The organism is Caballeronia sp. AZ10_KS36, from assembly GCF_023631105.1.
Lineage (GTDB): Bacteria > Pseudomonadota > Gammaproteobacteria > Burkholderiales > Burkholderiaceae > Caballeronia.
The window spans coordinates 55,404-167,765 of sequence record NZ_JALQDQ010000013.1 but is presented as its reverse complement, the minus strand read 5'-3'; the positions used below and the strand labels follow the sequence as shown (position 1 = coordinate 167,765).

The 112,362-nt window shown below is 64.9% G+C and carries 107 protein-coding genes and 2 tRNA genes (2 of these 109 running past the window's edge); 35 read left to right on the top strand and 74 right to left on the bottom strand.

Going from position 1 to position 112,362, the window contains the following annotated elements; genetic code table 11:
* From NCR35_RS07445 to guaB, 11 genes are all read right to left on the bottom strand, one after another.
* Nucleotides 1-82: the beginning of a DnaJ family domain-containing protein gene (locus NCR35_RS07445; protein ID WP_159836014.1), read on the bottom strand. 317 nt of this gene lie to the left of the window's left edge; only the first 82 of its 399 coding nucleotides appear in the window; its start codon is at nucleotides 80-82; its stop codon lies beyond the left edge, outside the window.
* 243 nt (nucleotides 83-325) lie between these two features.
* Entirely contained in the window at nucleotides 326-1,075 is a 750-nt protein-coding gene (locus tag NCR35_RS07440; RefSeq protein WP_250533849.1) for an ABC transporter ATP-binding protein, read from the bottom strand.
* Nucleotides 1,072-1,941 carry an ABC transporter ATP-binding protein gene (locus NCR35_RS07435; protein ID WP_250533847.1) on the bottom strand — a complete coding sequence of 290 codons (870 nt, stop codon included), beginning with the start codon at nucleotides 1,939-1,941 and terminating at the stop codon, nucleotides 1,072-1,074. Before NCR35_RS07435 ends, NCR35_RS07440 begins: the two co-directional genes overlap by 4 nt.
* A gap of 1 nt (nucleotide 1,942) precedes the next feature.
* A complete protein-coding gene (gene nikC, locus NCR35_RS07430; protein WP_250533846.1) occupies nucleotides 1,943-2,881 on the bottom strand; it encodes a nickel transporter permease in 939 nt (312 codons plus the stop codon).
* 19 nt (nucleotides 2,882-2,900) lie between these two features.
* On the bottom strand, nucleotides 2,901-3,971 hold the full coding sequence (locus NCR35_RS07425; protein WP_244848526.1) for an ABC transporter permease: 1,071 nt from the start codon (nucleotides 3,969-3,971) through the stop codon (nucleotides 2,901-2,903).
* Nucleotides 3,972-3,975: 4 nt separating this feature from the next.
* Nucleotides 3,976-5,565, bottom strand: a complete 1,590-nt coding sequence (locus NCR35_RS07420) for an ABC transporter substrate-binding protein (protein WP_250533845.1) — start codon at nucleotides 5,563-5,565, stop codon at nucleotides 3,976-3,978.
* Nucleotides 5,566-5,580: 15 nt separating this feature from the next.
* Complete coding sequence (ddpX, locus tag NCR35_RS07415; protein WP_250533844.1) at nucleotides 5,581-6,144, bottom strand: D-alanyl-D-alanine dipeptidase; 564 nt, start codon at nucleotides 6,142-6,144, stop codon at nucleotides 5,581-5,583.
* 63 nt (nucleotides 6,145-6,207) lie between these two features.
* A complete protein-coding gene (gene thpR / locus NCR35_RS07410) occupies nucleotides 6,208-6,789 on the bottom strand; it encodes an RNA 2',3'-cyclic phosphodiesterase (RefSeq protein ID WP_250533843.1) in 582 nt (193 codons plus the stop codon).
* Nucleotides 6,790-6,824: 35 nt separating this feature from the next.
* Nucleotides 6,825-8,408 carry a glutamine-hydrolyzing GMP synthase gene (gene guaA, locus NCR35_RS07405; protein ID WP_248322116.1) on the bottom strand — a complete coding sequence of 528 codons (1,584 nt, stop codon included), beginning with the start codon at nucleotides 8,406-8,408 and terminating at the stop codon, nucleotides 6,825-6,827.
* A 161-nt stretch (nucleotides 8,409-8,569) separates the two neighbouring features.
* Entirely contained in the window at nucleotides 8,570-9,400 is an 831-nt protein-coding gene (locus NCR35_RS07400) for a hypothetical protein (protein ID WP_250533842.1), read from the bottom strand.
* 55 nt (nucleotides 9,401-9,455) lie between these two features.
* The gene (gene guaB / locus NCR35_RS07395; RefSeq protein WP_250533841.1) at nucleotides 9,456-10,916 is read right to left on the bottom strand and encodes an IMP dehydrogenase; all 1,461 of its coding nucleotides are present in this window, start codon (nucleotides 10,914-10,916) and stop codon (nucleotides 9,456-9,458) included.
* 194 nt (nucleotides 10,917-11,110) lie between these two features.
* Here guaB and NCR35_RS07390 point away from each other — a divergent pair, with 194 nt between their 5' ends.
* Nucleotides 11,111-12,085 carry a DMT family transporter gene (locus tag NCR35_RS07390; RefSeq protein WP_250533839.1) on the top strand — a complete coding sequence of 325 codons (975 nt, stop codon included), beginning with the start codon at nucleotides 11,111-11,113 and terminating at the stop codon, nucleotides 12,083-12,085.
* A gap of 12 nt (nucleotides 12,086-12,097) precedes the next feature.
* Here NCR35_RS07390 and NCR35_RS07385 read toward each other — a convergent pair whose 3' ends face one another.
* Together NCR35_RS07385 and NCR35_RS07380 are read right to left on the bottom strand one after the other, a co-directional pair.
* Nucleotides 12,098-12,427: an RnfH family protein gene (locus NCR35_RS07385; RefSeq protein WP_250533837.1), complete on the bottom strand. Its 330-nt coding sequence runs from the start codon at nucleotides 12,425-12,427 to the stop codon at nucleotides 12,098-12,100.
* Nucleotides 12,424-12,861 (bottom strand): type II toxin-antitoxin system RatA family toxin, encoded by a 438-nt coding sequence (locus NCR35_RS07380; protein WP_175940150.1) that lies wholly within the window; start codon nucleotides 12,859-12,861, stop codon nucleotides 12,424-12,426. Before NCR35_RS07380 ends, NCR35_RS07385 begins: the two co-directional genes overlap by 4 nt.
* A gap of 131 nt (nucleotides 12,862-12,992) precedes the next feature.
* Between NCR35_RS07380 and smpB the strand changes: the two genes are divergently transcribed.
* Nucleotides 12,993-13,442, top strand: a complete 450-nt coding sequence (gene smpB / locus NCR35_RS07375) for an SsrA-binding protein SmpB (RefSeq protein ID WP_244848515.1) — start codon at nucleotides 12,993-12,995, stop codon at nucleotides 13,440-13,442.
* A gap of 50 nt (nucleotides 13,443-13,492) precedes the next feature.
* Here the strand turns inward: smpB and NCR35_RS07370 are convergent, their stop codons facing one another.
* The 3 genes from NCR35_RS07370 to ppsA form a co-directional block, all read right to left on the bottom strand.
* Entirely contained in the window at nucleotides 13,493-14,419 is a 927-nt protein-coding gene (locus NCR35_RS07370) for an SPFH domain-containing protein (RefSeq protein WP_250533836.1), read from the bottom strand.
* A gap of 40 nt (nucleotides 14,420-14,459) precedes the next feature.
* A complete protein-coding gene (locus NCR35_RS07365; RefSeq protein WP_250533835.1) occupies nucleotides 14,460-14,888 on the bottom strand; it encodes an NfeD family protein in 429 nt (142 codons plus the stop codon).
* 93 nt (nucleotides 14,889-14,981) lie between these two features.
* Nucleotides 14,982-17,399 (bottom strand): phosphoenolpyruvate synthase, encoded by a 2,418-nt coding sequence (gene ppsA / locus NCR35_RS07360; RefSeq protein WP_248322110.1) that lies wholly within the window; start codon nucleotides 17,397-17,399, stop codon nucleotides 14,982-14,984.
* Nucleotides 17,400-17,839: 440 nt separating this feature from the next.
* Here ppsA and ppsR point away from each other — a divergent pair, with 440 nt between their 5' ends.
* Nucleotides 17,840-18,658, top strand: coding sequence for a posphoenolpyruvate synthetase regulatory kinase/phosphorylase PpsR (gene ppsR, locus NCR35_RS07355; protein WP_244848512.1), 819 nt, complete (start codon nucleotides 17,840-17,842; stop codon nucleotides 18,656-18,658).
* Here ppsR and NCR35_RS07350 read toward each other — a convergent pair whose 3' ends face one another.
* The 16 genes from NCR35_RS07350 to rpsB all read right to left on the bottom strand — a co-directional run bounded on the left by NCR35_RS07350 (nucleotide 18,659) and on the right by rpsB (nucleotide 34,577).
* On the bottom strand, nucleotides 18,659-19,435 hold the full coding sequence (locus NCR35_RS07350; protein ID WP_250533834.1) for a TrmH family RNA methyltransferase: 777 nt from the start codon (nucleotides 19,433-19,435) through the stop codon (nucleotides 18,659-18,661).
* Nucleotides 19,436-19,459: 24 nt separating this feature from the next.
* Entirely contained in the window at nucleotides 19,460-20,164 is a 705-nt protein-coding gene (gene rnhB / locus NCR35_RS07345) for a ribonuclease HII (protein WP_250533833.1), read from the bottom strand.
* Complete coding sequence (lpxB, locus tag NCR35_RS07340) at nucleotides 20,161-21,327, bottom strand: lipid-A-disaccharide synthase (RefSeq protein WP_250533832.1); 1,167 nt, start codon at nucleotides 21,325-21,327, stop codon at nucleotides 20,161-20,163. Before lpxB ends, rnhB begins: the two co-directional genes overlap by 4 nt.
* 12 nt (nucleotides 21,328-21,339) lie before the next feature.
* Nucleotides 21,340-22,128 (bottom strand): acyl-ACP--UDP-N-acetylglucosamine O-acyltransferase, encoded by a 789-nt coding sequence (gene lpxA / locus NCR35_RS07335; protein ID WP_175940141.1) that lies wholly within the window; start codon nucleotides 22,126-22,128, stop codon nucleotides 21,340-21,342.
* Nucleotides 22,129-22,173: 45 nt separating this feature from the next.
* A complete protein-coding gene (fabZ, locus tag NCR35_RS07330) occupies nucleotides 22,174-22,638 on the bottom strand; it encodes a 3-hydroxyacyl-ACP dehydratase FabZ (protein WP_175940140.1) in 465 nt (154 codons plus the stop codon).
* Between the two features lie 117 nt (nucleotides 22,639-22,755).
* Nucleotides 22,756-23,844, bottom strand: coding sequence for a UDP-3-O-(3-hydroxymyristoyl)glucosamine N-acyltransferase (lpxD, locus tag NCR35_RS07325; RefSeq protein ID WP_250533929.1), 1,089 nt, complete (start codon nucleotides 23,842-23,844; stop codon nucleotides 22,756-22,758).
* A 30-nt stretch (nucleotides 23,845-23,874) separates the two neighbouring features.
* On the bottom strand, nucleotides 23,875-24,414 hold the full coding sequence (locus NCR35_RS07320) for an OmpH/Skp family outer membrane protein (protein WP_250533831.1): 540 nt from the start codon (nucleotides 24,412-24,414) through the stop codon (nucleotides 23,875-23,877).
* Nucleotides 24,415-24,487: 73 nt separating this feature from the next.
* Entirely contained in the window at nucleotides 24,488-26,800 is a 2,313-nt protein-coding gene (gene bamA / locus NCR35_RS07315; RefSeq protein WP_250533829.1) for an outer membrane protein assembly factor BamA, read from the bottom strand.
* A 77-nt stretch (nucleotides 26,801-26,877) separates the two neighbouring features.
* Nucleotides 26,878-28,260 (bottom strand): RIP metalloprotease RseP, encoded by a 1,383-nt coding sequence (gene rseP / locus NCR35_RS07310; RefSeq protein ID WP_250533828.1) that lies wholly within the window; start codon nucleotides 28,258-28,260, stop codon nucleotides 26,878-26,880.
* A 7-nt stretch (nucleotides 28,261-28,267) separates the two neighbouring features.
* Nucleotides 28,268-29,485, bottom strand: coding sequence for a 1-deoxy-D-xylulose-5-phosphate reductoisomerase (locus NCR35_RS07305; RefSeq protein ID WP_244848505.1), 1,218 nt, complete (start codon nucleotides 29,483-29,485; stop codon nucleotides 28,268-28,270).
* A 19-nt stretch (nucleotides 29,486-29,504) separates the two neighbouring features.
* Complete coding sequence (locus NCR35_RS07300; protein WP_250499344.1) at nucleotides 29,505-30,317, bottom strand: phosphatidate cytidylyltransferase; 813 nt, start codon at nucleotides 30,315-30,317, stop codon at nucleotides 29,505-29,507.
* Nucleotides 30,311-31,093, bottom strand: coding sequence for a polyprenyl diphosphate synthase (uppS, locus tag NCR35_RS07295; protein ID WP_244848503.1), 783 nt, complete (start codon nucleotides 31,091-31,093; stop codon nucleotides 30,311-30,313). Before uppS ends, NCR35_RS07300 begins: the two co-directional genes overlap by 7 nt.
* Before the next feature lie 84 nt (nucleotides 31,094-31,177).
* Nucleotides 31,178-31,738 carry a ribosome recycling factor gene (gene frr / locus NCR35_RS07290; protein ID WP_159835988.1) on the bottom strand — a complete coding sequence of 187 codons (561 nt, stop codon included), beginning with the start codon at nucleotides 31,736-31,738 and terminating at the stop codon, nucleotides 31,178-31,180.
* A gap of 104 nt (nucleotides 31,739-31,842) precedes the next feature.
* Nucleotides 31,843-32,556: a UMP kinase gene (gene pyrH, locus NCR35_RS07285; RefSeq protein ID WP_159835987.1), complete on the bottom strand. Its 714-nt coding sequence runs from the start codon at nucleotides 32,554-32,556 to the stop codon at nucleotides 31,843-31,845.
* A 252-nt stretch (nucleotides 32,557-32,808) separates the two neighbouring features.
* The gene (gene tsf, locus NCR35_RS07280) at nucleotides 32,809-33,690 is read right to left on the bottom strand and encodes a translation elongation factor Ts (protein WP_250533928.1); all 882 of its coding nucleotides are present in this window, start codon (nucleotides 33,688-33,690) and stop codon (nucleotides 32,809-32,811) included.
* A 134-nt stretch (nucleotides 33,691-33,824) separates the two neighbouring features.
* The gene (gene rpsB, locus NCR35_RS07275; RefSeq protein ID WP_087043768.1) at nucleotides 33,825-34,577 is read right to left on the bottom strand and encodes a 30S ribosomal protein S2; all 753 of its coding nucleotides are present in this window, start codon (nucleotides 34,575-34,577) and stop codon (nucleotides 33,825-33,827) included.
* Nucleotides 34,578-34,955: 378 nt separating this feature from the next.
* Between rpsB and map the strand changes: the two genes are divergently transcribed.
* The 4 genes from map (at nucleotide 34,956) to NCR35_RS07255 (ending at nucleotide 41,013) form a co-directional block, all read left to right on the top strand.
* A complete protein-coding gene (gene map, locus NCR35_RS07270) occupies nucleotides 34,956-35,765 on the top strand; it encodes a type I methionyl aminopeptidase (protein WP_175940132.1) in 810 nt (269 codons plus the stop codon).
* A gap of 89 nt (nucleotides 35,766-35,854) precedes the next feature.
* A complete protein-coding gene (locus NCR35_RS07265) occupies nucleotides 35,855-38,440 on the top strand; it encodes a [protein-PII] uridylyltransferase (RefSeq protein ID WP_250533827.1) in 2,586 nt (861 codons plus the stop codon).
* Between the two features lie 6 nt (nucleotides 38,441-38,446).
* Complete coding sequence (locus NCR35_RS30070) at nucleotides 38,447-40,561, top strand: pseudouridine synthase (protein ID WP_250533826.1); 2,115 nt, start codon at nucleotides 38,447-38,449, stop codon at nucleotides 40,559-40,561.
* Between the two features lie 215 nt (nucleotides 40,562-40,776).
* A complete protein-coding gene (locus tag NCR35_RS07255; protein ID WP_250533825.1) occupies nucleotides 40,777-41,013 on the top strand; it encodes a hypothetical protein in 237 nt (78 codons plus the stop codon).
* Between the two features lie 60 nt (nucleotides 41,014-41,073).
* Here the strand turns inward: NCR35_RS07255 and def are convergent, their stop codons facing one another.
* From def to NCR35_RS07230, 5 genes are all read right to left on the bottom strand, one after another.
* Entirely contained in the window at nucleotides 41,074-41,604 is a 531-nt protein-coding gene (def, locus tag NCR35_RS07250; RefSeq protein ID WP_244848497.1) for a peptide deformylase, read from the bottom strand.
* A complete protein-coding gene (gene ligA / locus NCR35_RS07245) occupies nucleotides 41,601-43,679 on the bottom strand; it encodes an NAD-dependent DNA ligase LigA (RefSeq protein ID WP_250533824.1) in 2,079 nt (692 codons plus the stop codon). Before ligA ends, def begins: the two co-directional genes overlap by 4 nt.
* Before the next feature lie 181 nt (nucleotides 43,680-43,860).
* On the bottom strand, nucleotides 43,861-45,114 hold the full coding sequence (locus tag NCR35_RS07240; RefSeq protein WP_250533823.1) for a cell division protein ZipA C-terminal FtsZ-binding domain-containing protein: 1,254 nt from the start codon (nucleotides 45,112-45,114) through the stop codon (nucleotides 43,861-43,863).
* Between the two features lie 123 nt (nucleotides 45,115-45,237).
* A complete protein-coding gene (smc, locus tag NCR35_RS07235; protein ID WP_250533822.1) occupies nucleotides 45,238-48,753 on the bottom strand; it encodes a chromosome segregation protein SMC in 3,516 nt (1,171 codons plus the stop codon).
* Between the two features lie 123 nt (nucleotides 48,754-48,876).
* Nucleotides 48,877-49,833 carry a DMT family transporter gene (locus tag NCR35_RS07230; protein ID WP_250533821.1) on the bottom strand — a complete coding sequence of 319 codons (957 nt, stop codon included), beginning with the start codon at nucleotides 49,831-49,833 and terminating at the stop codon, nucleotides 48,877-48,879.
* Nucleotides 49,834-49,990: 157 nt separating this feature from the next.
* Between NCR35_RS07230 and dapC the strand changes: the two genes are divergently transcribed.
* The 6 genes from dapC (at nucleotide 49,991) to cls (ending at nucleotide 56,320) form a co-directional block, all read left to right on the top strand.
* Complete coding sequence (gene dapC, locus NCR35_RS07225; protein WP_250533820.1) at nucleotides 49,991-51,262, top strand: succinyldiaminopimelate transaminase; 1,272 nt, start codon at nucleotides 49,991-49,993, stop codon at nucleotides 51,260-51,262.
* Between the two features lie 49 nt (nucleotides 51,263-51,311).
* Entirely contained in the window at nucleotides 51,312-52,139 is an 828-nt protein-coding gene (dapD, locus tag NCR35_RS07220) for a 2,3,4,5-tetrahydropyridine-2,6-dicarboxylate N-succinyltransferase (protein WP_250533818.1), read from the top strand.
* Between the two features lie 2 nt (nucleotides 52,140-52,141).
* Nucleotides 52,142-52,513, top strand: coding sequence for an ArsC family reductase (locus tag NCR35_RS07215; RefSeq protein ID WP_250533816.1), 372 nt, complete (start codon nucleotides 52,142-52,144; stop codon nucleotides 52,511-52,513).
* 107 nt (nucleotides 52,514-52,620) lie between these two features.
* Nucleotides 52,621-53,760, top strand: coding sequence for a succinyl-diaminopimelate desuccinylase (dapE, locus tag NCR35_RS07210; RefSeq protein WP_250533814.1), 1,140 nt, complete (start codon nucleotides 52,621-52,623; stop codon nucleotides 53,758-53,760).
* 32 nt (nucleotides 53,761-53,792) lie between these two features.
* Nucleotides 53,793-54,677: a 50S ribosomal protein L3 N(5)-glutamine methyltransferase gene (gene prmB, locus NCR35_RS07205; RefSeq protein ID WP_250533813.1), complete on the top strand. Its 885-nt coding sequence runs from the start codon at nucleotides 53,793-53,795 to the stop codon at nucleotides 54,675-54,677.
* A 149-nt stretch (nucleotides 54,678-54,826) separates the two neighbouring features.
* Nucleotides 54,827-56,320, top strand: coding sequence for a cardiolipin synthase (cls, locus tag NCR35_RS07200; protein ID WP_250533812.1), 1,494 nt, complete (start codon nucleotides 54,827-54,829; stop codon nucleotides 56,318-56,320).
* 5 nt (nucleotides 56,321-56,325) lie between these two features.
* Here the strand turns inward: cls and NCR35_RS07195 are convergent, their stop codons facing one another.
* Nucleotides 56,326-56,817, bottom strand: a complete 492-nt coding sequence (locus NCR35_RS07195; protein WP_250533811.1) for a glutathione peroxidase — start codon at nucleotides 56,815-56,817, stop codon at nucleotides 56,326-56,328.
* A gap of 169 nt (nucleotides 56,818-56,986) precedes the next feature.
* Between NCR35_RS07195 and NCR35_RS07190 the strand changes: the two genes are divergently transcribed.
* Both NCR35_RS07190 and NCR35_RS07185 read left to right on the top strand, forming a co-directional pair.
* Nucleotides 56,987-58,933 (top strand): ATP-binding cassette domain-containing protein, encoded by a 1,947-nt coding sequence (locus tag NCR35_RS07190; RefSeq protein ID WP_250533810.1) that lies wholly within the window; start codon nucleotides 56,987-56,989, stop codon nucleotides 58,931-58,933.
* Nucleotides 58,934-58,954: 21 nt separating this feature from the next.
* Nucleotides 58,955-59,986 (top strand): CaiB/BaiF CoA transferase family protein, encoded by a 1,032-nt coding sequence (locus tag NCR35_RS07185; RefSeq protein ID WP_250533809.1) that lies wholly within the window; start codon nucleotides 58,955-58,957, stop codon nucleotides 59,984-59,986.
* Here NCR35_RS07185 and NCR35_RS07180 read toward each other — a convergent pair.
* The 3 genes from NCR35_RS07180 to alr form a co-directional block, all read right to left on the bottom strand.
* Nucleotides 59,983-60,246, bottom strand: a complete 264-nt coding sequence (locus tag NCR35_RS07180; RefSeq protein ID WP_241269851.1) for a DUF2866 domain-containing protein — start codon at nucleotides 60,244-60,246, stop codon at nucleotides 59,983-59,985. The two genes, NCR35_RS07185 and NCR35_RS07180, sit on opposite strands and share 4 nt — an antisense overlap.
* Nucleotides 60,247-60,404: 158 nt before the next feature.
* Nucleotides 60,405-61,793, bottom strand: a complete 1,389-nt coding sequence (gene radA, locus NCR35_RS07175; RefSeq protein WP_175940113.1) for a DNA repair protein RadA — start codon at nucleotides 61,791-61,793, stop codon at nucleotides 60,405-60,407.
* Between the two features lie 42 nt (nucleotides 61,794-61,835).
* A complete protein-coding gene (alr, locus tag NCR35_RS07170) occupies nucleotides 61,836-62,906 on the bottom strand; it encodes an alanine racemase (protein WP_250533808.1) in 1,071 nt (356 codons plus the stop codon).
* Nucleotides 62,907-63,208: 302 nt separating this feature from the next.
* On the opposite strand from alr, the gene lplT reads away from it, so the two are divergent.
* From lplT to thiD, 4 genes are all read left to right on the top strand, one after another.
* Complete coding sequence (gene lplT, locus NCR35_RS07165; RefSeq protein ID WP_244848484.1) at nucleotides 63,209-64,516, top strand: lysophospholipid transporter LplT; 1,308 nt, start codon at nucleotides 63,209-63,211, stop codon at nucleotides 64,514-64,516.
* Nucleotides 64,517-64,580: 64 nt separating this feature from the next.
* Nucleotides 64,581-65,396, top strand: coding sequence for a hydroxyethylthiazole kinase (gene thiM / locus NCR35_RS07160; protein WP_250533807.1), 816 nt, complete (start codon nucleotides 64,581-64,583; stop codon nucleotides 65,394-65,396).
* A 2-nt stretch (nucleotides 65,397-65,398) separates the two neighbouring features.
* Entirely contained in the window at nucleotides 65,399-66,046 is a 648-nt protein-coding gene (gene thiE, locus NCR35_RS07155) for a thiamine phosphate synthase (RefSeq protein ID WP_250533927.1), read from the top strand.
* A gap of 8 nt (nucleotides 66,047-66,054) precedes the next feature.
* A complete protein-coding gene (thiD, locus tag NCR35_RS07150; RefSeq protein WP_250533806.1) occupies nucleotides 66,055-66,867 on the top strand; it encodes a bifunctional hydroxymethylpyrimidine kinase/phosphomethylpyrimidine kinase in 813 nt (270 codons plus the stop codon).
* A 117-nt stretch (nucleotides 66,868-66,984) separates the two neighbouring features.
* Here thiD and NCR35_RS07145 read toward each other — a convergent pair whose 3' ends face one another.
* The 4 genes from NCR35_RS07145 to tsaB are packed head-to-tail and all read right to left on the bottom strand — an operon-like array spanning nucleotide 66,985 to nucleotide 70,415.
* Entirely contained in the window at nucleotides 66,985-67,959 is a 975-nt protein-coding gene (locus NCR35_RS07145) for a DUF1853 family protein (protein ID WP_250533805.1), read from the bottom strand.
* Nucleotides 67,956-69,125, bottom strand: a complete 1,170-nt coding sequence (locus NCR35_RS07140) for a uracil-DNA glycosylase (RefSeq protein WP_250533804.1) — start codon at nucleotides 69,123-69,125, stop codon at nucleotides 67,956-67,958. The genes NCR35_RS07145 and NCR35_RS07140 overlap by 4 nt, the downstream gene beginning before the upstream one ends.
* Nucleotides 69,112-69,603: a ribosomal protein S18-alanine N-acetyltransferase gene (gene rimI / locus NCR35_RS07135; protein ID WP_175940106.1), complete on the bottom strand. Its 492-nt coding sequence runs from the start codon at nucleotides 69,601-69,603 to the stop codon at nucleotides 69,112-69,114. The genes NCR35_RS07140 and rimI overlap by 14 nt, the downstream gene beginning before the upstream one ends.
* Nucleotides 69,600-70,415, bottom strand: a complete 816-nt coding sequence (gene tsaB, locus NCR35_RS07130; RefSeq protein WP_250533802.1) for a tRNA (adenosine(37)-N6)-threonylcarbamoyltransferase complex dimerization subunit type 1 TsaB — start codon at nucleotides 70,413-70,415, stop codon at nucleotides 69,600-69,602. The genes rimI and tsaB overlap by 4 nt, the downstream gene beginning before the upstream one ends.
* A 188-nt stretch (nucleotides 70,416-70,603) precedes the next feature.
* On the opposite strand from tsaB, the gene NCR35_RS07125 reads away from it, so the two are divergent.
* The 3 genes from NCR35_RS07125 to aceA all read left to right on the top strand — a co-directional run bounded on the left by NCR35_RS07125 (nucleotide 70,604) and on the right by aceA (nucleotide 74,661).
* On the top strand, nucleotides 70,604-70,873 hold the full coding sequence (locus tag NCR35_RS07125) for an acyl-CoA-binding protein (RefSeq protein ID WP_250533801.1): 270 nt from the start codon (nucleotides 70,604-70,606) through the stop codon (nucleotides 70,871-70,873).
* A 438-nt stretch (nucleotides 70,874-71,311) separates the two neighbouring features.
* The gene (locus NCR35_RS07120) at nucleotides 71,312-72,970 is read left to right on the top strand and encodes a DEAD/DEAH box helicase (RefSeq protein WP_250533800.1); all 1,659 of its coding nucleotides are present in this window, start codon (nucleotides 71,312-71,314) and stop codon (nucleotides 72,968-72,970) included.
* 383 nt (nucleotides 72,971-73,353) lie between these two features.
* Nucleotides 73,354-74,661, top strand: coding sequence for an isocitrate lyase (gene aceA / locus NCR35_RS07115; RefSeq protein WP_250533799.1), 1,308 nt, complete (start codon nucleotides 73,354-73,356; stop codon nucleotides 74,659-74,661).
* A gap of 90 nt (nucleotides 74,662-74,751) precedes the next feature.
* Here aceA and NCR35_RS07110 read toward each other — a convergent pair whose 3' ends face one another.
* Together NCR35_RS07110 and NCR35_RS07105 are read right to left on the bottom strand one after the other, a co-directional pair.
* Nucleotides 74,752-75,186: a universal stress protein gene (locus tag NCR35_RS07110; protein WP_159835955.1), complete on the bottom strand. Its 435-nt coding sequence runs from the start codon at nucleotides 75,184-75,186 to the stop codon at nucleotides 74,752-74,754.
* Between the two features lie 102 nt (nucleotides 75,187-75,288).
* Nucleotides 75,289-76,203, bottom strand: a complete 915-nt coding sequence (locus tag NCR35_RS07105; RefSeq protein WP_250533798.1) for a LysR family transcriptional regulator — start codon at nucleotides 76,201-76,203, stop codon at nucleotides 75,289-75,291.
* A 139-nt stretch (nucleotides 76,204-76,342) separates the two neighbouring features.
* Between NCR35_RS07105 and NCR35_RS07100 the strand changes: the two genes are divergently transcribed.
* The 3 genes from NCR35_RS07100 (at nucleotide 76,343) to NCR35_RS07090 (ending at nucleotide 79,242) form a co-directional block, all read left to right on the top strand.
* Nucleotides 76,343-77,164: a haloacid dehalogenase type II gene (locus NCR35_RS07100; RefSeq protein ID WP_250533797.1), complete on the top strand. Its 822-nt coding sequence runs from the start codon at nucleotides 76,343-76,345 to the stop codon at nucleotides 77,162-77,164.
* A gap of 42 nt (nucleotides 77,165-77,206) precedes the next feature.
* Nucleotides 77,207-78,817, top strand: a complete 1,611-nt coding sequence (gene aceB, locus NCR35_RS07095; protein ID WP_250533796.1) for a malate synthase A — start codon at nucleotides 77,207-77,209, stop codon at nucleotides 78,815-78,817.
* 164 nt (nucleotides 78,818-78,981) lie between these two features.
* On the top strand, nucleotides 78,982-79,242 hold the full coding sequence (locus NCR35_RS07090) for a DNA-binding protein (protein ID WP_159835951.1): 261 nt from the start codon (nucleotides 78,982-78,984) through the stop codon (nucleotides 79,240-79,242).
* A gap of 9 nt (nucleotides 79,243-79,251) precedes the next feature.
* On the opposite strand, the gene NCR35_RS07085 is transcribed toward NCR35_RS07090, so the two are convergent.
* Both NCR35_RS07085 and bamC read right to left on the bottom strand, forming a co-directional pair.
* A complete protein-coding gene (locus NCR35_RS07085; RefSeq protein ID WP_244848472.1) occupies nucleotides 79,252-79,542 on the bottom strand; it encodes a putative quinol monooxygenase in 291 nt (96 codons plus the stop codon).
* A 479-nt stretch (nucleotides 79,543-80,021) separates the two neighbouring features.
* A complete protein-coding gene (bamC, locus tag NCR35_RS07080; RefSeq protein ID WP_250533795.1) occupies nucleotides 80,022-81,224 on the bottom strand; it encodes an NlpB/DapX family lipoprotein in 1,203 nt (400 codons plus the stop codon).
* Nucleotides 81,225-81,620: 396 nt separating this feature from the next.
* Between bamC and NCR35_RS07075 the strand changes: the two genes are divergently transcribed.
* Both NCR35_RS07075 and NCR35_RS07070 read left to right on the top strand, forming a co-directional pair.
* Nucleotides 81,621-82,076, top strand: coding sequence for a DUF2844 domain-containing protein (locus tag NCR35_RS07075; protein ID WP_250533794.1), 456 nt, complete (start codon nucleotides 81,621-81,623; stop codon nucleotides 82,074-82,076).
* Nucleotides 82,077-82,093: 17 nt separating this feature from the next.
* Nucleotides 82,094-83,389, top strand: coding sequence for a DUF3443 domain-containing protein (locus tag NCR35_RS07070; RefSeq protein WP_250533793.1), 1,296 nt, complete (start codon nucleotides 82,094-82,096; stop codon nucleotides 83,387-83,389).
* A gap of 55 nt (nucleotides 83,390-83,444) precedes the next feature.
* Here NCR35_RS07070 and pcaC read toward each other — a convergent pair whose 3' ends face one another.
* Genes pcaC through NCR35_RS07040 form a run of 6 tightly spaced genes read right to left on the bottom strand, consistent with a single transcriptional unit; the run spans nucleotide 83,445 to nucleotide 88,614 of the window.
* On the bottom strand, nucleotides 83,445-83,837 hold the full coding sequence (gene pcaC, locus NCR35_RS07065) for a 4-carboxymuconolactone decarboxylase (protein ID WP_250533791.1): 393 nt from the start codon (nucleotides 83,835-83,837) through the stop codon (nucleotides 83,445-83,447).
* Nucleotides 83,834-84,628: a 3-oxoadipate enol-lactonase gene (gene pcaD / locus NCR35_RS07060; RefSeq protein ID WP_250533789.1), complete on the bottom strand. Its 795-nt coding sequence runs from the start codon at nucleotides 84,626-84,628 to the stop codon at nucleotides 83,834-83,836. Before pcaD ends, pcaC begins: the two co-directional genes overlap by 4 nt.
* A gap of 4 nt (nucleotides 84,629-84,632) precedes the next feature.
* Nucleotides 84,633-86,009 (bottom strand): 3-carboxy-cis,cis-muconate cycloisomerase, encoded by a 1,377-nt coding sequence (locus NCR35_RS07055; RefSeq protein WP_250533788.1) that lies wholly within the window; start codon nucleotides 86,007-86,009, stop codon nucleotides 84,633-84,635.
* A 4-nt stretch (nucleotides 86,010-86,013) separates the two neighbouring features.
* Entirely contained in the window at nucleotides 86,014-87,216 is a 1,203-nt protein-coding gene (pcaF, locus tag NCR35_RS07050; protein WP_175940089.1) for a 3-oxoadipyl-CoA thiolase, read from the bottom strand.
* Nucleotides 87,217-87,243: 27 nt separating this feature from the next.
* On the bottom strand, nucleotides 87,244-87,900 hold the full coding sequence (locus NCR35_RS07045) for a 3-oxoacid CoA-transferase subunit B (protein ID WP_244848463.1): 657 nt from the start codon (nucleotides 87,898-87,900) through the stop codon (nucleotides 87,244-87,246).
* 12 nt (nucleotides 87,901-87,912) lie between these two features.
* Nucleotides 87,913-88,614 carry a 3-oxoacid CoA-transferase subunit A gene (locus tag NCR35_RS07040; protein ID WP_175940087.1) on the bottom strand — a complete coding sequence of 234 codons (702 nt, stop codon included), beginning with the start codon at nucleotides 88,612-88,614 and terminating at the stop codon, nucleotides 87,913-87,915.
* A 220-nt stretch (nucleotides 88,615-88,834) separates the two neighbouring features.
* Between NCR35_RS07040 and NCR35_RS07035 the strand changes: the two genes are divergently transcribed.
* The 6 genes from NCR35_RS07035 (at nucleotide 88,835) to NCR35_RS07010 (ending at nucleotide 92,711) form a co-directional block, all read left to right on the top strand.
* Nucleotides 88,835-89,653, top strand: a complete 819-nt coding sequence (locus tag NCR35_RS07035; RefSeq protein ID WP_206468000.1) for an IclR family transcriptional regulator — start codon at nucleotides 88,835-88,837, stop codon at nucleotides 89,651-89,653.
* A 21-nt stretch (nucleotides 89,654-89,674) separates the two neighbouring features.
* Nucleotides 89,675-90,598: a LysR family transcriptional regulator gene (locus tag NCR35_RS07030; RefSeq protein ID WP_250533787.1), complete on the top strand. Its 924-nt coding sequence runs from the start codon at nucleotides 89,675-89,677 to the stop codon at nucleotides 90,596-90,598.
* A gap of 43 nt (nucleotides 90,599-90,641) precedes the next feature.
* Nucleotides 90,642-91,532, top strand: a complete 891-nt coding sequence (locus tag NCR35_RS07025; RefSeq protein ID WP_250533786.1) for a LysR family transcriptional regulator — start codon at nucleotides 90,642-90,644, stop codon at nucleotides 91,530-91,532.
* Nucleotides 91,533-91,569: 37 nt separating this feature from the next.
* Nucleotides 91,570-92,025, top strand: coding sequence for a hypothetical protein (locus NCR35_RS07020; protein ID WP_250533785.1), 456 nt, complete (start codon nucleotides 91,570-91,572; stop codon nucleotides 92,023-92,025).
* Between the two features lie 95 nt (nucleotides 92,026-92,120).
* Nucleotides 92,121-92,197: transfer RNA gene (locus tag NCR35_RS07015), tRNA-Pro, on the top strand.
* A 304-nt stretch (nucleotides 92,198-92,501) separates the two neighbouring features.
* Entirely contained in the window at nucleotides 92,502-92,711 is a 210-nt protein-coding gene (locus NCR35_RS07010) for a hypothetical protein (protein WP_250533784.1), read from the top strand.
* Between the two features lie 6 nt (nucleotides 92,712-92,717).
* Here NCR35_RS07010 and NCR35_RS07005 read toward each other — a convergent pair whose 3' ends face one another.
* From NCR35_RS07005 to NCR35_RS06935, 15 genes are all read right to left on the bottom strand, one after another.
* On the bottom strand, nucleotides 92,718-93,317 hold the full coding sequence (locus NCR35_RS07005) for a short chain dehydrogenase (protein ID WP_250533783.1): 600 nt from the start codon (nucleotides 93,315-93,317) through the stop codon (nucleotides 92,718-92,720).
* 127 nt (nucleotides 93,318-93,444) lie between these two features.
* Nucleotides 93,445-93,828 (bottom strand): MerR family transcriptional regulator, encoded by a 384-nt coding sequence (locus NCR35_RS07000; RefSeq protein ID WP_250533782.1) that lies wholly within the window; start codon nucleotides 93,826-93,828, stop codon nucleotides 93,445-93,447.
* 83 nt (nucleotides 93,829-93,911) lie between these two features.
* Nucleotides 93,912-94,319 carry an integration host factor subunit alpha gene (locus tag NCR35_RS06995; RefSeq protein ID WP_159835930.1) on the bottom strand — a complete coding sequence of 136 codons (408 nt, stop codon included), beginning with the start codon at nucleotides 94,317-94,319 and terminating at the stop codon, nucleotides 93,912-93,914.
* 47 nt (nucleotides 94,320-94,366) lie between these two features.
* Nucleotides 94,367-96,799, bottom strand: coding sequence for a phenylalanine--tRNA ligase subunit beta (gene pheT, locus NCR35_RS06990; protein ID WP_250533781.1), 2,433 nt, complete (start codon nucleotides 96,797-96,799; stop codon nucleotides 94,367-94,369).
* Between the two features lie 77 nt (nucleotides 96,800-96,876).
* A complete protein-coding gene (gene pheS, locus NCR35_RS06985; protein WP_250533780.1) occupies nucleotides 96,877-97,890 on the bottom strand; it encodes a phenylalanine--tRNA ligase subunit alpha in 1,014 nt (337 codons plus the stop codon).
* Nucleotides 97,891-98,083: 193 nt separating this feature from the next.
* Nucleotides 98,084-98,443, bottom strand: a complete 360-nt coding sequence (gene rplT, locus NCR35_RS06980) for a 50S ribosomal protein L20 (RefSeq protein ID WP_008350196.1) — start codon at nucleotides 98,441-98,443, stop codon at nucleotides 98,084-98,086.
* Between the two features lie 25 nt (nucleotides 98,444-98,468).
* The gene (gene rpmI, locus NCR35_RS06975) at nucleotides 98,469-98,666 is read right to left on the bottom strand and encodes a 50S ribosomal protein L35 (protein ID WP_004191477.1); all 198 of its coding nucleotides are present in this window, start codon (nucleotides 98,664-98,666) and stop codon (nucleotides 98,469-98,471) included.
* 241 nt (nucleotides 98,667-98,907) lie between these two features.
* Nucleotides 98,908-99,435: a translation initiation factor IF-3 gene (infC, locus tag NCR35_RS06970; RefSeq protein ID WP_175940639.1), complete on the bottom strand. Its 528-nt coding sequence runs from the start codon at nucleotides 99,433-99,435 to the stop codon at nucleotides 98,908-98,910.
* A gap of 47 nt (nucleotides 99,436-99,482) precedes the next feature.
* Entirely contained in the window at nucleotides 99,483-101,390 is a 1,908-nt protein-coding gene (gene thrS / locus NCR35_RS06965; protein WP_250533779.1) for a threonine--tRNA ligase, read from the bottom strand.
* Nucleotides 101,391-101,691: 301 nt separating this feature from the next.
* Nucleotides 101,692-101,768 (bottom strand) — tRNA-Val (locus NCR35_RS06960).
* Nucleotides 101,769-101,873: 105 nt separating this feature from the next.
* A complete protein-coding gene (locus NCR35_RS06955) occupies nucleotides 101,874-104,096 on the bottom strand; it encodes a RelA/SpoT family protein (protein ID WP_250533778.1) in 2,223 nt (740 codons plus the stop codon).
* A 35-nt stretch (nucleotides 104,097-104,131) separates the two neighbouring features.
* Nucleotides 104,132-104,485 carry a RidA family protein gene (locus tag NCR35_RS06950; protein ID WP_250533777.1) on the bottom strand — a complete coding sequence of 118 codons (354 nt, stop codon included), beginning with the start codon at nucleotides 104,483-104,485 and terminating at the stop codon, nucleotides 104,132-104,134.
* 62 nt (nucleotides 104,486-104,547) lie between these two features.
* A complete protein-coding gene (locus NCR35_RS06945; RefSeq protein WP_250533776.1) occupies nucleotides 104,548-105,468 on the bottom strand; it encodes an alpha/beta fold hydrolase in 921 nt (306 codons plus the stop codon).
* A gap of 154 nt (nucleotides 105,469-105,622) precedes the next feature.
* Nucleotides 105,623-106,264, bottom strand: a complete 642-nt coding sequence (locus tag NCR35_RS06940; protein ID WP_244848447.1) for a CoA transferase subunit B — start codon at nucleotides 106,262-106,264, stop codon at nucleotides 105,623-105,625.
* Between the two features lie 2 nt (nucleotides 106,265-106,266).
* Nucleotides 106,267-106,971 carry a CoA transferase subunit A gene (locus NCR35_RS06935; RefSeq protein WP_206467987.1) on the bottom strand — a complete coding sequence of 235 codons (705 nt, stop codon included), beginning with the start codon at nucleotides 106,969-106,971 and terminating at the stop codon, nucleotides 106,267-106,269.
* Nucleotides 106,972-107,160: 189 nt separating this feature from the next.
* Here NCR35_RS06935 and NCR35_RS06930 point away from each other — a divergent pair, with 189 nt between their 5' ends.
* Nucleotides 107,161-107,706, top strand: a complete 546-nt coding sequence (locus tag NCR35_RS06930; RefSeq protein ID WP_244848445.1) for a LuxR C-terminal-related transcriptional regulator — start codon at nucleotides 107,161-107,163, stop codon at nucleotides 107,704-107,706.
* A 9-nt stretch (nucleotides 107,707-107,715) separates the two neighbouring features.
* Here NCR35_RS06930 and NCR35_RS06925 read toward each other — a convergent pair whose 3' ends face one another.
* Both NCR35_RS06925 and NCR35_RS06920 read right to left on the bottom strand, forming a co-directional pair.
* A complete protein-coding gene (locus tag NCR35_RS06925) occupies nucleotides 107,716-108,117 on the bottom strand; it encodes an acyl-CoA thioesterase (RefSeq protein ID WP_250533926.1) in 402 nt (133 codons plus the stop codon).
* 148 nt (nucleotides 108,118-108,265) lie between these two features.
* Nucleotides 108,266-109,039, bottom strand: coding sequence for an SDR family oxidoreductase (locus NCR35_RS06920; RefSeq protein ID WP_244848441.1), 774 nt, complete (start codon nucleotides 109,037-109,039; stop codon nucleotides 108,266-108,268).
* A gap of 213 nt (nucleotides 109,040-109,252) precedes the next feature.
* On the opposite strand from NCR35_RS06920, the gene NCR35_RS06915 reads away from it, so the two are divergent.
* A complete protein-coding gene (locus NCR35_RS06915; protein ID WP_250533775.1) occupies nucleotides 109,253-110,926 on the top strand; it encodes an electron transfer flavoprotein-ubiquinone oxidoreductase in 1,674 nt (557 codons plus the stop codon).
* Nucleotides 110,927-110,970: 44 nt separating this feature from the next.
* On the opposite strand, the gene aroC is transcribed toward NCR35_RS06915, so the two are convergent.
* Together aroC and NCR35_RS06905 are read right to left on the bottom strand one after the other, a co-directional pair.
* Nucleotides 110,971-112,077: a chorismate synthase gene (aroC, locus tag NCR35_RS06910; protein WP_250533774.1), complete on the bottom strand. Its 1,107-nt coding sequence runs from the start codon at nucleotides 112,075-112,077 to the stop codon at nucleotides 110,971-110,973.
* 64 nt (nucleotides 112,078-112,141) lie between these two features.
* Nucleotides 112,142-112,362, bottom strand: the end of a protein-coding gene (locus NCR35_RS06905) for an MFS transporter (RefSeq protein ID WP_250533773.1). The gene runs 1,732 nt beyond the window's last position; only the last 221 of its 1,953 coding nucleotides appear in the window; its start codon lies off the right edge, out of view; its stop codon occupies nucleotides 112,142-112,144.

Genomic DNA, 112,362 nt, shown 5'->3' with positions numbered 1-112,362 from the left:
CTGCGCCCGGCAAGTTGTTTAACTCGCCGCGAGACACGGCTTCGTTGATCCGCTGTTCTACCAGAGCATCTAGCAATTTCATCGGGGATTACGACCGGCTTTCAAATGTCGCGGAAGCGGTCTTTCACGATTTGCGGGGTTAGCGTGAAGCCGGAGCCCGCCGGAACAACGCGCTCGCGCGTGGTTCGGCTCGCTTCGACAATTCATCTCGTATTCTATCAGCGGAGGCCCGGATTGCTTCGCGCCGCGCACGGCCGTTCGCGCGCGTGCGCCGTATAGAGAAGATATTCCGCGACATCGCTTGCCGCGCGGCAGGCGTCCGTGCTTACGAGCGCACGGGCTCGCGCGTGTAGCCTTGCGTCGCGAGGAGAAGCCGCCGCGTGTACTCGTGCTCGACGTCGTGCGCCCTCACCGCCTCCACGCCGAGCTGTTCGACGACTTCGCCGTTGCGCATGACGGCGACGCGCTGACACAGGAAGCCGACGACCGCGAGATTGTGGCTCACGAGGATCATCGTGAGCTTGCGCTCGCGATGCAGCCGCCGCAGCAAGTTCAGAATTTCGGCCTGCACGGAGACATCGAGCGCGGACGTCGGCTCGTCGAGCAGCAGCACGCGCGGCTCGACGATCAGCGCGCGAGCGATCGACACGCGTTGCCGCTGCCCGCCCGACAACTGGTGCGGATAGCGAAAGCGGAACGCGGCGCCGAGCCCGACTTCGGCGAGCGCATCCAGAATGCGCGTGTCCTGATTGCCGATGCCGTTGATCGCGAGCGGCTCGCGCAATGTGCGGTCGACCGTGAAGCGCGGATGCAGCGAGTCGTACGGGTCCTGAAACACCATCTGCACGTCGCGCTGCGGGCGATCCGCGACGCCCCGCCCTTCGATGCGCATCGCGCCGCCAGCGAGCGGCACTAGACCCGCGAGCGCGCGCAGCAGCGTCGACTTGCCGCTGCCCGATTCGCCGACGAGACCGAATACTTCGCCGTCCTCAACGCGCAACGACACGTCGCGCACCGCATCGACATGGCCGGTTTTCGTCTTGAAGCGAATGTGCGCGTGGTCGATCTCGATCATCGCGCGGCCTCCTCGATGGTTTCCGCGAGCCACGACGGATCGCGGCGCAGCGTCGGCAATTCGTCGGGCGGATGGGTCAACGGCGGGCTGGCCGCGAGCAGTCCGCGCGTGTACGGATGCCGCGCGTTGGCGAGTTCACGCGCCGCGCACGTCTCCACCACGCGCCCGCCGTACATCACCGCGACGCGATCGCAGAACGACATCACGAGCGGCAAGTCGTGGCTGATAAACACGAGCCCCGTGCGATGACGCTCGATCATTTCGTCGAGCACGGCGAGCACTTGCATCGACACGAGTACGTCGAGCGCGCTCGTCGGCTCGTCGGCAATCAGGAGGCGCGGTCCGGCGCTCACCATCATCGCGATCATCACGCGCTGGCCCATGCCGCCGGACAACTCGTGCGGATACGCGTCCGCCACGCGCTCGGGGTCGCGGATATGCACGGCCGCGAGCGCATCCACGATGCGCGCACGCATCGCGCGCCGGCTCACGCCGCCGTCCCGGCGCGCGATGGTCTCGCGCATTTGCTGGGCGACCGTCATCACCGGATTGAGCGAGTACTTCGGGTCTTGCAAGATCATGCTCATCTGCGTGCCGCAAAGGCGCCGGCGCGCGCTCGGCTTCATCGCGAGCAGATCCTGGCCGTCGAAGCGCAAAGCCTTCGCGGACCATCGCGCTGCGGGCGGCAAGAGGCCGAGCAGCGCGCGGCCGGTCAGCGACTTTCCCGAGCCCGATTCCCCGACGATGCCGAGCCGCTCGCCGCGCCGCACCGTCAGCGAGACGCCGCGCACCGCGGGCATCGCGACGCCGTCGTGGCCGGCGAAGGCAACTTCGAGACCGTCGATTTCAGCGAGCGCATCTTCCATGTCAGCCTCCATGACGCGGATCGAAGACATCGCGCAGACCGTCGCCGAGCAGATTGAACGCGAGGCTCACCGCGAGAATCGCGAGGCCGGGAATGGTCGCGACCCACCAGGCGTCGAGCAGCACGTTGCGGCCCGAGGCGACCATGTAGCCCCATTCCGGGCTCGGCGGCTGCGCGCCCAGTCCGAGAAAGCCGAGCCCCGCGACGGCGAGAATGATGCCGGCCATATCGAGCGTCGCGCGCACGATCACCGACGACGAGCACAGCGGCACGATATAGCGCAGCAGAATGCGCGTGTGCGATGCGCCCGCCAGCCGCGCCGCGTGGATGAAATCGGCCTGCGCGAGCCGCAGCGATTCGGCCCGCGCGAGCCGCGCATAAGGCGGCCACGCGGTGATGGAAATGGCGATGACCGCGTTCAGCACGCCCGGCCCCAGCGCCGCGGCGAACGCGAGCGCGAGCACGATCTTCGGAAACGCGAGCGCGACGTCGGTCACGCGCATGAGCGCCGTGTCGACGAAGCCGCCGCAATAGCCCGCCAGCGTGCCGATGAGGAGTCCGACCGGCACGACGAGCACGACGACAAGCATCGCAATCGATAGGGTGAGACGCGAGCCGTGCACCAGTCTCGAGAGAATGTCGCGGCCGAGCTGATCCGTGCCGAACCAGTGCGCGGCGCCCGGCGGCATCAGACGGTCGGCGAGCACTTGGCGCAGCGGGTCCTGCGTCACCAAGAGCGGCCCGACGACTGCCGCCACGACGAGCACGGTCAAAATGACGAGGCCCAGCATGCTGAGCGGATTGCCCGAAAACCGCCGCCAGCGCCGGTACGCGCGCCCGAGCGCGGCCTGTCGCGGCGACGCGGGCGTGTCGGTCAGGAGCCACGCGCGCCATGTGGTCGGGGCGGATTTCATCGGCGTGCGCTTGGCGGGCGAATGCATGCGGCAAGGTTCTCCGTTGTCAGCGAGCGCGCGGATCGAATACGCGGTACAGCGCATCCGTCAGCAGATTGAGCGCGATGAACGTCGCGCCGATCACGAGCGTGCTGCCGAGCACCGCGTTCATGTCGGCGTTCAAGAGCGCGCCCGTCAGATACGAGCCGATGCCCGGCCACGCGAACACGATCTCGGTCAGCACCGAGCCTTCCAGCAAATAGCTGTAGGCGAGCGCGATGACCGTGAGCAACGGTACGGCGATATTGCCGAACGCATGACGCCAGATCACGCGGCGCTCGGGCAGGCCCTTCGCGCGCGCAGTCGTCACGTACTCCTGACTCAGTTGTTCGAGCATGAACGAGCGCGTCATGCGCGACAGATACGCGATCGAGTAGAACGCCAGCACGCCCGCCGGCAGCGCGATATGCGAAAACGCGTTGGCGAACACGTCCCACTCGCGGGCGATGAGCGCATCGATCAGGAGACTGCCGGTGCGCGTATCGACCATGCCGTCGTACAGCGGATCGATGCGGCCCGGCCCCGACACCCAATGCAGCCGCGCATAGAACAGCAGCAGCCCCATCAGCGCGAGCCAGAACACCGGCACCGAACTGCCCGCGAGGCCGATCACGCGCGCGACGTGATCGACGATGCGATTGTGGCGCACCGCCGCGATCACGCCGAGCGGCACGCCGATCATCACGCCGATGAACGTCGAGAGCGTCGCCAGTTCGAGCGTCGCGGGAAAGACGCGCCGGATATCGTCGATGACAGGATTCGCCGTCAGCAGCGACACGCCCAGATTGCCGTGCAGCACGTCGCGGGCGTAGATCAGGAATTGATCGACGAGCGGCTTGTCGAGCCCGAGCTGCACGCGCGCCGCGGCGTACGCGCTCGCCGATGCGCGGTCGCCGAGAATCGCGAGCACGGGGTCGATCGGGATCTTGCGCCCGATGAAGAACGTGATCGCGAGCAAGCCGGTGAACGTGACGGCGAGCATGGCGATCCAGCGCAAGAGCGCCAGCGCAATCCGCGCGCCGCCGCGATTCGCGTTCGCGGCGCGCAGGCGGTCGAGCACGGTCGGATGCGGCGTCATCGAGTCATTGCTTCTTCAGATTGCGATACGACACGAGGTCGTTGATCGGCCCGACTTCGAGACCGGTCACGCCCGGACGCGCCGCCACTTGCGAGACCTTCTGGAACATGATGACGAACGGCGACTTGGCGAGCATTTCCCGCTGCATTTTCTCGTACATTTGCGCGCGCTTCGTGGTGGAGCTTTCGGCGAGCGCCGCGTTGGTTTCCTTCGTCAAATCGGGAATATCCCACGCGTTGCGCCATGCGAGCATCTTGAAGCTGGACGCATCCGAGTTGTCCGGATTCCACGCGAAACCCTGCGCGTTGCTGTGCGGATCGATATAGTCCGCCGACCATTCGCCGATATAGATGTCGTGCGCCCGCGCCCGATAGCGGCCGAGCGTCTGCTTGTTGTCGCTCGGAATGAGCTGCACCTTGATGTTCGCGAGCGCGAGATTCGCCTGCACGGCCTGCGCGATCTCGCTGTACGGATAGTCGTTGCGCACGTCCATCTTCACGGTGAAGCCCTCCGCGAGTCCGGCTTTGGCGAGCAGCGCCTTCGCCTTCGCGACATCCTGGTGATACGGGTTCTCGTTGAGCGCGCCGAGGAAGCCTTCGGGCAGGAACGTTTCGTGGACCTTGTACGTCGTGCGGATCACGTTCTTCTGGATGCCCTGATAGTCGATCAGCCACTTCATCGCTTCCCAGACTTCCGGCTTCGCCAGGTACTGATTCTTGTTGTTCAGCCCGAGATACATGAGCGTCGCCTGCGGCACGGCCGTCGCCTTGATGACGCCGTTCTTCGAGAGCGTGTCGAGGTCGTCGGGGCTCAGATCGCGCGCCACGTCGATATCGCCGTTCTGGATCATCAGGCGCTGGCTCGCCGCTTCGGTCACATGGCGCAGCACGATGCGCTTCATCGCGAGCGGCAGGCGATAGCCGTCGAAACGTTGCAGCACGATGCTGTCGTTCGCCGTCCACTTCACGAGCTTGTACGCGCCGGAGCCGGCCTCGTTGGTCTTGAGCCAGTCGTTGCCGTAGTCGTTGCCTTTCGCGTGCGATTCCAGCAGCTTGCGATCCACCACCGACGCCGGCCACGCGCCCAGCACGTTGAGCACGAAAGTCGGCGCGTAGCGTTGATCGGTCGTGACGGACACCGTGCTGTCGTCGATCTTCTTCACGTTCGTGAGCGCGTTGGCCTTGGTGATGCCGATGCCCGCGAGCACCGCCGCCGCGCCCTTGTCGAGCAACGCGGTGCGCTGGATGGACCAGGCGACGTCATCGGCCGTGAGCGGATTGCCGGAATGGAACTTGAGGCCGGAGCGGATCTTGAACGTGAACGTGAGCCCGTCCGGGCTGACCGTCCACGACTGCGCGACGTCGCCGTTGAACTTCGACGGGTCTTTGAGATCGACGCGCACCAGCCGGTCGTACGTGTTCGCGACGTATTCCTCCGGCACGAGTTCGTAGACTTCGCCCGGATCGAGCGTGGTGAATTCGTCGAGCAGCGTCGCCATGACGAACATGTCTTTCGGCGTCGCCGCGTGCGCTGTGGCCGCGAAGCTCAACGTCAGCGTCATCGCGACAAGGGCCTTTCGTGCGCTCAGTCTCATGGTTGTTTATCCCGTTCACATCAGCCGCAAGGGGCCGCTTTCTTCGTTGTCGATGAGCGCGAGTTCGCGCGATCCGGGTAATTCGTAATGCCACCATTCGCTCGGAATATGCGCGAAGCCCGCGCCGTGCATCACGCCGAGCAAGAGCGTGCGATTGCGCTGCACGTGAGCCGGCAGACCCGCGTGAAAGTGGCCGGACTCCGGCACCATCGCGTCGAAGCCGGTGCCCATGTCGAACTCGATGCCGTCGCTATCGACGAGCGTCAGGTCCACCGCCGTCCCGCGGCTGTGATTCGAGCCGCGGCCGAGATCGGCGATGAAGGTGGGATCGGGCAGGAAGTTCCACAGCACTTCCTGCGCTTGCGGCGGGCGGTAGGCGTCGAAGATTTTCAGCGTCGCGCCGAAGCTCTGCGCGATCGTCACTGCCTTGCGCAGCGCCGCTTCGGCGGGTTCGAGAAGCAGGCAATGCTGCGTCTTGTAGATGGGCTTGCCGGTGAGATTGCGATCGGTCGCGTAGACGAGGTCGATGTGGACGTGATGCGTTTCGGGCGTGACGGGCAGCAGACGGGATCGAGTCATGTAATCGAAATCCTTGGGTCGAACCCTTCAACCATAACCCGGACGAAAAATCCGCGAAACAGTTTATTCCGAATGTCCGGTGTCTTGTGCGTCGAGCGGCCAGCGTTCGATGACCTGATGCTCCGAGCGTCCGAGCAGACTGCGCACGAGCGCGAACTCGCGCACGGTCCATGTGATCGGCTCGACGGCTTGCCGTGTGACGCGGTGCTCGTCGTAAAGCAACGTCACATGTGGGATGAAACGCGGATGCGATTTGACGAAGATGCCGACGGATTGCAGCGCCTTGTCTAGCGTATCGACGAAAGCGGAGAACGCGTCGCCCGGCTCGCCGGCTATGACGAGCGGCCGCTTCGGACGGCGCGTGGCGAAGGTTTCGACGCGGTCGAGCGTTACGTCGAACGGAGGCATGTGAAGCGATGACGCCGCCACGCGCGCGGCGGCCAGCGTGTCGGACGGCACGCCGGCGAAGGCGCCGAGGTAATGCAGCGTGATGTGAAGGCGGTCGGTGGGGATCGGCCGGGCCTTCAGCATGTGCGCGGCGCGAAGCCGGGCCGCGTGGTCTCCGATGCGCGCGGCAGCGGCGGCATCCGGGTAGACGGCGAAGAAAAGGGAGTCGGTGGGGTGGTTGGGGCGAGGGGTATGCAAGTGTCCGGCTCCCTTCTAGTGCTCTGCGACCGTCCTCACTCCCACTCAATCGTCGCAGGCGGCTTCCCCGAGATGTCATACACGACCCGATTGATCCCGCGCACTTCGTTGATGATCCGATTGCTCACATGCCCGAGCAGTTCATGCGGCAGATGCGCCCAGTGCGCCGTCATGAAGTCCATCGTCTGCACGGCGCGCAGCGCGACGACGTAATCGTAGGTCCGGCCATCGCCCATCACGCCGACGCTCTTCACCGGCAGAAACACCGCGAACGCCTGGCTCGTCAGCTCGTACCACGACTTGCCCGTTTCCTTGTCGATGGTATTGCGCAGCGTCTCGATGAAAATGGCGTCCGCGCGGCGCAGCAGATCGGCGAACTCGCGCTTCACCTCGCCGAGAATCCGCACGCCGAGGCCAGGGCCGGGGAAAGGATGGCGATACACCATCGCGGGCGGCAGGCCCAGCTTCACGCCGAGTTCGCGCACTTCGTCCTTGAAGAGTTCGCGCAGCGGTTCGAGCAGCTTCAGCTTCAGCGTCTCGGGCAGGCCGCCCACGTTGTGGTGACTCTTGATGGTATGCGCGCCCTTCTTGCCCTTGCCCGCCGATTCGATCACGTCCGGATAAATGGTGCCCTGCGCGAGCCATTTCGCGTCGGTGAGCTTGTGCGATTCGGCGTCGAACACTTCGATGAACTCCGCGCCGATGATCTTGCGCTTCGCCTCCGGATCGGTCACGCCCGCGAGCTTCTCGAGGAACGCTTCGCTCGCATCCACATGAATGACCTTCACGCCGAGATGATCCGCGAACGTCGACATGACCTGCTCGGCTTCGTTCTCGCGCAAGAGGCCGTGATCGACGAAAACGCACGTCAGCTGATTGCCGATTGCGCGATGCAGGAGCGCCGCCGCCACCGACGAATCCACGCCGCCGGACAAGCCCAGAATGACGTGCTCGTCGCCGACCTGCGCGCGAATCTTTGCGACGGCTTCGTCGATGTAGTGGCCCATCTCCCAGTCGGCCTTCGCGCCGCACAGTTCGAGCACGAAGCGGTCGAGCATCGCGCGGCCCTGCACCGTATGCGTGACTTCCGGGTGCCACTGCACGCCGTAGAAGCGGCGGTCGTCGTCGGCCATCGCGGCGATCGGGCACGCGGGCGTCGAGGCCATCAGCTTGAAGCCGGCCGGCATGTCGGCCACCTTGTCGCCGTGGCTCATCCAGACCTTGAGCATCGACTCGCCTTCGGCGGTCTTGAAGTCTTCGATGCCTTCCAGAAAGCCCGTGTGGTTCAGCGCCTGCACTTCCGCGTAGCCGAACTCGCGCACCTTGCCCAGCTCGACCTTGCCGCCGAGCTGGTCGGCCATGGTCTGCATGCCGTAGCAGATGCCGAGCACCGGCACGCCGAGATCGAAAACGATCTGCGGGGCGCGCGGCGACTTCGCCTCGGTGACCGAGTTCGGCCCGCCCGACAGGATGATGCCCTTCGGCGCGAACTCGCGGATGAACGTCTCGTCGACGTCGTACGGATGGATTTCCGAATAGACGTGCGACTCGCGGATGCGCCGGGCGATCAGCTGGGTGACTTGGGAGCCGAAATCGAGAATCAGGATTTTGTCGTGCATGGCTGCGGCCAAAGGCTAAGTGAACGAATGGTGTGGGCGGCCGGTCCCGGTGCTGCCGGGTCCGGCTGCCAATAAATCGACGGCCGGCGCGAAGGCCGACCGTCCTTGTGTTTCCTTGCTGCGCGCGCCGCCGCGCTCGCTTGCGCGCATCTGCGGGCGCCTCAGCGCGGCGCGCCGCTCGCCGGGTCCGGCGTCACGCGGCCTGTCAGCGGGTCCACGCGCCGTCCGGTCGCCGGATCGATGTCGCTGCCGATCACCGGGTCGATGGGTCTGCCGGTGGCCGGGTCGATTTCGCGGCCCGTCTGCGCATCGAGCGTGCGGCCCGTGACCGGATCGACCACGCCGGCTTCCGTGCGCGTGCGCGCAACCGGTGGCGCGGTATCGGCATCGATCGGACGGCCCGCCGGATCGACCGCGCGGCCGGTGACGGGATCGATGGCAGTCGCTTCGGGCGCGCGCGCTGCGGGACGCGTTGCCGTATCCGACGGCGGCACGGCGGTCGTGGCAGGCGGCCGCGTTTCGTCGCGCTTTTGCGCCGCCTTCTTCTCCGCCCGCTCCGCCGACGCCGCGCCGGCCAGTGCCGCGCGTTCCCGCCGCCGCACCGCGCCCGCGAGCCTCACGCTGCCGAGCCCCAGCACCAGCAACACGATGCCGATCAGCGCCGCGCCGACCTGCCCGAAGCCGTCGACCTCGGGCGTGCGCAGACCGAGCAGCCAGACCAGCACGACGATGCCCGACAGCCATTCGACATGCCCCGACGCCCTCGCAGCGGCGGCGGTAAGCGCACCGTCGATGGCCGCGTGCAGCGACAGCCACGCGAAACCGATCAGCGCGATGCCGAGCAGTTGCCCGGCAAACGCCGGTTCCACTCGCATCGCGTCGAGTTGCAGCGCGTCGTAGAGTCCCGCCCACGGCGTCAGCAGAAACAGCACGCCGAACACCAGAAAAATGAGGGCATTGACGACCAGCACGACGCGCAGCAACGGTTTCATGATCGGTCCACGAGGTTATCGGCGCAAAAGCCGGGAGACGGCGCGAGCAAGCCGGTCAGTCGACGTGATAGTTCGGCGCTTCCTTGGTGATCTGCACGTCATGCACATGGGATTCGCGCATGCCCGCCGCCGTGATCTGCACGAATTCCGCCTTGTCGTGCAGTTCCGCGATGGTGCGGCAGCCGCAATAGCCCATGCTCGCGCGCACGCCGCCGACGACCTGGAACAGGATGGCGTTGACCGAGCCCTTGTAGGCCACGCGGCCTTCGATGCCTTCCGGCACGAGCTTGTCGATGTTCGCCGAATTGTCCTGGAAGTAGCGATCCGCCGCGCCGTCCTTCATCGCGCCGACCGAGCCCATGCCGCGGTACGCCTTGTACTGACGGCCCTGGAACAGGAACACGTCGCCCGGCGACTCTTCGGTGCCGGCGAGCATGCTGCCCATCATGACGACGTTCGCGCCTGCCGCGAGCGCCTTCGCCACATCGCCCGAGAAACGCACGCCGCCGTCCGCGATGACCGGCACGCCGCTGCCGCGCAGCGCCTCGGAAACATTCGCGATGGCCGTGATCTGCGGCACGCCCACGCCCGCGACGATACGCGTCGTGCAAATGGAGCCCGGACCGATGCCGACCTTCACCGCGTCCGCGCCGTACTCGACGAGCGCCTTGGCCGCCGCCGCCGTCGCGATGTTGCCGCCGATCACCTGCACGCGCGGATAGTTCTGCTTGACCCAGCGCACGCGCTCCAGCACGCCCTGGCTATGACCGTGCGCCGTGTCGACGACGATCACGTCCACGCCCGCCTGCGCCAGCAGATCGACGCGCTCTTCGTTGTCCGGGCCCACGCCGACCGCCGCGCCCACGCGCAGCTTGCCGTCTTCGTCCTTGCAGGCGTCAGGGTTCTCGGTCTGCTTCGTGATGTCCTTCACGGTCATCAGGCCGCGCAGTTCGAACGCGTCGTTGACCACGAGCACGCGTTCCAGGCGATGGCTGTGCATCAGCGCCTTCGCTTCGGCGAGCGACGTGCCTTCCTTGACCGTCACGAGACGCTCGCGCGGCGTCATGATGTTGCGCACCGGTTCGTCGAGCCGCTCTTCGAAACGCAGGTCGCGGTTGGTGACGATGCCGATGAGTTGCGCGCCTTCAACCACCGGGAAGCCCGAGATGCCGTGCTGCTGCGTGAGCGCGATGACATCGCGCACGCGCATTTGCGGCGGCACGGTGATCGGGTCGCGCACGACGCCGGACTCGAAGCGCTTGACCTTCGCGACTTCGCGCGCCTGTTCCTTCGCGGTGAGATTCTTGTGAACGATGCCGATGCCGCCCATCTGCGCCATGGCGATGGCGAGCCGGCCTTCGGTGACCGTGTCCATGGCGGCGGACACGAGGGGCATGTTCAGGGAGATGTTGCGAGTCAGCTGGGATTTCAGGCTGGTATCGCGCGGAAGAACGCTGGAGAACGCAGGCACGAGGAGCACGTCATCGAACGTGAGTGCTTTCTGGATCAGACGCATGGCAAATCCTATGGGCGCAAAAGCAGATTATACCGATAGTTCCCCGCATTTTCACTGCCCGAACAGCAGGTTACGGCTGATCGCCGCAAAATCCGGGCCGGCGGCGCGCGCCATGCGGTGCACGTTTGAACAAGACGCGGGCGGTGCGCCGCGCTACGCTTGCGCGTCATTCGAGTGCAAGTCGGAGTCGGTTCATGCAGCGCGGTGTCGTTTTCGGAATGCTGGCGGGAGCCATCTGGGGTTTCATTTTTCTCGCGCCGCGCCTGTTGCCGGACTTTTCGCCGCTCATGCTGAGCATCGGGCGCTACGTGATGTATGGCGTCGTGTCGCTGGCCGCTGCCCTGCCGTTCGCGCGACGGCTCGCCGCAAAGCTCACGCGCGCCGATGTCATCGCGCTCGTGAGGCTCGCGCTCGTCGGCAATCTGCTCTACTACATGCTCCTCGCGAGCGCGGTGCAACTCGTGGGCGTGGCGCCGTCTTCGCTGATCGTCGGCATCTTGCCGGTGACGGTGACGCTGGCGGGCCGGCGCGATCACGGCGCGGTCGAACTCAAGCGCCTCGCCGCGCCGCTCTTGCTGGTGCTCGCGGGCATCGCGTGCATCAATCTGGACGTGTTCAGCGACGTCTTCACGCATCACGGCGACGCGAGTGCGAGTAGCGTGCTCACGCGCCTTGCCGGGCTCGCGTGCGCGGTCGGCGCGCTGGCGTCGTGGACGTGGTATGCGGTCGTCAACGCGCGCTATCTGCAGGCGAACCGCCACTTCGACGGCAACGAGTGGTCCGTGCTGTGGGGCATCGTGACCGGCGTGCTCGGCGCGGTCCTCGGGGCGGTTGTCTGGATGTTGCCCGCCGGTGCCGTGCAGGCGAGCGTGCCGGCCGCGCGCTGGCACCTGTTCTGGATCGTGTGCTTCGCGCTGGCCACAGGCGGTTCCTGGCTCGGCAACATGCTGTGGAACGCGGCGGCGAAACGCCTGCCGCTCACGCTTTCCGGGCAGATGATCGCGTTCGAAACGCTCTTCGCCCTGCTCTATGCTTTCGTCTACGACGCCCGCTGGCCGCGCGCGCCAGAATTGCTGGCTATCGTGCTGCTCCTGGCGGGCGTGAGCTGGTCGGTGCGGCAACATACCGTCGAGCCGGCGGCGGCATCGAAGGAAGCGCCCGCGCATTGATGCGGTCCTGGATCAGCGCGAATCCTTCGACTGCCACTTGCGCCCTTCGATGGACCCCGCCTTGCGCGCCTTGTCGACCCGGCGCTGGCGCGCGGTCTTCGGATCGACCTTCAGCGGCCGATAAATCTCCACGCGGTCGAAATCGGCGAGCGCCGCATCGAGCGCTTGCGACTTGCCGAAGACGCCGACCTTCTGCGTCGTCAAGTCGATCTCGGGATGCGCTCTCAGCACGCCGCTCGCCTCGATGGCTTCGCGCACCGTCGCCCCGTCGCGCAGATCGACGCGCGTGAGGAAGCTCTTGCCGTCCGGCAGGCCGTAGCAGACATCGATATGCAGATTCATTTCTTGCCGTACCGCTGATCCGCGCGCTTCACGAACGAATCGACGAAGGTGTTCGCGATATGGCTGAACACCGGCCCGATGATCTTCTCGAGGATCAGGTTCGAAAACTCGTAGTGCAACGCGAATTCGATCTTGCACGCGTCGGCGCGCAGCGGCGTGAAGCGCCAGTAGCCCGTGAACTTCTTGAAAGGGCCGCTCAGGAACTCCATATCGATGTTCGTCGGGCGCTTCTGCACGTTGCGCGTCGCGAAGTGCTGCTTGATGCCCTTGAAGTTGATGTCGATCTTCGCTTCCATGCCGGTCTCGTCCTGGCGGCCGATCTCGACGCCGCCGCACCACGGCAGGAAGTTGGGATAGTCGGCGACATCGGTGACGAGGTCGAACATTTCTTCCGCTGAATGGCGGATCAATACGGTTTTCTGGACGTCGGCCATAAGGGCGCAGCGGGTGACTGGATCGGGGGGCGGCGCGTGCGGCTTTCCGCGATGAGCTAAGTCTGCCCATCGTGCGTCAAGCGGCGCGCTGCTAAAATCGTGATTTTAAACGAGTTGGGCACTTTCCATTCATGAGCATCATTGACAACAGAAAAGCCTTCTTCGATTACTTCATCGAAGAACGCTACGAGGCCGGTCTCGTGCTCGAAGGCTGGGAAGTCAAGGCGCTGCGCGAAGGCCGCGGGCAGATCAAGGAAGGCTATGTCGTGATCAAGAACGGCGAACTGTTCCTGATCGGCACGCACATCAGCCCGCTGCCCGAGGCGTCGAAGTTCGCCAATCTGGACCCGGTGCGCACGCGCAAGCTGCTGCTGCATCGCGAGCAGATCGACAAGCTCATCGGCAAGGTGGAGCAGCGCGGCCATACGCTCGTACCGCTCAACTTCCACTACAAGGAAGGCCGCGTGAAGTGCGAAATCGGTCTGGCGAAGGGCAAGAAACTGCACGACAAGCGCGAGACCGAAAAGAAGCGCGACTGGGAACGCGAGCGCGCGCGTTTGATGCGCACGTCCGCGCGCTGACCGTTAGGCTTGCATAGAACAAGGGGCGCTTCGAAGCGCCCCTTGTTGCATCAACTCTTTCGGATGACGCCGCCGCCCTCGCCCTTCACGATGGCAAGCGCCGACGCGATCATCGAACTCATGTCGGACATGTTGCCCGGCACGATCAGCGTGTTGCCGCTTTTCGCGATGTTCGCGAACGCGCCGACATACTGCTCCGCGACCTTGAGGTTCACGGCGTCCATGCCGCCCGCCGACTGAATCGCGGCGCCGATCTTCTCGATGGCCTGCGCGTTCGCCTCGGCCACCGCGAGAATCGCCGATGCCTCGCCCTGCGCCTGATTGATCGCCGCCTGACGCTCGCCCTCGGACTTCTGGATGGCCGCTTCACGCGCGCCCGAGGCCAGATTGATCTGCTCCTGCTTGCGCCCTTCCGACGCCGCGATCAGCGCGCGCTTTTCGCGCTCGGCGGTGATCTGCGCCTGCATCGCGTGGAGAATCTCCTTCGGCGGCGTCAGGTCCTTGATTTCATAGCGCAGCACCTTCACGCCCCAGTTGGACGCGGCTTCGTCGAGCGCATTCACGATGCTGTGATTGATGTACTCGCGCTCCTCGAACGTCTTGTCCAGTTCCAGTTTGCCGATGACGGAACGCAGCGTCGTCTGCGAAAGCTGCGTGATGGCAAGCACGAAGTTGCTCGAACCGTACGACGCCTTCATCGGGTCGGTGACCTGGAAGTACAGCACGCCGTCCACCTGAAGCTGCGTGTTGTCGCGCGTGATGCAGACCTGGCTCGGCACGTCGAGCGGAATCTCCTTGAGCACGTGCTTGTACGCGATGCGATCGACGAACGGCAAGACGATGTTCAGCCCCGGCGTGAGCGTGGCGTGATAGCGGCCGAGGCGTTCCAGCACCCACGCGTGCTGTTGCGGAACGATCTTGACCGTGTTGACCACGATCACGATTGCGATGACGAGCAGGACGACGGCGATAGTCATGTGTGACTCCTTCAGTTCTTATGCGGCGAGTGTGCGTGCTCTAGCGTTTGGCGGCGACGACGAGCCGGCTTCCGTCGAGCGCGGTGATGCGATACCAGCGCGCGCTTTCCGATTCGCCTGGCGCCAGCTCGACGTCCCACTCCGCGCCGCGGTACATCGCGCGGGCCCGGCGGTCGTGCCATTCGGCGACTTCCAGCGTCGCGCCGATGTCGAGGTTCACGGCGGCATCGCGCCAGGCGTCGCGCCGCTTGCGGCTTCCGAAGCGCGAGCGACGCAACGCGGCGACCGCAACCAGCGCGACGAGCGCCGCGACGCCCAGTTGCACGTGCAGCGCAAGCCCGACGGCGAACGCGATGCCGCCCGCGATCATCCCGAGCGCGATCATCAACAGATAGAACGTGCCGGTGAAAAGCTCGGTGACGATCAGTGCGCCGGCTGCAATCCACCAGATGAGTTCATGGGTCGCCATGCCAGTCTCCAAACGAAAACACCCCGGAAGGTCCGGGGTGTTTTTTATAGCACGCAGCGCCTTCCCGAAAGCATCCGGAAAGGCGCGACCGACTTATTTTGACAATGTGGTCGCGAGCTTCTGCCACGTGTCGATGATCGTGTCCGGGTTCAGCGACATCGACTCGATGCCCTGCTTCGCCAGCCACTCGGCGAGGTCCGGATGATCCGACGGCCCCTGGCCGCAAATGCCCACGTACTTGTTCAGTCTCAGGCACGTTTCGATGGCGCGCTTCAGCATGAACTGCACGGCTTCGTCGCGCTCGTCGAAGTCGGCCGCGAGCAGTTCCATGCCGGAGTCACGGTCGAGACCGAGCGTCAGCTGCGTCAAGTCGTTCGAGCCGATCGAGAAACCGTCGAAGTATTCGAGGAACTGTTCGGCGAGAATCGCGTTGCTCGGCACTTCGCACATCATCACGAGCTTGAGACCGTTCACGCCGCGCTTCAGGCCGAACTTCTCGAGCAACCCGACCACGCGCTCCGCCTGCTTCAGCGTGCGCACGAACGGCACCATGATCTCGACGTTGTCCAGACCCATCTCCTCGCGCACCTTCTTCAGCGCGATGCATTCCATGTGGAACGCCTCGGCGAAGTCTTCCGCGATGTAGCGCGACGCGCCGCGGAAACCAAGCATCGGGTTCTCTTCGTCCGGCTCGTAGCGCGAACCGCCGATCAGCTTCTTGTACTCGTTCGACTTGAAGTCCGACAGACGCACGATGACGGGCTTCGGATAGAACGCCGCCGCGATGGTGGCGATGCCTTCGGTCAGCTTGTCGACATAGAACGCGCGCGGCGACGCATGACCACGCGCGACGCTTTCGACCGCTTTCTTGAGATCGGCGTCGACGTTCGGGTACTCCAGAATCGCCTTCGGGTGCACGCCGATGTTGTTGTTGATGATGAACTCGAGCCGCGCGAGGCCGACGCCCGCGTTCGGCAACTGCGCGAAGTCGAACGCGAGTTGCGGATTGCCGACGTTCATCATGATCTTGACCGGAATCTTCGGCAGTTCGCCGCGCTGGACTTCGGTCACTTCGGTTTCGAGCAGGCCGTCGTAGATCTTGCCTTCGTCGCCTTCCGCGCACGACACGGTGACGAGCGCCCCGTCCTTCAGCACGTCGGTCGCGTCGCCGCAGCCGACCACCGCCGGCACGCCCAGCTCACGCGCGATGATCGCCGCGTGGCAGGTGCGCCCGCCGCGATTCGTGACGATGGCCGATGCGCGCTTCATCACCGGCTCCCAGTTGGGATCGGTCATGTCGGCGACGAGCACGTCGCCCGGCTGCACGCGTTCCATTTCCGACGGATCGTAGATCACGCGCACAGGACCCGCGCCGATCTTCTGGCCGATGGCGCGGCCCGTGGCGAGCACGTTCGACTGGCCCTTCAGCTTGAAGCGCATCTCGGCCTTGCCCGCCGCCTGGCTCTTCACCGTTTCCGGACGCGCCTGAAGGATGAACAGCTTGCCGTCGCGGCCGTCCTTGCCCCACTCGATGTCCATCGGACGCTGATAGTGCTTCTCGATGATGACCGCGTACTTCGCGAGCTCGATCACGTCTTCGTCCGAGATCGAAAAGCGGTTGCGCTGCTCGTGCGGCACGTCGACGGTCTTTACGCGGCCCGGTTCGCCCGGCTGCGTGAATTCCATCTTGATGAGCTTGGAGCCGATGGAACGGCGGATGATCGGATACTTGTTCTGCGCGAGCGTGGTCTTGAAGACGTGGAATTCGTCCGGATTCACCGCGCCCTGCACCACAGTTTCGCCGAGGCCGTAGCTCGACGTGATGAAGACCGTGTCCTTGAAACCCGACTCGGTGTCGATGGTGAACATCACGCCCGCGGCGCCGACGTCCGAGCGCACCATGCGCTGCACGCCAGCCGAGAGCGCGACTTCCGCGTGCGTGAAGCCCTTGTGGACGCGATAGGAGATGGCGCGGTCGTTATACAGCGACGCGAACACGTGCTTCATGCGATCGAGCACGTCTTCGATGCCGACCACGTTCAGATAACTTTCCTGCTGCCCCGCGAACGATGCGTCGGGCAGATCTTCGGCCGTGGCGGACGAGCGCACGGCGAACGACAGCTCTTCGGGCGAGCTCTTTTGCAGGACTTCGAATTGACGGCGGATCTCGTCTTCGAGACGCGGCTGCAGCGGCGCGTCGACGATCCACTGACGGATTTCCTTGCCGGCCTCGGCGAGCGCCTTCACGTCGTCGACGTCGAGCGTCTCGAGACGTTTGGCGATGCGCTCCGTCAGTTCGTTGTGATGGAGGAAGTCGCGGAATGCGAGCGCGGTCGTGGCAAAGCCCGTCGGCACGCTGACGCCGGCTTCGGAAAGCTGGCTGATCATTTCGCCGAGCGACGCATTCTTGCCACCGACGATTTCCACGTCGGTCATTCGCAACTGCTCGAATGGAACTACATACGCTTGATCCTTTGCGACATCGTTCGCAACATTGACTGCGTTGGTCATACAAGCCCCTAAGGTGGATGGAATTCACGATCGCACGAGTGGGCTCGCAGGCGGCGGCGCTCATTGGAAGCGCCGCCGCATCTCGTACAACCTGTTTGATAAGCCTTCGCGGCGGTGGGGAACCGCACTCGGACTTGCCGAAAACCGCGCAGTCATGCGGTGAAAACGCACGAACTACCCGTCAATTGAGGAAGATCAGGCTCAATCTCGACGCAATTGCTTATCGAACAGGTTGCCGCTATTCTACCGTGCCGATTCTCGCATTTGTCTGGGCACGGACAGTAAATCCACGGCAAAATCGAGGTCTTTCACGCCTCTTGGTGCGCCTGCGCACACGTTTGGGCCGCTCAATGTAACACACGCTCAGGCGAGGCCGCCTGACCGCGCACGCTCCGGTTGGAGCGTGCTGTTTCCAACTCGTTCCCACTGGTTCACCGCCGATGCCGCCTTCCGTATTCATCGTTTCCGACGGTACCGGGATCACCGCCGAAACGTTCGCGCATTCGATCCTCGCCCAGTTCGACCAGAAATTCCGGCTCGTGCGCGTGCCGTTCGTCGATTCGATCGACAAGGCGCATGCCACCGTCGAGAAGATCAACGAGGCCGTGTCGCTCGACGGACGCCGCCCGATCGTGTTCACGACGCTCGTGGACAGCGCATCGAACGAGATCGTCAAGCGCTGCAATGCGCTCGTGCTCGACATGTTCCAGACGTTCATCGAGCCGCTCGAACACGAACTGGAAATCAAGTCGACGCACGCGATGGGCCGCGTCCACCAGAACGCCGACACGGAGGAGTACAAGAACCGCATCGAGGCGATCAACTTCTCGCTGGCGCACGACGACGGCCAGTCCAACCGTAATCTGACCGAAGCGGACGTGATTCTGGTCGGCGTGTCGCGCAGCGGCAAGACGCCGACGAGCCTTTACCTCGCGATGCAGTATGGTGTAAAGGCGGCGAACTATCCGCTGATTCCGGAAGACTTCGAACGAGGCAAGCTGCCGACGCCGCTTCTGGAACATCGCGAAAAGATGTTCGGCCTGTCGATCGACCCGCAACGCCTCGCCGAAATTCGCAACGAGCGCCGGCCCGGCAGCAAGTACGCGGCGCTGGAAAATTGCCGCTACGAGATCAACGAAGCCGAGAGCATGATGAAGCGCGAAGGCATCAAGTGGCTGTCCTCGACGCACAAGTCGATCGAGGAAATCGCCACGACGATCCTGCAGGAAATCAAGCCCGAGCGGCCGTCCTACTATTGATCAACGCTGCTGGCGGCACTGCTCGAAAAGGCAGATGGCCGCAGCGGCCGCGACATTGAGCGACTCCATGCCGCCCGGCTGCGGAATGGTCACGCGATGCGTCACGGCATCGCGCCAAACCTGCGACACGCCCGCGCCCTCGTTGCCAAAGACCCACGCGACGGGCGACGACAGATCGCAGTCGTAGATCGCGACGGCGCCGTGCGAATCCGTGAGCGTGACCGGCACGTCGAGCCGCGCGATGAGTCCGGCCGGATCGACGTCCTCGAAGATATCGAGCAGAAAGTGCGCGCCCATGCCCGAGCGCAGCACCTTCGACGACCACGCGTACGCGGTGCCCGGCGCGCAGAACACGCGCCCGACCCCCGCCGCCGCCGCGCTGCGCAGAATCGAGCCGACATTGCCTGCATCCTGAATGCCGTCGAGGATCACGCACGTCTCGCCGACGCGTTCGGGCAACGCCGCTTCGATCTTCTCGACGAGCAGCAACATGCCCACGCCATGCACGACGCTCGATAGCTGACCGAATAGCGCATCCGGCAACACGATCACGCGCTTCTCTTCGATGCGCGCCACGATCTCGCGGGCTTCCGCGTGCGTCAACGCGCCTTCGGTGACGACGCACGTTTCCGGCTGGCCGGCGGTGTCCAGATAAGCAGCAGCGAGATGCAGACCTTCGAGCAGCGCGTGACCGCTGCGCCGCTGCTGCGCCGTCGAGCCGGCCAGCGCCTTCAGGCGCTTGTAGAGCGGGTTGTCCCGCGAAGTGACGGATTTCACGTTGGAATGGAACGGCGAGGCCGCTCAGAACGGATGCGCTTCGGGATCGGCGTCGAGCGCGGCGGTTGCCTGAATGACTTCGGGCGCGATGTCGGGCAGCACCGAGCCGAAGCGAAGATGCGCCTCGCGCACCGGCGCGAACGAACGCCGGTGATGCTCGCAAGGCCCGTGTTCGCGCAGCGCGGCGAGATGCTGCGGCGTGCCGTAGCCCGCGTGCACGTTGAAACCGTACATCGGATGCGCTTCGTGCAACTCGCAGAGCAGTCGGTCGCGCGTGACCTTGGCGAGAATCGACGCCGCCGAGATTTGCTTGACGAGCGCATCGCCGCCGATCACGGCTTCCGCGCGTGTCGACAGCACCGGGCAGCGATTGCCGTCCACTTTCACGAGCGTCGGCGCAACCGACAAGCCTTCGACCGCGCGCTTCATTGCGAGCATGGACGCGTGGAGGATGTTGATGGTGTCGATTTCCTCGACGCTCGCCGACGCGATGCAATACGCGAGCGCGCGATCCACGATCTTCTCGTAGAGGTCCTCGCGCTTCTTCGCCGACAAGGCTTTAGAATCGTCCAGCCCGTTGATGCGCGGCTTCGCCGGATCGAAGATCACGGCGGCCGCCACGACCGGCCCTGCGAGCGGGCCGCGCCCGGCTTCATCGACACCGCAGACGATGTCGAACGGCGAGCTGAAGTCGAGTCCGCGTTGCGCCGACCGGTTCGCAGCCTTCATTGCGGCCTCCGCGTGTCGAGCACTCGCGCCACGGCTTCGGCCGCCCGCAGCGACGTGTTCTGGCGCAGCGCGATGTGCATCTCGGTGAAAATCTCGGTCAGGGTACGGCGGTTCGCGTCGTCGTTCAACTGTTTCAGCGTGGCCTCGGCGAGCGCTTCGGGCGTCGCGAAGTGCTGGAGAATTTCCGGCACGACGAAACGGCCCGCGAGAATGTTCGGCAATCCCACATACGGCAGATAGCCCTGCCGCTTCATGATCTGACCCGTGAGCCAAGGGACCTTGTACGAGATGACCATCGGCTTCTTCAGGAGCGCCGCTTCGAGCGTGACCGTGCCGCTTTTCACGAGAATCGCGTCGGCGGCGGTCATCGCGGTTTGCGCGCGCCCGTCCGTGATCGTCAGCGACAGATGCGGATGCGCCTCCACGAGCGGTTGCAGCAACTCGCGCAGCGCCGGGTTCGCGGCCGGCATCAGGAATCGCACGCTCGGCTCGCGAAGCTGCATCAGCTCCATGGCGTCGAAAAACGTCGGGCCGATCAGCGCGATCTCCGAACGGCGGCTTCCGGGCAGTACCGCGATGACCGGTCCGCCTTCCGCGATGCCGAGCTCGCGCCGCGCGGCCGCCGTATCCGGTTCAAGCGGAATTTCATCCGCGAGCGGATGGCCGACATAGCTCGCCGCGACCCCCGCTTTAGCCAGCAGCGCCGTTTCGAACGGAAACACGCAGAGCATGTGATCCACGGCTTTCGCGATCTTCTTGATGCGCCCGCCGCGCCACGCCCAGATCGACGGACACACGAAATGCACGGTCGGAATGCCGGCTTCGCGCAGCGGCTGTTCGAGCCCGAAGTTGAAGTCCGGCGCATCCACGCCGATGAACACCGACGGCGGATCGGCCAGCAACTGCCGCTTCAGCTCGTTGCGAATGCCGAGAATCTCGGGAATATGCCGCAGCGCCTCGACGTAGCCGCGCACGGTCAGCTTGTCCATCGGCCAGTGCGCTTCGAAGCCGGCCGCCGTCATGCGCGGGCCGCCGATGCCGCTATAGCGCGTTCCGGCCGGCAGCCGTTCCTGCAAGCCCTTGAGCAGCGAGGCTGCGAGCAGGTCGCCGGACGGCTCGCCCGCGACCATCGCGATACGCGGCGCAGTGGTGATAAGCGTCATCGGATGGCGCGATCAGCGGATGATGCCGCGCTGCGACGCCGCGATGAAATCGGTGAACGCCTTGACCGGCGCGTCGCCGTCGCCGCCTGCCGCGCCCAGTTCCTTCAGTTGCGCCTTGGCTTCTTCGAGCGACAGACCGCTCTTGTAGACGATGCGGTACGCCTGGCGCAGCGCCGAAATGGCGTCCGGCGTGAAGCCGCGACGGCGCAGCCCCTCGACGTTGATGCCGTGCGGCTCCGCCTTGTTGCCCGCCGCGATGACGAACGGGGGCACGTCCTGGACGAGCGCGGACGCGCCGCCGAGCATCGAATGCGCGCCGATGCGCACGAACTGATGCACGCCCGACATGCCGCCCACAATGGCGTGATCGCCCACCGTCACGTGCCCAGCCAGTTGCGCGTTGCTCGACATGATGACGTGGTTGCCGAGCGTGCAGTCATGACCGACGTGCACGTACGCCATGATCCAGCAATCGTCGCCGATCGACGTCACGCCGCGGTCCTGCACGGTGCCGGTATGCAGCGTGGTGAATTCGCGGATGGTGTTGCGGTCGCCGATGACGAGACGCGTCGGCTCGTCGCGGTACTTCATGTCCTGCGGCCGTCCGCCGATGGACGCGTAATGCCCGATGCGGTTCTCGCGTCCGATGGTCGTGTGACCTTCGATCACGCTATGCGAGCCGATTGTCGTGCCCGCGCCGATGACGACATGCGCGCCGACGACCGCGTATGGTCCGACTTCGACGGAATCGTCCAGTTGCGCGCCCGGCTCGATGATCGCGGTGGGGTGAATGATGGTCATGCGCCTCGCCTCTGTATGCTGTGTTTCTGCCGTTGTCTGCTGCGCTTAAGCGCCGGCGTCCGTGTTCTTCACGGTGCACATGAGTTCCGCCTCGGCGGCCGTCACGCCGTCCACTTCGGCGCGCGCCTTGAACTTCCAGATGCCCCGCATGTACCGCTCGAAGTTGACGTTGAGAATCAGCTGATCGCCCGGCTCCACCACGCGCTTGAAGCGCGCACCGTCGATGCCGACGAAGTAGTAAAGCGTGGTCGTCGGATCGTGCGGCTCTTCGGCGAACGTGAGCAACGCGGCGGTTTGCGCGAGCGCCTCGAGAATGAGTACGCCGGGCATCACGGGACGCGTCGGGAAATGTCCCTGGAAATACGGCTCGTTGATCGACACGTTCTTCAGCGCCTTGATGCTCTTGTGCGGCTCCAGTTCGAGCACGCGGTCCACGAGCAGGATCGGATACCGATGCGGCAGCAGCGTGAGGATCTTATGGATGTCGAGGTTGATTTTTTCTGTGCTCATGGTGGTTCTGCTCGCGCGCATCTCCTGCGCGGAAATTGACTGCGGGCGTCGTGCGCCCGCTTGTGAATTCACTCTGTTGCCGGTGCTCGCCTGCGCGCTCATCCGGCAGCCTTGCGGTTATGCTTCGTCGCCCTGCTCGCCTGCCTTCTGGCTTAGCGCCGATTCCAGCGCCTTGATGCGATCGCGCAGCTTGTCCAGATTGCGCACGAGCGCGGCGCTCTTGTTCCAGTCGGCGTGATTCACGGCCGGAAATGCGCTCGTGTACATGCCGGGCCGCGTGAGCGACTTCGAGACGCCCGACTGCGCCGTGACGATCACATGATCCGCCAGCGTCACGTGGCCAGCGATACCCACCGCGCCGCCGATCATGCAATGCCGCCCGATGTTCGTGCTGCCCGCGATGCCCGCGCAGCCCGCGATGACCGTGTATGCGCCGATGCGGCAGTTATGGCCGATCTGCACGAGATTGTCGATCTTCACGCACTCTTCGATGACCGTATCGGCCATGGCGCCGCGGTCGATGGTCGTGTTGGCGCCGATCTCCACGTCGTCGCCGATATCGACCGCGCCGACCTGCGGAATCTTCACCCAGCTTCCGGTGCGCGCCTCGCCCTCGCCGACGAAATCCGGCGCGAAACCGAACCCGTCCGCGCCGATCACCGCGCCCGCATGCACGATCACGCGCGCGCCCAGCTTGCAGCCATGATAGACGGTGACGTTGGGATACAGATGCACGTCGTCGGCCAGCGTGACGCCCTGACCGACGGACACGCCGGCGTCCAGCCGCACGCGCTCGCCGACGACCGCGCCCGCTTCCACCGTGACGTGCGGGCCGATGACCGCGCTCGCGGCCACTTTCGCGGCCGGGTCGATCCATGCGCTCGGATGCACGCCCGGCACCGCCTTGGGCGACGCCAGATCGATGAACGCCTGCGCGACGCGAGCGAAGTAAGCGTAGGGATTCGGCGTGACGATGAAATTACTGCCCTCGCGCGGCGCGGACAGTTTGTCGAGATCCGCGCGGGAAATCAGCACGGCGCCGGCGCGCGTCGTCTCGACCTGCGGCAGATACTTGTGATTCGCGAGAAACGCGAGTTGCGCAGGCCCCGCCTTGTCGAGCGGCGCAAGGCCCTCGACGCGATGCCCGCCCTGGCCGACCACCTCGCCGCCAAAGCGCCTGACCAGTTCGTCGAGCGTGATCGCCATGCCTGATGCCATGCCTATGAAAACTCCTCGTCAGTTCGGGCTCGCGCCGCCGTTCTGGCTCGTCGCCGCCAGCGCCTTCAGCACCTGATCCGTGATGTCGATGCGCGGGCTCACGTACACCGCTTCCTGCACGATCAGGTCGTAGTGCTGCTGCTCGGCAATCTGCTTGATGACCTTGTTCGCGCGGTCCAGAACCGCCGCCAGTTCTTCGTTGCGGCGCTGGTTCAGGTCTTCGCGGAATTCGCGCTGCTTGCGCTGGAAGTCCGCGTCGAGCTGCGCGAGATCGCGTTGACGCGCGGCGCGGTCGGTGGCCGACATTGAGGCGCCGTTCTTGTCGATGTTGTCCGACATCGACTTGAGCCGCTGCGCCATGTCCTGCAACGCCTTGTCGCGCTTGGAGAATTCCTGCTCCAGCTTCGACTGCGCGGCCTTCGCCGCCGACGATTCGCGCAGGATGCGGTCGGAATTGACCGCTGCGATGCGCGCTTCCTGAGCGTCCGCTTTCGCGACGGCGCCGAGGCCGAAGACCAGAGACAAAGCCAGCGTCAGCGCCGCATGTTTCGAAAGCATACCGGTTCGCAAAGTGTTCCTCACGTCACGTCGATTTGAATGAAGTGTCCGTTCGTTCACGTCGGGCCGTCTCTTAGAAGGCCGTACCGATCTGGAACTGGAACTTCTGGTATTGGTCGCCCGTGTGTTTCTGCAGCGGGAAGCCGAGGCTCAGCTTGAGCGGGCCGATCGGCGAAATCCACGCAAGACCCACGCCGTAGCCGTAACGCAGGCCGTTTGCGCCGCTCGTCGTGCCGCCCTGACCCGGATCGCCCCAGACGTTACCCGCGTCGAGGAACGTGAACACGCGCAGCGTGCGGTCGTAGCCCGTGCCGGGCAGCGGGAACGTCAGTTCGATATTGCCGACCGCCATGCGCGAGCCGCCGATCGGATCGTTCGTGGTGGCGTCACGCGGACCCAGCGAGCTCGGCGAGTACCCACGCACCGAACCGATACCGCCCGCGTAGTAGTTCTTGAAGATCGGGAACGTCTGGCCGGCGAGACCCTTGCCGTAACCGCCTTGCAGGTTGAAGCCGAGCACGAAGCCGCGAGCGAACGAGTAGTAGTACTGGAACTGCGCGTCGAACTTCGCGTACGTGGTGTTGCCGAGCGGCGTGCCGTATTCCGCGTTCGACTGGATGTAGTAGCCGCGGCTCGGCACGAGCGCGCTGTCGCGATTGTCGCGCGACCAGCCGACCGTGAGCGGGAAGTTGTTGACCACGCGGCCGAACTCGGCGACGTAGTTCTTGTACGACTGCGGCGTGGACGAGTCCACGTCCATCGTGTTCTGCTCGGCGCCGAGGCCGAAGAACACCGTGTCCTGTTCCGAGAAAGGAATGCCGAACTTCGTGTCCGCGCCCATCGTCACGATCTTGAAGCTCGAATCCGTCGAGTAATACAGCGGCTGATACGTGCGGTAGTACGCGTCCGTAATACGCTTGATGCCGTCGATGGTGAAGTACGGATCGACCTGCGTGACCGTGAGCGTGCGATACGTCTTGGCCGTGTTCACGTTGACGGAAAGGCTCGTGCCCGAACCGAACACGTTGTCCTGCGACACGCCCGCCGACAGCACCACCTTGTCCGTCGACGAGAAGCCCGCGCCCAGCGTGATCGCGCCGGTCGGCTTTTCGGCCACCTTGACGTCGACATCGACCTGGTCGTTCGTGCCTTCCACCGGCGTCGTGGTGACGTCCACATCCGTGAAATAGCCCAGACGATTCACGCGGTCCTTCGACAGCGCGAGACGGCTCGAATCGAACCACGAGCTTTCGAGCTGGCGCATTTCGCGGCGCACCACTTCGTCGCGCGTGCGCGTGTTGCCGACGATATTCACGCGGCGCACATAGACGCGCCGGCTCGGATCCACTTGCAGCGTGAGCGCGACCGTGTGATGCGCCTGATCGATTTCCGGCTGCGCATTGACTTGCGCGAACGCGTAGCCGTACTGGCCGAGCTTGTCGACGATCGCCTTGGTCGTTGCCTGCAGTTTCTCCGCCGAGAAAAGCTGGCCCGGCTTCACGGTGATGAGCTTGTTGAGCTCGGCTTCGCGGTCGAGCAGATTGCCGGCGAGCTTGACGCTCGCGACCTTGTACGGCTCGCCCTCATGCACCGCGATGGTCAGGTACATGTCCTTCTTGTCGGGCGAGATCGACACCTGCGTGGAGTCGATGCTGAACTCGAGGTAGCCGTGGTTCAGGTAGTACGAACGCACGTTCTCGAGGTCGCCCGTCAGCTTTTCCTTCGCGTACAGGTCGCTCTTCGTGTACCACGAGAACCAGTTCGGCGTGGACAGCTGCATTTCGCTCAGCAACGTGCCGCTGCTCACGGCCTTGTTGCCGACGAAGTTGATCTGGCGGATCTTCGCGCTCGGGCCTTCGGCCACCGAGAAGAGGATCGACACGCGGTTGCGGTCCACCGGCGTCACCGTGGTGGTCACTTCCGCCGCGTAGTAGCCGCGCGTCAGGTATTGGCGCTTCAGTTCCTGCTCGGCCTTGTCGAGCAGCGACTTGTCGTAAGAGCGGCCCTGCGACAGACCGACCGAGCGCAGCGCCTTGGTGATGGTGTCCTTATCGAACTCGTGCAGTCCGCTGAATTCGATATTCGAAATGGCCGGGCGCTCCTGCACCTGCACGACCACCACGTTGCCTTCGGTTGCGATTTGTACGTCGTTGAAGAAGCCGGTTGCATACAGCGCGCGAATCGCTTCGGAGGCCTTGTCGTCGGTGAACGTGTCGCCTTGCTTGATCGGCAGATAAGCGAATACGGAGCCCGGCTCGATGCGTTGAAGACCTTCGATCCGGATATCCTGCACGACGAACGGCGTGGTGGCGTGTGCCGCCATGCCCGTTGCGGCGAGCGCCGCGGCCACAGCCGACTTAGGAACAAAGCGATGAGGTTTGAACAACGTGCTTCCCCAGTATTTAAAGCTGCATTCGTTCCGGCGGTCGCTTCTCGAGCGCCGCCAGACATTATCAAAGTGGATCAGAAACGGATCAGGCGAGTCAGGTCGTTGAAGAGCGCGATCATCGACAGAGCGACGATGCAGACCAGCCCCGCCCGCTGCAGAACCAGCTGCCAGCGATCGGACACGGCTTTGCCGGTAACGGCTTCAACCAAATAATATAACAGATGCCCACCGTCCAGAACCGGAATCGGTAACAAGTTCAACACACCCAGGCTGATGCTGACGAGCGCCAGGAAAGACACGAACGCGGTCAGACCGAGTCGCGCGCTCTTGCCCGCGTAGTCCGCGATGGTGACCGGACCGGACAGGTTTTTCAGCGACGCCTGCCCGACGATCATGCGGCCGAACATGCGCAGCGAATACACGCTGATGTCCCAGGTCCGATTGACGCCGAGACGCAGGCTTTCGAGCGGACCGTAACGCACGTCGACGGTCGGCAGCTGATTCGCGAGCGCCGCGCCGATGCGACCGATGTCCTTGCCCGTCGCCGCATCGCGCTTCACGTCGGGCACGATCTGTACCGAAGTCCGCTTGGCATCGCTGCCCGCGCCGCGCTCGATTTGGAGCGTCACGGGCTTGCCGCCGTGCGCCTTCACGTAGTCGATGAAGCTCGTCGCGTTGTCGACCGGACGGCCGTCGATCGCGCGCAGCCGGTCGCCGGCGACGAGACCGCTCTTCTGCGCCGCGCTGCCGGGCTCCACGCCCGCGACCGTCAGCGTGCCGCCGCCCGGCGCGAAGCCGAGCTTGTCCATGAAGTCCTGTTCCGCATCGGCGTCCGTGATGCCCGCGACGTTCACCGGAAAGTCGAACGTGCCGTCGTGCGTTTTCGCCATCAGCACGACGCGCCGGTGATCGAACGACGCGTCGAGCAGTTTCCAGCGCAGGTCGGACCACGAGCGGATGGGCTCGGTCTCGCCGCCTTGCGCGTCGCGCATCGACACGATCTTCTCGCCGCCCTCGAAGCCCGCGCGTGCGGCGGCCGTCGCTGGCGCGGGCGTCGATACGATGGCCTGCGGTTCGGTCACGCCGCCCGCGAACACGGCGGAAAAGAGCGCAATCGCCAGCAGGAAATTCGCCACCGGCCCGGCGGCGACAATCGCGATGCGCTTGATGACCGGCTGCCGGTTGAATGCGCGCGGCAGGTCCTCGGACGGGATGCTGTCTTCCGTTTCGCGCTCGTCGAGCATCTTCACGTAGCCGCCGAGCGGCAGCGCCGCGATCGTCCACTCGACGCCGGTCTTCTTGCTGACCCAGCGCACGAGCGGCTTGCCGAAGCCGACCGAGAACCGCAACACCTTGACGCCGCATAGTCGCGCGACGCTGTAGTGACCGAATTCGTGGACGACGACGAGCACGCCAATCGCGACGACGAAGGCGACGATTTCGGTCAGAAAGTTCATGACGGCCTCAATGGGCGATGGGTTCCGCGCCTGGTGCGCTCGCAGTCAACTCTGCGACGAAACGGGACGCGAGACGGCGCGCGCTGGCATCGGCGGCGAGCACGTCGTCGAGCGATGCGGCGCTCGTGTTGGGCAAGGCGCTCAGCACCCGCTCGACCACGCCGCCGATCGACATGAAGCCGATGCGCCGCGCGAGAAACGCTTCGACCGCGATTTCGTTTGCCGCGTTCAACGCCGCGCTCGCGATGCCGCCGGCTTCGAGCGCGTCGATGGCGAGCGCGAGACACGGAAAGCGCGCGAAGTCGGGCTTCTCGAAAGTCAGCGACGCGATCTGCGCGAGATCGAGCGGCGCGACGCCCGACTCGACGCGATCCGGGAACGCGAGCGCATGCGCGATCGGCGTGCGCATGTCCGGATTGCCGAGTTGCGCGAGCACGGAGCCGTCGGCGTAGGACACCATCGAGTGAATCACGCTTTGCGGATGGATCAGCACTTCGATGCGCGAGCCCGGCAGATCGAAGAGCCAGTGCGCCTCGATGACTTCGAGGCCCTTGTTCATCATCGTCGCGGAATCGACCGAGATTTTGCGGCCCATCGCCCAGTTCGGATGCTTGCAGGCTTCGTCGGGCGTGACGTCGACGAGCGTCGAAGGCTCGCGCGTGCGAAACGGACCGCCGGACGCCGTGAGAATGATCTTCGACACGCCGCCGTGCAGGCGCGCCTCGCTGTCCGCGCAGGGCGGCAGGCACTGGAACACGGCGTTGTGCTCGCTGTCGACCGGCAAGAGCACGGCGCCGTTGTCGCGCACGGCGTCCATGAAGATCTGGCCGGACATGACCAGCGCTTCCTTGTTCGCCAGCAGAATGCGCTTGCCGGCGCGCGCGGCGGCGAGCGTCGGCGCGAGGCCCGCCGCGCCGACGATCGCCGCGACCACGGTATCGCACTGCGCGGCGCGGGCGACGTCGACGAGCGCATCCGGGCCGTACGTCACTTCGGTCTTGCTGCCGGCGGCGCGCAACGCCGCGGCAACGCGCGCGGCGGTTTCGGCATCGCCCACGACCGCTACTTCGGGCTGGAAACGCAGGCACTGCGCGACGAGTTTGTCGCCGTTACGGTGAGCGGTGAGCGCGTAGACCGAGAACCGGTCCGGGTGCCGCTCCACGACGTCGAGCGTACTGTCGCCGATCGAGCCCGTGGAGCCGAGCAATGTAAGACGTTTTTGCATGAAATCTTCTCTGGCCGATCTATCCGAGCATGAGCAATGCGATCGGCAATACCGGCAACAATGCATCGATGCGGTCGAGCACGCCGCCGTGGCCCGGCAGCAGACCGCTTGAGTCCTTGACGCCGGCCTGGCGTTTCAGGAGCGATTCGAACAAATCGCCGACCACGCTGAACGCCACCAGCACGGTGAGCGCGACGAGCGCGCGCGCCCAGCCGAGGTGTCCGACGAAAGCGGAGAACACGGTCGGCGCATAGACGCCGGTGGCCGCCGCGAGCGAGCCGATCACCATGACGGCCGCCCAGCCGCCGATGGCGCCTTCCCACGTCTTGCCCGGGCTGATGGACGGCGCGAGCTTGTGGCGGCCCAATGCTTTTCCGGCGAAGTATGCGCCTATGTCAGCCAGCCAGACGACTAGGAGAAGCGATAGCACGAACGCGACCCCGACGGTGCGGGCCGCGACGACCGCATGCCAGCACGCGACGAACACGATGATTCCGGCGAAAAGCAGGAACGCGCGCCACGCGCCGCCTGCCAGAACCGGCTTGCGCAGGAGCGCGTACGGCCCCGCGAGCACCCAGAAAATCGCCGCCATCTGGAACAGCGCCTTCGGCGCGACGCCGAGATACGTGCTGAAGATGAGCGCGAGCCCCGCGACCAGCGCGTACGCCACGGGCCCTGCGCCGTTGAGCTTCAGCAGGCGTCCCCACTCCCACGCGGCGAACACGACGACGAAACCGATCAGCGCGCCGAATGCGCCGATCGGCGCGAACAGCGTGACCGGCACGAGAACCGCCAGCAGCACGATTGCCGTGATGACACGGGTCTTTAGCATGAAAGGGTGTCGGCCTTCTGCGATTGGGACGCGAGTTGCGCACTGGTGCGCCCGAAACGGCGCTCACGGTCGCCATACGACGCGATCGCGCGGTCGAGCGCGTCGGCGTCGAAATCGGGCCAGTAAGTGTCGGTGAAATAGAACTCGGTGTACGCGAGCTGCCACAGCAGGAAATTGCTGATGCGCTGCTCGCCGCCCGTGCGAATGAAGAGGTCGGGCTCCGGCGCGTAAGCCATGGCGAGATGCTCGGCGAACGACTCGTCGTCCACGCGGGCGGGCGTGCCCTGTTCGAGCGATTGCGCGATGAGCTTCTTGGTCGCCTGCATGATGTCCCAGCGCCCGCCGTAATTGGCCGCGATGGTCAGCGTGAGGCGCGTATTGCGCGCGGTCTTGGTTTCGGCGCGCTGGATCAGCGCGCGAATGCGATCGTCGAACATGGAAATGTCGCCGACGACGCGCAGGCGAATGCCGTTGGCGTGCAGCTTGCCGATCTCGCGTTCCAGCGCGGTCACGAAAAGCCGCATCAGAAACGACACTTCTTCCGTCGGACGACGCCAGTTTTCGGAACTGAACGCGAAGAGCGTAACGAATTCGACGCCGCGCTTGGCGCAGCTTTCGACGGTCGCGCGGACCGCATCGACGCCGCGCGTATGACCGGCGACACGCGGCAGGCGCCGCTCGGTCGCCCAACGGCCGTTGCCGTCCATGATGATCGCGACGTGGCGCGGGACAGCCGCGACATCGGGCACGCGAACGGTAGAGCTGGTATAGGTCATGGCCGCTGAATCTTGTAATCGACGGGAAATGAAAAGCCAGCCTGGGTTTTTCGTCACCCGAGGCTGGCAGGACCGGCTAAGGCCTCACACCGTCATGATTTCGGCTTCTTTCGTCTGAACGAGCTTGTCGATTTCCGCCACGAATTTATCGGTGAGCTTCTGAACGTCGTCACTTGCGCGGCGCTCGTCGTCTTCCGAGATTTCCTTGTCTTTCACGAGCTTCTTCAGCTGCTCGTTGGCGTCGCGGCGCAGGTTGCGCACCGCGATCTTCGCCGTTTCGCCTTCGCTCTTCACGACCTTCGTGAGTTCGCGGCGGCGCTCTTCGGTGAGCGCGGGCATCGGCACGCGGATCAGATCGCCTTGCGTGGCCGGGTTCAGGCCGAGATCCGATTCGCGGATCGCCTTTTCGACGACGGCGACCATCTTCTTTTCCCACGGCTGCACGCCGATCGTGCGGGCGTCGACGAGCGTCATGTTCGCCACCTGCGAGATGGGCACGTTCGAGCCGTAGTAATCAACCTGGATGTGATCCAGCAGGCCGGTGTGCGCGCGGCCCGTGCGGATCTTGGCGAGATCGGCCTTGAATGCTTCGATCGATCGCTGCATCTTCTGATCGACGCCCTTTTTGATGTCAGCCACACTCATTTGAACCTCCAAAACCTGGGTTTACTGGCGATGCGGGCGCCCGCTTCGCCCTCACCCGGCGCGGTTCACGCCGGGGTGCGCGCGGCGCCCGATTACGCGAGAGTTTACACGTGGACGAGCGTCCCTTCGTCGTCGCCTTGCACGATGCGCTTGAGCGCGCCGGCCTTGGTGATCGAAAACACGCGGATCGGCAGCTTCTGGTCGCGGCACAGGGCGAAAGCCGTGGCGTCCATCACCTGCAGATTGCGGCCGATCGCCTCGTCGAAGCTGATCGTGCTGTAGCGCGTCGCGCTCGGGTCCTTCTTCGGGTCGGCGGAGTATACGCCATCGACCTTCGTCGCCTTCAACACCACTTCGGCGCCGACTTCCGAGCCGCGCAGCGCGGCAGCCGTATCCGTCGTGAAGAACGGATTGCCCGTGCCGGCCGCGAAAATCACGACCTTGCCTTCTTCGAGCTGGCGAATGGCGCGCGGGCGGATATACGGCTCGACGACCTGATCCATGCGCAGCGCCGACTGCACGCGCGCCTCGATGCCCGCGTGGCGCATGGCGTCCTGCAGCGCGAGTGCGTTCATCATCGTGGCGAGCATGCCCATGTAGTCGGCCGTCGCACGGTCCATGCCGGCCGCGCCGCCCGCGACGCCGCGAAAGATGTTGCCGCCGCCGATCACGACGGCCAGTTGCGTGCCCATCCGCACCACTTCAGCGACGTCCGCCACCATCCTTTCGATTGTTGCGCGATTGATGCCGAAAGCATCGTCGCCCATGAGGGCTTCGCCGGAGAGTTTGAGAAGTACGCGTTTGTAGGCTGTGGGCATATGAGGTTCCGATCGCGCCGAGGAGGGTTGCAACAACGTAGAACTGTAGGGGTGAAACAATAGTTACCGCAAGCGGCCCGGATCGAACTGACGGGCGCGGCATGTACGGGTTAACCCGAACCTACCGCGCCCGCCACATGATGCGAACCGGAACGCCTTGAATCTTGCGGCAGATGCCTGATGCGATCCGCCGCGGGTGTCCGCTTCGACGCGGGGCCGCGCCATTTGGGCGCAGCGCCGCGGATACCGCTTTTACGACTGCTTGGCCGCCGCGACTTGCGCCGCCACTTCTGCCGCGAAGTCGTCCTGGCGCTTCTCGATGCCCTCGCCCACGACGAACAGCGCGAACTTCTGCACCGACGCGTTGGCCGCCTTCAGCATCTGCTCGATGGTCTGCTTGTCGTTCTTCACGAACGGCTGGTTCAGCAGCGACACTTCCTTCAGATACTTCTGGATGCTGCCGTCGACCATCTTCGCGACGATCTCAGCCGGCTTGCCCGACTCGGCGGCCTTCTGCTCGGCGATGCTGCGCTCTTTCGCGATCAGGTCCGCCGGCACTTCGTCCGACGACAGCGACACCGGCTTCATCGCGGCGACGTGCATGGCGACGTCCTTGCCGACCTGCTCGTCCGCGCCCGTGAACTCGACGAGCACGCCGATGCGCGTGCCGTGCAGGTAGGACGCCAGCTTGTTGGTGGTTTCGAAGCGCACGAAGCGGCGGATCGACAGGTTCTCGCCGATTTTGCCGACGAGCGCGAGACGCACGGCGTCGACCGTGTTGCTTTCGTACGGCATGGCCGACAGCGCAGCCACGTCAGCCGGGTTGCTCTTTGCGACCAGCGCCGCGATGCCCTTGCCGAACGTCATGAAGTCGTCGTTCTTCGCGACGAAGTCGGTTTCGCAGTTCAACTCGACGAGCGCGCCCACGCCGCCTTCGACGTGCGCCACGACGATGCCTTCGGCCGTCACGCGCGATGCCGCCTTGCTCGCCTTGTTGCCGAGCTTCACGCGCAGCAGCTCTTCAGCGCGCGCCATGTCGCCGTCGGCTTCGGTCAGCGCCTTCTTGCATTCCATCATCGGCGCATCGGTCTTCGCGCGCAGTTCTGCCACCATGCTTGCGGTAATTGCCGCCATCATTCGCTCCTTGAGTCTGTTTGATACGTGCCGCCGGCGTCTGCGCCCACGGCAAAGATTGGTTCAACCATCGCGCCGACTAAAAAAAAGGGGCCTTTCGCAAAGCCCCCTTTTTTGTCGGCCACAGGGCTCGATTACGCCTCTGCGTTGACCTCGACGAACTCGTCGCCTTCGCCGTTGCGCACAGCCTGAACGACGTCGTTCACGGCGTTCGCGCGGCCTTCGAGGATCGCGTCCGCGACGCCTTCGGCGTACAGGGCCACGGCCTTCGACGCGTCGTCGTTACCCGGGATCACGTAGTCGATGCCTTCCGGCGAGTGGTTCGTGTCGACCACGGCGATAACCGGAATGCCGAGCTTCTTCGCTTCGGTGACGGCAATCTTGTGGTAGCCGACGTCGATCACGAAGATCGCGTCCGGAATGCCGCCCATGTCCTTCACGCCGCCGATCGACTTTTGCAGCTTGGCGATTTCGCGTTCGAACAGAAGGGCTTCCTTCTTGCTCATGCGCTCGGTTTCACCCGACTCGACCGCTGCTTCCATGTCCTTCAGGCGCTTGATGGACACCTTCAGCGTCTTGAAGTTCGTCAGCATGCCGCCGAGCCAGCGGGCGTTGACGAAAGGCATGCCCGCGCGCTGGGCTTCCTGCGCGATGGTGTCGCGCGACTGGCGCTTCGTGCCGACGAAAAGAATCGTGCCGCGATTCGCTGCCAACTGGCGCACGTACTTCAGCGCGTCGTTGTAGAGCGGCAGCGTCTTTTCGAGGTTGATGATGTGAATCTTGTTGCGATGACCGAAGATGTACGGGGCCATCTTGGGGTTCCAGAAGCGCGTTTGGTGACCGAAGTGGACACCGGCTTCCAGCATTTGACGCATCGTGACTGCCATGAAATTCTCCGCGAGGGTTGGGTCTTAAGCCGGCTGCCGCATCCCGCGCCCGATTTCAGCGTTTCTCGCTGACCAGACGCCGAACACCCTGGGTGCGCCGGCTTGAGTTTCGAAAAAGCGCCGCTTCGTGAGAAGCGAACGCTCTAAGTCTTGCCACTCCGAATCAACCAAGAAAGTGGACTAAGACTTAGCCCATGAGTATAGCATGTGACGATTACACCGCTCAAGCCGCCCGATGCCTGCAAAACCGGCGCGCGAACCGGCTGCGCCCTCGCGCGCGCCGCAGAATCGCGCTGCGGCGCCTTTCCTAAGGTGCGATAATGCCGGCTTCGCGGCTCACGCCCGCCTCCCTGCAAAACCGCGCATTCAGAGCCCGTCATGTCCATTACGCTGAAAAACGAACACGATATCGCGCACATGCGCGTCGCCTGCCGGCTCGCCAGCGAAGTGCTCGATTTCATCACGCCGCATATCGTGCCGGGCGTGACCACCGAAGAACTCGACCGCCTCTGCCACGAATACATGGTGAAGGAACAGGGCACGGTTCCCGCGCCGCTCAACTATCAGCCGCCCGGCTATCCGCCGTATCCGAAAGCCACGTGCATTTCTGTGAACGACGTGATCTGCCACGGCATTCCCGGCGAGAAGGTGCTGAAGAACGGCGACGCGCTCAACATCGACATCACGGTGATCAAGGACGGCTATTTTGGCGACACGAGCCGCATGTTCATCGTCGGCGAGGGCTCGATTCTCGCAAAACGCCTCGTGCAGACGACCTTCGACTGCATGTGGCTCGGCATCGATCAGGTGCGCCCCGGCGCGCATCTCGGCGACATCGGCCACGCCATTCAGAAGCACGCCGAAGCGCAGGGCTACAGCGTCGTGCGCGAATACTGCGGCCACGGCATCGGCACGGTGTTCCACGAGGAGCCGCAAGTGCTGCATTACGGGCGGCCGGGCACGGGCATCGAATTGCAGCCGGGCATGATCTTCACCGTCGAGCCGATGATCAACGCCGGCCGGCGCGACATCCGCACGATGCCCGACCAGTGGACCGTCAAGACGCGCGACCGCAGTCTCTCGGCGCAATGGGAGCACACCGTGCTCGTCACGCCGACGGGCTACGAAGTGCTGACGGTGTCCGCCGGCACGCAGGCGCCGTCGCAACTGATCGCGGCGACCGCCTGAGTGGCGCGCCCACGCGCTGCGCGCGCCGCGCGCAGCCGCCTTCCGGTTCCCTCGTCCGCCGGTCCTTTCACCTCTCGCCGATCCGTCCCATGAGCGTCACTGCCGTCGTCGCCTCGCCTTGCGAAACGCTGCGCGCCGCCTACAAGGCGGCGAAGGCGGCACTCATCGAACGCTTCGAGACGGCATCGAATGTCGACTCGTTGATGCAGGCGCTCGGCCGCGCCACCGACGACGCGCTCAAAGGCGCCTGGTCGGCATCCGATATGCCGGCGAGCGCCGCGCTCGTCGCGGTCGGCGGCTACGGGCGCGGCGAGCTTGCGCCCTACTCGGACGTCGACATTCTCGTGCTGCTGCCGGACACCGTGCCGCAGGCCGATGAGGCCGAGCTCAACGAACGCGTCGAGCGATTCATCGGCATGGCGTGGGATCTTGGGCTCGATATCGGCAGCAGCGTGCGCTCGGTCGAGCAATGCATCGCGGAAGCCGCCAACGACGTGACGGTGCTGACGTCTCTGCTCGAAGCGCGGCGCCTTTGCGGCGACGCGGCGCTCTTTTGCCGTTTCACGGAGCGCTATCGCGAAACGCTCGATCCGCGCGCCTTCTTCCAGGCGAAGGTACTGGAGATGCGGCAGCGTCACGCCAAGTTCCAGGACACACCGTACAGCCTGGAGCCGAACATCAAGGAAAGCCCGGGCGGCCTGCGCGACCTGCAATTGATCCTCTGGATCACGCGGGCGGCGGGGTTCGGGTCGAGCTGGCGCGAACTGGATGCGCGCGAGCTCATCACCGAACGCGAAGCGCGCGAACTGCGCCGCAACGAAGCCTTTCTGAAGACGCTGCGCGCCCGCCTGCATGTGATCGCCAAGCGCCGGCAGGACATTCTCGTGTTCGATTTGCAGACGCCGCTCGCCGAAAGCTTCGGCTTCAAGGCGACCGCCGCCAAGCGCGCGAGCGAACAGCTGATGCGCCGCTATTACTGGGCGGCCAAAGCCGTCACGCAGCTCGCCACCATCCTGATCCAGAACGTGGAAGCGCAGCTTTTCCCGTCGACGTCGGGCGTCACCCGCGTGCTGTCGGACCGTTTCGTCGAGAAGCAAGGCATGCTCGAAATCGCGAGCGACGACGTGTTCGAACGCGAACCGCACGCCATTCTCGAAGCCTTCCTGCTGTACGAGCAGACGCGCGGCGTGAAGGGCCTGTCCGCGCGGACGTTGCGTGCGATCTATAACGCGCGCGAAATCATGGACCGCAACTGGCGGCGCGACCCGGAGAACCGGCGTCTTTTCATGGAAATCCTGAAGCAGCCCGAAGGCATCACGCATGCGCTGCGGCTCATGAACCAGACGAGCGTGCTCGGGCGCTACCTGCTCAACTTCCGGCGCATCGTCGGGCAGATGCAGCACGACCTCTATCACGTCTACACGGTCGATCAGCACATCCTGATGGTGCTGCGCAATCTGCGCCGCTTCGCCATTGCGGAGCACGCGCACGAATACCCGTTCTGCAGTCAGCTGATGGGCAACTTCGAGCGGCCGTGGGTGCTTTACGTCGCGGCGCTGTTTCACGATATCGCGAAGGGCCGCGGCGGCGATCATTCGACGCTCGGCATGGCGGACGCCCGCCGCTTCTGCCGCGAGCACGAGATGAGCGCGGACGATACGGAACTCGTCGTGTGGCTGGTGCAGCAGCATCTGACGATGAGCCATGTCGCGCAGAAACAGGACACGAGCGATCCGGAAGTCATCAAGCAATTCGCGTCGGTGGTGAAGACGGAGCGGCGTCTGACCGCGCTCTATCTGCTGACCGTGGCGGACATTCGCGGCACGAGCCCGAAGGTCTGGAACAACTGGAAAGGCAAGCTGCTCGAAGACCTGTACCGCGCGACGCTCGCCGTGCTCGGCGGAGCGCGGCCCGACACACATTCCGAACTCAAGTCCCGGAAAGAAGCCGCGCTTGCGCTCCTGCGCCTCGAAACGGTGCCCGAGCACGCGGAAAAGCGGCTGTGGGATCAACTCGACGTCGGCTATTTCCTGCGTCACGATCCGGCGGACATCGCGTGGCAGACGCGCGTGCTGTACCGGCACGTCGAGAGCGACGCGCCGATCGTGCGCGCCCGGCCCTCGCCGATCGGCGCGGCGCTGCAGGTGCTCGTCTATCTGCGCGACCGGCCGGATCTGTTCGCCGGCATCTGCGCGTATTTCGACAAGAACGGCCTCTCCGTGCTCGATGCGCGCATCACCACGACGCGCCACGGTTACGCGCTGGACAACTTCCTCGTCGCGCATCCGGATCACGACGGCAGTTATCGCGATATCGCGAATCTGGTCGAGCAGCAACTGAGCGCGCGCTTGATGGACGAAAGCATTCTGCCGGAGCCGTCGAAAGGCCGCGTCTCGCGGCTCGTGCGAAGTTTTCCGGTCACGCCGCGCGTGGATTTGCGCCCTGACGAGCGTGGCCAGTACTACATCCTGTCCGTGTCGGCGAACGACCGGCAGGGCCTTCTTTATTCGATCGCGCGCGTGCTCGCGCAACACCGGATCGGCGTGCAGGCGGCGCGCATCAACACGCTCGGCGAACGCGTCGAAGACGTGTTCCTGCTCGATGGCCGAGGCCTGTCGTCGAACCGCACGCAGATCCAGGTCGAAACCGAACTGCTGCGCGCGATCGCAGCCTGAGACTTTATGCGCGTCAAACTGACAGCCAAACATCCGCGTCCCACATCGTCGACGCGATCGCCGATCCGTTCCGGATCGATCACCGGGCGCAAGCCTGCGCGCGATGCCGCGCCCGAGAAGCCACTGGTCAAGCGCGGAAAGCCGGCCGATGCGCGGGCGGGGTCGACCGGACGGTCGGATGCGTCGGGCGAGCGGCGTGCTTTCAAGCCGCGTGATGCGGCTGGGGATCGCAATCGCGATACGCGCGGCGACGAGCGGCGGCCTTTCAAACCGCGTGGGGATGAGTCGCGGGCTGCGTTTGGCGATCGCGGTCCGCGTCGGGCGGCTGAAGGACGGGGTGAGCGTGATTCGCGTTCCGAGGAGCGGCGTGCTTTCAAACCGCGTGGCGATGATTCGCGCCCGGCATTCGGTGATCGTGGTCCGCGTCGGCCGGCGGAAGCGCGCGGAAACAGCGATTCCCGCAGCGACGAACGCCGTCCGTTTAAACCACGCGGCGACGATTCGCGCCCGGCCTTCGGTGATCGTGGCCCGCGTCGGCCGGCGGAAGCGCGCGGCAACAGCGATTCCCGCAGTGACGAACGCCGTTCGTTCAAACCACGCGGCGATGATTCGCGTGCTGTGGGCGATCGTGGTCCGCGTCGAGCGACTGAAGGACGCGGCGATCGCGAATCGCGTTCCGACGAGCGGCGTGCTTTTAAGCCGCGCGGCGATGATTCGCGACCGGCTTTTGGCGATCGCGGTCTGCGTCGGGCGGCTGAAGGACGCGGTGAGCGCGATTCGCGTTCCGACGAGCGGCGTGCTTTCAAACCGCGCGGCGATGATTCGCGGGCTGCGTTTGGCGATCGAGGTCCGCGTCGGGCGGCTGAAGGATACGGTGAGCGACATTCCCTCAGCGACGAACGCCGTCCGTTCAAACCACGCGGCGATGAGTCGCGTGCTGTGGGCGATCGCGGTCCGCGTCGAGCGACTGAAGGACGCGGCGACCGCGATTCGCGTTCGGACGAGCGGCGTGCTTTCAAACCGCGCGGCGATGATTCACGTGCAGCGTTCGGCGACCGTGGTCCGCGTCGCGCGGCCGAAGGGCGTGGCGATCGCGATTCCCGCAGCGACGACCGCCGCCCGTTCAAGCAACGCAGCGACGACTCGCGCCCGACTTTCGGCGATCGCGGCCCGCGTCGGCCGGCCGAAGCGCGCGGCGACCGCGATTCCCGCCCGTCATTCAGCGACCGCGGCCCCCGCAAACCGACTGAAGCACGCGATTCCCGCACAGACGACCGTCGCCCATCGAAATCGCGCGGCGACGCCCCACGAGCGGCCTTAGCAGCCAACGAAGGAGCCCCCAAGAAACCCCACGCTCACGGCGACAACCTCGTTCGCCTGTCGAAAGTCATGTCCGAACTCGGCCTGTGTTCGCGCCGCGAGGCCGACGAGTGGATCGAAAAAGGCTGGGTGCTGGTCGATGGCGAGGTGATCGACACGCTCGGCTCGCGCATTCGCCCGGATCAGAACATCGAGATTCTGCCCGCCGCCCGCTCGGCGCAGTCGCAACTCGTCACGATTCTGTTACACAAGCCCGTCGGCTACGTGTCGGGTCAGGCCGAAGACGGCTACGAGCCCGCCGTCACGCTCATCAACCCGTCGAATCACTGGGACGAAGACCGTTCGGGAATTCGTTTTTCACCGGGACATCTGCGCACGCTCGCGCCGGCGGGTCGTCTGGATATCGACTCGACCGGCCTGCTCGTCCTGACGCAGGACGGCCGCATCGCGAAGCAGCTGATCGGCGGGCACTCCGAAGTGGACAAGGAGTACCTCGTGCGCGTGCGCTACGGCGAGCATACCGTCGATGTCGACCAGCACCTGCCCGCGGAGAAACTCGCGCTGCTGCGTCACGGCCTTGAACTCGACGGCGTGCCGCTCAAGACCGCGCAGGTGAGCTGGCAAAACGGCGAACAGCTCCGCTTCGTGCTGCGCGAAGGCAAGAAACGTCAGATTCGCCGTATGTGCGAGCTCGTCGGGCTGGAAGTCGTCGGCCTGAAACGCATTCGCATGGGACGCGTGACGCTCGGTGCGCTGCCGCCCGGCCAGTGGCGTTATCTGGCACCCAACGAGACCTTCTGATTCGTCACACGTCGCAAAAACGCGACATCCGAAGCCCGAAAACGGCGCGATCGCTTATCGATCGCGCCGTTTTATTTTGTCCACATTTAGGCTAAAGAAAATCGGTCAAATGTCCGTTAGGTACGGAATGTCCGAGCACTTTTGACAGCCCCAACGCGTCGAGGACGGGCATCGGAATAACGGCAATCAGGATCAACGCTTCAAGGAGAGTGGCCATGTCAGTTGAAATCATCGTTCGTGCGACAGAAACCGGTCTTGAAATCGTGAGCGGCCGACGACGGCTCGAAGCCTTGCTCGCCCTGCGCGATGAAGTCGTCGTGACGAGCCCCGGCATCGGAGAGATGGTGTTCGCGCGCCTGCCCGACGGCCGTCTGCAAGGCTCGGCCAATCCCAAGCACGTCGCGCTCTTTCGCCAGCCCGACACCGCGCGCGATCCCGAAACGTTGACCTGAACGAAAAAACCCGCTTGCAGCAAGCGGGTTTTTTCTTAGGCGGTGCCTGAATCGGTCGGTTCAGTCGTCGCGCGGGTCGAGCCCCGGAAAAAGCACTTCGGTGAAGCCGAACTTCGAAAAGTCGGTGATGCGCATCGGGTACAGCTTGCCGATCAGATGATCGCACTCGTGCTGCACGACGCGCGCATGAAAGCCCTCCGCGAGCCGTTCTATCGCGTTGCCGTACTGATCGAAGCCCTGGTAGCGAATCATCGAGAAACGCTGCACCGCGCCGCGCAGCCCCGGCACCGAAAGACAGCCTTCCCAGCCCTCCTCCATGTCGTGCCCGTTGGGCGTGATGATCGGATTGATGAGCACCGTCTCCGGCACGGGCGGCGCGTCCGGATAACGCTCGTTGTGGCCGAAGCCGAAGATGACCACTTGCAGATCGACGCCGATCTGCGGCGCGGCGAGCCCCGCGCCGTTCGCGTCGCGCATCGTGTCGAACATGTCCTGCACGAGCGTGTGCAGTTCCGGCGTGTCGAAATGTTCGACAGGCTGAGCGATGCGCAAAAGACGCGGATCGCCCATCTTGAGAATTTCCCGGATCATGGAGTGACTCCTTCCAATAGCTTTTTCATGCCGTCTTCGTCGACGACGGGAACCCCGAGTTCCTCCGCCTTGGCGAGCTTGCTGCCCGCCTCCGCGCCCGCCACCACGTAGTCGGTCTTTTTCGAGACAGAACCGGCCACTTTCGCGCCGGCCGCCTCCAGCATTTCCTTCGCTTCCTCGCGCGAGAGCGTGGGCAGCGTGCCCGTCAGCACGACCGTCTTGCCGGCGAGCGCCCCCTGCGGCGCTTTCGGCGCGCGCGGCCCTTCCGGCCACGACACCTTGGCGCGCAACTGCTCGATCACGTGCTGGTTATGCGCCTCGCTGAAAAAGTTGTGAATCGCTTCAGCGACGACCGGCCCGACATCATTGACTTCCAACAGCTGTTCGACCGATGCCGCCATGATCGGATCCAGCGAGCCAAAGTGCTTCGCGAGATCCTTCGCCGTCGATTCGCCGACATGCCGGATGCCGAGCGCGTAAATGAATCGCGGCAGCGTCGTGTGTCGCGCCTTTTCGAGCGAATCGAGCAGGTTCTGCGCTGACTTGTCGGCGAAACGGTCGAGCGCCGCGAGCGTCGAAAAGCCGAGATTGAACAGATCCGCAGGCGTGCGCACGAGGTTCTGCTCCACCAACTGGTCGATGATCTTCTCGCCGAGACCGTCGATGTCGAGCGCGCGGCGCTGCGCGAAATGCCACAGCGCCTGCTTGCGTTGCGCCGGACAGAATAGCCCGCCTGTGCAGCGCGCCACGGCTTCGTCCGGCAGGCGCTCGATCTTCGAGCCGCAGACCGGGCATTGCGTCGGCATGACGAACTCGCGGGCGTCGGCAGGACGGCGTTCGAGTATCGCGCCGACGACTTCCGGGATGACGTCGCCCGCGCGGCGCACGGTCACCGTATCGCCGATGCGGATGTCCTTGCGGCGCACTTCGTCTTCGTTATGCAGCGTCGCGTTGGTCACCGTCGCGCCGCCGACGAACACCGGCGTGAGCCGCGCCACCGGCGTGATCGCGCCCGTTCTGCCGACCTGCACGTCGATGGCCACGAGTTGCGTGAGGGCTTCCTGCGCCGGGAACTTGTGGGCGAGCGCAAAGCGCGGCGCGCGCGAGACGAAGCCGAGCTTGTCCTGCTCGTCGCGCCGGTTGACCTTGTACACGACGCCGTCGATGTCGTACGGCAGCTTCTCGCGCTTCTCGCCGGTCTTGCGGAAAAAACCGAGCAAGCCTTCCGCGCCTTCGACCACGCCGCGCTCGGCGTTGACCGGCAGCCCCATTTCCCGGTACCAGTCGAGGAGCGCCGAGTGCGTGTCGGGCATCTCGGCGCCTTCGAGCACGCCGATGCCGTACGCGAAAAACGACAACGGCCGCTGCGCCGTCATCTTCGGGTCGAGCTGGCGCAGGCTACCCGCCGCCGCGTTGCGCGGATTCGCAAACTCGCGCTGTCCGGCGTCGCGCTGGCGAGCGTTCAGGCGGTCGAAGTCGCGCTTGAACATCAGCACTTCGCCGCGCACGTCCAGACGCTTCGGCACGTTGGCGCCTTTCAGCGTCAGCGGGATGGAGCGGATGGTCCGCACGTTGGCCGTCACGTCCTCGCCGGTTGCGCCATCGCCGCGCGTCGACGCCTGCACGAAGCGGCCGTCGTCGTAGCGCAGGGAGATTGCCAGCCCGTCGAATTTCAGCTCGCACGCGTACTGCACCGGCGCGTGGCCGAGCGCGTCCGACACGCGTTTGTCGAACGCGGCGATGTCTTCGTCCGCGAAGCCGTTGTTGAGCGACAGCATCGGCACATCATGAACGACCGGCGCGAAACCTTCGGCGACCTGACCGCCCACGCGCTGCGTCGGCGAATCCGGCGTAACGAGTTCCGGATGCGCCGCCTCGATGCCCTGCAATTCCTTGAAGAGCGTGTCGTATTCGGCGTCGGGCAAGTCCGGCTGGTCGAGCACGTAGTACGCGTAGTTCGCGCGCTCGAGCTCCGCGCGCAGCCACGCGGCGCGCTCCTCCGGCCGGTCGGCGCTGGGCACGGGCGCGAGCGACTTGGCGGTGGCGGCGGATTCGGCTTTCGTTTTTGCGGACATGCGGCTTTCGAGGAATGAAATGAGTCAGTTGGACCGACCGTTCGATTGTCTCAGAAGATCGGTCGTCGCGGCATCGGCCGAAAGGTCTAGGCCGCATGCACATCTGGCGGCGCGCATCAACGCAAAGCGCCCCGAAGCGGGGCGCAATCGCGACACGACATGCAGGCTGCGAACGCTGCGCTTACTGGCTGAACAACCTGCGCGTGGCGGGCGACCCGGCCGGCATGCCCGCCTGCTCCAGCTTCGCGTACAGCGTCATCAGTTGTTTCTCGATGGCGAGCAGCGCCGATTCCGGCAACGGGCGACGCTGATCGTCGACCACGCGCGCCCCGATGCGCTCGGACAGCGACTTCGCGTAATCGCACATGAGGCGGAACGGCAGAATGTCTTCGTCGGCAACGGGCACGTCCAGCACCAGCGTAATCATCTGGCCGCCCTTGTACGTGAGGTCGTCGCGGAGAAAATTGGTGTCGCCGAACTGGAGCATGAACACCGGATTCTGCTTTGCGTCGAGCTTGACGAAGCGCGTGCCGTCGCGCGACAGAAGCAAGCCGTCTTGCGAGGCCACCGCCTGCACGTAGTTCGCGGACCACGGCGCGCCGTCGGAGAGAATGTTGATGGACAGCTGCGCGTCGCATTGGGCGGCGAACGCGTCCAGCTCGCGCGCCATGCCGACGGTTTCCATCATGTCGGGAAACTCGGGCGCGCCGTCGATGGCGTCGGCGAGACGCTGCACGCCCGTGACGAACTCCGAGAACTCGAGTTCGTTCAGCGGACCGCTGCGGTTGGCGAGTTGCGCGGCCGCGCGCAGTTCCTCGTAGCGCACGCCGTGGCGCAACAGTTCCCAAGTGCTCTCGCCTTCGGCCTTGCCTTCGATGGTCACGGGCTTCGTGCCCGCGCGACGCAGCCGCTGCGCGAGCGGAATCACGCGGTCGCCGGCCACGGGCGCGGCAAGCCGGATCGGCACGACGCAGTCGATGCGCCGGTCGACGACAGCAGGCGGCGTCGAAGAAATGGTCGTCGCGGCGGGCATGACCGGCTCGCTGCGCTCGTCTTCTTCGACGAGCGCGGGTTCATCGGCGACGCCGTTCGCGGAGGTCGCTTCGGCCTGCAGATCGACGGGCGTATCCGCGGGCGCGACGGCTGGTGCGACCGCCGCAGGCTCGGTCGACACAGGGACGCCGCCGAAGCTGGGTTCGACGCGCGCGTCTTCCTGCGCATCGCCCGCGACAGGCTCGCGCCGCGCCGGGCGCACCGGCTCGATGAACGGCTGCTCGTCGTCGGTTTCCTGGCGCGCGAGCGCATCGGCGGCTTCGTCGGGCATCGGGCGCGGCATCTTGCGCCGCACTTTCGCGCTCTGCCACGCGTTGTAGACCACCACGCCGCCGACCACGACAGCTCCCGCTCCGATCAATCCGAGTGTCAACTCGTCCATGCACGCTCCATCATTCTTTTGAGTTACGAAGCGCCGCGCGATCTGTCGCGCGCATCCGATGCACGCCACTCCGCGCCTGCGCGCCTGGCCGGCTCCACGTCCGGCCGCTATTCAAAAACCGGGTCAGCCGTTCTGCGCGAACCCCGCGGCGGATTCCATATCCACCGCGACGATGCGCGACACGCCCTGCTCCTGCATCGTGACGCCGATCAGTTGCTGCGCCATCTCCATCGCGATCTTGTTGTGCGAGATGAAGAGGAACTGAGTCTTGCTCGACATGGCCCGCACCAGGTTGGCGAAGCGTTCCGTGTTCGCGTCGTCGAGCGGCGCGTCCACTTCGTCCAGCAGACAGAACGGCGCGGGATTCAGCTGGAACATCGCGAAGACGAGCGCGGTCGCGGTAAGCGCCTTTTCGCCGCCCGAGAGCAGGTGAATTGTCGAATTCTTCTTGCCGGGCGGCTGCGCCATGACCTGCACGCCCGCGTCGAGAATTTCGTCGCCCGTCATGATGAGCTTCGCCTGCCCGCCGCCGAAGAGGCGCGGGAACAGCTCGCCGAAATGGCGATTCACTTCGTCGAACGTGCCTTGCAACAGCGCGCGCGTTTCCTGGTCGATCTTCTGGATCGCGTCTTCGAGCGTGCCGATGGCGTTGTTCAGATCGGCCGATTGCGCGTCGAGGAAGTGCTTGCGCTCGGTCGCGGCCGCCAGTTCTTCGAGCGCGGCCATGTTGACGGGCCCGAGCGCGATCACCGCATTGTTCAGGCGCGTGACTTCGCCCTGCAGGTACGACGGCTTCATGTCGGGCGTGAGCTTCGCCTGCAATTCGGCTTCGTCGACGCCCGCGGCCTGCAACTGCTCGGCGAACTGCTCGCCGCTGATGCGCGCCGCCTGCTCCTTCAACTGCAATTCGTTGATCTTGTCGCGCAGCGGCTGAAGCGACCGCTCCGTTTGAAGCCGCTGCTCGTCGGCCTGACGCAGCCGCGCGGTGAGATCGTCCAGCTCGATGCGCGCCGCGTGCAGCGCCTCTTCGCGGGCCGCGCGCACTTCGAGCGCGTCCTGCAAGCCGGTTTGCGCGGTCTGCGCGTTGATGGTTTCGAGTTCGGCCCGCGCGTCTTCCAGCGCCCCTTCGACGCGTTCGCTCTGCTCGTGCGCCGTGTCGATGCTGCGCTTGTATTCCTCGATCTTCGCCGCGAGGCCGCGCGCCGCGAAGTTGGCGTCGCTGGCCGCGCGTTCCAGTTCGCGCAGTTCGTGACGCGCGTTCGTGAGCGCCTCGTCGAGCGATTCGAACGCAAGCTGATTGTCTTCGAAGCGCGCCTGCAACTGCGCGATCTCGGCGTCATGCTGCTCGAACGCGGCTTCCGATTCGGCCCGCAGCGCACGCTGTTCTTCGATCTGCGCGGCGATTTCTTCGAGTTCCTCGCCGATCTGCGAGCTGCGCTGCGTGTAGCGCTCGTGCGCCTGCGTGAGCTTGAGCACGTCCATCTGCAACGCGTGGACGCGCTGCGTGGCGCGCTCGGCGGCGGAACGCGCATCGGCGAGAACTTGCGATGCCTGCGTGTGAGCCGCGTCGGCGCGCACGGCGTTGGCTTTCGCTTCGTCCGCGAGCAGCGCCTGCGCGCGCACTTGCCGCGCGAGGTTTTCGATTTCCTGCGCGCGCGCCAGCATGCCCGACTGTTCGGAATCCGACGCATACAGCTGCACGCCGACGCGCGTGACCATGTGCCCCGCCTTTACGACGAACGCGCCGCCTTCCGGCAACTGATTGCGCATGGCGAGCGCCTGCGCGATGTCGTCGGCGATGAACGTGTTGCCGAGCCATTCGTTGAGCACGGCGCGGATGCCGGGATCGTCGATGCGCAAAAGCGAAGTCAACGGCCGCAAACCTTGCGGCGCGTCCAGCGGCTTGCCCGCGACCGGCGGCGCGAAGAACGCGAGCTTGGCGGGCGGCGCGTCGCTCGCGAACGCCTTGATCCAGTCCAGATTCGAGACTTCCAGCGCGGCGAGACGCTCGCGCAGCACGGCTTCGAGCGCCGGCTCCCAGCCCGCCTCGACGTGCAGCTTCTTCCACAGACGCGGCAATCCGCCGAGTTCGTGCTTGTCGAGCCACGGCTGGATCTTGCCTTCGGTCTGCACGCTCTCCTGCAACGCTTTCAGCGCGGCAAGGCGTGCTTCGAGCTGATGAATCTGCGCGCTTTCCGCCTGCACGCGCTCTTGCGCGGCGCGGCGTTCGGCGTCGAGGCGCGGCACGGCTTCCTGCGCATCGGCGAGACGCGCCTGCGCTTCGGCCAGAATCTCTTCGTTCTCGGCAAGCTGCATGCGCAGTTCTTCGAGTTGCGCTTCGTCGGGCGCGTCGAGGCCGCTCGCTTCGTTCTTCAGGCGTTCCTGACGCTGCTGCAATTGCTGAAGCTGCTGATCCGCGTTGCGCTGATGCGCGGCTTCGAGCTTCAACGCCTGTTCCGCCCGCGCGATGCCGGCGCGTTCCTCATTCAATTGCGCCTGCGCGTCGCGCCAGCGGGCTTCGAGCGCGGGCAGCGCGTCGTGCTTCGCGGCGGCGTTCTCTTGCGCGATCGCGGCCTTCTCTTCGCCTTCGGCCAATGCTTCGGACGCCGTTTCGATTTCGTCGCGCGCCTTTTGCGCCTGCATCTGCCATTGCTCGCGCTGCGCGGCGAGCGCGGCGATCTGCGCCTGCACGCGGTTGCGCGACTCGACGATAAAGCGGATCTCCGCTTCCAGCCGGCTCACTTCCGCATTGGCTTCGTAAAGCGCGCCCTGCGCGCCCTGCATCGCGTCGCTGGCGCTGTAGTGCGCAACGCGCAGCGTTTCCAGTTGTGCTTCCACTTCGCGCAGACGCGCCGTTTGCGCTTCGAGTTCGATCTGCGCGTCGCGAATGGCGCGCTGCTGGCGCTCGGCTTCGTTGCCCGCCTCGTTCTTGCGCAAGAGCCACAGCAGGCGCTGCTTCTCTTCGCCTTCGGTCTGCAAGGCCTTGTATTTCGTCGCGACGATGGCCTGCGCTTCGAGCTTCTCCAGATTGGCCGTCAGTTCCCGCACGATGTCTTCCACGCGCGTGAGATTCTCGCGCGTATCGTGCAGACGATTCTCCGTCTCCCGGCGACGCTCCTTGTACTTCGACACGCCCGCGGCTTCCTCGAGGAACACGCGCAGGTCTTCGGGCTTCGCCTCGATGATGCGCGCGATCATGCCCTGTCCGATGATCGCGTAAGCGCGCGGGCCGAGACCCGTACCCAGGAAGATGTCCTGAATGTCGCGGCGGCGCGCGGGCAGGTTGTTGATGTAGTAGCTGGAGGTGCCATCGCGCGTGAGCACGCGCTTGACGGCGATCTCGCCGTACGCGCTCCATTGACCCGCGGCGCGGCCGTCGGCGTTATCGAAGATCAGTTCGACGCTCGCGCGGCTGCCCGGCTTGCGCGCGGTGGATCCGTTGAAGATGACGTCCTGCATCGACTCGCCGCGCAACTCGGATGCGCGCGATTCGCCGAGCACCCAGCGCACCGCGTCGATGATGTTGGACTTTCCGCAGCCATTCGGCCCGACGACGCCGACCAGTTGGCCAGGGACCTGGAAATGCGTGGGATCGACGAAGGACTTGAAACCAGCGAGTTTGATCGAAGTCAGACGCACGGCGATATCGCTGTTTGAAGTGAATGACGGAGGATGAACGGCAGACAAGCCGCGGCGCGGCCGGTCGCGGACGAAGGTCTCATGCGCGCCGGACGCCGCTTGCCGCGGCGCGAGCGGACACCATCATACCATCGCGCGTGTCGATTTCTTTTCGGGTTCGGCCTCGCCGGGCGGGCTTTGTGATGCGTCGCGCCCCTGCCTGTGCGCCCATGCCGACAGCACGCACGCGGCCACGATGCACGCGCCGCCCGCCCATTCGCGCGGCCCCGGCACTTCGCCCGCGATGAGCCACGACGACAGCGCCGTCACCACGAGTTCGAACAGCATGATGATGGACGCGCGATTGGCCGGCACGCGCGCAAGTCCGATCTGCACGATCACGTTGTTGACCGCGAGCACGACGCCCAGCGCGATCACGATGAACGCGACCGTGCCCATCTGCGCTGCGGCGGGCGGCGCGGGCATCGGCTCGAATAGCGTGGCGACCGACGCGACGACAGCCGCGCCGCCGAAGATCACGGCCGTGCGCATCTCGGGCTTCATGCCGGGCAAGACGCGCGTGATCTTCACGATGAGCACGTTGCTCATCGCGAAGCCCATGCCGCCCATGAGCCCGGCCCACTCCGCGAGGTTCGCGGGCAGCGGCACGCCGAGTTCGGGCGACCACAGCATCGTGACCGCGCCCGCGAGCGACAAGAGCGACAGCGCAGCATCGGCGCGCGTCAAGCGGTCGCGCAAGATGAAATGCGCGAAGACGGCGGTCCACGCGGGCGTCAGATAGAAAAGCAGCAGCACGCGCATGACCTGCCCGTGGATCGCGCCCCAGACGAAGCCCACGCTCGTCACGCCCGCCGCCACGCCGAGGCACGCGAGCAGCCAGTGCCACGACACCGTGCGGATCGAGCGGCGCTTGAGCAGCAGCACGAAGAGACACGCAGCGCCGCTCGTCGTCGCGCTCGCGGCGGTGCCGGTCAGTCCCATCGATGCCAGCAGGCGCATCGGATACCAGACGAAGCCCCACACGGAAGCGCCGATCATGATGGCGAGCGTGGGCAGCGCGTCGTGCAGGCGGCGCGTCATTGCGGCGCTCCTCTGCGCGTTCGTTTCGATACGGTTTCGCTACGTGTCATGCGTCTGTCGTCCTTGCCGCCGCGCGCCGTGAAGCGCAAAAGCGCGCGGTATAATCGCCCGTTCTCTGATGTCTTTCTCGTGCCGCCACGTATATCGCAGCGGCCGCATGGCGCTCGCCGCCGCCCGACGTTCATCGCTCAATCAACACGCCGTGAATCCACTTCTCCAGAAACTCCAGCCGTATCCCTTCGAAAAGCTGCGCGTGCTGTTCAAGGGCATCGAGCCGCGCGCCGGATTCACGCCGATCAGCTTCGGCATCGGCGAGCCGAAGCATGCGACGCCCGCCCTCATCCGCGACGCCGTGATCGACGCGCTCGGCGGCCTCGCCGCCTATCCGGCGACACTCGGCAGCGAGCCGCTGCGCGAAGCCATCGCGGCGTGGGTGAAGGCGCGCTACGGACTCGCTTCCATCGACGCGGCCACCGAAGTGCTGCCCGTTTCCGGCTCGCGCGAAGCCTTGTTCGCGCTCGCGCAGACGGTGATCGACAGCCGCAGCACGCAGGAACTCGCGGGCGCGAAACCGCCGATCGTACTCTGCCCGAACCCGTTCTACCAAATCTACGAAGGCGCCGCGTTGCTCGCGGGCGCGGAACCGTACTTCGTCAATAGCGACCCCGCGCGCAACTTCGCGTGCGACTATTCCGCCGTGCCCGACGACATCTGGGCGCGCACGCAACTGCTCTACGTCTGCTCGCCCGGCAACCCGACGGGCGCGGTGCTCACGCTCGACAACTGGCGCGAACTCTTCGCGCTTTCGGACAAGCACGGCTTCGTGATCGCCTCCGACGAATGCTATTCCGAGATCTACTTCGACGAAGGACAGCCGCCGCTCGGCGGTCTAGAAGCCGCGCGTCTGCTGGGCCGCGGCTTCGAGCGCCTCGTGATGCTGTCGAGCCTCTCGAAGCGATCGAACGTGCCGGGCATGCGTTCGGGCTTCGTCGCCGGCGACGCTTCGGTGCTCAAGAGCTTTCTCTTGTATCGCACGTATCACGGCGCGGCGCTCTCGACCGTCTTTCAACGCGCGAGCATCGCCGCGTGGCAGGACGAAGCGCACGTGCGTGAGAACCGCGCGCTCTACGCGAGCAAATTCCGCACGGTCACGCCGATGCTCGCGGAGGTGCTGGACGTGCGTCTGCCCGACGCCGCGTTCTATCTCTGGGCGAACGTTTCGCGCACCGGACTCACGGACACCGAGTTCGCCGCGCGCCTGTACGCCGACTATAATGTGATGGTTCTGCCGGGCTCCTATCTCGCTCGTCCCGCGCATGGCACGAATCCCGGCGAAGGGTTCGTGCGTATCGCGCTCGTTGCCGGGACCGAGGAATGTATCGAAGGCGCCCGCCGCATCGTCGAATTCTGCCGCACGCTCAAACCCTGAATGGTTCTGAAACGCGCTGCCGGTCCCTCTCTCCATCCTTGATATCACTATGTCGGAACAACTTCAGAGCATCATCGACAACGCCTGGGAAAACCGCGCCGAGCTGTCGGCGAAAGCCGCGCCTGCGGAAGTGCGCGAAGCCGTCTCGCACGCCATCGAGCAACTGGATCGCGGCGCCTTGCGCGTCGCCGAAAAGCGCGACGGCGACTGGGTCGTGAACCAGTGGCTCAAGAAGGCCGTGCTGCTGTCGTTCCGCCTCGAAGACAACGTGCCGATGCCTGCGGGCGGCTACAGCCAGTTTTACGACAAGGTGCCCTCGAAGTTCGCGAACTACACCGCCCAAGACTTCGCAGCGGGCGGCTTTCGCGTGGTGCCGCCGGCCATTGCCCGCCGCGGCTCGTTCATCGCGAAGAACGTGGTGCTGATGCCGTCGTACACGAACATCGGCGCTTACGTCGACGAAGGCACGATGGTCGATACGTGGGCCACCGTCGGCTCGTGCGCGCAGATCGGCAAGAACGTGCACCTGTCGGGCGGCGTGGGCATCGGCGGCGTGCTGGAGCCGTTGCAGGCGAACCCGGTCATCATCGAGGACAACTGCTTCATCGGCGCGCGCTCGGAAGTGGTGGAAGGTGTGATCGTCGAGGAGAACTCCGTCATTTCGATGGGCGTCTACCTCGGCCAGAGCACGAAGATCTATGACCGCGAAACCGGTCAGGTGAGCTATGGCCGCATTCCGGCAGGCTCGGTCGTCGTGGCGGGCAATCTGCCGTCGAAGGACGGCTCGCACAGCCTCTACTGCGCGGTGATCGTGAAGAAGGTCGATGCGAAGACCCGCGCGAAGGTCGGCCTGAACGAACTGCTGCGAGGCGACTGATCGTGGCGCGCGGCCCCAATGCCATGACGGTCGTGTACGGCATCCCCAACTGCGACACGGTGAAGAAGGCGCGCGTGTGGCTGGAAGAGCACGGCGTGCCGTTCGAGTTCCACGACTTCAAGAAGGCCGGCGTGAACGAGAAGCTGCTTCAGGACTGGCTGAAGGACGTGCCGCTGGATCAGCTCATCAACAAGCGCGGCACGACGTGGCGCGGTCTTTCGGACGTGCACAAGGCGGAAGCCGACACGACTTCCGGCGCGATCGCGCTGATGATCCACAAGCCGTCGATCATCAAGCGGCCGGTCGTCGTGGTGAACGGCCGCGTGAAGACGCTCGGCTTCTCGGCCGAGCAGTACGAGACGCTGTTCGCGTGATCTCTGTGCGATCGCTCTGAACATCACGCCGTCGCATCACGCCAAACCGCTTGCCGGCCCCGCGCCGGCATTTTTTTACGCTGTCGAAAGAAATGCAGGCTGAAACCATGTCCGGCACCTTGTCCCTAACCGAAGCCCTGATCGAGCGCGCGTCCGTCACGCCCGACGACCGCCATTGCCAGGCGCTGATGATCGAGCGTCTGTCCGCCGTCGGCTTCGAATGCGAAACCATCGAGTCGGGCGGCGTCACGAATCTGTGGGCCGTGAAGCGCGGCACGCAAGGCGCGTCGGGCAAGCTGCTCGCGTTCGCCGGACACACCGATGTCGTGCCGACCGGCCCGCTCGATCAATGGACTTCGCCGCCCTTCACGCCGACGCATCGCGACGGCAAGCTCTACGGGCGCGGCGCGGCGGACATGAAGACGTCGCTCGCGGCGTTCGTCGTGTCGAGCGAAGAGTTCATCGCGAAGTGTCCGCAGCATCGCGGCTCGCTCGCGCTCCTGATCACGAGCGACGAGGAAGGCCCCGCCACCGACGGCACCGTAAAGGTGGTCGAAGCGCTGAAGGCGCGCGGCGAGCGGCTCGATTACTGCATCGTCGGCGAGCCGACCTCGAACGAAACGCTCGGCGACATGGTCAAGAACGGGCGGCGCGGGTCGATGTCCGGCAAGCTCGTCGTGAAGGGCGTGCAGGGGCATATCGCCTATCCGCATCTCGCGCGCAACCCGATTCACCTGCTCGCGCCCGCGCTCGCCGAACTCGTCGCGCAACGCTGGGATGACGGCAACGAGTATTTTCCGCCGACCACCTGGCAAGTGTCGAACCTGCGCTCGGGCACCGGCGCGACGAATGTCATTCCGGGCCACGCCGAACTGATGTTCAACTTCCGCTTCTCGACGGCGAGCACGGTCGAAGGCCTGCAACGCCGCGTCCACGCGATTCTCGACAAACACGCGCTCGACTACGATCTGACGTGGACGGTGAGCGGCCTACCGTTTCTGACGCCGCGCGGCGCGCTGTCGAACGCGCTGGAAAAAGCCATCCACGAAGAAACCGGCGTGCGGGCGGAGCTGTCCACCACGGGCGGCACGTCCGATGGCCGCTTTATCGCGCGCATCTGCGAGCAGGTGGTCGAGTTCGGGCCGCCGAACGGCAGCATCCACAAGATCGACGAACATGTCGACGTGCGCTTCATCGAGCCGCTGAAAAACGTCTACCGGCGCGTGCTCGAAGAACTGATCGCGTAAATCTTCACCCGTAAAAAAACAAGGAGCCTTCGATGGCGCTACCCTTCACCACCGTCCGCGACCTGCTGCGCTTCGGCGTCTCGCGCTTCACGGAAGCCGGCCTCTCGTTCGGTCACGGCTCGACCAACGCCTATGACGAAGCGGCGTATCTGATCCTGCATACGCTGCACTTGCCGCTCGACACGCTCGAACCGTTTCTCGACGCTCGCCTGCTCGACACCGAAATCGATGCCGTCATGCAGGTGATCGAGCGCCGCGCCAAGGAACGCGTGCCGGCCGCGTACATCACGCAGGAAGCGTGGATGCACGGCCATCGCTTCTATGTGGACGAGCGCGTGATCGTGCCACGCTCGTTCATCGGCGAGTTGTTGCAGGACGGGCTGCAACCGTACGTGGCCGATCCGGACCACGTCACGCGCGTGCTCGAACTGTGCACCGGCTCCGGGTGCCTCGCGATCCTCGCGGCGCAAGCGTTCGAGAACGCGGATATCGATGCCGTCGACATTTCCGCCGATGCGCTGGCGGTCGCGCGCCGCAATGTTGACGACTACGGGTTGCAGGACCGCATCGCGCTGCACGAAGGCGACCTGTACGCGCCGCTTTCGCCGGCCCGCTACGAGGTCATCATCACGAACCCGCCGTACGTGAACGCGACCGCGATGCAGGCGCTGCCCGAGGAGTATCGTCACGAGCCCGAACTCGCGCTCGCGGGCGGCGCGGACGGCATGGACGTCGTGCGGCGCATCGTGCGCGATGCCGGCAAGTGGCTGACCGAAGACGGCGTGCTCGTCGTTGAAATCGGCAACGAGCGGGCGAACGTCGAGGCCGCGCTCGGCGGGCTCGATCTCGTCTGGCTCTCGACCAGCGCCGGCGACGACAACGTGTTCCTGATCCAGGCGGCGGACCTTCCCGCCTGAGCGGCATTCGTCGCGCAAGTCAGGTTCGGTAAGCAGGTTCGGTAAGCAGGTTCGGTAAGATAAGGCATCGCCGCCGCGGCTCGCGGCGGTGATCGTCGTCTGGCTTCGCGTGCGATCCGCGCGCATCGAGCTCCGAACCGAACGCATCTATGCAAGCAGCAGACTGGCTCCACGTCGGCACGCTCGTGATGGCCGCGCATGTGCTCGGCGTGATCGCGGCCGTCCACGCCATCATCAATACGCGGACCTCGCAAGGCGCGGTCGCGTGGGCGGTGTCGCTCGTCGCGATGCCGTATCTCACGCTCATTCCGTATCTCTTTCTCGGGCGCAGCAAGTTCGCCGGTTATATCGACGAGCACCGGCTCGAAATCGAGATCCTGCGCAACCGCACCAAGCCGACCGAGTGGGATTCGACCGACCGCAGCGACGCTCCAACGACAGGCACGGCGCTCGTCGACGCTTCCGGCGCGCGCGGCGAACTCGACACCGGCCCCGCGCGATACTTGGGCAATCCGACGATCCGCACGCTGCAACGGCTCTCCGGCATGCCGTTTCTGCGCGGCAACGCCGTGCGCGTGCTGGCGAACGGCGACGCGACGTTTTCCGCGATCCTTGAGGCCATTGAAGCGGCCGAACAGTATGTCGTCGTGCAGTTCTTCATCGTGCGCGCCGACGCGCTCGGCGAAATGCTGAAGGACGCGCTCATCGCGAAAGCGAAAGCCGGCGTGCGCGTCTATTTCCTCTACGACAGCATCGGCAGCTTCGACCTGCCGCATCGCTACGTGCATGCGCTGCGCGCCGGCGGCGTCGAGGCGCATCCGTTCGCGACCAAGCGCAAGTTCGTGCACCGCTTTCAGATCAACTTCCGCAATCATCGGAAGATCGTGGTCGTCGACGGCAAGCGCGCATTCGTCGGCGGCCACAACGTGGGCGTCGAGTATCTCGGCGGCAACCCGCGGCTTTCGCCGTGGCGCGACACGCATGTCGAAGTGCGCGGGCCGGCGATTGCCAGCATCCAGTTCGTCTTCACCGAAGACTGGTACTGGGCGACGCAGCGCCTGCCCGAACTCGGCCCCGCGTCGCATGCGGACGAGAACATGCATTGCATGGTGCTCTCGAGCGGCCCCGCCGACAAACAGGAGACCTGCTCGCTCTTCTTCGTCGAGGCGATCAACGCGGCGCGCGAGCGGATCTGGATCACGTCGCCGTATCTGATTCCCGACGAAGCCGTGTTCTCGGCGCTGAGACTCGCCGTGATGCGCGGCGTGGACGTGCGCATTCTCATTCCGAGCCGGCGCGATCATCGCGTGGTGTTCGCCGCGTCGAAGCTGTACGCGTACGATCTCGTGCAGGCTGGCGTGCGCATCTTCCGCTACAAGCCGGGATTTCTGCACCAGAAGGTCGTGCTCGTCGACGACATCGCCGCGTCGGTCGGCAGCGCCAATCTCGACAACCGCTCCTTCCGGCTGAACTTCGAGATCACCGTACTGACCGTCGATCACGACTTCGCCCGCGAAGTGGAGAGCATGCTGCTCGTGGACTTCGCGCATGCGTACGAGATCGACGGAAACGACTATCGCGGCGCCGCGTTCTGGCGGCGCATGGCGATGCACGTCGCCCGGCTCTTCTCCCCGATTCTCTGAGCGCGTCAGAGCAGCTTTTCGATGTCGTCCGCAATCGACTCGGGCTTCGTGATCGGCGCGTAGCGTTTCACGATGTTCCCGTTGCGGTCGATCAGGAACTTCGTGAAGTTCCATTTGATCGCCTCCAGCCCGAGCACGCCCGGCTCCTTCTCCGTCAGATACTTGAAGAGCGGATGCGCGTTCGGCCCGTTGACGTCGATCTTCGCGAACATCGGAAACGTGACGCCATAGTTCGTCTCGCAGAAGCTGCCGATCTGCGCCGCGTCGCCCGGCTCCTGCTTGCCGAACTGGTTGCACGGAAAGCCGAGCACCTCGAAGCCGCGCCCCGCGTAAAGCGTGTACAGCTCTTGCAGGCCCCGGTACTGCGGCGTGAAACCGCATTCGCTCGCGGTGTTCACGATCAGCAGCACCTTGCCGCGGTACGTGTCGAGGCTCGTGGTCGTGCCGTCGAGCCGCTCTGCCGTAAAGCCGTAGATGCTGTCGGTAGTCGAATTCATGCCGTGCTCCGCGCGTTGAAGTGGTGAACCATCGAAGGGTGAAAGTCAGGCGATGCTACTCCGCCGCGCGCTCGCCCGCCATTAGCCGAACGGACGATCCCTTGCGGCCTACGCGCCCGGTCTAAAATAGCGGTTTCCTCCAGTCCGCGCTCTGCCGCCGCCCTCCGACGTGATTCGCTTCAACCAGTTCAGCCTGTCCCGCGGCACCAAGCCGCTCTTCGAAGAGACCAGCTTCACGCTCAATCCGGGCGAAAAAGCCGGTCTCGTCGGCGCGAACGGCGCGGGCAAGTCCACGCTCTTTTCCGTGCTGCGCGGCGAGTTGCACGCGGATGGCGGCGATTTCTCGATGCCGCCGTCGTGGCGCATCGCGCATGTCGCGCAGGAGACGCCCGCCGTGGATCGCACCGCGCTCGACTACACGCTCGACGGCGACACGCAGTTGCGCGCCATCGAAGCGCGCATCGCGGCGGCCTCCGCGGCACACGACGGCGCAGCGGAAGCCGAAGCGCACGCCGCTTTCGCCGATGCCGACGGCTACACCGCGCCCGCCCGCGCGGAAACGCTGCTGCTCGGGCTCGGCTTCACGCTCGAACAGACGCGCGAGCCGGTAGCGAGCTTCTCGGGCGGCTGGCGCATGCGGCTGAACCTCGCGCAGGCGCTGATGTGTCCGTCCGACCTGCTGCTGCTCGACGAACCGACCAACCACCTGGACCTGGACGCGATCGTCTGGCTCGAAGACTGGCTCGGCCGCTATCCGGGCACGCTCGTCGTGATCTCGCACGACCGCGAGTTTCTCGATGCGGTCTGCAACGTCACGCTGCATCTGGAAAACCGGCAGGTGAAGCGTTACGGCGGCAACTACAGCCAGTTCGAAGTGCTGCGCGCGCAGCAGCTCGCGTTGCAGCAAAGCGCCTACGAGAAGCAGCAGAAGACGGTGCAGCATCTGCAGAGCTTTATCGACCGCTTCAAGGCCAAGGCCACGAAGGCGAAGCAGGCCCAAAGCCGCGTGAAGGCGCTCGAAAAGATGGAACTGATCGCGCCGGCGCACGCCAGTTCGCCGTTCACGTTCGAGTTCCGCACGCCGGATGCCGCGCCCAATCCGATGATGGTGATGGAAGACGTGCGCTGCGGCTACAGAACCGAGGAAGGCGCCGAGATTCCGATTGTCGAAGGCGTGACGCTGTCGATCCAGAACGGGCAGCGCATCGGTCTGCTCGGCGCGAATGGTCAGGGGAAGTCCACGCTCATCAAGACGCTCGCCGGCACGCTCGACGCGCTCTCGGGTTACGTGCGGCAAGGCAAGGGCTTGCAGATCGGCTATTTCGCGCAGCATCAACTGGAAACGCTGCGCCCGGACGACTCCGCGCTCGCCCATCTCGCGCGCCTCGCGCCCGACACGCGCGAGCAAGAACTGCGCGACTTTCTCGGCAGCTTCAACTTCTCGGGCGACATGGCCACCGCGAAGATCGCGCCGTTCTCCGGCGGCGAAAAGGCCCGGCTCGCGCTCGCGCTCATCATCTGGCAGAAGCCCAACCTGCTGCTGCTCGACGAACCGACGAACCACCTCGACCTCGAAACGCGTCACGCGCTGACCATGGCGCTCGCGCAATTCGAAGGCACGCTCATTCTCGTCTCGCACGACCGGCATCTGCTGCGTGCCACCACCGACACGTTCATGCTGGTGGCGAAGCACCGGCTGAGTCCGTTCGACGGCGATCTCGACGATTATCGCGACTGGCTTCTGCAACATGCCGCCGACACGCGGGCGGCGGCGAAAGAAGCGAACGGCGTCGCGTCGGCTGCCGGCAATGCGCCGGACAGCGCGGCGAATCGCAAGGAACAGCGCAGGCAGGAGGCGCAGGAGCGGCAAAAGCTTTCGCATCTGCGCAAGCCGCTGCAATCGCGCATCGCGAAGATCGAGAAGGAAATGGACGCGCTGAATGCCGAGAAAACGACGCTCGATGCGTTCGTCGCCGATCCCGCGAGCTACGACGCCGCGCTGAAGGCCAAGCTCACCGATACGATTCGCCGTCAGGGCGAAGTCAACGCGCGGCTGGAGACGCTCGAACTGGAGTGGCTCGACGCGCACGAGGAACTCGAACAATTGAGCTCGTAATCCTCTACGGAGACCGACGACTTGACGACCTCCCCCGCTCTCGCCGGTCTTCGCGTGCTGGATCTCACGCGGCTTCTGCCCGGACCGGTCGCCACGCTGCGCCTCGCCGAACTGGGCGCGGACGTGTTGAAGATCGAGCCGCCGGGCGAAGGCGACTACGCGCGCTCGATGCTGCAAAGCGACGCCGACCGCGCGAGCGGCGCGCCGAGCGCGTTCTATCGGATCGTGAATCGCGGCAAGCGGTCGCTGACGCTCGATCTGAAGACCGAAGCCGGGCGCGCGAAATTGGTCGAACTCGCGAGAGATGCGGACGTGCTCGTCGAGAGCTTCCGGCCGGCGGTGATGACGCGGCTCGGCGTCGGCTACGACGTGCTGCGGCAGGTCAACCCGAAGCTCGTCTACTGCGCGATCACGGGGTTCGGCAGCGAAGGCGCGTTCGCCGACAAGGCGGGGCACGACCTGAACTACATCGCGTATGCGGGCGTGCTGGATCAGCTTGCCGATGCGGACGGCGCGCCCATCGTGCCCAACTTCCAGCTTGCGGACCTGCTCGGCGGGGCGCTCGCGGCGGTGACGCAAATGCTGGCGGCGCTCTGGCACGTCGCGCGCGGGGGCGAAGGCCGCTTCCTCGATGTTTCCATGACGCACGCCGTTCACGCCCACAACGTGATGGCGCACATCGCGCTCGCCAATGCCGACGACGCGAGCACGCGCGCGGGAGCCGGCCTGCTGAACGGCGGCGTGCCCTGCTACAACGTCTATCGCACGGCGGACGACAAGTTCGTGGCCGTCGGCGCGCTCGAACTGAAGTTCTGGCAGACGCTATGCGGCGCGCTCGGCCGCCCGGAGTGGGCCGCGCGACACTGGAGTCTCGGGCAGGCCATCGGCGGTGCGGATGCGAAGGAACTGACGGCCCGCCTCGCCGCGTGCATCCGCGAGCGCACGCGCGACGAATGGATGGCGGTCCTCGAACCGCTCGACTGCTGCGTCTCGCCGGTGCTCACGCCGGCGGAAGCGGCGGTGCATCCGCTCTTTCGCGGCCGCGAAAACTAGCGTCGCGGCAAGGTCTGACGCGGCTGACGCTCGTCGTCGACGAGCACGTGTTTGCGGCCCGTGACGTGACGGCGAATGGTCGCGACGACTTCCGCCTCGGTTACGTCCGCGGACACGACGCGCCGCGAAATCTGCCCTTCGCCGTCGATCCATTCGACGATCCGGCATCCGCTGCCGAACGGCTGTTGCAGGGGCGCCGAGACGCGGCAGCCGCGCAGGTGGAATGCTGGGGCGGGCCGGGCTGTTTTGACATGTTTCAAAGCGTGATCCTCTCGATCCATCCAGTCACTTCGGCGCGGCGGCGCGTGGTGGCTTCATCCGCCGGTCCTGGGTCCCGAAAGGATATGAAAACCGCGCCCGCGCCAGGTTACAGCGGCGCGCGATTTTCTTACGGCCCGTTACCGAGGGTCCGATCCGTTCACTCGAGATCGCGCACGCGGTCGATGGCCTCTTCGATCCGATCGACCGCGATCACCTTGAGACCGTCCACTGCCTGCTTCGGCGCATTGGCCTTCGGAATCAGCGCGACGGAAAAGCCGAGCTTGGCCGCTTCCTTCAGGCGATCCTGCCCGCGCGGCGACGGCCGGATTTCGCCCGCCAGACCCACTTCGCCGAACGTGATGAGACCCTTTGGCAGAGGCTTGTTACGCATCGACGAATGAATCGCGAGCAGCACGGCCAGATCGGCGGCGGGCTCGGTGATCTTCACGCCGCCCACCGCGTTCAGGAACACGTCCTGATCGAAACACGCGATGCCCGCATGCCGATGCAGCACCGCGAGCAGCAGCGCGAGCCGGTTCTGCTCCAGCCCGACCGCGAGGCGGCGCGGATTCGGCACATGCGCCGTATCGACGAGCGCCTGCACTTCGACGAGCAGCGGCCGCGAACCTTCCTGCGTCACGAGCACGCACGACCCCGCGACGCTCTGCTCATGCTGCGACAAGAAAAGCGCCGACGGATTCGCCACGCCGCGCAAGCCTTTCTCCGTCATCGCGAAGACGCCGAGCTCATTGACCGCGCCGAAGCGGTTCTTGAACGCGCGCACGAGCCGGAAGGACGAATGCGTGTCGCCTTCGAAGTACAGCACCGTATCGACGATATGCTCCAGCACGCGCGGCCCAGCGAGACTGCCTTCCTTCGTCACGTGACCGACCATGATGATGGCCGTGCCCGTCTGCTTGGCGATGCGCGTCAGTTGCGCCGCGCATTCGCGGACCTGCGCGACGGAACCCGGCGCGGAGGTCAGCGCCTCGGAATAGACGGTCTGGATCGAATCGATGACGGCGACTTCCGGACGTTGCTCGTCGATGGCCGCCTGAATCTTTTCTAGCTGAATCTCGGCGAGCAGCGCGAGGTCCGCCGCCGCGCTCGCGGAGCCGCCGAGCAAGCCGAGCCGCTGCGCGCGCAACGCGATCTGCGCGCCGGATTCCTCGCCGCTCACGTAGAGCGACGGCCGCTCACGCGCGATCTCGGCGAGCGATTGCAGCAAGAGCGTCGATTTGCCGATGCCCGGGTCGCCGCCGATCAGCACCACGCCGCCCGGCACGAGACCGCCGCCGAGCACGCGGTCGAACTCGCCGACGCCGGTCGAAAAGCGCGGCACGTCCGCCGCTTCGATGTCGGCGAGCCGCTGCACAGGCGAGCTCTTCGCGAGCGCCTGGAAGCGATGCGCCGACGGCGCCTGCTCCACCGATTCCACGAGCGTGTTCCACGCCCCACATGCCGCGCACTGTCCCGTCCACTTCGGCGCTTGTCCGCCGCACTCGCTACAGATGTAAAGCGTCTTTGCCTTCGCTGCTTTTGCCACGTATTGCCTTTAGATATTTATTGCCAACGCCCGATGCGGCGTTCATTCCGCGCGGACCGGCACGCGCTGCGCGATCGCGCACATCAGCTCGTAGCCGATGGTGCCGCACGCGCGGGCCACGTCGTCGATCGGCAGGTTCGCGCCCCACAATTCCACGCGCGAACCCATGCCCGCGTTCGGGCACGGCGTCAGATCGACGGTGAGCATGTCCATCGAGACGCGGCCGACGAGCGCCGTCCGCACGCCGTCGACGATGACCGGCGTGCCTTCGGGCGCGATGCGCGGATAGCCGTCCGCGTACCCGCACGCGACCACGCCGATGCGCATCGGCCGGTTCGCCGTGTAGGTCGAGCCGTAGCCGATGCTGTCGCCCGGCTGCACCGTCTGCACGGCGATCAGCTCGGAAGCGAGAGTCATGGCGGGTTTGAGGCCCGTATCGGCGATATCGGCCGTCACGCCCGACGGCGACGCGCCGTAGAGAATGATGCCCGGGCGCACCCAGTCGAAGTGCGCGTTCGGATGCCACAGCACGGCCGCCGAGTTCGACAGGCTGCGCGCGCCCGCGATGCCTTCCGCGCCGCGCTCGAACGCCTGCAGCTGATGCGCGATGCCGCGTTCGCTGTCGGCGTCGGAAAAATGGGTCATGAGCGTGATCTGCCCGATGCCGTGGCAGGCGCGCGCCCGCTCCCACGCCGCGCGGAACCGCTCCGGCGTGTAGCCGAGCCGGTTCATGCCGCTATTCATCTTCAGCTGGATGTTGACCGGCTTCGAGAGCCGCGCCATTTCCAGCATGCGCAACTGCTCGTCGCAGTGAATCGCCGTGGTCAGACTGTAACGGTCGATCACGTCGATATCCGTCGGACGAAAGAAGCCTTCGAGCAACAAAATGGGGCCCGCCCAGCCGAGTTCGCGCAACTTCGCTGCTTCTTCGAGGTCCAGAAGACCGAATCCGTCCGTCGCGCGAAGTCCGGGGAACGCTCGCGCGAGACCGTGGCCATACGCATTGGCCTTGACGACGGCCCAGATTTTGGATTTCGGCGCGTACTTGCGCGCAATGGCAAGGTTGTTGGCGAGAGCGGCGGTGTGAATCGTTGCGGAAAGGGGGCGCGGCATGAGTTTTGGTCGGGAATGCGGTTCAAAAGGCGGTTCAGGCGGAAAGGCAAGCATACGCCAATGGGGCGAGCGGCCGGTTCGCCAATCCAGACACCTTGCGAATCAGTACTTTATGACGAAAGAGACGTGCGAACGTACCGTCTCGCATGTAATCGAGATTACTGCTAGTCAGAATGCGCCTATTTTCGTGTTATAAAGCCGTGCGCACAACCCATTTCGAACGGCATAAGCCCGAACGCGCGACCGGTATCAGCGGCGGCGTCGGGGGCGAATTCCCGGCAGTGAGGAAAGCTTCGGATCAGATGAAAAAAGGTTTTTACACCATCATGGCCGCGCAGTTTTTCTCGTCGCTGGCCGATAACGCTCTACTGATCGCTGCCATCGCACTGCTGAAAGACCTTCACGCGCCGAACTGGATGACGCCGCTGCTCAAGCTGTTCTTCGTGCTCTCCTACGTGATTCTGGCGGCGTTCGTCGGCGCTTTCGCGGACTCGCGGCCGAAGGGGCGCGTGATGTTCGTCACCAATTCCATCAAGGTGGTGGGCTGCATCACGATGCTGGTCGGCGCGCATCCGCTTCTGGCCTATGGCATCGTCGGCTTCGGCGCGGCGGCCTATTCGCCCGCGAAGTACGGCATTCTCACGGAATTGCTGCCGCCCGACCGGCTCGTCGCCGCGAACGGCTGGATCGAAGGCACGACGGTCGGCTCCATCATTCTCGGCACCGTCATGGGCGGCGCGCTCATCAGCCCGCATATCGCGAGTCACTTGCTGACGCTGCACATACCGCGCATCAATACGCCCGCCGAAGCCGCGATGCTCGTCATCATGCTGATGTACGTGGTCGCCGCCGTCTTCAACCTGCGCATTCCCGATACGGGCGCGCGCTACCCGAAGCAGGAACATCGGCCCATCAAGCTCATCACCGATTTCGCCGACTGCTTTCTCACGCTCTGGCGCGACAAGCTCGGCCAGATTTCGCTCGCGGTCACGACGCTCTTCTGGGGCGCGGGCGCGACGCTGCAATTCATCGTGCTCAAGTGGGCCGAGGTGTCGCTCGGCATGACGCTTTCGCAGGCGGCCATCCTGCAGGCGGTGATCGCCGTGGGCGTGGCGGCCGGCGCGGTGCTCGCGGCGGCGCGCGTGCCGCTCAAGCGTTCGCTCTCGGTGCTGCCGGTGGGCATCGCGATGGGGCTCGCCGTCATGCTGATGGCCTTCTACACGCGGCATCTCTTTCCCGCGCATTGGGGCGTCTACTTCGGCCGGATGCACTTCCCGGGCTATCTGCTGATCGCTTATCTGTTCCTGATGATCGTCGGCGGTCTGTCGGGCTTTTTCGTCGTGCCGATGAACGCGCTTTTGCAGCATCGCGGGCACGTGCTGCTGTCCGCCGGCCATTCGATCGCCGTGCAGAACTTCAACGAGAACCTGTCCGTGCTCATCATGCTGTGCCTGTACGCGGTGCTCGTCTGGCTCGACATGCCGATCCAGTTCGTGATCGTGATGTTCGGCTCGTTCGTGTGTCTGATGATGTACTTCGTGATGCGCCGCCATCAGGCGAATCAGCGCGCGTTCGATTCCGTCGCGCTGATCGGCGAAGCGCGGCACTGACGTTGCCGATTTGGCTGCTGTTTGGGCTGCGGTCATCGGCCGATCGGGCTAATCTCTCCTCATCATGCTTGCTGCCGATCTCTTTTCGTTCGTCACGCGCGTGCGCGAGCGCGCGCCGCTCGTCCACTGCCTGACGAATCTCGTCGTCACCAACTTCACGGCCAACGTGCTGCTCGCCATCGGCGCGGCGCCGGCGATGGTCGTCGCGCGCGAGGAAGCCGCGCAGTTCGCGCCGCTCGCCAATGCGCTGCTGATCAACCTCGGCACGCTCGACGTGCCGCAAATGCGCGCGATGCGCGCCGCCGTCGATGCCGCCAACAGCGCGGGCACGCCCTGGGTGCTCGATCCGGTCGCAGTCGGCCCGCTCGCGTTTCGCACCGAATTCGCGCTCGAATTGCTCGACGCGAAGCCGGCCGTGATTCGCGGCAACGCGTCGGAAATCATCAGCCTGTCGGGCGGCGAAGCGAGCGGACGCGGCGTGGACAGCACCGCCACCACCGACGCCGCGCTCGACGCCGCACAAATCCTCGCGCTGAAAACGCAGGCCGTCGTCGCCGTCACCGGCGCGACCGACTACATCACCGATGGCCGCCGCGTGATCGCGCTCTCGAACGGCTCGCCGCTGATGACGCGCGTGACGGGCGTCGGCTGCGCGCTCTCGGCGACCGTCGCGGCGTTAGTCGGCGCGGCGCAATCGGGCGATGAACACTTGACCGCGACGATCGCGGCGATCGCCTATTCGACCGTCGCCGGCGAACTCGCCGCCCGCGAAGCCGCGTTACCCGGCAGCTTCGCCGTCGCGTATCTGGACGGGCTGGCGTCGGTGGACTCGGCCGCATTCGACGCGACGCTCGTGCTGCGCGAGGTGGTCGTATCGTGAACATGCGGCGCGCGTTCGACGTTTCGCTCTATCTCGTGCTCGACCCGGTGCAGTGCGGCGGCCACGACGCGGCCGTGTCGGTCGCCCGCGCGGCGCTGGACGGCGGCGCGACGCTGCTCCAATTGCGCGCGCCGGAGTGGCACAAGCGCGCGTGGCTCGCGCTGGCACTCGACTTGTTGCCGTTGACGCGTGCGCGCGGCGTTCCGCTCGTCATCAACGATCACGTGGATGTCGCGCTTGCGGCCGGCGCGGACGGCGTTCACGTCGGCCAGCGCGATCTGCCCGCGGACGTCGCGCGGCGGCTGCTCGGGCCGGATGCGCTGATCGGCCTGTCGGTGTCGAATCTCGCGGAAGTCGCGGACGCGAACCGGCTGGAAGACGTGATCGACTATGTCGGAGCGGGACCCGTCTACGCGACGCCGACCAAAACCGACGCCTCCGCGCCCTGCGGCATCGACGGGCTCGCCGCGATGCGCACGAGTTCGCGCTGGCCGACCGTGGCGATAGGCGGCATCCAGGCACACAACGCGGCCGACGTCATGCGCGCGAAACCGGCGGGACTCGCGGTCGTTTCCGCGATTTGCAAGGCAGCCGATCCGCGCGCTGCGTCGACCGAACTGCGCGAGATCATCCGTCGCGCCTCATCCTGACTTTTCACATGTCTTCGACCCAACCCATTCCCAACGTGCTCACGGTCGCCGGTTCCGATTCGGGCGGCGGCGCGGGCATTCAGGCCGATCTGAAAGCGTTTTCCGCGCTCGGCGCCTACGGCGCGAGCGTCATTACGGCGCTGACCGCCCAGAACACGCGCGGCGTCACGGCTGTCCACGCGCCGGAGCCGGCGTTCGTCACGGCCCAGCTCGATGCCATTTTCGACGACATCCGCATCGACGCAGTGAAGATCGGGATGCTGGCGAACGCGGGCATCGTGCGCGCGGTGGCCGACGCGCTCAGGCGGCATCGCCCGACGCATGTCGTGCTCGACACCGTGATGATCTCGAAGAGCAATCACGCGCTGCTCGCGCCCGAAGCAGTGGCCGCGCTGCGCGACGAACTGCTGCCGCTCGCGACCCTCGTCACGCCGAATCTGCCGGAAGCGGCGGCGCTGCTCGGCACGCAGCCCGCCGCAGACGAAGACGCGATGGTGCGTCAGGGCGAGGCGCTGCTTGCCTCGGGCGCGCGCGCGGTGCTGATGAAGGGCGGGCATCTGGCATCGGCGGACAGTCCGGACTGGCTGATCGAAACGACGGGCGCGCTGCGGCTTGCCGGCGCGCGCGTCGCGCTGAAGAACACGCACGGCACCGGCTGCACGCTGTCGGCGGCCATTGCCGCGCTGATCCCTCGGACCGGCGATCTCGCCAGCGCCACCGCCGAGGCGAAGCGGTATCTCAGCGGCGCGATCGAGGCGAGCGCGCGACTGGACGTCGGTCACGGCGTCGGGCCGGTGCATCATTTTTATCGGTGGTGGTGATCGGGCAGGCGGAGGCGGCGGATGCTTCGGCCGGAAAGGTGAAGCCGCGCGATTGCCCCGGTGAGCGCCACCGCCGAAGCGAAGCGCGCGGCCGAACTCCGACCACGCGTCCGATAGTCACGCGGGCGCGGGAAGCCCGGAAGCAGCGAACGCTCTCGCCCGCTCCGGCCAGTCGTCCGGGACGATGAAACCGCGCGATTCCTCGGTCCAACCGGTCGCGCCGTCGCGCACGTAGGCGGCGACCATGGTCGGCGCGGCGATGGCGGCGAGACGCGTGTGGATGGCGGCGGCCTCGTCGATCAGCGAATCGGCATCCTGCGCGTTGAGGCGGCGCGGCGCGAGCCATGCAAGCCGCGGCTGCACCACCCACGCGCGCTCTTGCTGCGCTTCGTGCGCTTTATGCCGATGGCGCCATTCCGTCGCCGTCAGCCACCAGCCGCGCACATGCGCTTCGCCGACTTCCGGGGCGGGCGAGATGCCTTCATCGTGATAGAAGAGCCGCCCCTTGATGAACAACTGCGGTTGCCACGGCCCCTCCAGCCCGAGCGCGGCGAACTCCGCCCGCGACGTCAAGCCGAGTTGATGCGTCAAAAGCCGCGCGTGCTTCAGATCGAAGCGATCCTGCAAATTGGGCCCGACATAGTCCGACAAGCGCGCCGCGCGCTCGACGCCATCGCCGATGTGCAAGTAGAACTTCACCGCCAGTTCCCAGTGCAGCCGCGCGCCGGCCGCCGTCTCCAGCAGAAAATCGCATTCTCCGATGGTGCGGCGCTGACGCCGCAGCGGCACGTTCGCCGCGATCAGCCGCGCGGCCGGCCCATGCGCCAGAAAATATTCGAGCAGGCTTTCGGCGTAGATGCCGAGGCGCGTCGATTTGGGATTACGCGAGCGCACGTGCAATGCGTCCGGCGCGGCGTCGAGCGCAGCGAGCCACGTGAGCGTGGCGTCTCGCGCATCGGCCGATTCAAACGGCCGCGCGAGCGGCGCGCCCGCCGCGCTCCCGCGCAGCAGATCGGGCGAGAAAAGCAGCCACGCCAGATCACGCACCGTCGCGTCCCCGAAGCGATCGACGAGCCGCGACAGGCTGGTCATCCGCGCGCGCCCTTCCCGGCTCCCGGTTCGACGCCGAGCGCGGCGAGCGCATCGGCGTGCGTCTTGCGGGCGAGGCACAAATCGGCCCAGGCCTTCGCCTTGTCGGGCAGACTGCGCAACAGGTACGCCGGGTGATAGGTGACGACGACCGGCACGCCGCGATACTCGTGCACGCGCCCGCGCAACGCCGCGATGCTCGCCTCGCTCTTGAGCAGACTCTGCGCCGCGAAACGCCCGAGCGCGACGATGATCTTCGGCTTCACGAGTTCGACCTGACGCTGCAGATACGGCTCGCAACGCGCGACTTCATCGAGTTCCGGATTGCGGTTGCCGGGCGGCCGGCACTTGATGACGTTCGCGATATAGACGTTCGATTCGCGCGAAAGGCCGAGCGCATGCAGCATGTTGTCGAGCAGCTTGCCCGCCTGTCCGACGAACGGCTCGCCCTGCTTGTCCTCGTTCTCGCCGGGCGCTTCGCCGATCAGCATCCAGTCGGCTTCGCGGTCGCCCACGCCGAAGACCGCGTTCGTCCGGCGTTCGCACAGTCGGCACAGTTCGCAGCCCGTGACGCGATCTTCAAGCGCCGTCCAGTCGAGCGTGCGGACGTCGTCGGGGACGGCGGGCGCGACGGGCGTGGCAGACGATGGCGCGTCGTCGGTCCACGGGAGGTCGTCGTAGGCGTCGAACGGTGGGTAATCCGAGTACTGCGCGTCTGATTCGGACTGCGGCTCGGTGCGGGCTTTCGCGGATGCGGCGTTGCGGGCGAGCACAGGAGCCGGAGCGTCGAGCGGCGGCGTCGATGAATCAGAGCGGCTCGCGGTTGGAGCCGGCTCTGCCCGGGGCGTCGTGTTTTCCGCGTACGAGCGGTTCGGGGCGACTGCCGGGTCCGGGCGAGGGGCCGCTTTCGCTGCATCGGCTGCTGGGGCGCGGGCGCCCGCCGTATCCGCGAAATCCGGCGCTGCTGTGCGAGAGGCGTCGATCGGCGGCATCGGTGCTTGCAAGCTGGGCGCGGCGACTGCCCGGTCAGCCTGCGGCGCCGCATCGGCGGCAGCATCGCGGGAGCCGTGCGGCGGCAGCGGCTCTGCTGGCGCATTGCCCCCAGCCCTCCTCCTCACCCATACGAACCCGATCCCGAGTTCCTCGACTAGCGATTCATCGAGCGCCATGCGCACTCTCCTTGAACGACAGACGCATGACGATTGCGTCCTCGCGCGACCGATGCCGCGCGGGGTAATAATTCTTGCGACGCCCGATGGCCGTAAAGCCGAAGCGCTCGTAAAGCTGGATGGCGCGCGCATTCGACGGCCGCACTTCGAGCAGCATGCCTTCGAGCTTTTCGGCACGCGCGACGCGCACCGCCTCGCGCAGCAGCGTCAGGCCCGCGCCGGCGCGCTGGGCGGACGGCGCGACGCAGAGATTGAGCAGATGCATCTCATCGACCACAGGCATCAGCACGCAGTAGCCGATGAGCGTGCCGGTCACGTGGCGCAGGCACACGCCGTAGTAGCCGTTGCGCAGCGAGTCCTGAAAATTTCCGCGGCTCCATGGGAATTCGTAGGCGAGCTTCTCGACAGCGGCGACTTCGTCGAGGTCCGCTTCGGTCATCGGCGTGAGATACCGATCCGCGAGCAACACGCCGCTCACCGAAGCGCCTCCGCGCCGGCCTTGGCCGCAGCGGCGCGCGCTTCGGTGCGCTCGGCTGTCGTCTGCGCGACCTTGTTGCGCACGTAGTCCGGCGCGGCGAGTTCCGGCGCGACCGCGCGTCCCGCCCTGAGCGCGCGCAAACCGAGCAGCGCGACCGGCAACGCGTGTGGCAGCGCATCGCGGTCCACATGCGCGGCGGCCGCGAGCGCGGGCAGGCGATCGCCGAAGGCCACCGCCGCGTTGCCCGCGAGCGCGAACGGCACCGAAGGAAGCGGCAGCGCGTCCGGACGATCGAGCGATGCGGCAAGCACTTCGCGCCAGTCGCCGGGCGCGGGTTCGCGCTCGTATTCGCGCTCGTATTCGAATTCGGCCCAATAGACTTCATCCATGCGCGCATCCAGCGCGACGAGCACGCGATCCGGCAACGACGCGTCGTTGAGCCGGGCCGCTTCCGCGCAGGCAAGCAGCGTGCTCACCGGCACCACCGGCACGTTCAGCCCGAACGCAAGTCCTTGCGCGACGCCGGTCGCCGTCCGCAGGCCGGTGAACGACCCCGGCCCCGCGCCGAAGGCAATGGCGTTGCAATCGGCGAGCGTGAGCCCTGCTTCGTCGAGCAGCTCGCGCACCGCCGGCAAAAGGCGCGTGCTGGACACCGCGCCCGTCGCTTCGTGGCGGAACCACACCGATGTATCGCCGCTCATGTAGGCGGGCGCGGCAGCGGACGACGGCTTTGGCGCGGGATCGTCGAGCAGGAGCGCGACGGAGCAGAATTCCGTCGAAGTATCGAGAGCGAGCAGTACGGTGCGTGTCATAGGCCGTATTGTAATGCGGGAGTGCGCCGGCTTTCGCGGCTCACCTGACATGCGGCATGCGCTCGCGGACTTTTCCGCGCGATGACGCGCGCAGTTTGTCATGCGACCGGATTCGAAGGATGCCTCCACAGCCGGCCCGCTTGCGCTTGCTAAGATCGTCTGCATCTCAAATTGGAAAGGACGCCCGCATGACCGACATCGATCAGCAATTCGCCCGCGCGCAAGCCGAGGTCACGCAGTTGCCCGAGCGCCCCGGCAATCTCACGCTCCTGCGTCTTTACGCGCTGTACAAGCAGGCGAGCGTCGGCGACGTGCAAAGCGACGTGCCCGGCTTCACCGACATGGCCGGCAAATACAAGCACGAAGCCTGGGCCGCGCTGAAAGGCACGCCGGCCGATACCGCGAAGGAACGCTACGTCGAACTCGTCGAGTCGCTCAAACGCGGCGAGGCAGGCTAACCGAGCGACATCTGCCGCGCGCCTTCGATGCCCTCCGATGGCGCGCGAATGCGTCAAACTGTGGCGCGGTGCAGCAAATTCCGATATACTTCTTGTCATGCAGCTTGATTACGAGGCGCACGCCGCAAGGCAACGTGCCCCGTTTTAAAGCGCTTCGTAGCGTTTCGCTCCAATCCAGTTTAGAAACTGTCCCTTCCCTGCCAGGCCGTAGCGCATCGTTTGTGCGCTATTCATTTCGCGGCCCGTCATGCACCAGGCTGACGTCAGTGCTTAAGCGCGCCGACGTATCCGATACAGCTTCTAACAACGATGCTCGCCGTCTGTTTGCGCGAGTTGCCCCCGTTTTTCGATTTGCTCGCTGTTTCTTCGCTCGCTGAATCCAACGACCTGGGTATGCCGATTGGCGCCGACGCCTTATTTCCCGTTTCAAGGATCGACATGACTTCGAGCTTCACCCCCAGCCCGTTGGACAACATCGCAGCACAAACGCTTGGCATTTCCCCCGCCGCTGACACGGCAGAACCCGCCGCCGCAGCCTCGGCTGCTGCCTCAGCCGAAGCGGCTCCCGCCGCACCCGCCGGCCCCACTTTCGAATCGCTCGGTCTTTCGGCCGATATCGTGTCCGCATTGACCGAAGCCGGCTACCAGTCGCCGACGCCCGTGCAGCAGCGCGCGATTCCCGCCGCGCTCGCCGGCCGCGATCTGCTCGTTTCGAGCCCGACCGGCTCCGGCAAGACGGCGGCGTTCATGCTGCCGGCCATCGAAAAATTCGCGCAACTCGAGAAGCTCCAGGCGCAGCAGCCGCGTCAGCCGCGCGACCCGAACGCCCGTCCCGGCCGCCGTCCGCAGCCGATCGCGCGCCCGCAGTTGCTCGTGCTCACGCCGACGCGCGAACTCGCAATGCAAGTGTCCGCCGCCGCGACCACGTATGGCCGCCATCTGCGCCGCTTGCGCACCGTCAGCATTCTCGGTGGCGTCGCGTACGGCCAGCAACTAATGCTGCTTGCGAAGAACCCTGAAATCCTCGTCGCGACGCCGGGCCGTCTGATCGACCATCTGGAGCGCGGCCGCATCGACCTGTCGAACCTCAAGATGCTCGTGCTCGACGAAGCCGACCGCATGCTCGACATGGGCTTCATCGAAGACATCGAGACGATCGTCGCGGCCACGCCGGCCACGCGTCAGACGCTGCTCTTCTCGGCAACCATCGACGGCAAGATCGCGTCGCTGACCGGTCGCCTGCTGAACGACCCGGAGCGCATCGAGATCGTGCAGAAGCTCGAAGCGCGCAGCAACATCGCGCAGACCGTGCATTACGTCGACGACCGCGACCACAAGGATCGCCTGCTCGATCACCTGCTGCGCGATACCGAGCTGGATCAGGCCATCGTGTTCACGGCGACGAAGAGCGACGCCGATCTGATCGCGAATCGTCTGTCGGACGCGGGCTTCGAATCCGCCGCGCTGCACGGCGACCTGCCGCAAGGCGCGCGCAACCGCACCATCCGCGCGCTGCGCGAGCGCCGCGTGCGCGTGCTGGTGGCCACGGACGTCGCGGCACGCGGCATCGATATTCCGGGCATCACGCACGTCTTCAACTACGACCTGCCGAAGTTCGCCGAAGACTACGTGCACCGCATCGGCCGCACGGGCCGCGCGGGACGCAGCGGCACGGCCGTGAGCCTCGTGCATCACGCCGAAATGGGCGCGCTTAAGCGCATCGAGCGCTTCGTGCACGCGCCGCTGCCGGTGAACGTCGTCGCGGGCTTCGAGCCGCGCAAGTCGCCGCCGAAGGGCGGTTTCGGCGGACGCGGCCGTCCGGGCAGCGGTAACGGCGGCCGGCGCTTCGGCAGCGGCAGCGGCAATGGCGGCGGACGCGGCTACGGCGCGGCCAACGCCAGCGGCTACGGCAACAAGTCGGGCGCCGGTTCGCGCGAAGGCGGCTATCGCGAAGGCGGTTATCGCGGCGGCAACGCCGGCAGCGGCGACCGTGACGGCGGCTATCGCGGCGGCAACCGCGAAGGCGGCTTCGGCCAGCGCGACGGCTACAGCGCGCGCCGCAACGACGGCCCGCGCGCACCGCGCCGCGGCAACTGATGTAAGCGCAGAGACGGCGCGATAGCGCTGTCTTTTGCCAGCAGGACAAGAAAACCGATGCCTCGCGCATCGGTTTTTTTTCGCCCGTTTTCGGATTTCATAATGCGCAACGTTTTTTTGCGTCGCAAAAGCCTTGCTGCGCGGCACAACGGGCGCGATTGCGGCATGGGAAAGGACGTTTCACTTTATGGAAAGTTCGCCGTAAGCGGTTGATTTCAGGAGAAATTTATATCGGCTAAAACTCCTTGCGACAGCTTTTTATCGACCATCGACCGGCCTACACTCTTATATAAGAGTTGAGCAAAAAGCAGCGGCATTGCTCACAACGCGATCAAGCATCGACCACGGTTTCGTCGTACAGCCCAATCTCAAGGAGAAACGCCATGACCTCACGTCAACAACAAGCCCAGCAACTCCATCAGCAGTGGGAAACCGATCCGCGCTGGAAAGGCATCAAGCGCGGCTACTCGGCCGAGGACGTCGTGCGCCTGCGCGGCTCGGTGCCGGTCGAGCACACGCTCGCGCGACGCGGCGCCGAGAAACTGTGGTCGCTGATCCAGGAAGAGCCGTTCGTCAATGCGCTCGGCGCGCTGACCGGCAATCAGGCGATGCAGCAGGTGAAAGCAGGCCTCAAGGCCGTCTACCTGTCCGGCTGGCAAGTGGCCGGCGACGCCAACATCGCGGGCGAAATGTATCCGGACCAGTCGCTGTATCCGGCCAATTCGGTGCCGCTCGTCGTGAAGCGCATCAACAACACGTTCACGCGCGCCGATCAGATCCAGTGGTCCGAAGGCAAGAACCCGGGCGACGAAGGTTATATCGACTACTTCGCGCCGATCGTGGCGGACGCGGAAGCCGGCTTCGGCGGCGTGCTGAATGCGTTCGAACTGATGAAGGCGATGATCGAAGCCGGCGCGGCAGGCGTTCACTTCGAAGACCAGCTCGCCTCCGTGAAGAAGTGCGGCCACATGGGCGGCAAGGTGCTCGTGCCGACGCGCGAGAACGTCGCGAAACTGGTCGCCGCGCGTCTCGCCGCGGACGTCTGCGGCACGCCGACGCTGCTCGTCGCGCGCACCGACGCCGAAGCCGCCGATCTCGTGACCTCCGACATCGACGAAAACGACAAGCCGTTCCTGACCGGCGAGCGCACCGTGGAAGGCTTCTATCGCACGCGGCCGGGTCTCGAACAGGCCGTGTCGCGCGGTCTCGCCTACGCGCCGTACGCCGATCTCGTCTGGTGCGAAACGGGCAAGCCGGACCTCGAATACGCGAAGAAGTTCGCCGAGGCCATCCACAAGCAGTTCCCCGGCAAGCTGCTGTCGTACAACTGCTCGCCGTCGTTCAACTGGAAGAAGAACCTCGACGACGCGACCATCGCCAAGTTCCAGCGCGAACTCGGCGCGATGGGCTACAAGTTCCAGTTCATCACGCTCGCGGGCTTCCACGCGCTGAACTACTCGATGTTCAACCTGGCGCACGGCTATGCGCGCACGCAGATGAGCGCGTTCGTCGAGTTGCAGCAGGCCGAGTTCGCCGCCGCCGACAAGGGCTTCACGGCGGTCAAGCATCAGCGCGAAGTGGGCACGGGCTACTTCGACGCGGTCACGCAGACGGTCGAGCGCGAAGCATCGACGACGGCGCTGCACGGATCGACCGAAGACGAGCAGTTCTTCGACAAGAAAGTAGCCTAAAGCATTGCCCGAGGGCAGGCTGAATCAGGGAGAGCGGTGAAGAAAGCGGCGGCCGTGGCGCGCCTGGTAGGCACGTCGGCCGCCGCGACATCAGCGGTACACGATGACCGGAATGCGCGTGTGCGTCAGCACGCGCTGCGTTTCGCTGCCGATAAGCAGGCTTCCCAGCCCGCGACGGCCGTGCGACGCCATCAGGATGACATCGCAGCCGTTCTGCTCCGCCGCGTCGATGATCCCGATATACGGTGCCGCCTCGATGCTCGTCACGCTGTCGCACGGCACGCCCGCCTCCTCGGCCGCGCGCTCGACGGCCCGCAGATGCTCGCGCGCCTCGCGTTCGGCGCGGGCGTGAAAGTCGTCGGGCGGCTCGACGGCGACATCCGCGAACGGCGAGTACGGATACTGCGGCAGACACGCGTAAGCGGTGATGCGCGCGCCGACGGACTGCGCGAGGTCGATGGCGCCGTCTATGGCTTTCTGCGACAGCTCCGAGCCGTCGGTCGGTACCAGGATGTGCTTGAACATGGCGTCCTCCTTGGAACGGCGGGGCACGCTTTCATTGTAGCCAGGCGGCCGCGCGGCGATGCAACCGATATAACGATAAGTAGGAATCCGTAGCGAGTCGCGTTACGAAACGAGCGCTTCCCAGTATCCCGGAGCGGCATAGGTATGCTTGAGCAGATCGAGAAACAGCCGCACCCGCAACGGCAGATGCCGTCGCTGCGGAAACACGGCGTGAATACCGATGGGCGGCGCGGCGAAATCGTCGAGCACGCTGACGAGCCTTCCCGCGCCGATATCCGCGCCCACTTCCCACCAAGATCGCCACGCGAGGCCGCGCCCTTCGAGGCACCAATCGTGGAGCACCGCGCCGTCCGAGCATTCCATCGTGCCGGACACCTTGATCGTCACGACCTTGCCGTCCTGCTGAAACACCCAGCCGCGCTGCTGATTGGCGGACGCGCCGAGCGCGAGGCAGTTGTGATCGGCAAGCGCGCTCAACGTGGCGGGCTTGCCGCGCTTTTGCAGATACTCGGGCGACGCCACGCAGACGCGCCGGTTTTCGCCGAGCTTGAGCGACACCAGCGACGAATCCGGCAACTCGCCGAGCCGCACCGCGCAATCGAAGCCTTCGTTGACGAGATCGACCATGCGGTCCGTCAGGTCGAGGCTCACGGAGACGTCCGGGTGCAGCGTCGTGAAAGCCGCGACGAGCGGCGCGACGTGGCGCCGGCCGAAACCCGCAGGCGCCGACACGCGCACGTGCCCGCTCGCCTTCACGCCGCCCGCCGACACGCTCGCCTCCGCGTTCTGCATGTCGTTGATGATGCGCTGACAGTCTTCGAGAAACGCGGAGCCTTCGAACGTGAGCGTGATCTTGCGCGTCGTGCGCACGAGCAGCTTCACGCCGAGCCGTTCCTCCAGCGCGTCCAGTCTTCTGCCGATGACCGCCGGCGCGATGCCTTCCGCCTGCGCCGCCGCCGAAAGACTGCCTTTCGCGGCGACGGAGGCGAACGTCTCTATCTGCTTGAACCGATCCATGCGCTTTGCTCGTCAATGCGGGGAACTGGCGCACAGATTAGGTATGTAAAAGTAAAAGATCAAGTGATCTCACCGGCCTTTTTCCACCCGTTCGATCACCAATAGAATCGACCCCGACCTCTTCATGGAGCGCACGGCTATGTCGGCCACAACGACACACGCATCGTCCACACCCTCGCCCACACCCTCGCCTGTTCTTCCCCGCGCAGTCATCTTCGACGCTTACGGCACGCTCTTCGACGTTCACTCGGTCGTCGCTGTCGCCGAGCAGCTTTTTCCCGGCAACGGCCAGGCGTTGTCCCAGCTTTGGCGCCAGAAGCAGATCGAATACACGCAGCTACGCAGCCTCGCCGATTCGTCCGGCAGCCATTACGCGCCGTTCTGGGACATCACCATCGACGCCCTGCGATACGCAGCCGCGCGCCTCGGCCTCACGGACGCGCTCACGGCCGCAGCCGAGAAGCGCCTGATGGACGAATACGCCTGCCTCTCCGCGTTCCCCGACACGCTGCCCGCGCTGAAAACGCTGCGCGAACGGCACGGTCTGCCGCTCGCGATTCTGTCGAACGGTAATCCGCCGATGCTCGACATCGCCGTCAAAAGCGTCGGCATGGCGGGCTTCTTCGATCACGTGCTGTCGGTCGAGGCCGTGCGCGCGTTCAAGCCCGCCGCCGCTGCCTATGAACTCGGCCTCGAAGCGTTCGGCGCGGCGGCGCGCGAGATCGTGTTCGTCTCGTCCAACGGATGGGATATCGCGGGCGCGACGTGGTTCGGCTACACCACGTTCTGGCTGGATCGCGCGAGCCTGCCGGTCGAGGAACTCGGGGTCGCGCCGCGCGCGATGGGGCGCGGCATGAACGACCTCGTCGCGTTTATCGAAGGCGGTTGCGCGCAGCAGCCGATTGCGCTCGCCGCCGATCGCGCCGGCGCGCGAAAGCGCTCCTCATCGCCGAACCAGTAGAACCCAAAAGCAAAACCGTCTGACCGACCAAGGAGAAAACACATGACGCACCCTTCGAACCCGCTCGCGTTGCCGGAAGGCATGGCCATTTCGGCCGAGATCAAGCCCGGCTTCGAAGCCATTCTGACGCCCGAGGCGCTCGCGTTCGTCGCAATGCTGCATCGCCGGTTCGAGCCGCGCCGTCAGGAACTGCTCGCCGCGCGCGTGGAGCGCACCAAGCGCCTCGATGCGGGCGAGCGCCCCGGCTTTCTCGAAGAAACGAAGGCGATCCGCGAAGGCGACTGGACCGTCGCGCCGCTGCCGAAGGACCTGCAATGCCGGCGCGTCGAAATCACCGGCCCGGTCGAGCGCAAGATGATCATCAACGCGCTCAACTCCGGCGCGGATTCGTATATGACCGACTTCGAGGATTCGAACGCGCCGGTGTGGGGCAACCAGATCGTCGGCCAGATCAACCTCAAAGAAGCCGTGCGCCGGACGATCTCGCTCGAGCAGAACGGCAAGTCGTACACGCTCAACGACAAGATCGCGACGCTGATCGTGCGTCCGCGCGGCTGGCATCTCGACGAGAAGCACGTGACCGTCGACGGCCAGCGCGTGTCGGGCGGCATCTTCGACTTCGCGCTTTATCTCTTCCACAACGCGAAGGAACTGATCGCTCGCGGCAGCGGCCCGTACTTCTATTTGCCGAAGATGGAGAGCCATCTCGAAGCGCGTCTGTGGAACGACATCTTCATCGCGGCGCAGGAAGGCGTCGGCATCCCGCGCGGCACGATACGCGCGACCGTGCTCGTGGAGACGATTCTCGCCGCGTTCGAAATGGACGAGATTCTCTACGAGCTGCGCGAACATAGTTCCGGCCTGAACGCGGGCCGCTGGGACTACATTTTCTCGGCGATCAAGAAGTTCAAGAACGATCCGGACTTCTGCCTCGCGGACCGTTCGCAGATCACGATGACGGTGCCGTTCATGCGCGCCTACGCGCTCGAATTGCTGAAGACGTGCCACAAGCGGAACGCGCCCGCCATCGGCGGCATGTCCGCGCTGATTCCGATCAAGAACGATCCCGCCGCGAACGACAAGGCGATGGGCGGGGTGCGCTCCGACAAGGCGCGCGATGCCACCGACGGCTACGACGGCGGCTGGGTCGCGCACCCGGGACTCGTGCCGGTCGCGATGGAAGAGTTCGTCAAGGTGCTCGGCGACAAGCCGAATCAGATCGAAAAGCAGCGCCCCGACGTGCAAGTGACCGCGCACGATCTGCTCGATTTCCGCCCGGAAGCGCCGATCACCGAAGCGGGCCTGCGCAACAACGTGAACGTGGGCATCCATTACCTCGGATCGTGGCTTGCGGGCAATGGCTGCGTGCCGATTCACAACCTGATGGAAGACGCCGCCACGGCGGAGATTTCGCGCTCGCAAGTGTGGCAGTGGATTCGTTCGCCGAAGGGCAAGCTCGAAGACGGCCGCAAGGTCACGGCCGCGATGGTGCGCGAGATCATCATCGACGAACTGGAGAAGGTGAAGCAAAGCGTCGGCGGCGCGGGCAGCGATACGAAGCCGTATGAGCGCGCCGCGAAGATCTTCAAAACGATGTCGACTTCGGAGCAGTTCACCGAATTCCTGACGCTGCCGCTGTACGAAGAAATCTGAAACGCACGTCCTTGAGTCCTGCATGAAGAACGGCCCGCGGGTTCACGCCCGCGGGCCGTTCGCACATGCGAGGCGCGTCACGGGGAACGCATGGCGTGTGCTACATTGCGCATCGTCTTTTTCAACGATTCAACCGTGGAGCGCACTCGCGTGCGAACGACAGCATGAGCAATATTCAACTCGATATCGAATGGACCGACGCGGCATCGCGCAAGATCGAGAAACTGATGCCGCGCAACGCCAACAAGGACGCGTTTCTGGCGCTGCCGCCCGTCGAGTGCCTGCCGATGGAGGGCGACGTACTGTTTCTCGGGCCGGCAGGCAAGCAGCAGCCGTTTATCGTGGCGGAACGTCAGTATCACCATGACGGCGAAGCGGACTGGACCATCATCCTGATCCTGGATGTCCCGCACGAAACGCACTGACGCCTGGCTTCAGAGCAGCTTGCTCGCGACGTGCACTTCGCCGTGTTCGTAGAGTTCCGGCGCCTTGGCCCTGAACGCCTGAATGTGCGCGGTCTGGCCGTGGTCCGCCAGCGCGGCTTCGCTTTCCCAACGTTCGACGAAGATAAAGCGGCGCGGCTCCTTGATGTCGCGATGCAGATCGTACTGAAGCGCGCCGCGTTCCTGGCGCGTCGGTTCGACGTTGGCTTCCAGCACTTGCCGCAACTCTTCTTCTTTTCCCGGCTTCGCGATAAAAATGGCGACCACGGCGACTTCTGACATACGCGCTTTCTCCTGTCTTCAATAAACGATTAAAAGCAAAGCATAAACGCGTGACGCAAAACGCGCCGGGAACGATTCAAACGCGCAAAGAAAAAACCCGCGTTCCGGGTGGAACGCGGGCAAAAGCCGTCGCCCTACGAGGATAGGCGACGGGGCCATCGGGACTCGCTGCCGCGAGCCGTTATCGGGTGTTGCTGCGGGTGGACTTGCTGCTCTGAATCGAGCGGCGGCGCGTCAATCACGCCATGACCGCAATGTACTGTCCCCCGTGATTTTTTTATAAGCTATTGCGCACATTGGATGATGAAAAGAATCCTCTGCGCAATATAAGCACGCTCTTCGCATGCAATTCGTCTGGCGGCGCACTTTGCATTCGGCGCTAGAGTCGGCCGTTCGCCCCTATGCGTGGCGAAAAAAAACCGCCTCGTGAAGAGGCGGTTCTCGTAGCGCTGAGCGACCTGTGCGCTTCAGGCGCTGATTCAGCTGATCTGGTCAGCCAGCAATGCCATGATCTGCCGCGCTTGCGGAGACGAATCCACCTGGCCCTTGTCATCGACGATCGCCACGCGCGTTTCGCCTTCGGTAATGGCGCGCACATTGACCTGATACTGCTTCACGGCGATTTCCTTGCGGCCGTGGAAAACCTGGCTCCAGAACCCTTGCTCGCGTGCCGACTTGTCGTTCGGGTCGGCATAACGCACGAAGTAGACGCCGCGCGCCCGGTCCCGGTCGTCCACCGTGAAGTTCGCACGGTCGAGCGCAATGCCGACGCGCAGCCACGCGCGGTCGTACGCTTCGGGCAACGTGAGTTGCGCGGACTCGGCCTGCGGCACGGTCTCGTTGCGAATCGGGCTATTGCCCGCGTTTGCGACGTTCTGCGCGGCCGTGGCCGCCGCCTTGCTGTCGCCGCCCTTTGCGGGCTGCGCGTTCGCGGATGCGGCCGTGTCGCCTGCGCCCGCGACACCCGCCGCCTGGCGAGAGTCAGCGATTGCCAGCGACGACATCAGCCGCTTCAGGTATTCGTTTTCGAGCGCGGGATCGTTCGGACGCGCCTGCCACTGGCTCGTGTCGTTGTTGACGCCGGTCAGCGCCTCGCGCATGCCCTTCTGGCTGATAAACACGTACGTGCCGCCGTTCGATCCCGCTTCCAGACGCGTGCGGTACTTGTTGCGTTCGGCGGTCACATACGAATTGCCGGTGGCCTTCGCGAGCGTGTCGCGGATGAGGCCGTCCGAGATCTGCGGATGGGTTTCGTTCCAGTCGGTTTCCATCACGCCCTTGTCGCGCGAATCCACGACGAGCAGGAAGCCCTGCTCCTGCCAGAAGCGGCGGATTTGCGGCCAGACCTGATCGGGCGATTTATTGTCGATGACGAGCCAGCGCTCCGCGCCGTCGCGCTGGATGTGCATGCCCGAAACCGGCGGCACCACGGTGGGCGCGTTCGGCGCGACTTTCTGAACCTGTTGAAGATCCGAGAGCGACGCCTGCCCGCCTTGCGGGGGCAACGAACGCTGGTCGACCGCTTCGTCGAGAAGGTTCGGCGGAACGGCGAGCGACGATTGCTTCGAGCGTTGATCGCTCTTGTAGTTGATCGCGGTGGGCGAAGAGGTGCCGCAACCCGCCACGATTCCGGCCACCGCGAAAAGCGCAGCCATCCGCTTGGTTACACGAAAATCTGTCATGTCTGGAAAGTCCTTCCGCTACGCCACGGGGTCGTCCGTGGATCAACCCAGCATTTTACCGGTCCGGCGCAACGCCGTGCAAAAAGAGGGGTAAGCGAATCGCCGGGCGCGACCGGATTCGGATGACATCGCATTCTTCTGGCCGCGATCGACCGCGCGACGATGGAGTCGATGCCCATCCGTATTAGACCGCCGCCGCACACATTTGACAATTTATGACACTCGCGCAACTCGTCAATGTGCCGTTCGGTTTTCCGCAACGTCTTGAATTTTCGGACTTCTCTGCGTTTTTCCGTCGCATTCCTAGCGCGCTCGTCCCCGTATCGCTCTCCTTCGCATTCATCTTAGAATTCCGTCCTGAAAATAGGATTGCTCCTAGAACAATCGGAGACAACGATGCGAAACATAAGATGTCCTCAGTACCTTGCTGCCGCCTGCATCGCGCTCGGCGTCAGCACGCTGTGCCATGCGCAACTCGGCGCGACCAAGCGCGCATCGGACGCATCGGACGGCGCGGTAGTCCATCGGGCACAGAGCGGACTCGCGACCTACCGCGAGACGACCGATCCGCACGGGATCGTGCTGCGCGAATACGTCGATGCGGCCGGCACCGTGTACGCCGTGTCGTGGCGCGGACCGGCGATGCCGAACGTCGAGGCGCTGCTCGGCGCTTACTTCTCGCGCTTTCGGGACGGCGCAAGCGCAACGGCGGGCGATGCCGGACTTCACACGGCGCGCGTGTCGGACGCGGATCTGAGGGTCGAGAATCGGACGCGCCTGCGGGAATTCAGCGGGCGCGCGTGGCTCACGAGCGCGTTGCCGGCGGGCGTATCGGCAGCGGATATCCAATAAAGCGCGAGAGACCAGCCATGACCATCCGCACGCTTTGCCGCTTGCCCCTGATCGCCGTCTGCCTGCTGCTTCATGCTTGTGGCGGCGGCTCGGGAAACGCGACGACCGCTTCGCCAGCCGCGCCGGCGCCATCGGCCGCAAGCACGCCCGCGCCGGCCAGCGCGCCGGTTCCCGCGAGCGCGCCGCCCGCCGCGAGCAACGTCGTCGTTCAGTCTGCGACGCCCAACGTGCAGCCCATTCAAGTCACGCGAATTTCCACCGGCACGCGCAACATGCTGCAAACGAGCGTCACCCTCTGCGTGCCCGGCACGAACAAGTGCCAGACCATCGACAACATTCAGGTGGATACCGGCTCGCAAGGCTTGCGCGTGCTCGCGTCCGCGCTCGATCCGTCGATTGCGTTGCCTGTCGTGGCGGGCAAGGCGGGCAGCGCGGGCAGCGCGGGCAGTTCAGTCGTCGCGGAATGCGCGGTGTTCGGCTCCGGCTATACGTGGGGCGCGGTCCGCCAGGCCGATGTGCGACTCGCCGGCCAGTTGGCGAGCGCAACCTCCGTTCAGTTGATCGCGGACCTGGCCGTCCCCGCTGCCGCCACGGATTGCAGCCAGTCCGGCCTGCCGATGCTCACTGCGTCGAACCTGCGCGGCAACGGCATTTTGGGCGTCGGGCCGTTCACCGCCGATTGCGGCGCCGGTTGCGCTGCGTCCGCGATGCCGCGCTGGTACTACGACTGCACGTCGAGCGCGTGTTCCGCGACCACGGTCGCCGTCGCGCAGCAAGTGACGAATCCGGTCGCACGCTTCGCCACGGACAACAACGGCGTGCTGATCGAATTGCCGGCCGTGCCGCCCGAAGGCGCGTCCACGGTCGCGGGGACGATGACCTTCGGCATCGGATCGCAGGCGAACAATCTGTTGGGCTCGGCGACGGTGCTCAAGTCCAACTCCATCACAGGCTACGTCTCGACGAACTTCGGCGGCAGCGACTACGGTTCGAGCTTCATCGACAGCGGATCGAACGGCCTCTTCTTCCCGTCGACCACACTCCCGTCCTGCGGCGTGTGGTACTGCCCGGCCACGACGCAAACGCTCAACGCGACGCTCAGTTCCGCGACCGGCGCGTCGGCCGCCGTGTCGTTTTCCGTCGCCAAAGCGACGACGCTTCTGTCGAGCACCAACAACGCGTTCAGCAATCTGGCGGGGCCGGCGAGCGGCTACTTCGACTGGGGCCTGCCGTTCTTCTACGGCCGGCGCGTGTTCACCGCGCTCGAAGGCCGCGCGACGCCAGCGGGCAACGGGCCGTACTACGCGTTCTAAAAGCGCAAAAGCCGTCTCCGGCATAGCGGAGACGGCTTTTGCGAACGTGATCCGGCTACTGCCCGCCCGACCGCGCTTCTTCCTCGAAAATCTTCTGCGCGAGGTGGAACGCCGAGTTCGCCGCAGGCACGCCGCAATAGACCGCGGTCTGCATCAGCACTTCCTTGATCTCGTCCTGCGTCACGCCGTTGTTCTTCGCGGCGCGCAGGTGCAGCGCGAGTTCTTCGCTGCGGTTGAGCGCCACCATCATTGCGATGGTGATGAGACTGCGCGTGTGGCGCGGCAAGCCTTCGCGCGTCCAGATCTCGCCCCACGCATAACGCGTGATGAAGTTCTGGAACTCGGTCGTGAGCTCCGTGCGGTTAGCGAGCGAGCGGTCCACGTGCGCGTCGGACAGCACCGCGCGGCGCACTTGCATGCCCGCTTCGTAGCGTTCGTCGTCGGTCATTGCTGTTCTCCGAGGAAGTCGAGAACGGCGTGCGTGTAGGCGTCGTGCTTCTCGATGTTCGACAGATGCGCGGCATCCAGTTCGACGTAGCGCGATCCGCCGATGGCGCCCGCGAGTTCGCGGCCCTGCTCGGCCGTCGTCGACAGGTCGTGCGTGCCCGCGATCACGAGCACGGGCAGCGCGATGGTCTTCGCTTCTTCGCGAAGGTCGGCGTCGCGGATCGCCTCGCAGTTGGACGCGTAGCCGTCGCCCGAGGTGTGGCGGAACACGTCGCGAATATTCGCGAGCACGAGCCGCTCCCGCTCGATGAACGGCGCGGTGAACCAGCGCGCAATGACGCTGTCGGTGAGCGCGGCCATGCCGCCCGGCTCGCGCGCTTTCGCGGCGCGCGGCGTCCACACGGCGTCCGAGCCGATCTTCGCGGCCGTGTTCGACAGCACCACGCGCGAGAAGCGCTCGGGATGACGCGCGGCGAGCCCGATGCCGGTGAGGCCGCCCATCGAGAGGCCGCAGTAGTTCGCGCGCTCGATGCCGACATGATCCATCAGCGCGACGACATCGCCGATCAGCTGATCGACGGTGTACGGGCCGGGCGGCGCGTCCGAATGGCCGTGGCCGCGCGTGTCGTAGCGCAGCACGCGGTAGTGCTTGGCGAACGCCTCCATCTGCGGCGTCCACATCGACACGTCCGCGCCGAGCGAATTCGAAAGCACGAGCCACGGCGCGTCGTGGCCGGCGGTGGCGTCGATCCGGTAGTGAATCCGGGTTTGGTTGATATCGGCAAGAGGCATGCTGTTATTGCTCCGAATCTTGGTCTTGATACTGGCGATGCTGCGCGATGGCGGCATCGACGAACGCCTGAGCCTGACCGACGTAGTTTGCCGGATCGAGCAGTTCCTTCAGGCGTTCTCGCGAGAGATGGGCGCTGACCGTTTCGTTCGCGGCGAGCACGTCGAAAAGCGATTGACCGCTCGCGACCGCCGCCTTCGACGCGCCTTCGACGAGCTTGTGCGCGTCGAGCCGGCCGATGGCGTCGCCGAGCGCGAGCATCACGGCCTCGCCGAGCACGAGGCCGTTCGTCGCGTTCAGATTCGCCGCGAGCCGCCCGACGTTCACTTCGAGGCCCGGCACGATGTCCTTCACGTTGGCGAGCGCGCCCGCCGTCAGCCGCGCGAGGTCCGGCAACGCTTCCCATTCGGCTTGCCAGCCGCCGAGCGCGCGCTCGTGTTCCTGCACCATGCCCGCGAAGATCGTCGCGACGAGATTCGGCGCGCGCGTGGCCGCCGTGAGCACGGCCGCGCAGCCGACCGGATTGCGCTTGTGCGGCATCGTCGACGAGCCGCCCTTGCCCGCCGCCGACGGCTCGGCCACTTCGCCGAGTTCCGTCTGCATCATGAGCGAAATGTCCCGCGCGATCTTGCCGAGCGTGCCCGTCAGCATGCCGAAGAACGACGCCGCTTCCGCAATGCGATCGCGCTGCGTATGCCACGGCAGCGCGGGCAACGCGAGGCGCAGATCGTCGGCGAGCGCGCGCGCCGTCGGCAGCGCCTTGTCGCGCAGGCTCGCGAGCGTGCCCGCCGCGCCGCCGAACTGGAGCGCGAGCGCGCGTGCGCGCACATCGGCAAGACGCGCCCGATGACGCGACACCGCGTCCAGCCATTGCGCGAACTTCAGGCCGAGCGTGATCGGCAGCGCCTGTTGCAGCCACGTGCGGCCGATCATCGGCGTCGCGCGATGCTTGTCCGCCTGATCCGCGAGCGCGTCGGCAAGCGTGCGCAGGTCCGCGTTCAGCAGATCGAGCGCCGAGCGCAACTGCAGCACCACGCCCGTGTCGATGATGTCCTGGCTCGTCGCGCCCCAATGCACGTACTTCGCGGCTTCGGCGTCGCGCGCCTTGACGACGGCGGTCAGCTGCTTGACGAGCGGAATCGCGAGATTGCCGCCCGCGGCCGCGCCCGACATGAGCGCGGGGGCGTCGATGTTGTCGGCGTCGCACGAGGCGACGATCGCATCGACGGCGCTCGCGGGAATCACACGCGCTTTGGCCGACGCGCGCGCGAGCGCCGCTTCGACATCGAGCATGGCCTGCACGGTGGCGCGCGGCGACCAGACCGCGTTGGCCGCTTCGCTGCCGCAGATGAGGTCGGTCAGGCGTCCGGTGGTTTCGAACATGTCGTCAGACGCGTTCGATGACCATCGCGATGCCCTGACCCACGCCGATGCACATGGTGCACAGCGCGAAGCGGCCGCCGGTGCGTTCCAGCTGATACGTCGCCGCCGTCACGAGCCGCGCGCCGCTCGCGCCGAGCGGATGCCCGAGCGCGATCGCGCCGCCGTTCGGATTGACGCGCGGATCGTCGTCGCCGACGCCGAGCATGCGCAGCACCGCGAGACCTTGAGACGCGAAGGCTTCGTTCAGCTCGATCACGTCCATCTGGTCGATGGTCATGCCGAGACGCGCGAGGAGCTTCTGTGACGCCGGACCCGGCCCGATGCCCATCACGCGCGGCGGCACGCCAGCGGTCGCCATGCCGAGGATGCGCGCGCGCGGCGTGAGGCCGTGGCGCTTCGCGCTGTCTTCGTCGGCGATCAGAAGCGCGCAGGCGCCGTCGTTCACGCCCGACGCGTTACCCGCCGTCACGCTGCCGTCCGGGCGCACGACGCCCTTGAGCTTCGCCAGCGCTTCGAGGCTCGTTTCGCGCGGATGCTCGTCGCGATCGACGACGATGGCATCGCCCTTTTTCTGCGGAATCGTGACCGGCGTGATTTCCTGCGCGAGCGAGCCGTCCTTCTGCGCGCGCGCCGCCTTCTGCTGGCTTCGCAGCGCGAACGCGTCCTGATCTTCGCGGCTCACCTTGTAGTCGTCCGCGACGTTCTCGGCGGTCTCCGGCATCGAGTCGACGCCGTACTGCTTCTTCATCAGCGGATTGACGAAGCGCCAGCCGATGGTCGTATCGTAGATATCGGCCTGACGCGAGAACGCGCTCGTCGCCTTGCCCATGACGAACGGCGCGCGGCTCATGCTTTCGACGCCGCCCGCGACGAGCAACCCCGCCTCGCCCGACTTGATGGCGCGCGCCGCGATGCCGATGGCGTCCATGCCCGAACCGCAGAGCCGATTCACCGTGGAGCCCGGCACGCCGACCGGCAGGCCTGCGAGCAGCGCGGACATGCGCGCGACGTTGCGGTTGTCTTCGCCCGCCTGATTCGCGCAGCCGTAGATGACTTCCTCGACCGCTTCCCAGTCCACTTCCTTATTGCGCTCCATCAGCGCGCGCAGCGGCACTGCGCCGAGATCGTCCGCGCGCACCGACGACAGCGAGCCGGCGTAGCGGCCGAACGGCGTGCGGATCGCGTCACATACGAATGCATCTTTCATCGCTTGCTCCAAATCTAGATATGTTTCTCAGGCTGCCTCGGAAATGGGCGCGTACTGAAGCGGCACGTTGGCCAGCTTCTGCAATTCCTCGAACGACAGACCGTCGACGATCTCGCGCACGACGAAGCCGTCCGGCGTGACGTCGAACACGGCGAGGTCCGTGTAGACACGGTCGACGCACTGCACGCCCGTCACCGGGTAGGAACACTCGGCCACGAGCTTGCTTTCGCCCTGCTTCGTGAGCAGTTCCATCATCACGTAGACCTGCTTTGCGCCGATGGCGAGGTCCATCGCGCCGCCGACAGCCGGAATCGCGTCGGGCGCACCGGTATGCCAGTTCGCGAGATCACCTTTCGCCGACACCTGGAACGCGCCCAGCACGCAGAAATCGAGATGGCCGCCGCGCATCATCGCGAACGAATCCGCGTGATGGAAGAACGCGCCGCCCGTCAGCAGCGTGACGTGCTGCTTGCCGGCGTTGATGAGTTCGTCGTCCTCTTCGCCTTTCGCGGGCGCCGGGCCCATGCCGAGCAGTCCGTTTTCGCTGTGCAGGAAGATCTCGCGATCCGCCGCGAGATGATTGGCGACGAGCGTCGGCACGCCGATGCCCAGATTCACATATGCGCCTTCGGGAATGTCCGCGGCCACGCGCTTGGCCATTTCGTCACGAGTCAGTTTCTTCATGGCATTGATCCTTTAAGCGGCTTCTGCGGCGAGTTCGGCGGCATGCACCGCTTGCGGCACTTCCACGACGCGCTGCACGAAAATGCCGGGCGTCACGATGTGTTCCGGGTCGAGTTCGCCGAGCGGCACGACCTTCGAGACCTGCACGATGGCCGTCTTCGCGGCGCTCGCCATGATCGGCCCGAAGTTGCGCGCCGTCTTACGATAGACCAGATTGCCCCAGCGGTCGCCCTTGAACGCCTTCACCAGCGCGAAGTCCGCATGCAGCGGCGATTCGAGCACGTAGTGCTTGCCGTCGATTTCGCGCGTTTCCTTGCCTTCCGCGAGTTTCGTGCCGTAGCCGGTCGGCGTGAAAAAGCCGCCGATGCCCGCGCCTGCCGCGCGAATGCGCTCCGCGAGATTGCCCTGCGGCACGAGTTCCAGCTCGATCTCGCCGGCGCGGTAAAGGGCGTCGAATACGTGCGAGTCCGTCTGCCGGGGGAACGAGCAGATGATCTTGCGCACGCGCTTTGCCTTCAGGAGCGCGGCGAGTCCCGTGTCGCCGTTGCCCGCGTTGTTGTTCACGATGGTCAGCTCGCGCGCGCCTTGCTCGATGAGCGCGTCGATCAGTTCGGACGGCATGCCCGCCGTGCCGAATCCGCCGATCATGATGGTCGCTCCGTCGTGAACATCCGCCACCGCGGACGCGAGCGATTCGAAAATCTTGTTGATCATTGCCGTTCTTCTCCGGTCCCGTTCGGCGCGCGCAGACACTACGCGCTGCTTCGAACTTCGGGTTTACCTGCGCGTCGATGACGCTTGCGTGAGTATGTTCGATATGCGAACATCGATTCGTTTAGCGAACAACCGAATGGTAGTCCTGCGTTCGTTGCAGTGTCAACGAAACCCGCGCAATTCGCGGGTTTGTACGGAGCCAGAGCCGTCCGAGAACGTCATGAACAAGCTTCCAACGCCCTCTTTCGATACCGACGTGCAAGACGCGCCGTCGCGTCCCGGCGATGCCTATGTGCAGTCGTTCGCGCGCGGCCTGGCCGTGATCCGTTCGTTCGATGCGAGCCGCCCCGCGCAAACGCTCACCGATGTCGCCGCCGCCACGGGCCTCACGCGCGCCGGCGCGCGGCGCATTCTGCTCACGTTGCAGTCGCTCGGCTATGTGGAAGCCGACGGCCGGCTCTTTCAACTGACGCCGAAGATTCTCGATCTCGGCTTCGCCTATCTGACGTCGATGCCGTTCTGGAATCTGGCGGAGCCCGTGATGGAGGATCTCGTCGAGCAGGTTCACGAAAGTTGTTCGGCCGCCGTGCTGAACGGCGCGGAAATCGTCTATGTGCTGCGTGTGCCGACGCACAAGATCATCACGCAGAATCTGTCTATCGGCAGCCGTCTGCCCGCGTTCTGCACGTCGATGGGCCGCGTCCTGCTTTCAGCGCTCGACGACGCGCGGCTCGACGCGGTGCTCGACGCAAGCAACATCGTCGCGAGGACGCCGCATACGATCACCGACCGCAATGCGTTGAAAGACGCGATCGCGCTCGTGCGCCGCCAGGGCTGGGCGATCGTCGATCAGGAATTGGAGGAAGGACTGATTTCGATGTCCGCGCCGATTCGCGACCGGCAAGGCCGCGTGATTGCGGCGCTCAACATAAGCGGCAACGCGCAGCGCAAGAACGCGAAGCAGATGGTGAAGGCGTTTCTCGACCCGCTGCAAAGCGCGGCGCAACGCGTATCCGAACTGGTCGCGCGACGCGGCTGACGGCGGCCCGCGCTCCACATCATGAACGACCTCGACCTGAACCTGATTCCGTTTCTCGTCGCCATCGAGGAGACGCGCAACGTGAGCCGCGCAGCCGAACGGCTCGGCGTGAGTCAGCCGCGTGTGTCGACGGCGCTCGGGCGGCTGCGCGAATATTTCAACGATCCGCTCTTCGTGCGCACGTCGCGCGGCATGGAACCGACGCCGCGCGCGCTCGCGCTCGTGCCCGCGGCGCGCGAGGCGCTGAGCCGCATCGAGCGCGGCCTGCTGGACACGCAGCATTTCGATCCGTCTTCCAGCACCGACACGTTCGCCATCGCGCTTTCGGATGTCGGCGAGATCGTGTTTCTGCCGCGTCTGTTGCAGGCGTTAGCGAAAGAAGCGCCGCATGCGAATTTGCGCTCGGTGTCGGCATCGCACGGCGAAGTCGAGCGCGGGCTCGCGTCCGGCGACATCGATCTGGCCGTCGGTTACTTCCCCGACCTGCACGGCAACAACTTCTTCCAGCAGCGGCTTTTCTCGCATCGCTTCATCTGCCTGATGCGGCGGGATCATCCGTTCGCGAATGCGCCGCTCACGCTCGAACGCTTCGTCGAATGCGGCCACGCGGTCGTACGCGCGGAAGGACGCAGCCAGGAAATCCTTGAGAATTATCTGGACAAAGAGCGCGTGCGGCGCCGCGCCGTGCTGGAGACGCCGCACTTCATGAGCTTGCCGTTCATCCTGTCGCGCACCGATCTGATCGCGACGGTGCCGCATGCGATCGGCTTCGCGTATGTCGCCGAGCACGCGTCGATCACGCTTGCCGAGCCGCCGCTACCGTTGCCGCGCTTCGATCTTAGGCAGCACTGGCATCGCAAGTATCACAACGATCCGCGCACGACCTGGCTGCGCGGCGTCGTCGCCTCGCTCTTCAACGACGCGCTCGATGAATGGCCGAAGTGATCCGGCTAAGATCGCGCTTTCCCTTTCCTGCGGACTCTGAACGATGGATGCGCTCACCAGCCTGCGCGTGTTTCGCGAAGTGGTCGAAGCCGGCAGCTTCGTGAAGGCGGCCGAGCGCCTCGACATTTCGACGGCCATGACGAGCAAGCATGTCGCGAATCTCGAACGTCAACTCGGCGTGCGGCTGCTGAACCGCACGACGCGGCACCTGAGTCTGACCGAAGCAGGCAGCGTGTACTACGAGCAGTCCCGCGAGGCGCTCGACATCTTGCAGGCAGCCGAGGCGGCGGTCGGCGCACAGACCGCCGAGCCGAAGGGCGTGCTGAAGGTGACGGCGCCGGGCTGGTTCGCGAATCGCCGGTTCGCGGATCTGCTTGTCGCGTATCAGGCGCGTTATCCCGGCGTGCTGGTCGACTTGCGGCTGGAGAACCGCTTCGTCGATTTGGTCGAAGAAGGCTACGACATGGCATTGCGCGCGACGTCGGAGCCGTCGCCTTCGCTGATCGTGCGGCCGCTCTGCACGATGCCGTTCGTGCTGGCCGGCTCGCGCGCTTATCTAGAGCGTCACGGCGAGCCTCGCCATCCCGACGATCTCGCGCGGCATCGCACGGTTCTGCCGACTTATACGAACATCGAGTCCGTGACGCTTTCCGGCCCGGACGGCGCTGTCACCGTCAAAAATCAAGCCGTGTTGAAAACAAACGACACTTCGATGGCGCTACAACTCGTGAAAGCCGGCATCGGGCTCGCGTATTTCCCGCTGTGGATCGTCGAAGCGGAGTTGGCATCCGGCGCGCTCGTGCGCGTGCTGCCGGACTACGCGGCCTTTGCGCCAGCCGTCTACGCGGTGTACACGAGCCGCAAGTACATGACGACGAAGGTGCGCACGTTCATCGACTTTCTCTCCGGGGCGCTGGCGGATCGGCCAAACTGATTAGGAATACTCTTATTCAAGCGAAACGGGGCTGCGTGTGAAGATCGCGCCCGGCGTCCGGTTGGCGGACGGCCGATCTCTTCAGCGCATGAGGCATCCGCACATGGACTTCCCCTGGGTTCCGTTGCTTTTCAATCTGTTACTGCTGGGCGCCGTGCTCTTCGCGTGCCGCACGGCCAACGCGGCGAGCGGCAAACCGGTCTGGAACGGCGCGCTCATCTACTGCGTCTTTTGCGCGCTGGCCATGGTGCTCGACTTCACTCTGACAATGGTGTTCGCGTCCGCCGGCTTCCATGCACATACGCGGTACGAGGCCGTGGGGTCGCGCACGGCGTGGAGCGCGCGCGTGCTCGGCTATCTCGTTCCGTGCGCGGTGTCGCTGGTGCTGGCGCTGCGGTTCCGGCAGCGGCAACGGAGCGCCAAGCCGCGCGTCGTGGAGGCGAAGATGCCGGACATGGTGGAAGCCGATGCCACGTCGGCCGCGGCTTCGTAACCCATGAGCGGCAAAAGTGGATTCTTCGACATTTGCCGTAAAAATCGCCGAAGCAGTTCTACTATCCGTTTCGCTCTGATATACTTGCGCTCTTTCGGGGCGTAGCGCAGCCTGGTAGCGTACCTGCATGGGGTGCAGGTGGTCGGAGGTTCAAATCCTCTCGCCCCGACCAAAATCCAAAAGGCTCTCCGGCTTTCGGCCGGAGAGCCTTTTGTCTTATTCGGCTACGGTTTCCTCATTTGGCCATGACGACGCTCCGCGTCGAGCGCGTGTCTCGCAACCGCTGCGGCGCGCGCGAATTGACTTGCGCAACAGCCACTTAAGCTCTAATGTTCGACTGACACATAAGGAGCGGCACCGCAATGCCTCTGTCCGCTTGCGCGACTGTCGACCACAGGCGCGCCCAGGCCAAATACACCCCATCCTCTTTGCGCAATGAAATCGCCAGAAGGTTCGATGCGCGAAGTGCTGCGCGCGTGGCGCGCTTCGGCCGCATTTATCCCGGCGGAAGCCGCTATGTCTGCGTAAGCGCGCCCGACAGCGTACGCGGCGGCTGCTACGCGCTCTACTTCTTTCACCATGGCGTGAACGACTGGCGCGTTTATCCACCGCGCGGTATCGGGCCGAGCATCGTCTATTGGTCGGTCGCGGGATCGGAGAAAAGCGTCAAGGCCGCACCGGGCTGACCCTGCTCATCCTTTGGCGACGAGCAGCACTTGTCCGGTGATCGCTTCGTCGATCGTGCGCTTGTATGCCCGCGCCACATCGGCGGCCGGAACGCCGCCGGACGGGTCCTTGCCCATCGACTGAAGCGTCTCCGCGACCCATCCCGGACTGACCACGTTGACGCGCATCTTGCCCTGCAACTCCAGCGCCGCCGCACGCGCGAATCCTTCGACGCCCGCATTGACGATACTCACGGCCGCGCTGCCGATCATCGGCTGTTGAGCGAGCGTGCCGCTCGTCAGCGTGATGCAGCCGCCCTCGTCCACATGGCCGATCGCGCAGCGCACGAGGTTGACCTGTCCCATCAGCTTGTTGGCGAGACTGAACGCGAAGTCGTCGTCGGAAAGGGAATCGAGCGGCGCGAACTTCGCCGTCCCGCCGACGCATAGCACCGCGCCCACGTTGCCGACCTTCGAGTACATCGCCGCGATGCTCGCCTTGTCGGACAAATCCACAGCGACATCCGAGCCCTTGCGGCTCGCCGTTATCACATCGTGCTCGAGCGCCAGGATTCGCGCGATCTCCGTGCCCAGCAATCCCGTCGCGCCCACGATCAACACTCGCATAAAGCCTCCCTGAAGAGAACGAGAAAGACACGCGGGTATCGTACAGCCGGCCTGCCATGCACGCTCGATACAAACGAAAAAGCCGCGATACGCGATCGCGGCTTTCTCGTGTTCATGCAACCGGCGCTCACCCGCCGAGCAGATCGATCACCTGCATGATCTCCTTGCGAAGCTGATCGACGTCGACCGCCGGCTGCTGCGCCTCTGCCGCGCCGGACGACTCCGCGGACATGGCATCGTCGCCATTCGCGCGCCCTTGCGCGTCGAGCCGATTACGCGCCCCGTTGATCGTGAAGCCCTGCTCGTAAAGCAGTTCGCGAATCCGCCGGATCAGCAAGACTTCGTGATGCTGATAGTACCGGCGGTTGCCGCGCCGCTTGACCGGCCTGAGCTGCGTGAACTCCTGTTCCCAATAGCGAAGCACGTGCGGCTTGACACCGCACAGCTCGCTGACTTCGCCAATCGTGAAATAACGCTTGGCCGGGATCGGAGGCAAGACGACTTTTTCCATCGTCGATCAACCATCGTGGTGAGTGATGTCGATGAAGCGCGGCGGTCGGACAGCGGGATGCGCCCTCAGGCGCGAGATACGCGTCAGCGAGTCAGACTCGTCTCCGCTCCCGTTTCGACCAGCGCCTTCAACTTCTGGCTCGCATGAAACGTGACGACCCGCCGCGCCGCGATGGGAATGGCTTCGCCAGTCTTCGGATTGCGTCCCGGACGCTGCGGCTTGTCGCGCAACTGGAAGTTGCCGAAGCCCGACAGCTTGACGCTGTCGCCACTTTCGAGCGCGTCGCGGATGACCTCGAAAAACGCTTCGACCATGTCCTTCGCTTCGCGCTTGTTCAGACCGACGTGGTCGAACAGCATTTCCGCCAGTTCGGCTTTGGTGAGCGTCGGCGTGTCATTCGACAACGCGCCCGAAGTGGTGTTGTCTCGGGTCATGGCGCTACGCTGCGCCGAAAGAAGGGCTTCGAAATCACTCGAGTTCATTTGGTTCATATCGGTAAAACGGCAAATGCGTGTGAGACGGAGGGGCCAACTGCAGGCTATCCGCGCAACCGCGCGCCGTGTACTCGAGCCAGGCGATCCACCAGCGTGTTGATGGCCGTGTCGACCGTTTCGTCCTGAAGCGTGCCGCCAGTATCTTGCAACGTTACACGGAAGGCAAGACTTTTCTCATGCGCTCCCAAACCGCCGGAAGTGTTTGATTTTGGACGGAATTCATCGAAAAGCACAACCCGCGTGACGTACTTGCAGGCGGGCTCCGAACGGGCGTTTTCGAGCTCGTCGAGAAGCGCCTGCACGGGCACGTTCTGATCCACCACGACGGCGATATCACGGCGCACCGGCGGGAATTTCGATACTTCGGACGGCGTCGGCAGCGCACGTTCCATGAGCGCCTCGGCGTCGATTTCGAAGAGGATCGGCGCGTGCGGCAGGTCGTACTTCTGCATCCAGCGCGGATGCAATTCGCCGATCCAGCCGACCGCGCGCCCGCCCACGTCGATGCGCGCGCTGCGTCCCGGATGCAGCGCCGGATGCTCGGCCTTCACGAAGCGCGGCACGACCGGCGCAAACAGCGCCTCGACGTCGCCCTTCACGTCGAAGAAGTCGACTTGACGCGACGCCACGCCCCACTGCTCTTCGAGCGCGGGACCGTAGGCGAGACCGCCGATGCGCTTCGGCTGCGCGAAGCCTTCGACGGTGAGTTCGCCCGCCTTCACCGATGCATCGCGCAGAAACACGCGCCCTGCCTCGAACACGCGGATGCGGTCCGCGCGGCGGTTCAGGTTGTAGCGCAGCACGTCGATCAGACTGCCGAAGAGCGTCGTGCGCATGACCGAAAGCTGGCTCGCGATCGGGTTGATGAGCCTGACCGGATTGTCGTTGCCGGCGAGGTCCTTCTCCCACTCGGCGTCCACGAAGCTGAAGTTGACCGTCTCCGCATAGTCGCGCGCGGCAACGGCATGACGCAGCACGTGAATTGAGCGGACCGTCTCGTTCGTGCGGCGCATCTCGCTCGCGGCCACCGGCGGGCGCGCCGGAATCTTTTCGAAGCCGTAGATGCGCGCGACTTCCTCGATCAGGTCTTCTTCGATCTCGATGTCGAAGCGATACGGCGGCGGCGTGACCTTGAAGGTGTCGCCGTCGCGTTCGAACGCGAGGTTCAGCCGCTTGAAAATCTGCGCGATCTCATCCGCGCCGATCTCGACGCCGATGATGCGATGCGCGCGCTCGACGCGCATCGTCACGGGACGACGCTCGGGCACATTGAGGATCTGGTCGTCGACCGGACCGGCTTCGCCGCCGCAGATATCGAGGATCAGTTGCGAGATGCGTTCGATGTGCTCGACCGTCGTCGAATAATCGACGCCACGCTCGAAGCGATGCGCTGCGTCCGTCGAGAAGTTGTACTTGCGCGCCCGGCCGCGGATGGCGTCGGGCCACCAGAACGCGGCTTCCAGATAGATGTTCGTGGTATCGAGCGAGACGGCCGTGCTGTCGCCGCCCATGATGCCCGCGAGACTTTCGACTTGCCGGTCGTCCGCGATCACGCCGACGCTTTCATCCAGATCGACGGTGTTGCCGTTCAAGAGTTTCAGCGATTCGCCCTTCTTGCCCCAGCGCACTTCGATGCCACCGTGAATCTTGTCGAGATCGAACACGTGCGTCGGACGGCCGAGTTCGAGCATCACGTAGTTCGAAATATCGACGAGCGCGGAGATGCTGCGCTGGCCCGCGCGTTCGAGACGCTCGACCATCCATTGCGGCGTCTTCGCGCGTGCGTTCACGCCGCGGATCACGCGGCCGGAGAAGCGCCCGCACAAGTCCGGCGCCAGCACCTTGACCGGCAGCTTTTCGTCGAGCGTCGTCTTGACGGGCGGCATGTCGAGCGTCTTCAGCGGCGCGCCGGTGATCGCAGCCGTTTCGCGCGCGACGCCGAACACCGAGAGGCAATCCGCCTTGTTCGGCGTGAGCTTGATTTCGAAGACGGTGTCGTCGAGGTTCAGCGCCTCGCGGATGTCCTGGCCGACCTTCGCGTCCGCCGGAAGAATCAGCAAACCGCTGTGGTCTTCCGACAGCTTCAGTTCGCGCGCCGAGCACAGCATGCCCTGGCTGTCGATGCCGCGCAGCTTGGTCGGCTTGATGGCGAACGGCTCGCCGCCTGCTTCGACCGGCGGCAACACCGCGCCGATCAAAGCCACCGGCACCTTGATGCCCGGCGACACGTTCGGCGCGCCGCAGACGATGTTCAACTGCTCGCCCGTGCCGGCATCGACCTGGCAGACGTTGAGCTTGTCGGCGTTCGGATGCTTCGCCACTTCCAGCACCTGCCCGACGACGATCTTCGCGGTCGGCGGCGCGACCGGGCGCAGGTTTTCGACTTCCAGACCGGCCATCGTCAGCGCGTGAGCGAGTTCGTCGGTGGAGAGCTTGGGATCGACGAAGCTACGGAGCCATGATTCGGGGAATTGCATGTGTGTCTACGTTCGAATGAGGTGGTGTCTCGCGCCCGATGCTTCAGTGAAGACCGGGCGTCGCGGGCTGTGCGGCTTCAGGCGAACTGGCGCAGGAAACGCAGATCGTTCTCGAAGAAGAGGCGCAAGTCCTGCACGCCGTAACGCAGCATGGTCAGACGCTCGAGGCCGCTGCCGAACGCAAAGCCGATGTACCGCTCCGGGTCCAGGCCCATGTTGCGGATGACGGTGGGATGCACCTGGCCCGAGCCGGAGATTTCCAGCCATTTGCCCGCGTTCTTGCCGTGCTCGAACATCATGTCGATTTCGGCCGACGGCTCCGTGAACGGGAAATACGACGGGCGGAAACGCACGAGAATGTCGTCGCGCTCGAAGAACTTCTTGAGGAAATCGGTGTAGACGCCCTTCAGGTCCGCGAAGCTGATGTTCTCCTCGATCCACAGGCCTTCGACCTGATTGAACATCGGCGAGTGCGTGGCGTCGCTGTCCACGCGATACGTGCGGCCCGGCACGATCACTTTGATCGGCGGCTTGTTCATGCGCGCGTAGCGCACCTGCATCGGGCTCGTGTGGGTGCGAAGCAGCAGCGGGCGTCCTTCGGCGTCCTTGCCATCGACATAGAACGTGTCCTGCATCGAACGCGCCGGATGGTTCTCCGGGCTATTGAGCGCCGTGAAGTTGTACCAGTCGGTCTCGATCTCGGGACCATCGGCCACGTCGAAACCGATCGAGCCGAAAATCTGCTCGACGCGTTCCCACGTGCGCATGACCGGATGCAGCGTGCCCACGCCCGCGCCGCGCCCGGGGAGCGTGACGTCGATCGCTTCGGCGGCGAGGCGCTGGTTCAGCAGGGCATCGGCCAGCGCCTGCCGGCGCGCGTTCAGCGCGGCCTCGACTTGCTGCTTCGCCTGATTGATGCGCGCGCCTTCGGTTTTCTTCGCTTCGGGATCGAGCTTGCCCAAGCCCTTCAGCAGTTCGGTCAGCGCGCCGGACTTGCCGAGAAAGCGAGCCTTCTCGTTTTCGAGCGTCGTGGCATCGGTGGCGTGTTCAAAGGCGCTTTTCGCGTCGGCGACAATCTGGTCCAGATCCATTGATCCCATCTTTTCAACGTCGAAAGTTCAGTCTGATTTGCGGTTTTGCGCGTGACCTGTGGACAATCCAAGTCATGCGCAAAACCGTCCGGCCAACAAAAACGGGGCTCGGTGAGAGCCCCGTTTTCTGCCTTCGCGCAACCGTCTATGACACGGCGACGCTCAGGCAAACCACGCAGTACTAATTTCGCAATTAGGCTGCGACGGCGGCTTTCACCTGCTTGACGATCGCAGCAAAAGCAGCCTTGTCGAACACAGCCATGTCAGCCAGCACCTTGCGGTCGAGTTCGATCGAAGCCTTCTTCAGGCCGTTGATGAACACGCTGTAGGTCATGTCGTGCTGACGCACCGCCGCGTTGATACGCGTGATCCACAGTGCGCGGAACACACGCTTCTTGTTGCGGCGATCGCGGTAGGCGTACTGCCCAGCGCGCATGACCGCCTGCTTGGCGATGCGATAGACGTTATTGCGACGGCCGCGGTAACCCTTGGCCAGACGAATGATCTTCTTGTGACGGGCCCGTGCGGTAACCCCACGTTTTACTCGAGGCATGTTGCTCTCCTTAAGTTAGATGAGGTTAGGCGAACGGCAGCATTGCGCGGACGGAGTTCAGATCGGAATCATGAACGGCCGTGGCGCCACGCAGATGGCGTTTGTTCTTGGTGGTTTTCTTGGTAAGAATGTGGCGCTTGAAGGCCTGACCGCGCTTGACGGTACCGCCCGGACGCACCACGAAGCGCTTTGCAGCACTCTTCTTGGTCTTCATCTTCGGCATGAAACTACTCCAGTTTATTAGATGGTCATGGGTGTGCGGCTGATCTTCGCGTACCGGCCAAGATCCCTTCCCGCCCTTCGAAACCCACGCTCCACTTGTATGCGGACGATCTCGTTTGCAGACCGCCGCTTTTCATGAACCGCGCCACTGAACCGGCGCGCTTCTGAAACCGCTGGCGATGCCGCGCTGGCCGCCCTGTCCGCAGACCGGGCGGCGCGCGATCCATCGCTTACTACTGTGCTTACTTCGCCTTCTTTTTCGGCGCCAGCACCATGATCATCTGGCGGCCTTCCATCTTCGGCATCTGCTCGACCTGGCCGACTTCGTCCAGATCCGCCTTCAGGCGTTCGAGCATACGCATGCCGATTTCCTGGTGCGCCATTTCGCGCCCACGGAAACGCAACGTGATTTTCGTCTTGTCGCCGTCTTCGAGGAAGCGCGTGAGGTTGCGCAGCTTGACGTTGTAGTCACCGTCATCCGTGCCGGGGCGGAATTTGACTTCCTTCACCTGCACGATCTTCTGCTTCAGCTTTGCCTCGTGCTGCTTCTTCGCTTCCGAGTACTTGAACTTGCCGTAATCCATCAAACGGCAGACAGGCGGCGAGGCCTGCGGCGCGATTTCGACGAGATCCACGTCGAGCTGTTCCGATTGACGGAACGCCTCGGCCAGTTTCACGATTCCGAGCGGCTCGTTGTCCACTCCGACCAAGCGCACTTCCGGCGCAGTAATTTCACCGTTGATGCGATGTGACGACTTATCAGTAGCGATGTTACGTTTCCTCTAAGAATGAAAAAACTAGCCGCGCTGCGAGTGACTTACTTGAACGCCCGCACTTCCTGCTGCAGACGTTCGAGGAATGCGTCGACCGGCATGACGCCGAGATCGACACCGCCACGAGCACGCACGGCCACGGTTTGCGCCTCACGCTCCTTGTCCCCGACAACCAGCAAATACGGGACCTTTTGCAGCGTGTGCTCGCGTATTTTATAGCTAATCTTCTCGTTGCGCAAATCGGCCTCAACTCTAAGCCCTTGTTTTTGCAACGATTGGACTAGCGATGCCGCGTATTCGGCCTGACTTTCGGCAATATTCAGCACGACTGCCTGCACAGGCGCGAGCCACGGCGGCATCGCACCGGCATGGTGCTCGATCAGGATGCCGAGGAAACGCTCCATCGAACCGACGATCGCGCGGTGAAGCATGACCGGGCGGCGGCGGCTGTTGTCCTCAGCGACGTACTCAGCGCCCAGACGCTCCGGCAGCACCATGTCGAGCTGCAGCGTTCCGCACTGCCAGGACCGGCCGAGCGCGTCCTTGATGTGATACTCGATCTTCGGACCGTAGAACGCGCCCTCGCCCGCCAGTTCTTCCCACTTGAGACCGCACGCGGTCAGCGCTTCGCGCAACCCCTGCTCCGCGCGGTCCCAGATCTCGTCGGTGCCCGCGCGCTGCTCCGGACGCAGCGACAGCTTGATGTCGATGTGCTCGAAGCCGAAGTCCTTGTACACGCTCATGGCCAGCGTGTTGAAGGCGATCGACTCGGCGATGAACTGGTCTTCGGTGCAGAAGATGTGCGCGTCGTCCTGAACGAAGCCACGCACGCGCATGAGACCGTGCAGCGCGCCCGACGGCTCGTTGCGGTGACACGAGCCGAACTCTGCGTAGCGCAACGGCAGATCGCGGTACGAGCGCAGGCCGTGGTTGAACACCTGCACGTGGCCCGGGCAGTTCATCGGCTTGATCGCGTAGTCGCGCTTTTCCGATTCGGTCGTGAACATGTTCTCACGATAGTTCTGCCAGTGACCCGACGCTTCCCACAGCGAACGGTCCATGACCATCGGAGTCTTGATTTCCAGATAGCCGGCTTCGTTCACGCGACGGCGCATGTACTGCTCGACTTGTTGCCACAGCGACCAGCCCTTCGGATGCCAGAACACCATGCCGGGCGCCTCGTCCTGCAAGTGAAACAGGTCGAGTTGCTTGCCGAGCTTGCGATGGTCGCGCTTTTCCGCTTCCTCGAGCATGTGGAGATACTGGTCCTGGTCTTCCTTCTTGGTCCAGGCGGTACCGTAAATGCGCTGCAATTGCTCGTTCTTCGAATCGCCGCGCCAGTAAGCGCCGGCAACCTTCATCAGCTTGAAAACCTTGAGCTTGCCGGTGGACGGCACGTGCGGGCCACGGCACAGGTCGATGAAGTTGCCGTGCGAATAGAGCCGAATCTCGTCGGACTCCGGAATCGACGAGATGATCTCGGCCTTGTATTGCTCGCCGATGCTCTTGAAGTACTCGACCGCCTCGTCGCGCGAGACGACGCGGCGCGACACCGGCTCGTCCTTCTTCGCGATTTCCTGCATGCGCTTCTCGATCTTCTCGAGGTCTTCGGGCGTGAAGGGACGGCTGTACGAGAAGTCGTAGTAAAAGCCGTTGTCGATGACCGGCCCGATGGTCACCTGCGCTTCAGGAAAGAGGTCCTTGACCGCGTAGGCCAGCAAGTGCGCCGTGGAGTGGCGAACGACATCCACGCCTTCCGGGTCTTTGTCGGTGACGATGGCGAGCGAAGAATCGTGGTCGATCACGTAGGACGTATCGACGAGCTCGCCGTTCAGCTTGCCGGCGAGCGCCGCCTTGGCGAGGCCCGCGCCGATCGATGCCGCGACTTCCGCGACGGTCACCGGGTGGTCGTATTGGCGGACCGACCCATCAGGCAAACGTACCGAAACCATTTCGTTCTCCAGGACGCCGGCGCACGCCGAGCGAGTTCGAATAAGCACTGGCCCGCGGTATCGAAAACAGAAACCGAGGGACAAAAAAAATGCGGCCCCGCTTTCGAGGGGCCGCATTCACTTTTCACACATACCGCGAAACAAAAAGGGCAGAAGGCGAAAGAGGTCCTCGACTAGCGTCGCTCCGAATATGTTTCGGTCAACGTTCGAAGTGCCATTTCTTTGTTCGCCTTTTGCGCCTTCGCGCTTCTTGCGGAGTGAAACTCCGTGAACCGATGATTCGCCGAAGTCTCGTTTTCGTTGGTAGGCTCGATTGGACTCGAACCAACGACCCCCACCATGTCAAGGTGGTGCTCTAACCAGCTGAGCTACGAGCCTGAAAGAAGTGAGATTATATGGAGCGTTTCGAATTTTGGCAAGTGTTTCTGCACATGAATCGCGAAAATATTCGCCGATCCGTTCAACTTTCCGCGCGATGAAAGTTTAGGCGCGCCGCGACGCGCGGATGACGCCCGGCACTTCACCGAGCAACGTGCACGCGCGCTGGATCTGCGCCGCGTTCGACACCTCGACCGTGAACTGCATGAACGCGATGTTTCGCCGGCTCTGGCTTTTCACGCCGATCACGTTGATCTTTTCCCGCGCGAACACTTCGGAGATATCGCGCAGCAGCCCCTGCCGGTCCGCCGACTCGACCGCGAGATCCACCGGATAGACCGACGATCCGCGTCCGTTCATCACTTCTGCGGACCACGTCGTATGAAGCACGCGCTCGGGCGAGCGATGCGCCATGCGCTGGAACGTCGCGCAGTCGGTGCGGTGAATCGACATGCCCTTGCCACGCGTGACGAAACCCGCGATCGGATCGGGCGGCGCGGGACGGCAGCAGCGCGCAAGCTGCGTGAGCAACGCGTCGACGCCGACGACCAGCACGCCCGTCGACGCGCCGTGCGCCACGCTCTGCCCGCTGCTGCGCTTTTCGAACTGCGCGGGCGCTTCCGGCTCCGGCTCGGGCGGCGGCGCGTCTGAGAGCGCCTGCTCGATGTTCCGAAGGCTGAACTCGTCCTTGGCGACGACCGCGTATAGCTCCTCGGGCGCCTTGAAGCCCAGCTTGGCCGCGAGCTGATCCAGATTGACCGATGTCTTGCCCTCGCGCTGCAACGTCTTCTCGACGATCGCGCGACCCTGCGCGACGTTCTCGGCCGCGTCGATCGCGTTGAACCACGCGCGGACCTTCTGCCGCGCGCGCGGACTGTGCAGATAACCGAGCTGCGGATTGAGCCAGTCGCGCGACGGTCCGCCCTCCTTCACCGCGATGATCTCGACGGTCTGCCCGTTTTGAAGCGGCGTGTTGAGCGGCACCATCGCGCCGTCGACACGCGCGCCCCGGCACCGATGCCCGAGCTCGCTGTGCAGGTGATACGCGAAGTCGACGGCCGTCGAACCGTGCGGCAGCGCGATCACGCGTGCCTGCGGCGTCAGCACGTAGATGTGGTCGTCGTCGAGCGTGGCGTCGCGCAGATGCTGCCAGCCGGGACGATCGCCTTCCACGTCGTCTTTCCACGCGAGAAGCTGACGCAGCCAGGCAATCTTCTCGTCGTACTTCTCGCTTGCCATGACCTGGCCCGCGTAGCCGCGCGCGCCGGCCTCCTTGTAACGCCAGTGCGCGGCCACGCCGTACTCGGCGAACTGATGCATCTCGTGCGTGCGAATCTGCACTTCGAATGCGCGTCCGTCGTCGCCGACGACCACCGTATGCAGCGATTTGTAGCCGTTCGGCTTCGGCCGCGAGATGTAGTCGTCGAATTCACGCGGCACCGGCTGCCACAGGTTATGCACGATGCCGAGCACCGTGTAGCAATCCTTGATATCGCCGACGATCACGCGGAACGCGCGCACGTCGTTCAGTTCCGAGAAATCGAGCTGCTTGCCACGCATCTTCTTCCAGATGCTATAGATATGCTTCGGCCGGCCGCTCACTTCGGCCTTGATGTGCGCGGTATCCAGTTCCTTTTGCAGCCGCGCGATGGCCTCCGTCACATACGATTCGCGCTCGATGCGCTTTTCGTCGAGCAGCTTCGCGATGCGCTTGTAGGTAACCGGGTCTTCGAAGCGAAAAGAAAGGTCTTCGAGTTCCCACTTCAGTTGCCAGATGCCGAGGCGGTTGGCGAGCGGCGCGTAAATATCGAGTGTCTCGCGCGGCACCTCGGGCGGCGGCTCGGTCTTGTTCGCGGCGTGGTAGCGCAGCGTCTGCAGCCGCGAAGCGAGCCGGATCAGCACCACGCGAATGTCCTGCGCGAACGCGAGCAGCATCTTGCGCAGCGATTCGACCTGCGCGCGCCGCGCCGCCTGCGCGTCGCGCGTGTTGTCGGGCAACGCGGCGAGCGTCGCACGGGAACTGACCGAGCCGAGGCGCAAGAGCTTGCGCACGTCGCTCACGAGCCGCTGCACTTCCGGGCCGAAGCGTTCGGCGATCAAGGTCTCCGGATTGTCCAGATGCGGCGCGAGCGCGAACAACGCGGCAGCGGCGACCGCATGCGGGTCGACGTTGAGCGTCTGCATGATGCGCGCGGTGCCGGCGGCGTGGTCCGCGAGCAATTCGCCCGTCGAGACCCGCGCGTCCTTCGCGTGCTCGCGCACGAACGCGAGCGCGTCGTCGAACGACGGCTCGGGCAGCGTGTCAGCGGGGGCGGTGCTCTCGGTCATACGGTAAAGCCACGACGGTCGTTATGCTGACCGGTTCAGCTGCGCTGCGCCGCCACCACGACGACTTCGACGAGGCAAGCCGGGTTCGCGAGCTTCGCCTCGACGGTGGCGCGCGGCGGCGTGTGGCCCGGCGCGACCCACGCGTCCCACACGGCGTTCATGCCGGCGAAGTGCACCATGTCCGAGATGAAAATCTGCACGGACAGCAGGTGCGACTTGTCGCTGTTCGCCTCTTCGAGCAGACGGTCGATGTGGCCCAGCACTTCGCGCGTCTGGCCGGTGATGTCCTGATTCGTGTCTTCCGCGATCTGGCCTGCGAGATACACGGTGCCGTTGTGAATCGCGATCTCGGAAAGGCGCGCGCCGACGTGATGACGAGTAACTGCCATGGGTTATCCAGTCCTGTGATGAGTTCAAAAACGAGACAGAGCGTCACGCGCTCAGCCCGTTATTATGCCCCGCGGCCCTCGTTTTCGAGAAAGAAGCGCTGCGCGACGGCGATCTGCTCGCTGTCGAGGAACGCGGGCGCATGGCCGGCGTTGGGCACTTCCACGCTCGATACCGCCTGTCCCTTTTCGACCATCTGCGCGACGGTCTCGCGAGACAGCAGGTCCGAGCTTTCGCCGCGCACGACGAGCACGGGCGTCGCGATCGACGCGAACGAATGCCACAGAAACGCCTCCCCCGCCGCATTCTGTTCGTCCGTGGCCTCGGAAAACGGCGCGGCGATGCCCGGGTCGTAGCGGAACGTCCACGCGCCGTCGCGCTCGTGCAGAAGCGGCGCGTTGATGCTCGCCCACTCCTCGTCCGTGAGCGGCCCGAAGGACGCCGCGAGCGCCGCCGCGTGCCGGATGCCTTCATCCAGCGTCGCAAAACGCGCGGGCTTGCCAAGATAGCTGCGGATACGCTCGAGCGCCACCGGCTCGATATGCGGCCCGACATCGTTCAGGAGCAGCTTGCGGATGGGCGTGTTCTTCAATCCGGCGAGCACCATGCCGATCAGCCCGCCCATCGACGTGCCGAACCAGTCGACCGTTTCCACATTGAGCCGCGCGATCAGCGTGACCATGTCGGCGACGTACTGCGCGAGACCGTAATAACGCGAATCGGCAAGCCAGTCCGAGAGGCCGCGGCCGACCACGTCCGGGCACACCACGCGATACTCCGCCGCGAACGCCTGCGCGACCTTGTCGAAGTCGCGGCCCGAGCGCGTCAGCCCGTGCACGCACAGCAGCACGCGCGGGTTGGCCGGATCGCCCCACTCGGTATAAGCCATGCGATGCAGCCCCGCCGGACTCGCGCACTGCACGAAACGCTGGCGCGGCGCGGTGAGCGTGGAATGCGAAGCCTCGACGACGATGGATGCGCTCATGGAGATTCCTCGTGGAAGTTGTCCGATCGATTCTAAAGCGTCCGGCGCACGGCCGAGCGTCGTTAGCCGAACGGACGATGCCTTGCGCGCCCCAAAAGCAAAGCGAGCGAAGCCTTTCGCCCCGCCCGCTTCCGAACCGCGTTCTCTTGCGAACTTACTTCACGCTGCTCACGTCGAGCGGCGCGCCGGTCTTGCGCTGAATCTCCTCGACGGTCACGCCGTCGGCGAGTTCGACGAGCTTGAGGCCGCTATCGGTCACGTCGATCACGCCGAGATCCGTGATGATGCGATCCACGACGCCCACGCCCGTCAGCGGCAGCGTGCATTCTTCGAGAATCTTGTGCTGGTCGCCCTTCGCCACATGTTCCATCAGCACGACGACGCGCTTCACGCCCGCGACGAGGTCCATGGCGCCGCCCATGCCCTTGATCATCTTGCCGGGGATCATCCAGTTGGCGAGATCGCCCTTCTTGCTGATCTGCATCGCGCCGAGAATGGCGAGGTTGATGTGGCCGCCGCGAATCATCGCGAACGAATCCGCCGACGAAAAGATCGACGAACCGGGCAGCGTCGTCACCGTCTGCTTGCCCGCGTTGATGAGATCGGCGTCGACTTCTTCCTCGGTCGGCGACGGCCCGATACCGAGCAGCCCGTTCTCCGATTGCAGCCACACTTCGACGCCCGGCGGCACATGGTTCGCGACGAGCGTCGGCAAGCCGATGCCCAGGTTCACATAGAAGCCGTCCTGCAATTCCTTCGCCGCACGCGCGGCCATCTGGTCACGAGTCCAAGCCATGGTCATTCTCCTTTCGCGCGGACGATGCGTTGTTCGATGCGCTTTTCCGGATGCGCATTCAGGACGAGCCGTTGCACGAAAATGCCCGGCGTGTGGATCGCGTCCGGATCGAGTTCGCCGACTTCCACGATCTCTTCCACTTCCGCGACGGTGATCTTGCCGGCCATCGCGCACATCGGATTGAAGTTGCGCGCCGTGCGGCGATAGATCAGATTGCCGGACTTGTCGGCTTTCCACGCCTTCACGAGCCCGACATCCGCCGTCAGCGAATGCTCCAGCACGTAGTGATTCTCGCCGAACTGGCGCGTCTCCTTGCCTTCCGCGATGATCGTGCCGTAGCCGGTATTCGTGAAGAACGCCGGAATGCCCGCGCCGCCCGCGCGCAGCTTCTCAGCGAGCGTGCCCTGCGGCGTGAATTCCAGTTCGAGTTCGCCGGCCAGATATTGCCGCTCGAATTCCTTGTTCTCGCCCACGTAGGACGAAATCATCTTCTTGATCTGGCGCGTCTCCAGCAAGAGGCCGAGGCCGAAGCCGTCGACGCCCGCGTTGTTGCTGATGCACGTGATGCCCTTCACGCCCGAATCGCGCAGCGCGGCGATCAGCGCCTCGGGAATGCCGCACAAGCCGAATCCGCCGACGGCGAACGTCTGCCCGTCCTTGACGATGTCATCGAGCGCCGCTTTCGCGCTGGGATAGACCTTGTTCATCTGTTTGTCCCTTCCATGTTGAACCCGACTAAAGAACCGGTTTTAGCGCCGCCCAAAAACGCGCGGCGGCGTTTTGATCTGGCGGAAAGGGTACGCTGCGCGATCCATCCTGCACAATACGCAAAAATACATAAGTCATTGCCCGCGCCCGGCCGTTGCTTGCGACGCCGGCGGGGCGCCGGAATCGACATGCGTGAACTGGACTATCAAACCGCGTTTCATCTCGCGCCCGTCGGGCTCGTGTTGTCGCGAGAGCGCAGCATCGAAGACTGCAACGAGGAGGTCTGCGCGATTTTCGGCGCGACGCGCGAGACGCTCATCGGCTGCTCGTTCGAGGTGCTCTATCCGACGCCCGACGAATTCGCGCGCATCGGCGAGCGCATCGCGGCGCATATCAGCGGCCGCGGCACCTACAGCGACGACCGCATCATGAAACGCGCGAACGGTGAACTCTTCTGGTGCCACGTGACCGGCCGCGCGCTCGACCGCGCCGCGCCGCATGCGGCGGGCGTCTGGACGTTCGAGGACCTGAGCGCGACGCGGCGCGTCGCTATCGAACTGACGCCGCGCGAACGCGAGATCGCGGCGCAGCTCGTTACGGGAAAGACGAGCAAGCAGATCGGCCGCGTGCTCGATATCAGCCCGCGCACCGTGGATATCTACCGTGCGCGGCTCATGCGCAAATACGACACCGGCAATGCAACCGAGCTTTTGCAGCGGCTGCTCGGCAATTGAGCCGCGCTATCAGGACGCGACGGGCGCGGCGGTTTCGATCATCTGACGCAGCAGATCGGGAATCGGCACCGACTTGCCCGCCGCGTAGTCCACCCACACGACCTTCGCCGCGCCGCGCGCGTACAGCGTGCCCGGCGCATCGGCGCGATACAGCTCGAAGTGCGTGTCGAAACTGCTGCGTCCCGGCTTGCCGACCGACATGCGGGCGATGACGTCGCCCGGATAGTGCAGTTGCTTCAGAAACTCCATCGACGCATTCACGATGACGGGCCCCTGGCCCTCGCCGTTGCCGCCCGCCGCGCCGATCTGCTCGAACCACGAAATGCGGACCTGCTCCATGTAGCGGAAGTAGACCGTGTTGTTGACGTGTCCGAAGGCGTCCATGTCTCCCCAGCGGATGGGCATGGACATCTCGAAGACCGTGTGAAATTCGGGGTCCGCGTTCTTGGGCGCGTTCTTGGGCGCGTTCGTGGGCGCGTTCTTGGGCGTATTGGCGTTGCTCATTCAACCTTCCAGTGTCTGATAACAGCGCGCCGCGCGGCAGATTCCTGCGCGATGCTCATAGTGAAAAACCGTCGTCCGCCGAAATGACTGAGCCATTCATGAACTGCGATTCGTCGGCTGAAAGCAGCAGCAACAGGCCGTCCAGGTCTTCGGGCGCGCCGACGCGCCGGCGCGGCAGCATCGACACGAGCTTCTGCCCCTGCTCGGTCTTCCAGTGGTGATGATTGATCTCGGTGTCGATATAGCCCGGGCAGATCGCGTTCACGTTGATGCCGTGGCGGCCCCATTCCATGGCCATGGCCTTGGTCATCTGCACGACGGCGGCCTTGCTCATGGAATACAGGCCGATTTGCGGAAACACGCGCAGCCCCGCCACGGAGGCGATGTTGATGATGCGATAAGCGGGTTTCGCCGCGCCGTTGCCGCGCATGATCATGCGCTTGGCCACTTCCTGCGCGACGAAGAACGCGCCGCGCACGTTCGTGCCGAAGACGAACTCGAAGTCCGCCGGCGTCACGTCGGTCAGCTTCTGCGTGGTGGAGACGCCCGAGTTATTGACGAGAATGTCGATGGTACCCGCTTCCGTCTCGGCGTGCGCGACGGCGGCCTTGACGCTCAGGTAGTCCGTCACGTCGAGCGACACGACGTGCGCGGCGCCGCCGGACGCCTCGATTTCGGCGCGCAGTTCCTTCAGCCGCTCGACGCGGCGGCTCGCGAGCACCACTTTCGCGCCCGCCTGCGACAGCACCTGCGCAAAACGCTTCCCAAGCCCACTGGACGCGCCGGTAATCAGCGCGACCTTGCCTTCCAGGTTGATCGAACGGCCCATTGTGCTTCCTTCTTGTACGGTTGATGCAGCCTTGCGGGGGACGCGGGCAGCGCGAGGCGCGCGGTCGCGCCACTTGGCGTAGACACCGATACCACGGCATCACGAAAAATAGTACGATCGTGCAGATCAGGACGCCTTCGGTTGCAGCCCGCCTGACGTTCGCTGACAATACGCGATCCTGGAAGGCCATTCTAACGGTAGAGAGGAATATTGATGACCCCGGCGAGCCTTATCGAGCAATACGGTCCCCGCGAATCGATGGAATACGACGTGGTGATCGTCGGCGGCGGCCCAGCGGGTTTGTCGGCTGCGATTCGCCTGAAGCAACTGGCGGCGGAAAAAGGCGTCGAAATCGGCGTCTGCGTGCTGGAGAAAGGCTCGGAGGTCGGCGCGCACATTCTCTCGGGCGCGGTGATGGACCCGCGCGGCCTCACGGAACTCATTCCCGACTGGAAGGAACAGGGCGCGCCGCTCGACGTCGAAGTGACCGAAGACCGGTTCCTGTTCCTGTCGCCCACCGGCGCGAAGCAGGTCCCGAACTGGCTGCTTCCCGACAACTTCAAGAATCACGGCAACTACGTGGTGAGCCTGGGCAACGTCACACGCTGGCTCGGGCAGCAGGCCGAAGCGCTCGGCGTCGAAATTTTTCCCGGCTTTCCGGCAGCGGAAGTGCTGTATGCCGACGACGGCTCGGTGCGCGGCGTCGTCACCGGCAACATGGGCGTCGGCAAGGACGGCCAACCGACCGATAACTTCCAGCTCGGCATGGAACTGCACGCCAAGTACACGCTCTTTTGCGAGGGCGCGCGCGGGCATCTCGGACGCCAGCTCATCGACAAGTTCAAGCTCAATCAGAATGCCGATCCGCAGGTCTACGGCATCGGCATCAAGGAATTGTGGGAGGTCGATCCGGTCAAGCACAAGCCGGGGCTCGTGATTCACACGGCCGGCTGGCCGCTGGAACCCGACACGTACGGCGGGTCGTTCCTCTATCACATGGACAATAATCAGGTCGTGGTCGGCTTCGTGGTGGGGCTCGGGTATTCGAATCCGTACCTGTCGCCGTTCGAGGAATTCCAGCGCTACAAGACGCATCCGTCGATCCGCGGGTTTCTGGAAGGCGGCAAGCGCCTGTCCTACGGCGCGCGGGCGATCACCGCGGGCGGTCTGATGTCGCTGCCGAAGCTCACGTTCCCGGGCGGCGCGCTCGCTGGCGACGACGCGGGGTTCCTGAACGCATCCCGAATCAAGGGCAGCCACGCGGCGATCAAGACCGGCAAGATGGCCGCCGAAGCCGCGTTCGACGCCGTGCAGGCCGGACGTCAGGCCGACGAACTGACGGCCTACCCGGAAGCATTCGAGAACTCGTGGCTCAAGACCGAGCTCTACCGCGCGCGCAACTTCAAGCAGTGGATGAGCAAGGGCCTGTATCTCGGCTCGTTCATGGTCGGGCTGGAGCAGAAGGTGATGGGCGGCAACGTGCCTTGGACGCTGCATCATCAGCATTGGGATCATGAGATGCTGAAGCCGGCGTCGCAGTGCAAGCCGATCGTGTATCCGAAGCCCGATGGCAAGCTCACGTTCGATCGCCTCTCGTCCGTGTTCATCTCGAATACGAATCACGAAGAGAATCAGCCGGCACATCTGACGCTGAAAGATCCGAGCGTGCCGGTCAACGTGAATCTGCGGACGTATGCCGGTCCCGAAGGCCGTTACTGCCCCGCCGCGGTCTACGAATTCGTGAAATCGGAAGACGGCAGCGACCGCCTGCAGATCAACGCGCAAAACTGCGTTCACTGCAAGACGTGCGATATCAAGGACCCGACGCAGAATATCGTCTGGGTGACGCCGGAAGGCGGCGGCGGGCCGAACTATCCGAACATGTGACGAGAGCGCCGGTCCCAGGACCGGCGTTTCTTTTTGATGCGGCGTTACTTGCCCGGCACGTGCGCGGGAATCTTCGGCGTGGCGACGGTCACATCGCCGCATTGCGCCCGGTGCCGCAGCGCGTGGTCCATCAGCACCAGCGCGAGCAGCGCCTCCGCGATGGGCGTCGCGCGGATGCCGACGCATGGATCGTGGCGCCCGAACGTCTCGACGGTAGCCGGCGCGCCCGCCTTGTCGACGGACTGACGCGGCGTGCGAATGCTCGACGTCGGCTTGATCGCGATGGACACGGTAATGTCCTGCCCGCTCGAAATGCCGCCGAGAATGCCGCCCGCATGATTGGTGGCGAAGCCTTCGGGCGTCATCTCGTCGCCATGCTGCGAGCCACGCTGCGCGACACTGGCGAAACCCGCGCCGATCTCCACGCCCTTCACGGCGTTGATGCCCATCATCGCGTGGGCGATGTCGGCGTCCAGCCGGTCATACAGCGGTTCGCCAAGACCGACCGGCACGCCGCTCGCCACCACTTCGATGCGCGCGCCGACCGAATCCCCATCGCGGCGCAGAGCGTCCATGTAGGCTTCGAGCTGCGGCACGACATCCGCGTTCGGCGCGAAGAACGGATTCTCGCGCACGTGTTTCCAGTCGACGAACGGAATCGGAATCTCGCCGAGCGCGCTCATGTATCCGCGTGTTTCGATGCCGAACTTCTCGCGCAGCCACTTCTTCGCGACCGCGCCCGCCGCGACCGTCGGCGCAGTCAGGCGCGCGGATGACCGCCCGCCGCCGCGATAGTCGCGCACGCCGTACTTTTGCCAGTAGGTGTAGTCGGCATGACCCGGACGGAACGTCTCGGCGATATTGCCGTAGTCCTTGCTGCGCTGATCCGTGTTGCGGATCAGGAGCGCGATGGGCGTGCCGGTGGTGACGCCTTCGAACACGCCCGACAGAATCTCGACCTGATCGGCTTCCTGCCGCTGCGTCACGTGACGCGAGGTGCCCGGACGGCGCCGGTCCAATTCCGTCTGAATGTCGGCTTCGGTGAGCGCCATGCCCGGCGGGCAGCCGTCGATCACGCAGCCGATCGCCGGTCCATGCGATTCGCCGAAATTCGTGACGGTGAAGAGCGTGCCAAGGGTGTTGCCGGACATGAGTCGACCTGAGAGAAGTGTCGGGGGAGAACGCTATTATGCCAGCGCCGTCCAGCGTCTACCGCTATCGCCGCGCGCCGCGCAGCGCCGTCACGCGGTCCTGCAAGTGCTGCGGCGTCGCATCTTCCGGGGCGATCGGCTCGCCCACCGCCAGCGTCAGGCGCGTCATCACGCCCCGCCGAATCGGACGCGGCCACTGCGCGTTCTGATCGCGCGAAAAGACGCTGCCCCACAGTCCGCGCAGCGCCATCGGCACGACGGGCGCCGGATGCCGCCGCAAAATCT

What these genes read in the sequence shown, in the direction of transcription:
- NCR35_RS07440 (WP_250533849.1), bottom strand. Translation starts at nt 1,075, where the DNA reads ATGATCGAGATCGACCACGCGCACATTCGCTTCAAGACGAAAACCGGC.
- NCR35_RS07435 (WP_250533847.1), bottom strand. Translation starts at nt 1,941, where the DNA reads ATGGAAGATGCGCTCGCTGAAATCGACGGTCTCGAAGTTGCCTTCGCC.
- nikC (WP_250533846.1), bottom strand. Translation starts at nt 2,881, where the DNA reads ATGCATTCGCCCGCCAAGCGCACGCCGATGAAATCCGCCCCGACCACA.
- NCR35_RS07425 (WP_244848526.1), bottom strand. Translation starts at nt 3,971, where the DNA reads ATGACGCCGCATCCGACCGTGCTCGACCGCCTGCGCGCCGCGAACGCG.
- NCR35_RS07420 (WP_250533845.1), bottom strand. Translation starts at nt 5,565, where the DNA reads ATGAGACTGAGCGCACGAAAGGCCCTTGTCGCGATGACGCTGACGTTG.
- ddpX (WP_250533844.1), bottom strand. Translation starts at nt 6,144, where the DNA reads ATGACTCGATCCCGTCTGCTGCCCGTCACGCCCGAAACGCATCACGTC.
- guaA (WP_248322116.1), bottom strand. Translation starts at nt 8,408, where the DNA reads ATGCACGACAAAATCCTGATTCTCGATTTCGGCTCCCAAGTCACCCAG.
- NCR35_RS07400 (WP_250533842.1), bottom strand. Translation starts at nt 9,400, where the DNA reads ATGAAACCGTTGCTGCGCGTCGTGCTGGTCGTCAATGCCCTCATTTTT.
- guaB (WP_250533841.1), bottom strand. Translation starts at nt 10,916, where the DNA reads ATGCGTCTGATCCAGAAAGCACTCACGTTCGATGACGTGCTCCTCGTG.
- NCR35_RS07390 (WP_250533839.1), top strand. Translation starts at nt 11,111, where the DNA reads ATGCAGCGCGGTGTCGTTTTCGGAATGCTGGCGGGAGCCATCTGGGGT.
- NCR35_RS07385 (WP_250533837.1), bottom strand. Translation starts at nt 12,427, where the DNA reads ATGAATCTGCATATCGATGTCTGCTACGGCCTGCCGGACGGCAAGAGC.
- NCR35_RS07380 (WP_175940150.1), bottom strand. Translation starts at nt 12,861, where the DNA reads ATGGCCGACGTCCAGAAAACCGTATTGATCCGCCATTCAGCGGAAGAA.
- smpB (WP_244848515.1), top strand. Translation starts at nt 12,993, where the DNA reads ATGAGCATCATTGACAACAGAAAAGCCTTCTTCGATTACTTCATCGAA.
- NCR35_RS07370 (WP_250533836.1), bottom strand. Translation starts at nt 14,419, where the DNA reads ATGACTATCGCCGTCGTCCTGCTCGTCATCGCAATCGTGATCGTGGTC.
- NCR35_RS07365 (WP_250533835.1), bottom strand. Translation starts at nt 14,888, where the DNA reads ATGGCGACCCATGAACTCATCTGGTGGATTGCAGCCGGCGCACTGATC.
- ppsA (WP_248322110.1), bottom strand. Translation starts at nt 17,399, where the DNA reads ATGACCAACGCAGTCAATGTTGCGAACGATGTCGCAAAGGATCAAGCG.
- ppsR (WP_244848512.1), top strand. Translation starts at nt 17,840, where the DNA reads ATGCCGCCTTCCGTATTCATCGTTTCCGACGGTACCGGGATCACCGCC.
- rnhB (WP_250533833.1), bottom strand. Translation starts at nt 20,164, where the DNA reads ATGAAGGCTGCGAACCGGTCGGCGCAACGCGGACTCGACTTCAGCTCG.
- lpxB (WP_250533832.1), bottom strand. Translation starts at nt 21,327, where the DNA reads ATGACGCTTATCACCACTGCGCCGCGTATCGCGATGGTCGCGGGCGAG.
- lpxA (WP_175940141.1), bottom strand. Translation starts at nt 22,128, where the DNA reads ATGACCATCATTCACCCCACCGCGATCATCGAGCCGGGCGCGCAACTG.
- fabZ (WP_175940140.1), bottom strand. Translation starts at nt 22,638, where the DNA reads ATGAGCACAGAAAAAATCAACCTCGACATCCATAAGATCCTCACGCTG.
- lpxD (WP_250533929.1), bottom strand. Translation starts at nt 23,844, where the DNA reads ATGGCGATCACGCTCGACGAACTGGTCAGGCGCTTTGGCGGCGAGGTG.
- NCR35_RS07320 (WP_250533831.1), bottom strand. Translation starts at nt 24,414, where the DNA reads ATGCTTTCGAAACATGCGGCGCTGACGCTGGCTTTGTCTCTGGTCTTC.
- rseP (WP_250533828.1), bottom strand. Translation starts at nt 28,260, where the DNA reads ATGAACTTTCTGACCGAAATCGTCGCCTTCGTCGTCGCGATTGGCGTG.
- NCR35_RS07305 (WP_244848505.1), bottom strand. Translation starts at nt 29,485, where the DNA reads ATGCAAAAACGTCTTACATTGCTCGGCTCCACGGGCTCGATCGGCGAC.
- NCR35_RS07300 (WP_250499344.1), bottom strand. Translation starts at nt 30,317, where the DNA reads ATGCTAAAGACCCGTGTCATCACGGCAATCGTGCTGCTGGCGGTTCTC.
- uppS (WP_244848503.1), bottom strand. Translation starts at nt 31,093, where the DNA reads ATGACCTATACCAGCTCTACCGTTCGCGTGCCCGATGTCGCGGCTGTC.
- frr (WP_159835988.1), bottom strand. Translation starts at nt 31,738, where the DNA reads ATGAGTGTGGCTGACATCAAAAAGGGCGTCGATCAGAAGATGCAGCGA.
- pyrH (WP_159835987.1), bottom strand. Translation starts at nt 32,556, where the DNA reads ATGCCCACAGCCTACAAACGCGTACTTCTCAAACTCTCCGGCGAAGCC.
- tsf (WP_250533928.1), bottom strand. Translation starts at nt 33,690, where the DNA reads ATGGCGGCAATTACCGCAAGCATGGTGGCAGAACTGCGCGCGAAGACC.
- rpsB (WP_087043768.1), bottom strand. Translation starts at nt 34,577, where the DNA reads ATGGCAGTCACGATGCGTCAAATGCTGGAAGCCGGTGTCCACTTCGGT.
- map (WP_175940132.1), top strand. Translation starts at nt 34,956, where the DNA reads ATGTCCATTACGCTGAAAAACGAACACGATATCGCGCACATGCGCGTC.
- NCR35_RS07265 (WP_250533827.1), top strand. Translation starts at nt 35,855, where the DNA reads ATGAGCGTCACTGCCGTCGTCGCCTCGCCTTGCGAAACGCTGCGCGCC.
- NCR35_RS30070 (WP_250533826.1), top strand. Translation starts at nt 38,447, where the DNA reads ATGCGCGTCAAACTGACAGCCAAACATCCGCGTCCCACATCGTCGACG.
- NCR35_RS07255 (WP_250533825.1), top strand. Translation starts at nt 40,777, where the DNA reads ATGTCAGTTGAAATCATCGTTCGTGCGACAGAAACCGGTCTTGAAATC.
- def (WP_244848497.1), bottom strand. Translation starts at nt 41,604, where the DNA reads ATGATCCGGGAAATTCTCAAGATGGGCGATCCGCGTCTTTTGCGCATC.
- ligA (WP_250533824.1), bottom strand. Translation starts at nt 43,679, where the DNA reads ATGTCCGCAAAAACGAAAGCCGAATCCGCCGCCACCGCCAAGTCGCTC.
- NCR35_RS07240 (WP_250533823.1), bottom strand. Translation starts at nt 45,114, where the DNA reads ATGGACGAGTTGACACTCGGATTGATCGGAGCGGGAGCTGTCGTGGTC.
- NCR35_RS07230 (WP_250533821.1), bottom strand. Translation starts at nt 49,833, where the DNA reads ATGACGCGCCGCCTGCACGACGCGCTGCCCACGCTCGCCATCATGATC.
- dapC (WP_250533820.1), top strand. Translation starts at nt 49,991, where the DNA reads ATGGCGCTCGCCGCCGCCCGACGTTCATCGCTCAATCAACACGCCGTG.
- dapD (WP_250533818.1), top strand. Translation starts at nt 51,312, where the DNA reads ATGTCGGAACAACTTCAGAGCATCATCGACAACGCCTGGGAAAACCGC.
- dapE (WP_250533814.1), top strand. Translation starts at nt 52,621, where the DNA reads ATGTCCGGCACCTTGTCCCTAACCGAAGCCCTGATCGAGCGCGCGTCC.
- prmB (WP_250533813.1), top strand. Translation starts at nt 53,793, where the DNA reads ATGGCGCTACCCTTCACCACCGTCCGCGACCTGCTGCGCTTCGGCGTC.
- cls (WP_250533812.1), top strand. Translation starts at nt 54,827, where the DNA reads ATGCAAGCAGCAGACTGGCTCCACGTCGGCACGCTCGTGATGGCCGCG.
- NCR35_RS07195 (WP_250533811.1), bottom strand. Translation starts at nt 56,817, where the DNA reads ATGAATTCGACTACCGACAGCATCTACGGCTTTACGGCAGAGCGGCTC.
- alr (WP_250533808.1), bottom strand. Translation starts at nt 62,906, where the DNA reads ATGCCGCGCCCCCTTTCCGCAACGATTCACACCGCCGCTCTCGCCAAC.
- lplT (WP_244848484.1), top strand. Translation starts at nt 63,209, where the DNA reads ATGAAAAAAGGTTTTTACACCATCATGGCCGCGCAGTTTTTCTCGTCG.
- thiM (WP_250533807.1), top strand. Translation starts at nt 64,581, where the DNA reads ATGCTTGCTGCCGATCTCTTTTCGTTCGTCACGCGCGTGCGCGAGCGC.
- thiE (WP_250533927.1), top strand. Translation starts at nt 65,399, where the DNA reads ATGCGGCGCGCGTTCGACGTTTCGCTCTATCTCGTGCTCGACCCGGTG.
- thiD (WP_250533806.1), top strand. Translation starts at nt 66,055, where the DNA reads ATGTCTTCGACCCAACCCATTCCCAACGTGCTCACGGTCGCCGGTTCC.
- NCR35_RS07145 (WP_250533805.1), bottom strand. Translation starts at nt 67,959, where the DNA reads ATGACCAGCCTGTCGCGGCTCGTCGATCGCTTCGGGGACGCGACGGTG.
- NCR35_RS07140 (WP_250533804.1), bottom strand. Translation starts at nt 69,125, where the DNA reads ATGGCGCTCGATGAATCGCTAGTCGAGGAACTCGGGATCGGGTTCGTA.
- tsaB (WP_250533802.1), bottom strand. Translation starts at nt 70,415, where the DNA reads ATGACACGCACCGTACTGCTCGCTCTCGATACTTCGACGGAATTCTGC.
- NCR35_RS07125 (WP_250533801.1), top strand. Translation starts at nt 70,604, where the DNA reads ATGACCGACATCGATCAGCAATTCGCCCGCGCGCAAGCCGAGGTCACG.
- NCR35_RS07120 (WP_250533800.1), top strand. Translation starts at nt 71,312, where the DNA reads ATGACTTCGAGCTTCACCCCCAGCCCGTTGGACAACATCGCAGCACAA.
- aceA (WP_250533799.1), top strand. Translation starts at nt 73,354, where the DNA reads ATGACCTCACGTCAACAACAAGCCCAGCAACTCCATCAGCAGTGGGAA.
- NCR35_RS07110 (WP_159835955.1), bottom strand. Translation starts at nt 75,186, where the DNA reads ATGTTCAAGCACATCCTGGTACCGACCGACGGCTCGGAGCTGTCGCAG.
- NCR35_RS07105 (WP_250533798.1), bottom strand. Translation starts at nt 76,203, where the DNA reads ATGGATCGGTTCAAGCAGATAGAGACGTTCGCCTCCGTCGCCGCGAAA.
- NCR35_RS07100 (WP_250533797.1), top strand. Translation starts at nt 76,343, where the DNA reads ATGTCGGCCACAACGACACACGCATCGTCCACACCCTCGCCCACACCC.
- aceB (WP_250533796.1), top strand. Translation starts at nt 77,207, where the DNA reads ATGACGCACCCTTCGAACCCGCTCGCGTTGCCGGAAGGCATGGCCATT.
- NCR35_RS07090 (WP_159835951.1), top strand. Translation starts at nt 78,982, where the DNA reads ATGAGCAATATTCAACTCGATATCGAATGGACCGACGCGGCATCGCGC.
- NCR35_RS07085 (WP_244848472.1), bottom strand. Translation starts at nt 79,542, where the DNA reads ATGTCAGAAGTCGCCGTGGTCGCCATTTTTATCGCGAAGCCGGGAAAA.
- bamC (WP_250533795.1), bottom strand. Translation starts at nt 81,224, where the DNA reads ATGACAGATTTTCGTGTAACCAAGCGGATGGCTGCGCTTTTCGCGGTG.
- NCR35_RS07075 (WP_250533794.1), top strand. Translation starts at nt 81,621, where the DNA reads ATGCGAAACATAAGATGTCCTCAGTACCTTGCTGCCGCCTGCATCGCG.
- NCR35_RS07070 (WP_250533793.1), top strand. Translation starts at nt 82,094, where the DNA reads ATGACCATCCGCACGCTTTGCCGCTTGCCCCTGATCGCCGTCTGCCTG.
- pcaC (WP_250533791.1), bottom strand. Translation starts at nt 83,837, where the DNA reads ATGACCGACGACGAACGCTACGAAGCGGGCATGCAAGTGCGCCGCGCG.
- pcaD (WP_250533789.1), bottom strand. Translation starts at nt 84,628, where the DNA reads ATGCCTCTTGCCGATATCAACCAAACCCGGATTCACTACCGGATCGAC.
- NCR35_RS07055 (WP_250533788.1), bottom strand. Translation starts at nt 86,009, where the DNA reads ATGTTCGAAACCACCGGACGCCTGACCGACCTCATCTGCGGCAGCGAA.
- pcaF (WP_175940089.1), bottom strand. Translation starts at nt 87,216, where the DNA reads ATGAAAGATGCATTCGTATGTGACGCGATCCGCACGCCGTTCGGCCGC.
- NCR35_RS07045 (WP_244848463.1), bottom strand. Translation starts at nt 87,900, where the DNA reads ATGAAGAAACTGACTCGTGACGAAATGGCCAAGCGCGTGGCCGCGGAC.
- NCR35_RS07040 (WP_175940087.1), bottom strand. Translation starts at nt 88,614, where the DNA reads ATGATCAACAAGATTTTCGAATCGCTCGCGTCCGCGGTGGCGGATGTT.
- NCR35_RS07035 (WP_206468000.1), top strand. Translation starts at nt 88,835, where the DNA reads ATGAACAAGCTTCCAACGCCCTCTTTCGATACCGACGTGCAAGACGCG.
- NCR35_RS07030 (WP_250533787.1), top strand. Translation starts at nt 89,675, where the DNA reads ATGAACGACCTCGACCTGAACCTGATTCCGTTTCTCGTCGCCATCGAG.
- NCR35_RS07025 (WP_250533786.1), top strand. Translation starts at nt 90,642, where the DNA reads ATGGATGCGCTCACCAGCCTGCGCGTGTTTCGCGAAGTGGTCGAAGCC.
- NCR35_RS07005 (WP_250533783.1), bottom strand. Translation starts at nt 93,317, where the DNA reads ATGCGAGTGTTGATCGTGGGCGCGACGGGATTGCTGGGCACGGAGATC.
- NCR35_RS07000 (WP_250533782.1), bottom strand. Translation starts at nt 93,828, where the DNA reads ATGGAAAAAGTCGTCTTGCCTCCGATCCCGGCCAAGCGTTATTTCACG.
- NCR35_RS06995 (WP_159835930.1), bottom strand. Translation starts at nt 94,319, where the DNA reads ATGAACCAAATGAACTCGAGTGATTTCGAAGCCCTTCTTTCGGCGCAG.
- pheT (WP_250533781.1), bottom strand. Translation starts at nt 96,799, where the DNA reads ATGCAATTCCCCGAATCATGGCTCCGTAGCTTCGTCGATCCCAAGCTC.
- pheS (WP_250533780.1), bottom strand. Translation starts at nt 97,890, where the DNA reads ATGGATCTGGACCAGATTGTCGCCGACGCGAAAAGCGCCTTTGAACAC.
- rplT (WP_008350196.1), bottom strand. Translation starts at nt 98,443, where the DNA reads ATGCCTCGAGTAAAACGTGGGGTTACCGCACGGGCCCGTCACAAGAAG.
- rpmI (WP_004191477.1), bottom strand. Translation starts at nt 98,666, where the DNA reads ATGCCGAAGATGAAGACCAAGAAGAGTGCTGCAAAGCGCTTCGTGGTG.
- thrS (WP_250533779.1), bottom strand. Translation starts at nt 101,390, where the DNA reads ATGGTTTCGGTACGTTTGCCTGATGGGTCGGTCCGCCAATACGACCAC.
- NCR35_RS06955 (WP_250533778.1), bottom strand. Translation starts at nt 104,096, where the DNA reads ATGACCGAGAGCACCGCCCCCGCTGACACGCTGCCCGAGCCGTCGTTC.
- NCR35_RS06950 (WP_250533777.1), bottom strand. Translation starts at nt 104,485, where the DNA reads ATGGCAGTTACTCGTCATCACGTCGGCGCGCGCCTTTCCGAGATCGCG.
- NCR35_RS06945 (WP_250533776.1), bottom strand. Translation starts at nt 105,468, where the DNA reads ATGAGCGCATCCATCGTCGTCGAGGCTTCGCATTCCACGCTCACCGCG.
- NCR35_RS06940 (WP_244848447.1), bottom strand. Translation starts at nt 106,264, where the DNA reads ATGGCTTGGACTCGTGACCAGATGGCCGCGCGTGCGGCGAAGGAATTG.
- NCR35_RS06935 (WP_206467987.1), bottom strand. Translation starts at nt 106,971, where the DNA reads ATGAACAAGGTCTATCCCAGCGCGAAAGCGGCGCTCGATGACATCGTC.
- NCR35_RS06930 (WP_244848445.1), top strand. Translation starts at nt 107,161, where the DNA reads ATGCGTGAACTGGACTATCAAACCGCGTTTCATCTCGCGCCCGTCGGG.
- NCR35_RS06925 (WP_250533926.1), bottom strand. Translation starts at nt 108,117, where the DNA reads ATGTCCATGCCCATCCGCTGGGGAGACATGGACGCCTTCGGACACGTC.
- NCR35_RS06920 (WP_244848441.1), bottom strand. Translation starts at nt 109,039, where the DNA reads ATGGGCCGTTCGATCAACCTGGAAGGCAAGGTCGCGCTGATTACCGGC.
- NCR35_RS06915 (WP_250533775.1), top strand. Translation starts at nt 109,253, where the DNA reads ATGACCCCGGCGAGCCTTATCGAGCAATACGGTCCCCGCGAATCGATG.
- aroC (WP_250533774.1), bottom strand. Translation starts at nt 112,077, where the DNA reads ATGTCCGGCAACACCCTTGGCACGCTCTTCACCGTCACGAATTTCGGC.